Genomic DNA, 115,343 nt, shown 5'->3' with positions numbered 1-115,343 from the left:
ATTTCAGAGGAAGTAATAGCTGCTGCAAAAGGTTAATCTACTAATATTATATAAGATGAGTCAAAAAATTAGAATAAAATTAAAGTCTTACGATTACAATTTAGTAGATAAATCTGCTGAAAAAATAGTAAAGACGGTAAAAAGTACTGGAGCTGTTGTAAACGGACCAATACCATTACCAACACATAAAAAGATTTTTACAGTTTTACGTTCTCCACACGTAAACAAAAAATCTAGAGAGCAATTTCAGTTAGCTGCTTACAAGAGGTTATTAGACATCTATAGTTCTTCAAGTAAAACTATTGATGCTTTAATGAAGCTTGAGTTACCAAGTGGTGTTGAGGTTGAAATCAAAGTATAAGCATACATATTGTAATAACTTTCGGTTTATTTTTTTAAATCGAAAGTTTTTTATACTTTTGCAACCCGAAATAGAATAGGGTAAAATCATTTTAGAAGATTTCTTCAATAATGATAACATGTCCAGAGCGTTTCGCAAAGGAAAAACGGTAAAAACAAATTCAGTGTAGAAGATGTTTTTACGCTGTTTTTTTTGAGTTTGACTTAAAAGATGTGTAAAATGAAACTTTTGTTTCAAAAAAATAATTAATAATAGACGCGCTGGAGAAAAATCTATCGTCTAAAATTTTAACTAAATGTCTGGGTTAATAGGAAGAAAAATTGGAATGACCAGCTTATTTGACGAGAATGGAAAGAATATTCCATGTACCGTTATTGAAGCAGGTCCTTGCGTTGTCACCCAAGTCAGAACTGAAGAAGTTGACGGATATAATGCGTTACAGCTTGGTTTCGATGACAAAAAAGCAAAAAGTTCTAACAAAGCGTTAGATGGTCACTTTAAGAAAGCTGGAACTACTGCAAAGAAGAAGGTAGCAGAATTTCAAGGTTTTGAAGAAAATTTTAAATTAGGGGATTCAATAACAGTAGAGCATTTTACTGAAGGTGAGTTTGTTGATGTTTCAGGAGTTTCAAAAGGTAAAGGTTTTCAAGGTGTTGTTAAGCGTCATGGTTTTGCTGGTGTAGGTCAAGCAACTCATGGTCAGCATAACAGATTAAGAGCCCCAGGTTCTATTGGTGCTGCATCTTATCCTGCAAGAGTATTCAAAGGGATGCGTATGGCAGGTAGAATGGGAGGAGATAAAGTGAAAGTACAAAATTTAAGAGTATTAAAAGTAGTTGCTGAAAAGAATCTACTTGTTGTAAAAGGAGCAATTCCTGGTCACAAGAATGCTTTTGTAACTATTCAGAAATAATGGAAGTAGCAGTTTTAGATATTACAGGAAAAGATACAGGTAGAAAAGTTGAACTTTCTAATGATGTATTTGGTGTAGAACCTAATGACCATGCTATATATTTAGATGTAAAGCAGTATTTAGCTAATCAAAGGCAAGGTACTCACAAATCTAAAGAAAGAGCTGAAATCGTAGGAAGTACAAGAAAGATAAAAAAACAAAAAGGAACTGGTACTGCAAGAGCAGGTTCTATCAAGTCTGGTGTTTTTAGAGGTGGAGGTCGTATGTTTGGTCCAAGACCAAGAAATTACTCCTTCAAATTAAATAAAAACTTAAAGCGTTTAGCAAGAAAATCTGCTTTAAGTATTCAAGCAAATGATAATAATTTAGTTGTTGTAGAAGATTTTAACTTCGATTCTCCAAAAACAAAAAACTTTGTAAATGTTTTAAAGTCTTTTGAACTTGATACAAAGAAATCATTATTCGTTTTAGATGGAGAAAACAGCAATGTTTATTTATCATCAAGAAATTTAAAGAATTCTAAAGTTATAAATTCTTCAGAAATTAATACTTATGGTGTTTTAAACGCTAATAAAATAGTTATGACAGAAAGTGCTTTAGAAGGTATTAATTCACATTTAAGTAAATAGGGAAAATCATGAGTATTTTAATAAAACCTATTATTACAGAAAAAGCAACTAATGATAGCGAATTGTTTAATCGTTATGCATTTGTTGTAAATAAGAATGCTAATAAAGTAGAAATTAAAAATGCTGTAGAATCAGCTTATGGAGTTTCTATATCTAGCGTTAAGACTTTAAATTATCCAATTCAAAGAAATACAAAGTACACTAAAAAAGGTTTAGTAACTGGTATTAAAAGTGGATATAAGAAAGCTATCGTTCAATTAGCAGAAGGAGATAGTATTGATTTTTATAACAATCTTTAAGAAAAGACAGAATGTCAGTTAGAAAATTAAAACCAATAACACCAGGTCAGCGTTTTAGAGTTGTAAACGGGTTCGACACCATTACTACTGATAAGCCGGAAAAGTCATTATTGGCACCGAAAAAAAGATCTGGAGGTCGAAATAATCAGGGTAGAATGACTACGCGTAATATAGGTGGAGGTCATAAACAAAAGTATCGTATTATTGATTTCAAAAGAGATAAAACGAATGTACCTGCTACAGTAAAGACAATTGAGTATGACCCAAATCGTACAGCTTTTATAGCTTTGTTAAATTATGCTGATGGAGAAAAACGTTATGTTATTGCTCAAAATGGATTGAAAGTTGGTCAAACTATTGTTTCTGGTAGTGGAGTAGCTCCAGAAATCGGAAATGCCATGCCTTTAAGTGAAATACCTTTAGGGACTACAATATCTTGTATAGAATTACGTCCGGGTCAAGGAGCTGTTATGGCTCGTTCTGCTGGTTCTTTTGCCCAATTAATGGCAAGAGATGGTAAATATGCAACTGTTAAATTGCCTTCAAGTGAGACAAGATTAATCTTATTAACTTGTGTAGCTACTATTGGAGTTGTATCTAATTCAGATCATCAATTATTAGTATCTGGTAAAGCAGGTAGAAGAAGATGGTTAGGTAGAAGACCAAGGGTTAACGCTGTAAGAATGAATCCTGTTGATCATCCAATGGGTGGTGGAGAAGGACGTTCTTCTGGAGGTCATCCAAGATCTAGAAATGGTATTCCTGCGAAAGGATTCAAAACAAGATCTAAGACAAAAGCTAGTAATAAGTACATTATTGAACGTAGAAAGAAATAATTAAGTTATGGCAAGATCATTAAAAAAAGGACCTTACATTCACTATAAATTAGAGAAAAAAGTGTTAGCTAATGTAGAATCTGGTAACAAATCTGTGATAAAAACTTGGTCAAGAGCAAGTATGATATCTCCAGATTTCGTAGGTCAAACTATAGCAGTTCATAATGGACGCCAGTTTGTGCCAGTATATGTTACAGAAAACATGGTAGGTCATAAGTTAGGCGAATTTTCACCAACTCGTTCTTTTAGAGGACATGCAGGTGCAAAAAATAAAGGTAAAAAATAAGTAGGAAATGGGAGTTCGTAAAAAAAATATGGCAGATCAGTTAAAAGCAGACAGAAAGCAACGTGCTTTCGCGAAGCTGACTAACTGTCCTACATCACCAAGAAAAATGCGTTTAGTAGCAGATCAAGTAAGAGGAGTAGAGGTTGAAAAAGCTTTACAAATCTTAAAGTTCAGTCCAAAAGAGGCGTCTATCAATTTAGAAAAATTATTGTTGTCTGCAATAGCAAACTGGCAAGCTAAAAATGAAGATGCATCTATTGAAGACGCAGGATTATATGTGAAATCAATTTATGTTGATAGCGCAGGAATGTTAAAAAGATTAAGACCAGCTCCACAAGGTCGTGCTCATAGAATACGTAAGCGTTCTAATCACGTTACTCTAGAGTTAGGTAGTAAAAATTTAAGTAATTAATCAAAGTAGAAATGGGACAAAAAACTAATCCAATAGGAAATCGTTTAGGAATCATCAGAGGTTGGGAATCTAACTGGTATGGTGGAAATGACTACGGAGATAAAATTGCTGAAGATGATAAGATAAGAAAGTATATTAATGCTAGATTATCAAAAGCAAGTGTTTCTAGAGTAATTATAGAGCGTACTTTAAAACTTGTAACCGTTACTATTACAACTGCACGTCCAGGAATTATTATTGGTAAAGGAGGTCAGGAAGTAGATAAGTTAAAAGAAGAGCTTAAAAAAATTACAGGCAAAGAAGTTCAAATTAATATTTTTGAAATTAAACGTCCAGAATTAGATGCAAAATTAGTTGCAACAAGTATTGCACGTCAAATTGAAAATAGAATTTCTTACAAGAGAGCTGTAAAAATGGCTATTCAGGCTACAATGCGAATGAATGCTGAAGGAATTAAAGTTCAAATTTCAGGTCGTTTAAATGGTGCTGAAATGGCACGTTCTGAACATTATAAAGAGGGAAGAATTCCACTTTCTACTTTTAGAGCAGATATTGATTATGCACTTGTAGAGGCTCATACTCAATACGGAAGATTAGGTGTTAAAGTATGGATTATGAAGGGTGAGGTATATGGTAAAAGAGAATTATCTCCTTTAGTAGGTTTGTCTAAAAAGCAAGGTAATAAAGGTGGTGACAGATCTAAACGTGGACCTCGTAGAAGAAAATAATTTTTAAAACTAGAAATTAAAAATGTTACAGCCAAAAAGAGTAAAATATCGTAAGGTACAGAAGGCGAAAGGGAATATGACTGGTAATTCTCAAAGAGGAAACCAGCTTTCTAATGGTATGTTTGGAATTAAATCTTTGGATCAAAATTTACTTACCTCTCGTCAAATTGAAGCAGCTCGTATTGCAGCTACACGTCACATGAAAAGAGAAGGTCAGTTATGGATTAAAATTTTTCCAGATAAGCCTATCACCAAAAAGCCTTTAGAAGTACGTATGGGTAAGGGTAAAGGTGCACCAGATCATTTTGTTGCAGTTATTAAACCAGGTAGAATTTTGTTTGAAGTTGGTGGTGTACCAATGCACGTTGCAAAAGAAGCTTTACGTTTAGCAGCTCAAAAACTTCCAGTAAAAACGAAGTTTGTAATAGCAAGAGATTTTGATATTAACGCTTAATTCGATATACAATGAAACAATCAGAAATTAAAGAATTATCTACAGCAGATCTTAATGAGAAGTTGGGAGCGTTGCAGAAAAATTATACTGATCTTAAAATGGCTCACGCAATTACTCCTTTGGAGAACCCATTGCAATTGAGAGGTTTAAGAAGAACTGTAGCAAGAATTGCAACAGAATTAACAAAAAGAGAATTACAATAATTCTATAGTCAGTTTTAAAGATGGAAAAAAGAAATCTTAGAAAAGAGAGAATAGGTGTAGTTTCAAGTAGCAAAATGGAGAAATCTATTGTTGTATCAGAAACAAAAAGAGTAAAACACCCAATGTACGGAAAGTTTGTTTTAAAAACGAAGAAGTATGTTGCACACGACGAAAAGAATGATTGCAACGAAGGTGATACTGTTAGGATTATGGAAACTAGACCTATGAGTAAATCTAAACGTTGGAGATTAGTAGAAATCCTAGAAAGAGCTAAATAATATGTTACAGACAGAATCAAGATTAAAAGTAGCAGATAATACTGGAGCTAAAGAAGTTTTAGTAATTAGAGTTTTAGGAGGAACAAAAAAACGTTACGCAAGTATTGGAGACAAGATTGTTGTATCTGTAAAAGCTGCAACTCCAAACGGAACTGTAAAAAAAGGTCAAGTATCTAGAGCAGTTGTTGTAAGAACTAAAAAAGAAGTAAGACGTAAAGATGGATCTTATATCAGATTCGATGATAACGCATGTGTACTTTTAAATCCTACAGAGGAAATGAGAGGAACTCGTGTTTTCGGTCCTGTTGCACGTGAACTTCGTGAGAAACAATTCATGAAAATAGTATCATTAGCACCTGAAGTGCTTTAAATCGTTATACAAACAAGATGAAGAAGTTCAAACTAAAATCAGGAGATACTGTAAAAGTAATTGCAGGAGATCATAAAGGATCTGAAGGTAAAGTTTTACAAATTATCAAGAATAAAGATCGAGTATTAGTAGAGGGTGTCAATTTAGTTTCTAAACACACAAAGCCAAGTGCTCAAAATCCTCAAGGTGGTATTGTAAAAAAAGAAGCATCATTACACATTTCTAACGTTATGTTAATTGAAGATGGTGTAGCTGTAAGAGTTGGTTATAATGTTGATGGAGATACTAAAACTAGAATCTCTAAAAAAACGAATAAATAGAAATAATCATGAGTTACGTACCAAGATTAAAATCAGAATATAAAGAAAGAGTAATAAAAGCTCTTACTGAAGAATTCAGTTATAAAAATGTAATGCAAGTGCCTAAATTAGAGAAGATTGTTGTTTCTAAAGGTGTTGGTGCTGCAATTGCAGATAAGAAATTAATAGATTATGCTGTAGAAGAGTTGACTAAAATTACTGGTCAAAAAGCGATTTCTACAATGTCTAAAAAAGATGTTGCATCATTTAAATTACGTAAAGGAATGCCAATTGGTGTAAAAGTTACGTTAAGAGGTGATAAAATGTACGAGTTTTTAGACAGATTAGTTACAGCTTCTTTACCACGTGTAAGAGACTTTAACGGTATAAAAGCTAACGGATTTGATGGAAGAGGTAATTACAATTTAGGTATTACTGAACAAATCATCTACCCAGAAATTAATATTGACCAAGTTAAAAAAATTAACGGTATGGATATTACGTTTGTAACATCTGCAAATACTGATAAAGAAGCAAAGTCATTATTAGGAGAATTAGGTTTACCATTCAAAAAAAATTAAGAAATGGCTAAAGAATCAATGAAAGCGCGCGAGCGTAAGAGAGCAAAAACAGTTGCAAAATATGCTGAAAAGAGAAAAGCTTTAAAAGAAGCTGGAGACTATGAAGCTTTGCAAAAATTACCAAAAAATGCTTCACCAATAAGAATGCACAACAGATGTAAACTTACTGGGCGTCCAAAAGGATATATGAGACAATTTGGTATCTCACGTGTTACGTTTCGTGAAATGGCGAATCAAGGATTAATACCAGGTGTTAAAAAAGCAAGTTGGTAGAAATCTAAAATAAAACTTAAAAATAAAAATAGAATGTGTATCTTTGCACGCTCTATTTTTTTTGAGTATAAGAATATTAACTGATTATAGGTTCGATTTTCACAGTAAAAACTGTAGGTTAAATAGAGATAATTGAAAACCGTAATCGCAATTTAATTAAATATGTACACAGATCCAATTGCGGATTTTCTTACTAGAGTAAGAAATGCTATTGCTGCTGGACACAGAGTAGTAGAAATTCCTGCTTCGAACTTGAAGAAGGAAATGACCAAAATTTTGTTTGATCAAGGGTATATTTTAAGTTATCAATTTAATGATGATTCTGTACAAGGGTCAATCAAAATTGCCTTAAAATATGACAGAGACACAAAAGAGTCAGTTATCAGAAAAATTCAACGAATCAGTACACCAGGTTTACGTAAGTACGTTGGCTCTAAAGAGATGCCAAGAGTATTAAACGGACTTGGAATTGCTATTGTTTCTACATCTAAGGGTGTAATGACAAACAAAAAAGCACGTCAAGAGAATGTTGGAGGAGAAGTTTTATGTTACGTTTATTAATATCTTGAGAGATGAGTAGAATAGGAAAAAATCCCGTTAGCATCGCACAAGGTGTAGATGTAAACATAAAAGAAAATGTAATTACTGTTAAAGGGAAGTTAGGAGAATTAACTCAAACTATTTCTGATGGTATTACAGTAAAAGTAGAAGATGCTCAAATAGTACTTGAAAGAGCGTCAGAAAGTAAAGACCATAAAGCACAACACGGTTTAATGAGAGCTTTAATCAATAATATGATTCAAGGTGTATCAAAAGGTTGGACTAAAGAGTTGGAATTGGTTGGAGTAGGTTATAGAGCTTCTAATCAAGGACAAAAATTAGATTTAGCTTTAGGATTTTCTCACAATATTGTTTTAGAATTAGCTCCAGAAGTTAAAGTAGAAACAGTATCAGAAAAAGGAAAAAATCCAATCGTAAAATTAACTTCTTACGACAAACAATTAGTTGGTCAAGTTGCTGCGAAAATTAGAGGTTTCCGTAAGCCAGAGCCATATAAAGGTAAAGGAGTTAAGTTTGTAGGTGAAGTATTAAGAAGAAAAGCAGGTAAATCTGCATAATTCATAGCATTATGGCATTAACAAAGTTAGAAAGAAGAGCTAGAATTAAGCGTAGAATTAGAAAGATAGTTTCTGGAACTGCTGCTAAACCAAGATTAACGGTTTTTAGAAGTAATAAAGAAATTTACGCTCAATTAGTAGACGATGTAAACGGAGTAACATTAGCTTCAGTTTCATCAAGAGATATAAAAGCAAGTACAAAAGCAGAAGCTTCTGCAGCAGTTGGTAAATCAATTGCTGAAAAAGCTACTAAAGTTGGAGTAGAAACAGTTGCTTTCGATAGAAATGGTTATTTATACCATGGTAGAGTTAAAGTATTAGCAGACGCTGCAAGAGAAGCTGGTTTAAAATTTTAAGAAATTATGCAAGGTTATAAAAACGTAGAAAGAGTTAAACCAAGTGGATTAGAGCTTGTAGATAGGTTAGTAGGTGTACAACGTGTAACAAAAGTAACAAAAGGTGGTAGAGCATTTGGTTTCTCTGCAATCGTAGTTGTTGGTGATGGTAATGGTGTTGTTGGACACGGATTAGGAAAATCTAAAGATGTTTCTTCTGCAATTGCAAAAGCAGTTGAAGATGCAAAGAAAAATTTAGTAAGAATACCAATTTTAGAAGGTACATTGCCTCATGAGCAAAAAGGTAAGTTTGGTGGTGCAAAAGTATTTATTAAGCCTGCTTCTCCTGGTACAGGGGTTATTGCTGGTGGTGCAGTACGTGCAGTACTAGAGTCTGTAGGTGTACATGATGTATTATCTAAATCTCAAGGTTCTTCTAATCCTCACAATGCAGTAAAAGCAACTTTTGATGCCTTACTACAATTGCGTAGTGCAGTTGCAATTGCGAAGCAAAGAGGAATTTCTTTAGAAAAAGTATTTAACGGATAAATCTAAAAGAGATGGCAAAAATTAAAGTAACACAAATAAAAAGTCAAATCGGGCGTCTTAAGAATCAGAAGAGAACTTTAGAAGCTTTAGGTTTACGTAGATTAAACCAAACTGTTGAGCATGAGGCAACTCCTTCAATTGTTGGTATGGTAAATAAAGTTTCACATTTAGTTTCTGTAGAGAAATTAAAATAAGATATTTAAAATGAGTAGTTTACATAACTTAACACCAGCAGAAGGATCTGTAAAAAAAGGGAAAAGAATCGCACGTGGTGAAGGTTCTGGTCATGGAGGAACTTCTACAAGAGGTCACAAAGGGGCAAAATCTCGTTCAGGTTATTCTCGTAAAATTGGTTTTGAAGGTGGTCAAATGCCACTTCAAAGACGTGTACCCAAATTTGGTTTCACAAATATCAATAGAAAAGAATATCAAGGTATCAATTTAGATAAATTACAATCTTTAGTTGATAATGGAAAAATAACAGATACAGTAAATTTAGATATTTTAGTTGCCAATAGATTAGCAAGCAAAAATGACCTAGTAAAAATATTAGGAAATGGAGAGCTAAAAGCAAAATTAAACATAACTGTACATAAATTTTCAACATCAGCAAAAGCGGCTATTGAAGCTGCTGGAGGAGAAGCTGTTAGTTTATAATATTAAGTAAATGATGAATTTAATTAATAGATTAAAAGAGATTTTTAGCATTGAAGAATTAAAAAATAAAATTCTTCTTACTATTGGTTTAATTGCTGTATATCGTTTTATGGCTGCTGTTCCTTTACCAGGAGTAGATCCATTACAATTAGCTGCATTAAAAGATAGTACAGATGGAGGTCTTTTGGGTTTATTGAATGCATTTACAGGAGGAGCATTTGCTAGAGCGTCAGTAATGGCACTGGGTATTATGCCATATATTTCTGCATCTATTGTAGTTCAATTAATGGGAATAGCAGTTCCTTATTTGCAGAAGCTACAAAAAGATGGTGAGAGTGGACGTAAGAAAATTACACAAATAACAAGATGGTTGACTATAGGTATTACTTTAGTTCAAGCACCAACCTACATTACAGCAATTAAAACACAATTTGGTTTAGGACCAGAGGCTTTTTTAGTAAGTGGAGCTACATTTTGGATTTCATCAATAATTATTTTAACTGCTGGTACAATTTTTGCAATGTGGTTAGGGGAGCGTATTACGGATAAAGGAGTTGGTAATGGAATTTCATTATTAATTACTGTGGGTATTATAGCAAACTTTCCTGCAGCATTTTTACAAGAATTTGTTGCAAAAACAACAAACGCAGGTGCAGGTGGTGTTATGATGATATTAATTGAGGTTATAGTTTGGTTTATAGTAATTTTATTAACTGTATTATTAGTTACTGCTGTTCGTAAAATTGCAGTACAATATGCAAGAAGAACGGTTGCTGGAAATATACAAAATGTTGCAGGTTCAAGAGATTATATTCCTTTAAAATTGAATGCAGCAGGTGTAATGCCTATCATTTTTGCACAAGCAATTATGTTTTTACCAGTAGCATTAGCACAAAAATTTCCAGCAATAGCAAGTTTACAAGATATAAATGGTTTATGGTATAATGTGATTTTTGCTTTATTAATCATCATATTCAGTTATTTCTACACAGCTATTACTATTCCTACGAATAAAATGGCTGAAGACTTAAAAAGAAGTGGTGGTTTTATTCCAGGGATTAGACCAGGAAAAGATACTGCTGATAGATTAGATTCTGTGTTGTCAAGAATTACTTTTCCAGGATCATTATTTTTAGCGGCATTATCAATTTTACCAGCAATTGTAGTTCAGTTTGGAGTACAACAAAGTTGGGCAATGTTTTATGGAGGAACATCACTAATCATTATGGTTGGTGTTGCAATTGATACCTTACAACAAATAAATTCATATTTATTAAATCGTCATTATGATGGTTTAATGAAAACAGGAAATAGTAACAGAAAATCGAATAAGTAAAATGGCTAAACAACCTGCTATTCAACAAGATGGAACAATTACAGAAGCATTATCTAATGCAATGTTTCGTGTAGAATTAGAAAATGGGCACATTGTAACCGCTCATATTTCAGGAAAAATGCGTATGCACTACATTAAATTATTACCTGGAGATAAGGTAAAATTAGAAATGAGTCCTTACGATTTAACAAAAGCAAGAATTACTTACAGATACTAAAAAAACGAAACAGATGAAAGTTAGAGCATCAGTTAAAAAAAGAAGTGCCGACTGCAAAATAGTTCGCAGAAAAGGTAGATTATACGTGATTAATAAACAAAATCCTAGATTTAAACAAAGACAAGGGTAATGGCAAGAATAGCAGGTATTGATATTCCAAAGAATAAAAGAGGAGTTATTGCTTTAACTTACATCTTTGGTATAGGAAACAGCAGAGCTAAAGAAGTTTTAGCAAAAGCAAAGGTTGATGAAAGCATTAAAGTTCAAGACTGGACAGATGACCAAATCGCAGCAATTAGAGAACAGGTAGGTAATTTTACAATAGAAGGAGAGTTACGTTCAGAGGTTCAAATAAACATTAAGCGTTTAATGGATATTGGTTGTCAGAGAGGAATTCGTCACAGAATGGGACTTCCTTTAAGAGGACAAAGAACAAAAAATAATTCTCGTACCAGAAAAGGTAAGAGAAAAACAGTAGCTAACAAGAAAAAATAAGTTAGAGATTAACCTAGTGGAGTTTTAGTGTGAAGTATTAAGTACAATTTACTAAAGCAAAAACTAAACAACAACAATTATGGCAAAAGCAAGTTCAAAAAAGCGTAAAGTAATTATTGATGCTATTGGTGAGGCACACGTAACAGCTTCATTTAACAATATCATTATTTCTTTAACAAATAAAAAAGGTGATGTAATTTCTTGGTCATCAGCTGGTAAAATGGGTTTTAGAGGTTCTAAAAAGAATACTCCTTATGCAGCTCAATTAGCAGCAGAAGATTGTGCAGCAGTTGCAAAAGATGCAGGTTTACGTAAAGTAAAAGTGTATGTAAAAGGACCAGGTAATGGTAGAGAATCTGCAATTAGATCCATTCATAATGCAGGCATAGAAGTAACTGAAATTATTGATGTTACTCCAATTCCTCACAATGGATGTCGTCCACCTAAAAGAAGAAGAGTTTAAACTGGATTTTTAATCAGTTTATCATTAAAAATAGAATATCAATTATATTTTAACTTGATAGGATTCAGATTAGCGAAGGATAAGCCTTAATTCATAATCCCTATCCATAACAAAAACAGAAATGGCAAGATATACAGGACCAAAAACTAAAATTGCTCGTAAATTTGGTGAAGCAATTTTTGGTGAAGACAAAAACTTCGAAAAAAGAAATTTTCCTCCAGGACAACATGGAAACGCAAGAAGAAGAGGAAAAAAATCTGAATATGCAACTCAATTAATGGAGAAGCAAAAGGCTAAATATACATATGGTATTTTAGAGCGTCAGTTTAGTAACTTATTTAAAAAAGCATCAGCTTCTCAAGGAATCACAGGTGAAATCTTATTACAATTATGTGAATCTCGTTTAGACAACGTAGTTTACAGAATGGGTATTTCTAAATCTAGAAGTGGAGCTCGTCAATTAGTTTCACACAGACACATCACTGTAAATGGTGGAATCGTAAACATTCCATCTTACCAATTAAAAGAAGGAGATGTGGTAGCAGTTAGAGAAAAGTCAAAGTCTTTAGTAGCTATTGAAGATTCATTGGCATCTACTAACAACGTTTTTGAGTGGTTAACATTCAACAACGATACTAAAACTGGTACTTTTGTAAAAGCTCCAGAAAGATTACAAATTCCTGAAAACATTAAGGAACAATTAATCGTAGAATTATATTCTAAATAATAATTTAATCATATTGGTATTTGGCTAAAGGGTTTGTTCGTATTTCTTCAAACTTATAAACCGCGCAACTAGATAACAATTAAAACGAAGAAAAAATATGGCAATTTTAAATTTTCAAAAACCAGATAAGGTAATAATGATAGAATCTACAGATTTTTCTGGTAGATTTGAGTTCAGACCTTTAGAGCCAGGATTTGGCTTAACAGTAGGTAATGCTTTAAGAAGAGTATTATTATCATCTTTAGAAGGTTTTGCAATTACATCATTAAGAGTTGATGGTGTTGAGCATGAATTTTCAACAGTTTCAGGAATTGTAGAAGATGTTACAGAAATTATTTTAAATTTAAAACAAGTACGTTTTAAAAAACAAATAGATGAAACTGATAGAGAAACTGTTTCTATTTCAGTATCTGGTCAAGAACAGTTTACAGCTGGAGATTTACAGAAATTTATTTCTGGTTTTCAAGTATTGAACCCAGATTTAGTAATCTGTAATATGGATAAATCTGTAAAATTAAATGCAGAAATTACAATAGAAAAAGGAAGAGGATTTGTACCTGCTGAAGAAAATAAAAAAGCTTCTGCACCAATAGGAACAATCTTTACAGATTCTATATACACGCCAATAAAGAATGTAAAATATGCAATTGAGAACTTTCGTGTAGAGCAAAAAACAGATTATGAAAAATTAGTTTTTGATATCGATACTGATGGTTCAATCAATCCAAAAGATGCATTAACAGAGGCTGCAAAAATATTAATTCACCACTTTATGTTATTCTCTGATGAGCGTATCACTTTAGAGGCTGATGAAATTGCACAAACTGAAACATATGATGAAGAGTCATTACATATGCGTCAATTATTAAAAACGAGATTAATCGATATGGATTTATCTGTCAGAGCTTTAAACTGTTTAAAAGCTGCTGAAGTAGATACATTAGGAGATTTAGTATCGTTTAACAAAAGTGATTTAATGAAGTTCAGAAACTTTGGTAAAAAATCATTAACTGAATTAGAAGAGTTAGTGATTGTTAAAGGCTTAAGTTTTGGTATGGATTTAACAAAATACAAATTAGATAGAGATTAATTCAATTAGTTTTTTAGAGAATATAAATTAAAAACCTTTCATAGTTTGCTCCTCAAAATGGGTAGATGCAAGATGAAGGTTTAAAACAAACGTCAAAATGAGACACGGAAAAAAACACAATCATTTAGGAAGAAAAACAGCGCACAGAAAAGCGATGTTAGCTAATATGGCTTGTTCTTTAATAGAACACAAACGTATTAACACAACAGTGGCAAAAGCAAAAGCTTTAAGAGTTTTTGTTGAACCATTAATTACTAAATCAAAAGCAGATACAACTCACAACAGACGTATTGTATTCTCTTATTTACGTAACAAATATGCTGTAACAGAACTTTTTAGAGAGGTTTCAGTAAAAGTTGCAGACAGGCCAGGAGGTTATGTTCGTATCATCAAGTTAGGAAATCGTCAAGGAGATAATGCTCCTATGGCTATGGTTGAGTTAGTTGATTATAATGAAATCTACAATCCAAAAGGTAAGAAAGCTAAAAAATCTACAAGAAGAAGTAGAAGAGGTGGAGGTAAAAAAACTGAATCTGCACAAGTAGAAGAAACAGCGACAGAAGAGAAATCAGAAGAATAAAAATGATGATTTTTTAAATTATATTAAAGGGATAAACGTTTATGTTTATCCCTTTTTTTATGTTTTCAAAAAGTAATTTAACTTGTCATTTCGATTTAATGAAGAAGTCTAAATTAATTAAAAAGAAAAAACAGATTTTTTGACTTCATTTTATTTCGCTCAAAATGACGTCTTTTAATAATTTTGTTAAAAACCCAAAATCAAATTGTAAATAATAAAACTTATAATTAGTAAATTTGACATTTAGGAAACACAAAAAGGATCAATGAAATATCAAACAAGAAAAAAGGCTTTAGTTTTATTAGCTGATGGAACAATTTTTTATGGTAAATCTGTAGGAATAGAAGGAACATCAACAGGAGAAATCTGTTTTAATACAGGTATGACAGGATATCAAGAAATATTTACAGACCCTTCTTATTTTGGTCAGTTAATGGTAGCAACGAATGCTCATATTGGTAATTATGGCGTAAATGATAATGAAGTAGAATCTGATGGAATTAAAATTTCAGGCTTAATTTGTAGAAATTTTAGCTTTACACACTCTAGAGTAGATTCTAATGGAAACTTAAAAGATTGGTTTATAAAACATAATTTAGTGGCTATTTCAGATGTAGACACAAGAGCATTGGTTTCTTATATTAGAGATAATGGAGCAATGAATGCAATTATTTCTACAGATGTTGATAACATTGGTATGCTTAAAAAACAATTAGCAGAAGTACCAAGTATGGAAGGTTTAGAATTGGCTTCTAAAGTATCTACAAAAGAACCATATTTTGTAGGTGATGAAAATGCAGATATTAAAATTTCTGCTTTAGACATTGGTATCAAAAAGAATATTTTAAGAAATTTGGCAAAAAGAGGAGCTTATATAAAAGTGTTTCCTTACAACTCTAGTTTTTCAGATTTAGAATCTTTTAATCCTGATGGCTATTTTATTTCAAATGGACCTGGAGATCCAGAACCATTAATAGAGGCTATAGAGGTTGCAAAAGAAATCATCAAAAGAGATTTACCATTATTTGGTATTTGTTTAGGTCATCAAGTTATTGCATTGTCACAAGGAATATCAACTTACAAAATGCATAATGGGCATAGAGGAATTAACCATCCAGTTAAAAATTTATTAACAGGAAAAGGAGAAATTACTTCTCAAAATCACGGTTTTGCTATCAATAGAGAAGAAACAGAGGCAAATGACAATGTAGCAATTACACACGTTCATTTAAACGATCATACAGTAGCAGGAATAAGATTGAAAAATAAGAACGTTTTTTCTGTTCAATATCATCCAGAAGCTAGCCCTGGCCCACATGATTCGGAATATTTATTTGATCAATTTATTAGTAATATAAAGAGTGTAAAGAAAGTTTTATCGTAACTTTTATGTAATTCATCTATATAAAATGTTTATTAATCTGAATAATTTTTTTTAGAAACAAACTAGTAGTACATTTACACTGTGATGTAAAAATCACATTTCTTTTTCATAGCAATTTTCCCACTCATTTATGAGTGGGTTTTTTAATTCTATTTATTTAGTAAACGTTTTCGTAATTAATTAAAAGCATTTTATAAAATCATTGTTACATTTTGTAATTTAGCAGTCATACAAATTATTAAATTAATTAAACAAACAATATTATGAGTATTATTATAAATGTTCACGCACGTCAAATTTTTGATTCTAGAGGAAATCCAACAGTTGAAGTAGACGTTACTACAGAAAACGGAGTACAAGGAAGAGCAGCTGTGCCTTCAGGTGCTTCAACAGGTGAACACGAAGCAGTTGAGTTAAGAGATGGTGGAAGTGATTACATGGGTAAAGGGGTTTTAAAAGCTGTAGATAATGTTAATAATATTATAGCTGAAGAGTTGCTTGGTGTCTCTGTATTTGAGCAAAATGCTATAGATCAATTAATGATAGATTTAGATGGTACATCAAATAAATCAAAATTAGGAGCTAATGCAATTTTAGGCGTTTCTCTAGCAACAGCTAAAGCAGCAGCTAATGAACTAGGTATGCCTTTATATAGATATGTAGGTGGAGTATCTGCTAATACTTTACCAGTACCAATGATGAATATTATTAATGGAGGTTCTCATTCTGATGCACCTATAGCATTTCAAGAATTTATGGTAATGCCAGTAAAAGCTAAAAGCTTTACTGAAGCTATGAAAATGGGCTCTGAAATTTTTCATAATTTAAAGAAAGTTTTACATGATAGAAATTTATCAACAGCTGTTGGTGATGAAGGTGGTTTTGCACCTACTTTAGATGGTACTGAAGATGCATTAGATACTATTGAATTAGCAGTAAAAAATGCAGGATATTCTTTTGGAGATGAAATTAAAATAGCTTTAGACTGTGCAGCAGCAGAATTTTATGTAGATGGTAAATATAATTATGCAAAGTTTGAAGGAGAAACAGGAAAAATCCGTTCATCTCAAGAACAAGCAGATTATTTAGCTGAATTAGCCGCAAATTATCCTATTATTTCTATTGAAGATGGTATGGATGAAAATGATTGGGAAGGTTGGAAATATCTGACTGAAAAAATTGGAGATAAAGTTCAGTTAGTTGGTGATGACTTATTTGTAACAAATGTAGAGCGCTTATCTAGAGGTATTACAAACGGTATAGCTAACTCTATATTGATTAAAGTTAATCAGATAGGTTCTTTAACAGAGACTATAGCAGCAGTAAATATGGCAAAGAACGCTGGATATACTTCAGTAATGTCCCATAGATCAGGGGAAACAGAAGATAATACAATTGCAGATTTAGCAGTAGCATTAAATTGCGGTCAAATTAAAACTGGTTCAGCTTCACGATCAGATAGAATGGCAAAATATAATCAATTATTGCGTATTGAGGAAGAATTAGGAAGTACAGGATATTTTCCTCAAGAAAATGCCTTTAAAATCTAATTTACTAAACTCTTAATAATCAAAAACAGCCTTACAATTTTGTAAGGCTGTTTTCTTTTTATTAAAGAATTGTTAAATCAATCTAACTTATTTTTTGATATTAAAAATCTATCTCTACCTACTTTCAAAATCTTTCAAAAATTGGTATCTTCGCGATAGAGAGAAATTATAATTAAAACGTCATAAATGTCAGAAATAGCTAAATTACAAATAGGAGAAAATTCTTATGAATTCCCTTTAACAAAAGGTACAGAAAATGAAGTTGCCATAGATATAAAAACATTAAGAGGTGCAACAAATGGAGTAATTACTATTGATCGTGGATTTAAAAATACAGGTTCTTGTGAAAGCGAAATAACTTTTTTAGATGGAGAAAAAGGTGTCTTAAGATACAGAGGTTATTCAATAGAAGAATTAGCAGAAAAAGCAGATTTTTTAGAAGTGGCTTACGCTTTGATTTTCGGAAATTTACCAACTCAAGAACAGTTGAATAAGTTTCATGCAGATATAAAATCTAAGTCTGTGGTAGATGATGATATTAAGAAAATCCTAGATGCATTTCCAAAAACTGCACATCCAATGGGAGTTTTATCTTCCTTAACAAGTGCATTAACAGCATTTAATCCATCATCAGTAAATGTAGATTCTGAAGAAGATATGTATAATTCTATAGTTAAAATATTGGGTAAATTCCCAGTGTTAGTATCTTGGACTATGCGTAAAAAACAAGGTTTACCTTTAAATTATGGTTCTACTTCTCTAGGTTATGTTGAGAATATTTTAAAAATGATGTTTGAGCAACCTAATGAGTCTTATGAAATAAGCCCAATAATTAAAGATGCATTAGACAAACTTTTAATTTTACATGCAGATCATGAGCAAAACTGCTCAACATCTACAGTAAGAATTGTTGGTTCTTCTCATGCAGGGCTATTTGCATCTTTATCAGCAGGAATCTCTGCTCTTTGGGGACCTTTACATGGTGGTGCTAATCAAGCAGTTCTAGAAATGTTAGAAGCAATAAAAGCTGATGGTGGAGATACTAAAAAATATATGGCAAAAGCAAAGGATAAGAATGACCCTTTTAGATTGATGGGCTTTGGACACAGGGTTTATAAAAACTTTGATCCTAGAGCTAGAATAATAAAAAAAGCTGCTGATGAGGTTTTAAATGATTTAGGTATAGAAGATCCAATTTTAGATATCGCCAAAGGTTTAGAGCAAGAAGCTTTAAGTGATCCATATTTTGTAGATAGAAAACTATATCCTAATGTAGACTTTTATTCAGGTATTATATATCGAGCAATGGGTATTCCTGTAGAAATGTTTACAGTAATGTTTGCTTTGGGTCGTTTACCAGGTTGGATTGCACAATGGAAAGAAATGAGATTAAATAAGGAGCCTATTGGACGTCCTAGACAAGTTTATACAGGAGAAAATTTAAGATCTTTTGTAGAAATAGAAAATAGATAAAAAATAAGTTATTATTTTGTAAAACAAAAGCTTCATAAAAATGAAGCTTTTTTTATAAATAAATTTTATGCTACAACTAAACGTTCAAAATGAAACTTCTAGATTAAAGGCTGTTGTTTTAGGTACTGCTAAAAGCAATGGTAAAACTCCTACTTTAGAAGAATGTTATGATCCTAAAAGTAGAGAACATATCCTTGCAGGAACTTACCCAGTAGAAAATGACATGATTACTGAAATGGAAGAAGTTGCTAAAGTATTTGAAAAATATAATGTAACCGTTTTTAGACCAGAAATAATTGAAAATTATAATCAAATTTTTTCTAGAGATATAGCTTTTGTAATTGAAGATAAATTAATTAAAGCTAACATTTTACCAGACAGAGATAAAGAATTTGAAGCTATTTCACATGTTATAAAACAAATTGATAAGAATAAAATAATTCAACTTCCAGAAGAATGTCATGTAGAAGGTGGAGACGTAATGCCTTGGAATGAGTATATTTTTATTGGAACATATTCTGGTAATGATTATGCTGATTTTATAACTGCGAGAACAAATATTGAAGCGGTTGAAGCTATTCAAAAATTATTTCCAAATAAAAAAGTAAAATCTTTTGAATTAAGAAAGTCAAATACTAATGCTAAAGAAAATGCTTTACATTTAGATTGCTGTTTCCAACCTATAGGGAAAAGTAAAGCCATTTTACATAAAAATGGGTTTTTAATTGAAGAAGAATACAATTGGCTAGTAAACTATTTTGGGAAAGAGAATATTTTTGAAATCACTAAAGAAGAAATGTATAATATGTTTAGCAATGTTTTTTCTATTGCAGAAGATGTAATTATTTCAGAAAAGAGTTTTACAAGGTTAAATAATTGGTTGAGAAAAGAGAATTTTATTGTAGAAGAGGTTAACTATTCTGAAATTGCAAAGCAAGAAGGTTTATTAAGGTGTTCTACTATGCCTTTAATTAGATTATAAAAAAAGCTGCATAAAATGCAGCTTTTTTTGTAATCTAAATTTTTCAATTTGTTGTTATTCTAATACGACAGTTCTAATAGCATGAATCACTCCATTGTTTGCTTGTACATCTGTTGCAGTTATGTCACTTGTTCTACTATTCGGGTCAACTAATTTAGGTACAGAACCTGTTAAATCAACAGTAAGTTGTCCACCTAACGTATTTAATGTCATATTATTAGATAAACCTGTTGCCCTATAATTAAATCCAGCAATAACATGTGTATTTAAAGTAGACTCTAAAGTAGCTTTTGGTATATCTCCTAAACTGTTTACATTAGATAATTCTCCTATTAAACTAGCAAAAGCATCATTAGTTGGAGCAAATACAGTAAAAGGAGCTGGATTTGTACCTACTTTTGTAGATAAGGTTGATACATAATTGAAATCACTTTCTCTGGTTAAAGCTAGTTCTAAACTTTCAAAGTTTGGATCTGCAACAGCAAAAGTAACAATGCTAGGCAAATCTATAACAGCATCAACTACATGTACAATTCCATTATCTGCTTCAACATTAGGAATTTGAACAGTAGATGTTCCATTAAATTTTACTTGAGCACCTACATTAACGTATATTGACATTTCTGTATTAGAAGCTGCACTGATTGCGTTGGTTTTTTGATAACCAGTAGTTAAATCTGTAGATTTTAACTCTCCAGTAATTACGTGGTTCATTAAGATGTTTTTTAAAACCTCAACTGGCACATCATTCACAGAATTATAACCGTTTGTCTGTAAAAAAGTTTGAAATGCAGTATTTGTAGGTGCCAATACAGTAAAGTTTCCATTACTAGATAATGTAGTTACTAATTCAGCTCTAGTAACAGCTGCTACTAGACTCGATAAATTATTTTCAATTGCTACATCAACAATTGTGTTCGTTTCTATTACTGCTTCATCATCATCACTACAAGAAAAAGATAAAGAAATAAAAAGTGCGAATAAAAATACTTTTGAGATTAATTTCATAATTTATTTTTTTAAATTAATTTTTGTTTAATATATTCACTGCAAAGCTAAACAAAACTGAAATCTTTAACTGTTAAATATTTTTGAAAAAAAGTAAAACAAAAACTAAAATTATTGAAATATTATAAATGAGACTTACTCAAAAAAGCATAATTTTGTTTTTTTTTTGATAATGCAACAAACTACAAATACAATTTTAATGATTCGTCCCATAAATTTTAGGATGAATGAGCAAACTAAAGTCAACAACTACTTTCAAGAAGATATTGATTTAAAAAATACTGAAATAAATAATAAAGCTCAAGAGGAATTTGATGATTATGTTTCTAAATTGAGAGAAAATAATATCAATGTAATTGTTGTTTCTGATACAAAAGAGTTTGATACTCCAGATTCAATATTTCCAAATAATTGGGTTTCTTTTCATGCGGATGGTACAGTAGCTATTTACCCTATGTTTGCAGAAAATAGAAGGCAGGAGAGGAGAGAAGATATTTTACATCAACTAGAAAAACAAGGTTTTGTAATTAGCAATATTGTAGATTACACATCAGCAGAAGAAGATAGCTTATTTTTAGAAGGTACAGGAAGTTTAATTCTTGATAGGCAAAATAGAAAAGCATATTGTGCACTTTCTGAAAGAGCTGATGAAGATTTATTAATAGAATTTTGTGAAGATTTTGAATATAGTCCTGTTTTGTTTGTTGCAAATCAATCTGTAAATAATGAGCGAAAACCTATTTATCACACTAATGTAATGATGTGCATTGCAGAAACTTTTGCTGTTATTTGTTTATCATCTATTGATGATAAAAAAGAGCGAAAAAACGTAATTAAACATTTAAAGGAAGATGGTAAAGAAATCATAGATATTACAGAAAAGCAAATGCATAATTTTGCTGGAAACATGCTTCAAGTTAAAAATAATAATGATGATTTATTTTTGATAATGAGTAAAGCTGCTCACGATTCTTTAACACAACACCAAATTACCAAAATAGAAAAACACTGTGCTATTTTATCAAGTTCTCTAGAGACCATCGAAACTTGTGGAGGTGGAAGTGCAAGGTGTATGATAGCAGAGGTTTTTTTACCCAATAATAATCAATAAATGAACTTGTTATTGCTTGCTATAGCTCCAGTTACTATTATAATAGTTTTTATATATGTAAAAGATAAATTTGAAAAAGAACCGATATCTTTTTTAATTAAAAACTTTCTTCTAGGAGCTTTTTTAAGTGTAATAATAACGTTTTTCTTAAGCTTTTTAAGTAATTACTTTTTTGTAGTAACTGATGCAAAAAGTATCTTACAACAGTTTATTAAAGCCTTTATAATAGTTGCATTAGTAGAAGAGTTTTCCAAATATATTATTGTAAGATTTTATGCACAGAAAAGTAAAGAATTTAATGAACCTTTTGATGGTATTGTATATGCAGTTATGGTTTCTATGGGGTTTGCAGCTTTAGAAAATATACTATATGTTTTTCAATATGGTGTAAATGTTGGGTTTACTAGAGCGTTTACAGCTGTGCCTGCTCATGCAACTTTTGGTATTTTAATGGGCTATTTTATGGGGAAAGCAAAATTTTCTAAAAATAGGGTTCAATTAAATCTAATTGGTTTATTAGTGGCAACTCTATTTCATGGAGCTTATGATTTTTTCTTATTTATCAACTTTATACCTGGTATAGCTATAGGTGCTTTTATTTCGCTAATTGTAGGCATTTTCTTGTCTAGAAAAGCAATAAGAAAACATCAGCAAAGCTCTTACTTTAAAATTTGATAAGCTTTCTTACTATATTTTTATGATTTTCAAATTCAACCTTTATAAAGTAAATTCCGTTTGCTAAATTAGATATATCAATTTCTTTTTTATTTTGATGAGTAGCCACTTTACTACCAAGCGAATTATAAACTTCTATTATAGAAATGATTGATTTTGAGTTTATAAAAACTCGATTAGAACTAGGGTTAGGACTAATTTTTAAAAGACTTAATTCATTTTTTTCTAACGATAAAATAGGATTCGCTGTGTCATAAAATTCATATAATTTTTGCGGAAAAGTAAATTGTATTCCTCCTTGATTTGTAGATACAAACTCTCTAGAAATGTAATACCTACCTGTATTATTTATAGTTGTGATTCCTTCTACTTGGTTTCCTTTTCCTAGTTTGTTCTCTAAAGAAAACTTACTAAATCCAGAAAAGAAAATATCTTCTCCAAGCATTCTGTTTTCATTTATATAAATCAGAAATGGGATGAGAGAAATATCATATCCACATAAAAAAAAGCTGTCATCTTCTAAATTATAAGTAGCTCCAGTAATTAGTCCATTAACATTTGCTGTACTAATTTTAGTTGCTGTGTAATCTCCAACTATAGTTGGTATCTTATAAACATTAGTTTTAAAATCACCTCTATTCTTTGTGAATATTAATAAGGAGTTTTCATAAATAACAAATGCTTCAGCGTCAAAATTGTGGTTATTAGAACTCGTAAAACTAGTTTGATCTTCATAAGAAAAAGTAATTTTTTCTGACGTTACAGAGCTATTATTTACGAAATCTGATTTTAAAATTTTATATATAGTTAAATCTGTTCTAGTTCCATTATTATTACCAAAATCACCAATATAAATATGATTTTTGTCTTCGGTAATATCTTCCCAATCAATATTAGTGGCATTTGTTATAGATATGGTTCTTAAAAGGTTTCCTGTTAAACTATCAATTTCATAAAGATTTGCACTATCACCACTGTCATTATGAGTAATAATTTTTGAATTGAAAAACAATAATCCAGAAGTCTCATCTACTTTAGATGGTAATTCAAATTTTTCTTTAAAATTATCAATTTGACTAAAAAATGAAAATGAAATTAAAAAATAATACAAAAAGATTAGTTTATGTCTCATCTTATCTACTTAAAAACTTCTCCTATAATTTTGCCAGAGGTTGCATTTGGAGCCTCAATTTTTAATAAATTAGAAATTGTTGGTGCTACATCAGTAATATAATATCTTTTTTTAGAAACCCCTTGTTTGATACCATTTCCGTAAAAAATAACAGGTATGTGTGTATCATAAGAATAGCCAGAACCATGTGAAGTACCTTTTTTTCCGCCTGTTAAAGTTGCTGGGTAAGGTATCATAATAACATCACCAGAAAGTTTTTGATTGTAACCATTTTGAAGAGAATTAAAAATGCCTTCAGAAAAATGAGTTGTTTGTAAAGTTCTTGCAGTTACAGATTTATAAATACCTTCAAAATTCACCACTTCATCAGCAATTTTTTGAGCTACTGTATTTTTATCTAAACCTAAAGATTCAATTTTTTCTTTATTTAAAAAGACTTGATAATTAGATACATTTTCAACAATTTCTACAGAACCAAAATATTTTTCAGTAATATCTAGAATAAATGGTTTAAATTTTTTTGTATTTAAATAATGAGCAGGTATTTTTTGCGACTGTAAATAAGCTGGTATATCTACAGCTGCATGATCTGCAGTTAAGAAAATGGTATAATTATTTTTACCAACTTTAGCATCAAGAAAAGTTAAAAAACTAGCTAGATCTCTATCTAGCCTTAAATATGTATCCTCAATCTCTACAGATGTAGGCCCAAAATCATGACCAATATAATCTGTAGATGATAAACTAATTGCTAAAAAATCTGTTAGATTTTCTTTACCTAAATTTTCATTAATGATAGCTTTTTTTGCAAAATCTAATGTAAATGTATTACCAGACGGAATTAGTTTTAGTAAACTATAATCCCCATTTTTTGCTCTTAATTTAGGAATATCATGAGGAAAAGTTGGAGTTTCTTCACCCTTAAAGAGCTTTTCAAAATTATTATTATCGGCAATACTATTGGTATATGTTTTAATATCATATAGAGTATTCCAAGGGCTTTTTAAATATTCATCTGCTTTTCCAGAATTATTAAAATCGGTTACCCATTTTGGTAAATTTTTCATATAGTAAGAAGAACTAATCCATTGCCCTTTATTACTACCATGAAACCAGTAAGCAGCGTTTGCGGAATGTCCTGCAGGTAAAATTGCAGACCTATCCTTTATGGCAATCCCAATAGTTTTTCCTTTCATATTCTGGCTCAGATGCAATTGATCTGTTACAGTAGTTGTAAACATTCTATAAGGAGATTTTTTACCTGCATTACTATTATTACCAACAGTATTATACCTATCGTCATCAACACAATAAATACTTTTTTTTAAAACTTTATCATACCAATTGTTAGAAATAATTCCGTGATTTTTTGGAGAAGTTCCTGTATAAATCGATGCATGGCCAACAGCAGTATAAGTGGGAATGTGATTGTAGTGAGCATTCTCTAAAGAAAATCCTTTTTTTACTAATCGTTTAAAACCATTTTCTCCATATCTGTTAGAAAATCGAGTTAAATAATCGTACCTCATTTGATCCACAACAACACCAATAACTAATTTTGGTTTTTCTAATTTGTTTGTTTTTTGTTTACACCCAATAAAGGAGATAAATAAAAAAAAGAAAATTCTTTTCATATAAGTAACATAAATTCTTTTCAAAAGTAATTAATTTTTATTTTGATAAGACATAATCAATATTGTATTAATGTTATTTCTTAATTTAGCATAAAAATTTATTCTGTGAATTACATAGAGCATATTGGTAAATATTATTTAATGCTGAAACAAATATTTAGAAAACCTCAAAAAGGAAGGATTTTCTATGAAGCTTTGTTTAAAGAAATAGAAGAGTTAGGTATAAAATCTTTAGGCATTATATCTTTTATATCGTTTTTTATAGGTGGAGTTATTGCTTTACAAACTGCATTAAATTTAGATAGTCCTTTTATTCCAGATTCTTTAATTGGTTTTGCAGCAAAACGTTCAATCATTTTAGAATTTGCACCTACATTTTGTTCAATCATTTTAGCAGGTAAAGTTGGTTCTTATATTACCTCTAGCATTGGTACAATGAGAGTTACTGAACAAATTGATGCATTAGAAGTTATGGGTATAAATTCTTTAAGTCATTTAGTATTACCAAAAGTAATTGCAACTGTATTCTTTTATCCTTTTTTAATTGTATTAGCTATGGCTTTAGGAATTTTTGGAGGTTGGTTAGCAGGTGTACTTTCTGGTTTATTTAGTGGTGTAGATTATATACAAGGACTTCAAACAACATTTGATCCTTTTTTAATTACCTATGCAATAATAAAAACATTGATATTTGCTTTCTTAATTGCTACTGTACCATCTTATCATGGTTATTATGTAAAAGGAGGCTCTATAGCCGTTGGTAAAGCAAGCACACAATCTGTGGTTTGGACAACCATTTTAATAGTAGTAGCAAATTATTTTTTAACTCAAATGTTACTTACATAAATGATAGAAGTTAAAAATTTACATAAGGGTTTTGGTGATGTTAAAGTATTAAAAGGAATAAATGCTACTTTTCACCCAGGAAAAACAAACTTAATAATTGGACAAAGTGGAGCAGGAAAAACTGTTTTTTTAAAATCTTTAATAGGTTTGCATGCTCCAGAGGAAGGAACAATTTCTTTTGATGGTAGAATTAATACAAAATTTACTATTGAAGAAAAAAGACAATGGAGGCAAGAAATAGGTATGGTTTTTCAAGGAAGTGCATTGTTTGATTCTCAAACAGTAGAAGAAAATGTAATGTTTCCTTTAAAGATGTTTACAAAAAAATCTCAAGCAGAAATGTTAGAGCGTGTAAATTTTGTTTTAGATAGAGTAAATTTAGAAAATTCTAATACAAAATTACCTGCAGAATTATCTGGAGGAATGCAAAAAAGAGTGGCAATTGCCAGAGCTATTGTTATGAATCCTAAATATTTATTTTGTGATGAACCTAATTCTGGTTTAGATCCTCAAACTGCCACAGTTATCGATAATTTGATTCAAGAAATTACAGACGAATATCAAATTACAACTGTAATTAATACTCATGATATGAACTCTGTAATGGAAATAGGAGAAAAGATTCTTTTTTTAAAAGATGGTAAAAAAGAATGGGAAGGTAGTAGTGAAGATATGCTTAAGACTGATAATAAGATAGTTGTAGATTTTGTATATTCATCTAATTTATTTAAAAAAGTCAGAGAAGCTTATTTAAATGAAACAAAATAGAAAATGTATTTGTTTTTTTAAAATTAACTTATATATTTGCACCCGCAAAAAGGAAAATTATTGACCTGGTAGCTCAGTTGGTAGAGCATCTCCCTTTTAAGGAGAGGGTCCTGGGTTCGAGCCCCAGCCCGGTCACAAAAACCTTAAAAACTCTGTAGTTAACTACAGAGTTTTTTTATTTTTTAACAAAAAACTTCTTTTTAAATAGTATTTTTATTCAGTGAATTAATTTAGATGAATAAAATACTTACAGTACTTTTTATTTTTTGTTTTATGAGTGATGAAAAAACAATAATTTTTGATTTTAATAAGAATACCAATATCTCTATTTGGCAAGTTGTAGATGATGGAGTTATGGGTGGTTTATCTCAAGGAAACTTGAAGATAAATGATGTAGGAAATGGAATTTTTTATGGTTTTGTTTCTACAAAAAATAACGGAGGATTTTCATCTATTAGATACAGATTTAGCAAAAAAAATGTTGCTAAATATTCTAAAATTATTTTAAAGATAAAAGGAGATGGTAAAAATTATCAGTTAAGAATAAAAAATAATAGTAAAGATTATTATTCTTATGTAAAACCATTCATTACAACTCAAAACTGGTCGTTAATTGAAATTAAATTATCAGATATGTATCCTACTTTTAGAGGAAGAAAATTAAATATCGAAAATTTTTCTGAAGAATCAATAGAAGAATTGGCTATATTAATTGGTAATAAGAAGAATGAACAATTTCAATTAGAGATTGATAAAATATACCTTCAATAAAAAAAATATCAATTTAGTTTTTTTGTATCTTTCCAAAGTTCTTAATAAAGATAAATGGAAGAAAATAAAGACATAAATAATCAAGAACAAGAATTTAATCCAAAGAAAAAGGAGCAAATTGCTGGTCCAATAGAAAGTATTAATAATTTTCTTTCAGTTCTTTTTGATTTTAGAGAAGATACTGATCATAGAGCTACAATCGATGCTATAAAAGCAGATATTCCTTTTAAAGGTGCAACAGCTTGGATTCTTATTTTTGCTGTTTTTGTAGCTTCAATTGGTTTAAATGCAGATTCAACTGCAGTTGTTATTGGAGCCATGTTAATTTCTCCTCTAATGGGGCCAATTCTTGGTTTAGGTATGTCTTTCGCATTAAATGATATAGATACTTTTAAAAAATCATTATCCAATTTGGGCATAATGATTGGTTTAAGTCTTTTCGCATCATTTATGTTCTTTTATTTTTTTCCTTTAAGTGAAGATACATCAGAACTATTAGGCAGAGTTAGCCCAGATATTCGTGATGTTTTAATTGCTTTTTTTGGTGGTTTAGCATTAATGGTTGCTAGAACTAAAAAAGGTACAATTGCTTCAGTAATTTTTGGTGTTGCTATTGCTACAGCTTTAATGCCTCCTTTATGTACAGCAGGTTATGGTTTGGCAAAAGGTAATTTTCCATACTTTTTTGGAGCAATGTATTTGTTTATTATAAATACAATTTTTATTGCATTAGCTTCTTTTATAGTGTTAAAACTATTAAAGTTTCCTATGCATAAGTATGCAAATGCGGCTAAAAGAAAACGGTATGCTACTATTGCAACAATTACAGGTTTAGCAGTTATGATTCCTGCAATTTTTACTTTTTTAAGAGTTTTTAATGAAAGTCAAATTGAACTTCAGATAAAAAACTTTATTAAAAATGAAGTTAAAGAAATTGAAAATTTTCAGTTAATAGGAGATCCTGAATTAGATATTGACGAAAAAGAGATAAAAATAAGTTTCTTTAATGAAGTTACTGATGGTGAAAGGAATTTATTAAGCAATCAATTAAACAGCAAAGAATACTATAAAATTAAAGATTTTAAATTGAGAATTAAAGGGAGTGATACCAAAAGTTTCGATTTAATAACTTCTGCCTACAAAGAAAAAAGAGCAGAGCTGCAAGAGAGTAAAAATATTATATCTGGTTTGCAAAAACAGATTTCAGATTTACAAGAAACTATATCAGATTTAAATAATAGAATAGAGCAAGATGCACTTAATAAAAATAAAAAAGTAATTGCATTTAGTAGAATAGCAAAAGATGCAAAAATTAGATATATAGATATTGAGAAGATTGATTTTGCAAATGTGCTATCATCTAAAGACTTTATTAAAATTGATACCATACCTATTGCAACTATAAAATGGAATGTTAGATTACCAGATAGTATTATTTCGCCAAAAGAGAGAGAGTTAAGAACTTGGTTGCAAAAAGAGTTGAGTTTAGATACCTTATTTATAAAAAGAGGTAATTAAATTTTAAGTAATTCGACTTCTACATTTTGATTGAATAAATAAACTTTATTATTATTCATACTCACGCATTCAATTCTAGTTCGTCTGTGATTTCCTTTTTTGTAAACTACATCTCTAAATAAAAACAAACTATTTACAGGAAGAGAAAAAATAAATTCTTTTCCCTTATCTGCTTCGAAATTTCGTAGAGCCAAAGAAAGTTTAGCATCAGAATCTGTGCTAGCTTTTGGGTTTTTTAAATAATTAGCTAAATGTGGTAGTATGTTTTTTGGATAAATTTCAGGTTTTAGAAAAGGTAACATTAAATGCTGAAAAACAGTTTTCCATTCTTTGCCATGAGCTTGAACTCTACCAAATTTTTGATGTGTAATATGATGTGCAATTTCATGAATTAAAGTTAGCAGAAACTGATATTGATTTAAATTATTATTTACTGTAATTTGAAATTTACCATTAGGTAATTGCCTAAAATCTCCATGTTTTGTTTGTCTTTGATTAACAATCTTTAAATTGAAATTGTTTTGTTCAATTAAATACAGAACCATATCAATTGAGCTTTCAGGAATATATTTTATCAGAATATTGTTCACTTAAATTTAAAAGTTAAAAGCTTATTTTACGGAGTAGTTGAAGACACCTGTAATACTTTTCCGTTATAAAATTGATGATCATTTAATGCAAAATTAAAAATATAATTAGCCATTTCTTTAGCAGAAACTGGAGCTTTAAAACCAGGAAATGCTTCTTGTAGCATTTCTGTTTGTACAGCTCCTAAAGCCAAAACATTAAATGCAATTTGTTGCTCTTTATATTCCTCTGCTAATAATTCTGATAACGTAATTACTGCACCTTTTGCAGATGAATATGCAGCTAATCCAGGAAATTTCATACTTCCTTGTATGCCTCCCATTGAACTAATGGTAACTACATGGCTGTTTTTTTTTAAAAAAGGAATCATACTTTTTGTTAAAGAAGCTACCCCAAAAACATTTACTTTATATACTTCTAAAAAGTCATCAGAAGTAAGTTCTGTAAAAGGTTTATTTATTAGTTTTCCAGCATTATTAATAAGAATATCTACTTTTTTCCAATCGTTTTTCACAAAATCAACCACTTTATCAATATCATCATCTTTAGAAATATCAATAGAAATTACCTTAATATTAGGGTGATGAATTGTAGATAAAGGTTTTGTATTTCTAGAAATTGCTAATACTTGATGACCATTTTCAGCAAACAATTTAGCAAGTTCAAACCCAATACCTCTACTTGTGCCTGTAATAACAACGTTTTTCATTCAGATTAAATATTTTGAGAAAGCAATCTACTTAAATTTTCATACATTTAAGAATTAAAATCAAACAAATGAAAAAAATAGTTCTTCTCTTTATTGCCTTTCTTTTTATGCAAAATATAACAGCACAAACCACTTATATTTTATGTGGTAAATTAATTGATACAAAATCTGGTAAAATAAACACTAAAAAAACAATTTTAGTAAAAGAAAATAAAATTGTTGATGTAATGGATGGTTATATTATGCCCAAAGGAGGAAAATTAATTGATTTAAGGAATAAAGTTGTAATGCCTGGTTTAATTGATATGCATGTTCATATAGAGCAAGAGTTTGATAGAAATACAAGATTAAATAGTTTTATTCTAAATGAGGCGGATGTTGCTTTTAATTCAGTAGGATTTGCAAAAACAACATTATTAAATGGTTTTACTACTGTTAGAGATTTAGGAGGAACTGGAGTAAACATATCTGTTAGAAATGCTATAAATAAAGGTAAAATTCCAGGTCCAAGAGTATTTACTGCAGGCAAATCCCTGGCAACAACAGGAGGTCATGCAGATCCAACAAACGGAAGTAGTAGAAAGTTAATTGGGAATCCTGGACCAAAAGAAGGTGTAGTAAATTCTGTTGAAGATGCTAAAAAAGCAGTTCGTCAACGTTATAAAAATGGTGCAGATTGTATAAAAATCACTGCAACAGGTGGTGTGTTAAGTGTTGCAAAATCAGGAGATAATCCACAGTTTACTATAGAAGAAGTAAAAGCGATTTGCGATACAGCAAAAGATTATGGAATGCATGTAGCTGCACATGCTCATGGAGATGAAGGTATGCAAAGAGCCATTATTGGAGGCGTTAAAACCATAGAGCATGGAACTTATATGAGTAACGAAACTATGGAGCTAATGAAAAAACACGATGCTTATTTAGTACCTACAATCACTGCAGGAAAAGAAGTAGAAGAAAAGGCAAAAATTGCAGGTTTCTACCCAGAAATTGTTGTGCCAAAAGCATTAGCTGTTGGCCCACAAATTCAAGGAACTTTTGCAAAAGCTTATAAAAAAGGAGTTGGAATTGCATTCGGAACTGATGCAGGTGTTTTTAAACACGGAGATAATGGAAAAGAATTTGGATTTATGGTAGAAGCTGGGATGCCAGCTATGGAAACTATACAATCTGCAACCATTACAAATGCGATGTTGTTAAAAATGGACAATGAAATTGGGCAAATAAATAAAGGCTTTTTTGCAGATATAATAGCAGTAGACGATGATCCTACAAAAAATATTGCTACTATGGAAAATGTAGTTTTTGTTATGAAAAATGGAATTGTTTATAAAAAGTGATTTTTTGTAACAATTACACAAGAATAACTACTAACTAAATAAACTTAACAACCATGATTATATATTTTCTATTATTCATTAGTGCATATCTCTTATTAAAAGAGGTTAAAAAGAAATCTCATAAGAAAAAAATAATATATGTTTATGCTTCGATATTACTTATCAGCTTTATGTATCATTTTGGATCTTTCATTGGAGAGCAAGCCTATAAAGCAGGAATTATTATTTAAAAAATATGAGAAATAAAATAAGGGATTTGATTTGGGGTCTTTTTGCAATGATTATTTGTATTACTAGTTTATTTAAAGGAGAATCAATGACCAATATATTAGGTTTCGAAATTAATTCTTGGATATATAGAAGTATATGGTTTTTTATAGCTATTACTAATTTATGTCAATATTTTATTAGATTAAAAACTTCTTCAGAAAAAATAAAATTAGACTAACTTAATTTTATTTTTTTCATTCTATTGCATTAGAATTAACACGCATTTGTGATATAAAGGGTTTATTATTTGTACCTTTACTTATCAAAGAGTTCCCCCATAAAGTTATTTTAAATGAAAACAAGATATTTAAATCTTTTTTGGGTGATACTAGCAGTGGTGATTATAATAAATGAATTACGAACTGGTTATGCAATAAACTTTATTGAGGTTTTTAAAAAGCACTTTACAACATGGATTATTGTCTTATTGTGGTTTTCAGTTGCATTAAAAAACTTTTATTCATTTACTTATAAAACAGTTAAGGCTAATCAAAAGTAATATTTTGATAGGCTCCTATTGCTGGGTTTGTAGTTCTATCTTTTCCTAAAATATCAAAAGTAAACAGTGTAGTTTTACCTTTATTGATTGCGTCAGAGTTCTCACCTATAATAAAATCTTCTTTTTGAGTATCTCTAAAATTGGCAAAGCCATTTAAGATTATGTTTTGGTAGTTGGTATTATTTTCAAAATCTAATTCTACAACACCATCAAAAGTATTGCTATTATCAGTAAAAGAAATCATGCAGTTTTCGATACTATAATTAAAAAGACTACCATCTACTTTATCTAATACAAATTCAATGTTGTTATTACCATCAAAAATACAATTAGTAAAATTAGCAGCTTTTAAATCTCTAGTTTGAGTAATTTCTTGGCCATTAACATCTTGAAAAGTGAAAAAGTTATTAACCAACACAGCAGGAAGTTGTCTTATACCATTATTCCAATAATTGGCAAAAGTGCTATGTGTAAAATTATAAGTACCGCCAATGGTAGCTGCCAAAGATGCTTGCCCAGCTGAACCAATAACTACATTGTGAGCTTCAATATTGGTTTCTCTTGCTAAAATACCAAAGTTAGAATTGTTATAAATTTCTGAACTTTCTAATTTTAAAGTTGGAGTAGAAGGTGTGCCAATGCTATCAATAAGAATCCCAATTATTCCATTTTTGATTTGAGCATGCTTTATTTCGTTGTCTTTACTTCCTGCACGCATCCAAATTGTGCCCCATTGACCAGGAATTCTACTAAAAGAATTTTCTAATCGATCACCTTCAAAAACTACTTTTTCAGTTAAAGTTCCGTTTACTTTTAGAGTTGCTTTATCATCAATAATTAAACCAGAATTATTATGAAAATGAATATTTGCCCCAGCCTCTATAGTTAGTGTTTTGTTTGCAGGGACAGCAGCATAACCATAAATTACTGTTGGTTTGTTTTTAGTAATTGTAAGCTCGGCATCAGTTAAAAATCGACCTTTAATAGTAGTAGGTTGTCCATCTAAAGTGAGGCTATCAATTTTCATGGTTAATGCATCTTTTGCAGGAAAAATAAAATTTGCATCTTGTACTAAAGTTACCAAATCTACATCTTGTAGATTTGTACCTGTATCAAACAAAATTCGATCTGTATATAAAGGATTTGTAACAGCATTTATGTTGATTGTTGTTTCTACAAAAACAAAAATACTGTCCTTTGCAAGAATGTCAATATCATTAAATTCTTTGCCAGGAATACCATCAACGTTTAATCGATAATTAGAATTCACACCATTTTCAAGGTTAATTTTTGGGATTGTTATGTCTTTATTGCCTCTATTGTAAACTTTTAAATTGTACGTGGCTGAACCAATATTTGTAAAAACTGTATCTAAAAAAACGGTGTCTTTAGAAAACTCTAAATTTCCAAAACTAGGTATGGTAGAAAAATCTTTTCTACAAGAACTTACTGAAATAAGAGCAACACAAATTATAAAAGTGATAAAATAACGCATACATCAATTTTGTATAAAAATAGAACTTTAAAATGATTCGTTTATTACTTTTTAGTCAATTTGATTTCAAAAAGTTTCCCCCAATTCTTACCAGTTACAAAAAGTCTGTCGTTTTCTTTGTCATAAGCTATTCCGTTTAAAACCTCATCTTGCGGTTCTAGTTTTTGAGTTTTTGCCATTTCTTTTTCTAATGGTCTTAAATCTACCAAACCTTCAATAGCTCCTGTTTTGGGATTAATAATAGTAATTATACTTTTTTGGTATTTGTTTGCATACAGCTTGTTATTTATTAATTCTAATTCATTTAAATCTTTTACGGCTTTATCTGTTGAATATGCTTGAATATATCTTTTTTCCTTCAAGGTTTCAGGATCTAAAAACCAAATTTTATGAGTACCATCAGATTTTATAAGTTCTCTTCCATTATTAGTTAATCCCCAACCTTCAGTACTATTATTGTAATTAAATTCTCTTTCTAAATTAAAGGTTTTTAAATCATAGACAAAACCTTTTTTAGCTTGCCAAGTAAGCCAGTAAATCTTATTGTTTAAAATAGTCATGCCTTCACCAAAGTATTTTTTGTCTAAAGCTATAGATTGTAAAACTTTACCAGTTTTAATATCTACTTTTCTTAAAGTTGATTGTCCTCTTCTACCAGTTGTTTCATATAAGAAACCATTATAATACTCTAGACCTTGAGTGTATGCATTAGTATCATGAGGGTATTCGTTAACTATTTCATAGGTGTAAGTTTCATACTTTTTACTTGCAAAAATTTCAAAAGAGTTATTTACTTTTTTTGCATTATTAGGATAAAATGCAACAGCAGATATAATATGTTTTCCAATTCCTAAATCTGAAGTATTTATAATTGTAGTATTATCTTTAGTAGCAACAGTTTTACCATTGATATAAAACTGCACACTATCTACATTTTGGTTGTCTACTTCTATCAATTTGGCAGTAATTTTTTTGTTTAATGTTGTTTTTTTTACAACTTCTAATTTAAACTTGTAAGCTTTATCACAAGAAATTAGTGTTATTAGTATGGTTAATGTTGCGAAAAATAAAATCTTTTTCATGGTTTTGAATTTGTTTAAAGTGTTCTGTATCATATTTTAAACATAAATTTTAGAAATGTAAATAAAAACAATTAATTTATTTGTAGATTAAAAAATATCATTAAATTTGCATCCTCTAAAATAGATTTTTGTTTATTTAGAGTTTTGAGTAAAACCTTACCAACTTTACTCTATGCAAACATAACATTAAAGTATTAAAATATTATAAAATGAGAAAAGGAATTCATCCAGAAAATTATAGATTGGTAGCATTTAAAGATATGTCTAATGGAGATGTGTTTTTAACACGCTCTACTGCAGATACAAAAGAAACTTTAGATGTAGATGGTACAGAGTATCCTTTAATTAAATTAGAGATATCTAGAACTTCTCACCCTTTCTATACAGGTAAATCTAAATTAGTTGATACTGCAGGACGTATTGATAAGTTTAAAAACAAATACGCAAAATTCAAAAAGTAATTTTTGTTTCTATAAAATATAGAAGACTTCAACAATGTTGAGGTCTTTTTTTTTGAGTTAAAAAGTAAGGTATAAGAGCAAAGATATTTTTATAACTAAAACTATATTGTAATAATATGAAAAATACACACTTAATACCCAAACAGATAAAAGATAGAGTATTAGTAGCTTTAGAGTATTATCCACAGTTAAAAGATGTACAAATTGAATTTAAGTTTAAGAAGAATATTAAAAAATCTACAATGCAAGCTAGACCTACTTTTGATAGCTTTTTTAAATCAAAAAAAGATAGAAAATATTTAATTCTGATTAGTGAAAAGTTTAAAATTTCTGGTAGAGAGTTTTCTACAATTGATATTCCTAGAGATATTTTTATTGGTTGGATTGGTCACGAACTAGGCCATATTATGGATTATCAAAATAGAAATAAATGGAATTTAATTTGGTTTGGATTAAAATATTTGTTTTCAGAAAACCACATTATTGAAGCAGAAAGGGCTGCTGATAGTTTTGCAGTAAAACATAAAATGGAAGAGTATATTTTAAAAACGAAAAATTTTATTTTAAATCATGCAGAAATTTCCGAAACTTATAAAAATAGAATGAAAAGGTATTATTTATCACCAGAAGAAATTATGTATTTGGTGGAAGATAGAAAATCAAAAGAATTAAAAATTTTATGATGAAACTAGCCATAGTAGGTTTTGGACCAAGAGGTTTACATGCTTTAGAAAACCTATTTTTAGAATTATCTAAAATTAAAACTTCTAATAAAATCGATATTTCTCTTTTTGAAACTCATAAGGAATTAGGTTCAGGGAAAGTTTGGGATACACAACAAGCTGATTTGAACCTGGTAAATATTTCTGAAAGAGGATTACAGGATTTACAAGGCAGGAATGAAATAAACTACCAACAATTTGTAATTCCAAATTTTCCATCTTATACTGATTGGTGTTTTGAAAACGATAGAGCTGATAAGAAAGATGTAGATACTTTTCCTCCAAGAAACAAAATAGGAAATTATTTAAAAGAGAGATGTAAATCTATTTTAAAAGTTTTAGAAAAAGAAAACTGTGTTCAAACTTATAATACTCTAATTACTGATATCAATCAGAAAAAAGAAAAACTAATTCTTAAAGATATTGATAAAAACCAATATGAATTTGATGAAGTTTTATTAACTATTGGGCATCAAACTACAGAAATACCAAAAGACATTAAAAAATATCAAGAAAATGCTTTAAATGGTAATTTCATTTGTTTACCTAATGTTTATCCTATTCAAAAGATTATTGATTTTGAAGCGGAAAATAAAAATATAGCCATTAGGGGTTTTGGTTTAGCTATGATAGATGCTGTAAGAGCATTAACCATAGGTAATGGAGGGAAGTTTGTTTATAAAAAACCAACGAATTTTGAATCTGAATTTAAAACATCAAACAAAATACCAAATAAAATAATTCCATACTCTTTAGACGGTTTACCTGTTATACCTAAACCATTATCAGAAAAAATAGATAATCAATTTGCTGTTTCTAAAGAACAGTTGAAAGCTTTTGAAAATAGAATTAGAGAAGTCGCAAATAATAAAGAAAATGTAAGAGATAATTCATTTTTAATTGAAGAATATGCAAAAATTACTGCTAATATCTTTTTAAATATTTATTACAGAAGAGAAGAAGATGATTTAACTGAAGAAGATATAAAAAATGTAATTTTTAAGTGGCTTACCAACCAAGAATTTAAGCATAAACTAATACAAAAAACAAATATTCCTACTGAAAAGTTAATCTACAACTATGTGCAAATGGCTTGTGGTAAAAAGAAAATTTCTTTAGACTTTTGTGCGGGTCAAGTTATTCGTCATTGCCAGCCAACATTATACAAATCATTTTCTCACGCTGCTATTTCAGAAGAAATTATTGCAGATGTAATTCAATTTGATGAGAAAATGAAACGCTATTCTTATGGGCCTCCACTAGAAAGTATGCAACAATTATTGGCTTTGCACAAAGCAAATATTTTAGATTTTTCTGTTGTTGATAATCCAAATATTCAGTTTACCAAAAATGGATGGATATTTGAAAAAGACAATCATGAAATAAGAGTAGATTGTATTATTGATAGTGTTTTAAGTTCTCCAGAATTGCTGAAAGTGAATACTCCAATTATTAAAAATTTATTGAGAAATGATGTGATACAACCAATTCATTCAAAATTAGGCATTCATACCAACACAAATGGAACTATAATTTTTGATGATAAAAAAACAAATGCATCCATTTCAGTTTTAGGGAGATTAGCCAAGGGAAGTGTAATTGGTGTTGATGCAATTTTAGAATGTTTTGGACCGAGAGTTAATGATTGGGCTAAAGGTTTAGTTAGCAGAATATAATTAGATATTTGGTTGTTTTTCGCTCAAATATTTCCAATAACGTTTTGGAATGTGCCTAATATGTAACTTCATATTTTTACGTTCTTTAATATTAGTACTGTCAAAATAGTCTTTCCATAATTTCTGAAAATCAAATTCTTGGTCAGAAAAGAAATCAGAATTTGTTTTTGTAAAATCAAAATGTTCTGGAAAATCAAGATTGATAAAATCCAGTGTTTCTAAATCATAATACAAACCATAACTTCTTTTGATGTCATAAATAATCCATTTTTGGTCTGCATACCTGCTTTTAAAATGTTTGGAGATCAAAGGCAATACATTAAAATCTGGTTCAATATTTGAGAAATAAATATTATCTTTTGTTAATCTAAAACGCACAAAAGCTTCCATTCTGTGTTTTTCTCTACTTACATTTTTTGCAACCTGCGAAGTTTTTAAGATACTAGGTTGTGTAAAATCGGTATCTACTTTTTCTTTATGATTAAAAATGTGTTTAATGTTATCTAATAAGATATTTTCAATTCCATTTTGTTCACTTAAAAAGGCATAATAAATTTTTGTTGTAGAAACGCTAGACGCTTTTGTTTTTAAACCTTTCCAAACTCGATCTGACTTTTCTTTATCAGTTAAAATGGTTTCATTTTTAGCAAAAAAACTATTCTGAATTACATATTGATTTTGAATAGTAACTTGATTTAATTTGTATTCAAAAACATAAAAAACACAGGATAGAAATCCTTCAAAAGTACCATCGTAAATTAATGTTTTTTCTTGCATTTTATTTTTCAATAATTAAAAAAATGGTCTGTCATTTCGATTTCGTGGAGAAATTTCACAAAAAAGAGTTGAGATTCTTCACTTCGTTCTTCGTTCTGAATGACAAGTTAATTCTGTAAGGAGAGTGTTTTTACTCAAATAAATTTAATTGAGGGCTTAATAATTTATCATATTTACTGTTTGAGTTTTTTAAAATTAAACCTTTCAATTTAGCAGCTGTTAAATCTCTTCTTTCAAATAAATTACTATCGCAAACTAAAAAATATTGAGCTCTGTTAAATGCAATTCCTATTTTCTTTAAATGATCCCAATTTAATCTTCTATATTTTCTTGCCATCAAAATTTTAGCTACAGATTTCATACCTACTCCAGGAATTCTTGCCAACATTCTTTTGCTAGCTTTATTCACATCTACAGGAAATTCGTGCAAGTTTCTTAATGCCCAACTCAATTTTGGGTCAATATCTAAATCTAAATTTTGATGCTTTAAGTTGACAATTTCATTGGTTTGAAAACCATAAAAACGAGTTAACCAGTCAGATTGATATAATCTGTTTTCTCTTAACATTGGCACTTCACTTCCTATTGCTGGTAATCTATCATCATAAGAAATTGGTACATAACCCGAAAAATAAACGCGTTTTAAATTGTAATTTTTGTAAAAATGTTCAGAAGTTTTTAAAATCTGAAAATCATTTTCGCCACTTGCACCCACTATCATTTGTGTGCTTTGGCCTGCAGGAGCATATTTTGGCGTGCTTTTTATAATTCTCTTTTCGGCTTTGTATTGAATAATTTCATTCTTAACCTTTTCCATTGGTTTTTTAAAATCATCGAAATTTTTGTCTGGTGCTAATAATTTTAAACCAGATTTTGTTGGTATTTCTATGTTTACACTCAAACGATCTGCATACAAACCAGCTTCACGCATCAATTCATCAGAAGCCCCAGGAATAGATTTTAAATGAATATAACCGTTAAAATTTTCTTCTAATCGTAATTTTTTAGCAACAGCCACCAAACGTTCCATTGTATAATCTGCACTTTTAAATATACCTGAACTTAAAAATAACCCTTCAATATAATTTCTTCTATAAAAATTGATGGTTAAATCTACAACTTCTTGTACTTTAAAAGCGGCTCTTTTTACATCGTTACTTTTTCTGGTTACACAATAAGCACAATCAAAAATGCAGTAATTTGTTAATAAAATTTTGAGTAATGAAACACATCTGCCATCTTCTGTATAAGAATGGCAAATACCCATTCCTGTAGAGTCTCCTAAACCTTTATTAATGTTTGTTCTTTTGCTTCCACTTGAAGAACAAGAAACATCATATTTAGCAGCATCTGCCAAAATTTTGAGTTTTTCTAAAGTGCGTTCAAAAGACATATTAATTTGATAATGATGAGATTGTACGATTTTAAATATTTGGTAAAATTTAAAATTTCTCGCTACAAATTAATCAAATTAGGACTACCAAAGACGAAGGTTTAGAATACTTTTCCACAAAATGAAAGTTGTTAAATAATGAAATAAAGAGTTTGTAATTCTAAAAGCTAATAGATTGGTTTAGCCCAGATTGAACGGTTTGTCTGAACTCTTTTTTGCTTTTTTTTAGCAAAAAAAGTGAGTAGTGAAAGCTGGAAATAGCTTCAAAAAAAATAGAATAATCTTGATTGATTTTTATGAATTTACAAATGCTTCCCATTTTTTGAATTTCTTCTCTTTCATTACACGTTCCATCTTTACTTGTCCACCTTTTTTCTTGTTTTTATCACTCCAAGCGTGAAATTTATCAACAGGTATCACATTTACTTTTACACCTTTTAAAGCTTTACTTCTGGCCACTTTATAATTTTTGTTTGCTTCTTTTAAAGCGTTGTCTAAAGCATCAGCAATTTCATTTTCATCAGCAGTTATATCTGAACCCAAATACCAAGAATGATAAAATTCGCCATCTTCAAAACGTTTGGCACAAATGGTATATTCTGATATTTTGGTATTAAATTTTTCTTCTAGAGTCTGAATAGCATCATCCATTTTATTCACCGAAAGTTGAGAACCAACAGTATTTAAGAAGAATTTTGTACGACCTGTAATTTTAATTTCTGCTTTTTCTATATCTGTAAAAGCAATAGTATCTCCAATTAAATAACGCCAAGCACCAGAAACTGTGCTGATAATTAAAATATAATCTTGATTCAATTGCACATCTTCTATAGAAATTGAAGGTGCATTTTTCTTTAAAGAACCATCTGGTTTTATATAATCTGGATTCATAGGTACAAACTCAAAATAAATTCCGTTATCAAAATTTAATTGCATTGCATCTGTTTCTGGTCTTGTTTGTGTTGCAATGTAACCTTCAGAAGCTAGATAAGTGTCAATTACAGTTACTGGTTTGCCTAATAAGGCTTTAAAGCTTTTTTCATACGGACTAAATGCAACTCCACCAGAAGTATATACTTTTAAGTTTGGCCAGATTTCGTGAATGTTATCTACATTGTGATATTCAATTACTTTTTGTAGCATTAATTCTATCCAAGCAGGAATTCCACTTAAGGCTCCAATATCCCAATTTTTAGCATTTTTTGCGATATGAGAAACACGTTCATCCCAATCGTCAATTTTTGCAATATTTTCTCCAGGTTTATAATATCCTTTAAACCAGAAAGGAATATTACTGGCTGTTATTCCACTAATTTCTCCTTCTAAATGGTCGTTTTTTTCTTGTAAATCTGTAGAGCTACCTAACATCATGATTTCTTTTTCAAAAAAATCTGCGGGTAAATTAAAATTATTTAAAGCCAGAACTTGTTTGATTCCAGCATTTTTTATGGCTTCAATCATTTCATCAGTAACAGGTATTCGTTTACTAGTCTTTCCTGTAGTCCCTGAACTTAAAGCAAAGTAGGAAGGTTTTCCAGGCCAAGTTACATCTTCTTTACCTTCATGTAATTGAGACCACCATTTTTCATTAATTTTATTGTAGTCGAAATAAGGAACAACATCTGCAAATGATTCTTGAATATCATCACTCATCAAAATGGTTTCAAAATGATGTTTCTTTCCAAATTTTGTGTTTTTCGCAGTTTGTAAAAGATTTTTTAAAACTTCTTGCTGTGCTTCTACTGGATTTTTTTCTGATGTAAGTGTATCTGTTAAGTTGATTACTCCCTTAATAATATTTCCTAAAATTGCCATAATTGTTGATTTTTAACAAAGTTGATAATTTTATAAGGTTATTGTTAACGTGAACAGTTTAAAAGTGAATTCATTTGATAGTGGTAAATCACTTATTTTTCTGCTGATTGTTATAGTAAGTTGTACCAATTAAAACAACACCGATAAAAATAGCGTAGAAATAGGCATTAAAATCGCCACCTTTTACTAAAGAAAAAACACCTATAAATAGACTGACAATTCCTATAGTTATTAAAAAATAGTAATTTATTTTTCTCATTTATTCTATATTCTAAATATTTAAATTACAGAGATACATTATAATTTTCCATTCGCCATTAATTTTAGCCACTTTAATTTTTCTGTCTAGATAAGCTGATGTGAATTTTTTAGATACATAACCAGTAACTCCATCATTTAGCGAGATTTTAATCCATTCTATTTTATCACCAAAATAGGTTGTAATTGAACCATTTTCATCTATTTCACAATTGTAGGCACCATAAGATATTTTGGTTAAAATTGTTGATTTTAAAGTCGGATTTTTTCTCAAATTTAGATTTTCTGCTAGAATTATAACTTTAGAAGCATCGTTTGTAACAAAATCTTTTGAAAATGAAGGAGCTTCAAAGACAACTGTGTCTCTTTTAATGTTAATGTGTTTATAATTAGTAGTATCTACAACTTTGCGAAAACCTATTTGAATTGATTTTTGGAGAATATCCCAATGTTTACTTTTTTTAGTTTTAAAAAATGTATTGATGAATTGTTCTTTATTGCAACCTTCAGGTCCAGCACAATCAAAAGCATCCCAGCAGTCTAGAACTTTATCATACAGTAAGTTTTTAAGAGCTTCTTTGTCTTTTTTAATAACACAATTTGCCAATCGAATTTTAAATTCCCAGAAATCATTATCTAAATAAGATTCATCATTAGATATAGATTGAGAATTGATATTATTAAAAAACAAAATGCACATTAAAAGAATACCTTTCTTCATAATTTAATTACATGTAGATTAACTATTTAGTTAATTTTTTAATTTTTACCATCCTATTACTTAAATGGTAATTTCTTCCTTCCCAAGCTAGTGTTGCTATATTTTTAACATTGTATTTTGCCTGATCTTTATTAATAGCTTCTACTATAATATTAGGTAATTCATTTTTGAATTTGTACTTAATTTTATAAGCTTCTTTATAATATTCTGTTTTTTTGGTGATAAAATAGTATTGACGTTTAATTTCAATTTTTTCTTCTGAATTGTTATCATACAATTGTTCATTATAGGTGAAAATAATTGTAGGAAACGTTACACCATAAATAAAATGGTTTTTTACAAATAGGGTAAGTCGATTCTTTTTTGTGTCGACTTTATAATTGATTTTATAAAAAGTATTACCATTTGTATAACTGTAATGCAGATCTAGTTTTTCAACAGGAATATTTTTAGCAAATTTAAAAGTTAATGAGAATTCTGCAGTTCCAGAAGATTGAGCAAAAGAATTTTGACACAAAAAGATAAGGATTGATAGATAAATTAAGAAAGACTTTTTCATATTTGGCATCATTATCTAATAATAAAATCAAAAAGAATATTACATTTTATCATTTATCAACAACTTTAATTCTTTTTCACTTGGTAAAATTGTTTTGTATTTACTCGCAAATATCTGTTCGTTATTTTGGGGTAACGTATATTCTACAACAGATTTGCTTTTGTCTTTACATAAGATAAGTCCAATGGTTTTGTTTTCATCATCTAAACGTATTTCTCTATCATAATAATTGACATACATTTGCATTTGTCCTATATCTTTGTGTTTTAATTCACCAATTTTTAAATCAATTAAAACAAAAGATTTTAGGATTCTGTTGTAAAAAACCAAATCGATTCTAAAATGTTTTTCATCAAAAGAAATTCTTTTTTGTCTGGCTACAAAAGTGAAACCATTGCCTAATTCTAATAAAAAATCTTCGAGTTTGCTAATGAGTTCTGTTTCTAAATCATTTTCTGAATATTTAGAATGTTCAGGCAGACCAATAAACTCTAAAATATAAGGGTCTTTAATAATGTCTTGTGGTTTTTCAACAACTAAACCTTTTTCAGAAAGCTCTTTTACTTGGTCTTTATCTCTGCTTAAAACTAGTCTTGTATACAAAGCTGCATCATACTGACGCTTTAATTCTCTAACGCTCCAATTATTTTTATGAGCTTCAATTTCGTAGAATTTACGTTCGTTTTCATCGTCAATTCTCATTAATTTTAAATAATGAGACCAACTCAAAGTGAAAAGGTCAGACAGTGTCTGCTGTTTTCTACTTTTGAATTCCGCAGACACTGTTTGCATTTTCTTGTTTTCAGAATTAGTAGACAGTGTCTGTTGTTTTTGGTTTGTCAATTTCCTAGACGTTGTTTCGGATATTTGATTTTTAGAAATCCGAGACAGTGTTTCGGATTTTCCATACGCAAGAAAAAACTTGCGCATATTTTCTATATTATCGACTGAAAAACCTCGACCAAATTGTTTTGTTAAAACTTTAGAAAGTTCTTTTAAAACCTCTTTTCCATAGTCAGCACGTTCTTTTCCATTTTGTTCTTCTTCAACAATCATTCTACCAATTTTATAATAAGTAAGCACCATTATTTGGTTTACAGAACGAACAACCTGACTTTTTGCAGCTTGTAAAAGTTGTACAATCTGTTGATGAAATTGTTTATTTGCGAGTTTGTTTGTCATAATTATTCCACAACACTATCAATCAAAATCGTAATTAAGTCAATAGCAGCTTGAGCAATTTTTGTACCTGGACCAAAAACACCTACAGCACCAGCATCAAATAAATATTGATAATCCTGTGCAGGTATTACACCACCTACAATTACCATAATATCTTCTCGTCCGTATTTTTTTAATTCAGCAATTACTTGTGGTACTAATGTTTTATGACCTGCAGCTAAAGAAGAAATACCTAAAATATGCACGTCGTTTTCTACGGCTTGTTTGGTAGCTTCTTGTGGAGTTTGAAATAATGGTCCAATATCTACATCAAAACCTAAATCTGCATAACCAGTAGCAACCACTTTTGCTCCACGATCGTGACCATCTTGCCCTAACTTGGCAATCATAATTCGTGGACGCCTACCTTCCAATTCAGCAAATTTATCTGCTAATTCAGAAGCTTGTTTAAATAATTTATCGTCTTTTATTTCTTTACTATACACACCAGAAATGGTTTTAGTTACAGCTTTATGTCTGCCAAAAACAGTTTCTAAAGCATCAGAAATTTCACCTAATGTAGCTCTATTTTTGGCTGCTTTTACTGCTAAATCTAAAAGATTTTCCTCACTAGATTTTGCTGCTGTCGTCAAAGCTACTAAAGATTTTTTAACTTCAGCAGTGTTTCTTGTTGCTTTTAGTTGTTGTAAACGTTCTATTTGAGAGTTACGAACAGCTTCGTTATCAACCTCTAAAATATGTAATGGTTCTTCTTCTTTGAGCTGATATTTATTTACACCTATAATTACATCTTGTCCACTATCAATTTTAGCTTGTTTTTTAGCAGCAGCTTCTTCAATTCTTAATTTTGGAATTCCCTTTTCAATAGCTTTGGTCATTCCTCCTAAATCCTCCACTTCTTGAATTAGCTCCCAGGCTTTATTGGCGATGTCTTCCGTCAATTTTTCAAGATGATGACTGCCAGCCCAAGGATCAACAGTTTTTGTAATATGGGTTTCTTGTTGCAAATAGATTTGCGTATTTCTGGCAATTCTTGCAGAAAAATCAGTAGGTAAAGCAATTGCTTCATCCAGAGCGTTTGTATGTAAACTTTGTGTGCCACCAAAAGCAGCAGCCATAGCTTCTATAGTTGTTCTAGCCACATTATTAAAAGGATCTTGCTCTGTTAAAGACCAACCACTTGTTTGGCAATGTGTTCTTAAAGCTAACGATTTCGGGTTTTTTGGGTTGAATTGCTTTACAATTTTAGCCCACAACATTCTTGCTGCTCGCATTTTTGCAATTTCTGTAAAATGATCCATTCCAATTGCCCAAAAGAAAGACAATCTTGGTGCAAAAGCATCAATGTCCATTCCTGTTTCCAATCCTTTTTTGATGTATTCTAAACCATCAGCTAAAGTATAAGCCAATTCAATTTCTGCAGTTGCACCAGCTTCTTGCATGTGATAACCAGAAATAGAAATCGAATTGAATTTTGGCATATTTTTACTGGTATATTTAAAAATATCCGCAATAATTTGCATTGATGGAGAAGGAGGGTAGATATACGTATTTCTAACCATAAACTCCTTTAAAATATCATTTTGTATAGTTCCTGATAACAATTCTGGAGCAACTCCTTGCTCTTCTGCAGCTACAATATAAAAAGCTAAAATGGGTAAAACAGCACCATTCATGGTCATTGAAACCGACATTTTATCCAGAGGAATTTGGTCAAATAAAACCTTCATATCTTCTACAGAATCTATAGCAACTCCAGCTTTACCAACATCTCCTTGTACACGTTCGTGGTCAGAATCGTAACCTCTGTGTGTAGCCAAATCAAAAGCCACAGACAGTCCTTTTTGACCAGCTTCTAAATTTCTTCTGTAAAATGCATTGCTTTCTTCTGCTGTAGAAAATCCTGCATATTGTCTAATCGTCCAAGGTCTGCGAACATACATTGTTGAATATGGACCTCTTAAATTTGGAGCAATTCCTGCTACAAAACTTTCGTGTTCGAAAGTTTTAGGTTCAAGATTTCTCGACTGCGCTCGAAATGACACATCTGAATTTTGAATTTTTATTTTTGATACATCTTTTCTACTCATTGTCTAAACGTTGTTTTTCTACAGTTTCAGAAAGTCGTTTTCTGACAATTGGAGTGATTAATGTTTTGACATGTCTTTTTTTTACAAAAGGATACAATTGCAAGTTTTGCTTCATTTCATCAGCTTTATTAATTTGCATATTTGTACCTAATAAAACAATTTCATTTTTATTAAATTTTTCTTCCTCTTTTAAAGCTGATTCCGAAATTTTCTTTTGAATTGTTCCAGCTTTCAGCTGATGTAAAAAACCGCCAGCTTTTTCTAGTTGTTTAAAAATACTCAAAGCTTTTTCTGCCAATTTATTTGTAACGGATTCTATATAATAAGCTCCATTAGCAAAATTTTGAGCTTCTGCCAACTCACTTTCTTGCTGTAAAATTAAGAGCTGATTTCTAGAAATTCGTTCTCCAAATTCATTAGATTTATGATACATTGTATCATAAGCAACATTAGAAACAGTATTTGAACCACCCAAAATTGCACTCATACATTCAGATGTGGTTCGTAACATGTTTACATTATAATCGTATAATGTTTTGTTACGCAGACTCGGTTGTGTCAAAATATGTGCCTCAACATTTTTTACATCATATTCATTTAAGAGTGATGTCCATAAAATTCGGAATGCTCTTAATTTGGCAATTTCAAAAAAGTAATTGCTACCTACAGCAAAATTGAAACTGATTTTGTTTGCAATTACTCCACCAAAATGATTTAAATATTCGTTTGCGTGTGCTAAAGTATAGGCTAATTGTTGCGAAATATTTGCACCTGCATTTTGATACAAATCTCCAGAAACTGAAATACAATTATCGGCAGAAGCAACTATTTTTTCTAATTGTAGATGATCTTTTTTTAGGTTCGTAAACCAGTTTCCACTTTCAGCTAAATTACCAATAATATCTGTTTGAATATATGTATTTTCTGAATGGCAGAATTCAGCGAGTTTTATTTGAAAATCAGCATTTAAAAACGAAAGTTGAAAATAAATTGGTGTATCACCAGGAAACCCTTTTAGTAGAGGTTTTGGGTTAAAAGTTTTTGAAGCTCTAAATTTAATAGTGGTTGCTCCACGTTTTATGGCATCAACTGCAATTGAATTCGCTATTTTCTCATCATCAATAAAAATGGTTTGACAGATGTTAAAACCTTTTTTTGGTAATTTTATTTTGGCGTTTGTTCTGTCTTCTTTTGTGTAAAAAGGTTTTACAGTTATGCCTTCGTCAGTTTGCCAAAGTAAGGTTTCGTTGTAATCTGCACCTTTTAAATCTACTTGAATTTTTTGTTTCCAAGCAGCTGGTGAAACAGCATTAAAATCATCAAACAAAAATTTGCTCATTACTTTTTTATGGTATCAAATTCGATAATATAAATGTCTTCATTTTCTTTTTTCATTAGATATTTTTCTCTTGCAAAACGCTCTAGCTCTAAAGAATCTTGTAGTTTTTTAATCGTTTCTTTATCTTTTTTAATCTTGTCTTTATAATAAGAAATTGAGTTTTCTAATTCTTCAACTTCTTTATCAAATTTACGATGTACTAAATAAGAGTTTTCATCAAAAAAAAGCATCCATATAATATATGGAATTAAAATAACTACAAACACATTTGTAATCAATTTAAAAATAAAATGATTTTTTAAATTTTTTAAAAATTTCATCTATAAACGCTCATTTATTACACTTCTTACAATATCTATAGCAACAGTATTATACCTATCATTTGGAATAATAATATCTGCAAAATTTTTCGTAGGTTCTATAAATTGCTGATGCATAGGTTTTAATGTGGTTTGGTATCTGTTTAAAACTTCGTCTACATCTCTACCTCTTTCTGCGACATCTCTTCGAACTCTACGTATTAAACGTTCGTCTGTCTCTGCATGAACAAATATTTTAATGTCAAATAAATCACGTAATTTTTCACTGTTAAAAATCAGAATTCCTTCAACAATAAGAACTTTTCTTGGGTGTGTTTTTACAGTATCTTTAGTTCTGTTGTGTGTTACAAAAGAATAGACAGGTTGGTTTATAGTTTTACCTTTCTTAAGCTCTTTTAAATGATTAATTAATAACTCAAAATCTATTGCTCTTGGATGATCAAAGTTAATTTTTGTACGCTCATCATAAGATAAATTATCAGTTGCTTTGTAGTATGAATCTTGAGAGATTACACAAACTTCATCAGGAGGTAAATGTTTTACGATTTGATTAACTACAGTTGTTTTTCCACTACCAGTTCCACCTGCAATACCAATAATTAACATGCTGTAAGTTTTTGTTGATTACAGCTATAAAAGTAGTAAGATTTTACAAATTGATGAAATTGTTAATCTTTATATTTTCAGCTTTTAAATCGAACATTAAATTATACAAACCAAAAAAGGTTCTATTCATATAAATAAAGTGCTTTGAACCTCTGCTAGCGTTGTAAGATCGTAATTCTGTATTTTTGGAATAACGTTCTCCAAATTCAGAAATTTTTCCGAAAAATTCAGCATCAGAAAAATCAAATTCTTCTACATGAAAAGGTTGCGTGAAAATAGATAGCATTTCGTGAAACATTGCTTTAAAAAACTCAAATTCCTCTTTTGGGTCTTCTTTTCGTAGAATGTCTAATTCGTACATTTTTTCAACAAAAAGTTCTTCATTGTCTAAAGTTCCTTTTTTTGCTAATACAAAATATGGATTGTAAAATTCTAAAGGAATGGTTTTCATACACCCAAAATCAAGTGCAATCAACTCGCCTTTTTTAGACACTAAAAAATTACCTGGATGAGGATCTGCATGTACTTTTTTTAAGTTGTGAATTTGAAACATATAAAAATCCCATAAGGCTTGACCAATTTGATTGGCTAATTCTTGATTGGTGTTGTTATCTGTAAATTCTGATAGATGAATGCCATCCATCCAATCCATGGTTATGATCTGTTTTGACGATAAATCCGAATAATAATTAGGGAAAGCAAGATGATTAATATTTTTACAAGCATTTACAATTTCTTTACTCTGTTTAACTTCTAATATATAATCTGTTTCTTCTAAAAGCTTGTCTTTAACTTCAAAAAAATATTCATCAGAAGTTTTTCCTTTCATATTAAACATTCTGATTACAAAAGGTTTTAGCAGTGCTAAATCTGATTTTATACTATCTGAAACTCCTGGGTATTGAATTTTAACAGCTAATTTTTTACCATCTTTTTCTGCTTTATGAACTTGCCCAATACTTGCAGCATTAAATGCTTTTGCATCAAATATATCATATATTTCTGATGGAAATTTTCCAAAACTCTTTTTAAATGTTTTTAAAACTAAAGCTTCAGAAAGTGGAGGTACAGAAAATTGTGCTAAAGAGAATTTTTCTACATAAGCTCTAGGCAATATACTTTTTTCCATGCTTAACATTTGAGCAACTTTTAAAGGACTTCCTTTTAAGTCTTTTAAGCTATCATAAATGTCTTCTGCATTGTCTTTGTTTAGTTTTTCTCTTGCAACTTCTTCAGATTCAGTAATTTTATTACCATAATATTTTAGGTAATTTACACCAACTTTTGCACCTGTAGTTACTAGTTTAGAGGCTCTTTGTATTTTTGAAATCGGAATTCTACTGGCTTTTTTCATACTTTTTAATCCGTATTTTTTTGGAATTTTTCTTTGTACACAAATTTCCCCAAGTCAAAGACATTTTTTAGGAATTTGTTTTCTATAAGTTCGAAGCTAGTATTGATTGATTTTTCGATAAATATGTCTGTTTTTTCAAAAGATTCAGACGTGTCTTCTAACCAAAATTTAATGGTAATTAGTAATTGTACCCAAGATGATTGATTAATTACATTAGATTGTATTTTTTCCAATCCGTCAATTGGTAAGATGCTTTCTGTTAGTTGCAAACCGTCTACAAATTGAATAAAACTCTTTTTAAGGCTAGATAACGTTTTATAAGATTTTAATTGGCTTTTACATCCTTTTAAAACTACTTCTATATAAGTTCTATTTAAGTTTAGATTTTCAAAGAAAGTGAAGTACAAACTCAATAATTTGTTTTTGCCATCAAAAGATAAAAACTCTTCACTTTCTACTAAAACTTCTAGAGAGTTTTTAAAAAGCTCATTGAAAATGGTTTTTTCTACTTTTTTTAGTGATTTAAAATGTGAATAAAAACTATCCTCATCTAAATTTACTTGATTGCAAAAATCTTCAACATCATTTGGTTTTTGTTGGTTTTCAGAAACCAAATCCATATACAAAGTAAGGATGTCTAGTTTAGAGACTTTTTTCTTTTTTGCCATATAAATATAGTATAATACAAAAATACGAAACGTTTTGTGGTTAAAAGAAAATACAGGTCTATAAAAACAAAAAACCAAGTTAAATTTTAACTTGGTTTTATTGTAATAGTGGGGAACTTGATTAAGCAAATATTTTGCTAAATCTCTTTTTTCCATTAACAAAATGTTTTTTGTAAGACTCTAAAGTGTCTAACACTAAATTTTGTTGATTATCTAATAACTGAACTCCACCTTTTAAAGCTTTATTAGCTACTTTTTGCCATTGGCTAGCTATTGTTATTGTTTCTGTAACAACATCTTCTGTAGTATTTAAAGCATAATCATTAGCTTTTTTTGCAGAAGTTTTAACAGTTTCTATTGCTGTATTTACTTTTTTAGTAAAGTTTACTTTTTTTGTTTTTTTAGTACTCATAATTTTACTTTTTTTGTATGTTTTAATAATTTATTCTCAATAAAATTTTATTGAAAACAGGATTATTTAAACTTAAATTAATTACTTTCTTTCCCAGTTTTTAACTGCTTCCATGTCTCCTTTTAATGCTAATTTCGATTGTGCTTTCCAACCAGATAAATCATAAATCTTTGCATTAATACCTGCATCATTTAATAATTTGGTCATGTTTTTAATCGTCATTTTTGCAATTTGGCTGTAAGCAGTAACATTTAACTCATTCAAAGATTTTTCTAATACAGGTCCAATTCCTTTAATTACCTTTAAATCATCTTTTTGTTCAACTTTTTCTACAACTATTTTTTCTTCAACAACAACTTCTTTTTTTACTACTTTTTTCTTTGCTGTTTTTTTAGTTTTTGTTGGCTTAATATCGTCTAACTTTTCGTTAACTGTATTTAAAGCATCTTCTGTATAATCTTCAATTTTACCTTTTACATCATCAATAGTTTCAGAACTATTTTTCTTTAACTTTTCAGACATTTTTTCTGCTTTCTTTACATACTTATTGTTAGAAACTTCTTTTTCTAACTTGTCTTTCATTTCTTCAGCTTTTTCTACTAAAGGATGTTCAGTAACCTTCTTTTTGGCATTTTCTAACATTTCAGGATCATAACCTACTAATGTTTTTAAACGCTCTGTACTAGTTTCTAACTGACCTTTAATAGATTCTGCAGTTTCCACAACCATATTAATTTGTTGTTTTGTTAATGGTTCTGCTTTTTTAACCAATTTTGCTGTTAATTTTTGCCATTTTTCTCCTGTTTTTACAGTAGTTTCAATAGCGTTGAAAGATGCATCAATTAAATCGCTATTTATTTTTTTAACGATTGCTTTTGCTTTTCCTAATTTATCTTGTTTTTTGCTTTTCTTTGTTGCCATAATATATTGTTTTATGTCTTTATTATTTAATTTTGTACAAATATAAGTTTGGGGAGTTACAGATGAGTTACAGATTAGTTTTTGCTAAAAAAATCTAACCCTTTGTTCAAGTTTTTCCAAATCATTTTTTTACTATTTTCTAGGCTGTTAAATAATTTGTCTTGTTGTTTTTCTGAAAAATTAAATCCTTTTTTTAATAACTCATCAGTTTTATTTTGAACCTTTTCTATTTTGTCAATAGAAGTTAAAACAACCTTTTCTGTAGTTTTTAATGCTTTATTATTTAATTCTAAAGCCTGTTTCTTAATTGTGTTCGTATGTATTGTTTTCATTTTTTTTAGTTTTAATTCTAATTTTGATGCAAACATAAGAAGTACGAGTTACAGATGAGTTACAAGTTGATGACAGGAAGTTTTATTGATACAGATTTTACTTATATGGAAAAAAACTGACATGGATTTCTCTGATTATCACAAATAATTGTGGTTAGATTTGTTGAGAAAAAACCGTGTAAATCATTGAAAACCATATCTTAAATTTACTGAATAGCTTCTATTTCTTGCAATAACTTCTTGGTTTCTGGTAGAGGAGAAATTCCATATTCTTCTTCAAGAATTACCTCACATTTCATATAAGTTTTTATGGCTTGTGGTCTGTTTCCTTTTTTAATGTATGCTTTCATTTGAACTCTGTATGCATCTTCCCAAGTTGCATCAATAGCTATAGCATTTTGTGCTAAACGTATGCTTTCTAAAGGATTCTCATCAATTAAAATTTCTGCCAATGTTATATAAGCTCCTAGTATAAGTAGTTGTGTTTTTTCTCTCTCTTCAGATGTCCAATCTTCATAAATTCTATTGGGTAAATAAGAACCATTATATAATTTAATGGCATTTTGATAAGCTCTTTTAGCAATATACTTATCAGTATTTAAACTTTTATTACCAATTGTGATGTATTGTTCAAGAGCTTCAGCATCAATCCAAACTTTGGTTAAATCTATTTGATAACTTACACCTTGTCTAATGATAAATTGAGCTTCTGTTCTAGAAGGTCTATTAGGCTCCAATACTTTATTAATGCCATGTAAAGCCACTTTAAAATCACGATCATTCCAATCGTCCCAAAGATTATCCATAATTTTTTCTTTATGAAGTGCATTTCTTTGACGGTTAGAAATTAAATATTGTAGTAGTTGAATGGTTTTATCACGCCCCCAATCTTTGGCTTCTATTTTTTCTTGATTTCTCCAAGCACGAAAATTCCCCAAAGTTTCAATACGTATTGTTGCATTTTTTTGGAAACATTCTAGTTCTTCTAATTCTTGAAGGAAATCTGACATAGTAAGTTTTACTTTTGTTTGTTGATTTTATCAACTTTTGTAGTCAGTTTTTGAATTTGAGAAGATAATTTTTCAATTTCATTTTTAATTTTATGAAAGTCAGATCTTGATGCGTTTCTCCATTCATCAATTTGTACTTTTTCTGAAATTTCTTCTCCAAAAGTGCTGATTTTATCCTGAATTTCATCCTGTAAATTTGTCAATTGTTTTTTAGGATCTCTAATGGTGTCTCGAATTACTTTTGGGCCAACATCTTTTAAAGTTTGCCAAACAGATAAGCTTTTGTCTAAAATACTTTCTTGTTTTTCAACAGATTCGTGTTCAGTAGCTTTTTCAGTTAATGTTGCTAACTTATTTTGCATAAATAATAAGGCATCATTAAAATCTGAAAATCGTTTTTCATCTCCATCTTGAACGTGAGAAATTTTACCTCTCCATTGCACATTAGATTCGCCATTTTCTTCGAATATCTGTTGATTAAAACGCACCATAAATGAAGCATTTTGATTTTGTTTTTTTGTCATAATTTTAATAGGATAGGTACTATGGTTACATAAAAAGGTTATTAAACAAAATACAAATATAATAATGATAAGAAATCTTCATTAATAAAGCCATTTTGTAATTAAAAAAGGGTTTATATAGCAAAAAAAACTTATTTCGTTCTTTTTAATTTCGGAGGATTTTGTCGGGTATCAAAAACATCTACAATTTTTATAAATCTCTTTTCATTATCTACAGAGTAAATGATTTTATAGTTTTTAAAAATTAAATATCTATAGACGTTTTCTCTTTGTTTTAGTAATTCCTCTTTTTGACCAATTAGTGATGATTTTATTAGTTTATTTGGCTCTTGGATAATACCTCTTAAAAGTTTTGTTGCCACACTTTTACTTGCTTTATTTTTATAATAGTTATAAATTTCGTCAAGTTGAGTTTCTGCAAAATCAGACCAAACAATTTCAAATTCCATTATTGGAATTTTACTAAAAGTTCTGAACTATTTTTAAATTTATTATTTCTGAAATCAGATTCTGATTGGTCAATTCTTTTATTTAGTTCATCTTGAGTCATAGGTTCAAATATTCTTTTGCTGGATATTTTACTTTCATTACTCAATATTTTTTCAAAGCGAGAAATTACTTCTTCACTTTGAAGTTTCAAAAATTCTTGTATAAATTTTATTTTTCTAGCTTCTAAACTCATTTTAATTTACTTTCAACAAAGATATAAAACTATATTTTAAAATTTGTTGACATTCTTAACCTGGCTCTTTTTCAGAACCTACTTCATATCTTAGTAAACCTTTAAAAGCATCGTTAACCGTATTTCCTTCATATAAAACCTTATAAATCTCTTCAGAAATAGGCATATCAACATTATAATCTTTTGCTAATTGCATTACCACTTTTGCAGTTTTTACACCTTCAGCAACTTCGTTCATTTCATCGATAATTTGCTCTAAACTTTTTCCTCTTCCTAATTGAAAACCAACGTGATGATTTCTACTTTTAGAGCTTGAGCAGGTTGCCACTAAATCACCCATTCCTGCTAAACCAGAAAATGTTCTTTGTTTGCCTCCCATTGCAATTCCCAGTCTTGTAAGTTCAGCCAAACCTCTCGTAATAATTGCAGCTCTTGTATTATCACCAGCATTAGCACCATCTCCCATCCCAGAAGCTATAGCAATAATGTTTTTTAAAGCACCACCCAATTCGCAACCAATTACATCTGTATTTGTGTAAACTCTAAACAAGCCAGAGCTAAAAACAGTTTGTAATTTGGAAGCAATTGTTTTATCAACCATAGCAATTACAGCAGCAGCAGCGTTGCCAAAATGAATTTCTTTTGCCAAATTTGGTCCTGTTAACACTCCTGCAGGATGACCAGGCATCAACTCTTCTATGATTTCTGTCATTCGCATTTTGGTGCTAATTTCTAGTCCTTTTGCTAAATTGATAATAGGTACCCAAGGTCTAATATGCGGTTTTGCAATTTCTAAAACCTTACGCATATTTTGAGACGGAATTCCGAGTACAATAACATCCGCAGTTTCTACAGTTTCTTTTATGGAGTTTGATGCAACTAAAGATGGTGTTAATTTGGCATTGGGTAAATATTTCTGATTTGTATGATGTGTATTTATTTCATCCACAGTTTTAGGATTTCTTGCCCAAATAATGGTTTCTGCATTTTTTGCAGTTAAAGAAGCTACTGTAGTTCCCCAAGAACCACCACCTAATAATCCAACTTTTAGTTTCATAAATTTTGTTTTTGCTGCTTAATTCTCCAATTCTTTTACAAATAAATCTCTTACTTCTTCAATATAAGTATCAATCAATTTAGGTTTCCATTCAGAAGTATCTACAGGATCTAAAACCACCACTTCTATATGAGTTGGTTTGAATATTTTACTGCCTTTTGGCATTGCCATATATGCATTTTTAATAACCACAGGAATGATAGGAACTCCAGCTTTCATTGCCAAATGGAATGCTCCTTTTTTAAATTTTCCTAATTTTTTACTGCCACTTCTTGTGCCTTCAGGAGCTATGGCTACAGAAGTTCCAGATTTTAAAACATTAGCAGCATTTTTCATTGATTCTAATGCTTTCTTCTTGTTAGAACGATCTATAAAAATAGCACCCATTGCTTTAAAAATTGGGCCAAAAGGAGTAAGTTCTAATTCCTTTTTAGCAATTCCTGTAACATCTTTTCTCAATAGTTTTAGGATAATAAAAAAATCTGCTGAAGATTGATGATTAAAGGTAAAAACTGCTGGTCTAAAATCTACTAAATTTTGTTTCCCTTTTACATTTATGTCAAGTCCAGCTAATTTTGTTCCTAAATCCCCAATACTGGCAATTGTTGTGTTAACGCCTTCTTTTTGAGATAAGGTTAAAGCTCCTTTTACAATTCCTTTTATTGCTGATGGATATAAACTTGCTGCTGCTAAACCCGTTCGCAAACCATTTACTAGTGGTTTTTTGGTGTTTTCTTTAAAACGTAAAATTGTCCAATCATTCTCAAAAGCAAGTTGTGATAGCCTATTATCTGGATTTGTAGCAATAGGTTTACCAACTATTTCTAATAATGGATAATCATCAAAACTGTCTGTGTAGAAGAAACTTTTAGATAGATCTACATTATTTTCTTTAGCAAATTTTCTACCAGCTCTAGCTTTACCTTCTGCCCAGCACATTTCTGAAATAGTACCTGTAAATTTTCCTTTTTTCACCTCCATTTCTGTACAGAAAATGTCTTTAACACCTAATTCGTCTGCTATCGGTTTTATTTGATAACTTGTTGCTGCAGAAATAATTACAATTTGGTGTCCTTTTTCTAAATGTGATGCAATTAAAGTTCTAGATTCTGGATAGATTGTAGCTTGCAAATGTTCTTTAAAAATTTCTTTTCCTAAATCTTTAAATTCTTTTTCTTTTATCCCTTTTACTCCTAATGCTGAAATTTTGGTTAAGATTTCAAAATCTCTATTGCCAATTGCATAAGCTAACATTGTAACAAATTGAGAAAGTAATTCTTTGGGTGTTGATTTACCACTCAATAATCTTGACTTTACAAATTGTTTTGCTGAAAAATCATTGATTAAAGTTCTATCTAAATCAAAAAATGCAGCAATATGGGGACCTTCTTCATCTTTAAGTACTCTTTCTGGAACACTTTTTAAATCTGCACCAGGTACATTTTCTTCTAAAATCTTTTTCTTAACTCCTTTTTTAATATTATCAGTTTCAATCTTTTGTAGATAGTATAAACGTTCTGTTAGATTGTCTAACAAATCCATCCAAATATCAAGTTGTTTAAAATTTATTTTTTTATCAATTGGAGTTAATTTACTATTCTTGGCAAGCCGTAAAGCACTTATTAAAAATGGTTTGGAAACACTATCTAATCTGCTAATTCTATTTTGCCAATGCAATTCTTTACCTTTAAAAAGACACATTTGTATAAAATCTTCATCAGAAAAATCATCTTCTAAATCCCAATTATACAAAGTATTACAAACCACTTTGTTGGCTTCTAGATAGATTAATAATAATCCTTTAGAAACAAAAAGTTCTTGTTTGGTTAGTAAGCCTTCAATATCTCCATTAGAATTACCTATAATTTCTCTCCAATTTTTATCGAATGAATTTAATTCACTTTCTATTTCTGAACTGAATTGTGGCTTGTTTGTGTAGAAAAATTCGAATTTAAATAAATTTCGAAGACGCATAATTTCTGTCCAAAAAGATAAAATTCTATTTTCTTTCTCGTCTTTAATTTTTACCAAAGCCATTTCTATAAAAGCTCTATGATACAAATGGGCAGCTGCCATATTTGCATAATATGTAGCAGAAAGAAATTCTGTTGGGGCTAAACTAAATTGTGTTTTGTAACCTGCTTTATTCTTTTGTACAATGCCTGAACCTTTTAGTAAATTCAAGGCTTTTTGTACAGAAGCACTAATGCTTTTACCACGTTCTATAAGTACATCTTTTTTTCTTTTTTCAATATAATTCATCAATTTGATTACACTGAATTCAATCTCTTTTTTTGTTAACGCAAAATTATTGAGTAGTACATTACATACTAATGAAACCGTAGTTACTGGTGTTATCATATTTGCTTTATGAATCAACTCAAAAGCAAAACGAGGTAGGGTATTTTTATCAGAATAACTATCTTCTTCTATATCTGGAATTATTGCATTTTGATGCGAACTCGCATCTACAGGTTCTCCAAATCTTATTGCTGCTTTGCCATATTCGTTTCCTAATTTTCTAAAATATTTTACGAAAGCTTTTACATCTTCAGATTTTTTTTCTTTTCCTTTGCCTTCTTCTGTCATTTCTTTTACATCAGGAATCAAGTCATAAACAATAGAAACAGGAACATATTTTATATTTCTAGTACTCTCTTTTTCGCCTTCCATGATGTATTTTAAAATACCCATTTGTGGATAAACAATCTTGCCAGTTCTAGAGCGAGTTCCTTCTATATTCCATGTTAAATGATCTCCATTTTCAATCATACAAGAAATATAATGTCTTAAAGCTGTCTTGTAAATTTGGTTATCTTTAAAACTTCTTCGGATGAAAATTAATCCTGAATTTTTACCTAATTGTTTAAAGCCAGGAAATGCTAAATTAATCCCCCCAAAAGTATAAGGAATTGGCATTCCATAACGTGCTAATGTAGTTACTAAAACTACTGTATCTAAATAGGTTTTATGTGTTAAAATAAATGCAACAGAATTCTGACGCATTAACTTCATTAATTTTTTTATTTCTTTTGGGTCAATATCAATCTTATTACTATAAGCTTTAGATATCATAAACTGAAAGCCTTTTACAGAAAGTATATTTGCAATAGGATGCTGTTGAGAATACAATTCAGAAATACATTCAGCTCCTTTTTTTTGAACTTCAGCAATATCTATTTTTTGCTCTTTAGCAATATCAGCTAAACGTTCTTGAAACTTTGAATTATTAATGATGTTTTTTAAGTTATGTTCCATAATCAACTAAAAAAGAGGTTTGTAAATTTAGAAAACCCTTTTTGTTCCCAAAACTTTGGAAAAAATAATGATTCTACTTTTTCAATGATAGACGGCTTTTTTTCCTTTTCAAGATTTGCATTTAAAGCATTTGCAACAGTTAATAATACAGTTGCATTTGCACCTAAACCACAATGACTGCCAAAGACTTCTATATTTTTTATATCATCTCTATATGTTTCTGCTTCCATGCAATTTTTCCATGGAATTAAACCATCTGTTTTTGTGTAAATACACGTAATAGGTACTTTAGGAATTACTTCTAATTCTTTTATAAACTTTTCATTACGCTCTCTTAACTTTGTACCTCTTAAAAACTCTAAAGTAGCTACTATAGGGGTTTTCATATTTTTGACACCCCAAACAGGAGAGCCAATTGTAATTAATTGCTCTACTTTTTCTGGATATCTATTTGCAATAATTTTTGCGAAGATTCCACCTCCACTCCAACCAACAAGGCTCACTTTTTCTTGGTGTTTTTCAAAAATTTGATCTAATTTTTCTATGAGTTTTGGTAATGATTTTGAATTAATCATATTTACACCTAATTCCCATTTATAGGTTTTAAAACCTACTGATTTTAAATACTTTCTTACAAATCTGGTTGAGTTGTCATTACCTAAATAAGGAGGCATTAACAATATAGGTTTTTCTTTTTCGCTTTTGTGTTTTGGTATAAATGGATATAACCAAAACATAGATGTCCATTCTGCAATGGCTCTAGTTTCTAACAGTACATTGTAAAGTGGAGGAGGAGGTATGTTTGCATTAATCCTATTTATTTCTTCTTTAAAATTATTGATGATATTAGAAACTGTATCTTTTTCAATATCTTGAAAATCTTCATTTTTATAGATCTTTTCTAGCAATAATACTAATGTAACGTAGTCTCTATCTGGTCCAAAATCTTCGCAAATAGAAATACATTGATTACTTAAAATATTTAAGTTCTCTTTTTCTAATGTTACTTTTTTAATAATTTTTGAAACTTCTTTATGAAAAGGATGTCTCTCAAAACTATTGATTATAATTTTTTTGGCTTGTGCTAAACTTGCTCCTTGAGAAACAGCCATAGCAACTGCAAATTTCGAAAATGATGTATATACTATTTTATTACTTTCCATAAATTAATTTGTGGCTTGTATTCGTTCATCTAACCAATTTAGTAGATCTTGCTCAACTTCTTCTTTATTTACTTCATTTAGCATTTCATGTCTCCCACCTTTGTAGATTTTAAGAGTTAAATCTTTAACACCAGCTTTCTTGTAGTTTAATGCTACTTTTTTTACGCCTTTTCCCATTTCACCTACAGGATCTTTATCACCTGAAAAAATAAAAATAGGCAAGCTTTTTGGAGTGTTTTTAAAAGTTGGTGGCTTATTTATTTTTTTACTCCCTTTTAAAATATCTCTAAAAACACCTAAAGAAAAGTCTTCTATTCGTAAAGGATCTGCTTCAAATTTATCTACCTGTTTTTTATCACTACTAATCCAATCTACTTTTGTTCTATTGGGCTTAAATTTTTTATTAAATTGATTAAAAAATAAGTTTTTTAAAATTTCATTACTTCTGTGTTTTCCATTTAATTTGCTGAAAAAGGATGTACTTATTAAACCAAATGAACCCAAACCTTTAAGAAAAGCAGCTGTGCCAGATAAAATTAAAGCTTCTAAATCATCACCATAAAGTGTTACGTATTCTCTACTTAACAAAGAACCCATGCTATGACCTAGTAATATTATCTTTTTATTAGGATGCTCTTTTTTAATGATTTCTGTCAGTTTTCGCATATCTTCAATAGCATCAGAAAAATAATCTTCGCCATCGTAAAAACCTAAATATTCATTATTTTTTGCAGATTTTCCGTGAATTCTATGGTCGTTTGCATAAACATCATAACCTTGATTTTTTAATCTTTTTGCAATTGATTTGTATCTTCCTGCATGTTCGCCAATTCCATGAGAAATTTGAACAATTCCCTTTAAAGGTAAATTTTCTTTTGCTTTCCATTTATAATAAAAAATGGTTTCCTTATCAAAAGTTTTATATGTATCTGTTGTAAAACTCATCAATTATTTAGCTAAAAATTGTGTGAGTAAGGTCAAAAATTTGTCTGTGTTCTTTTTAGTTCCAGATAGTTTAACTCTTCCTTGAATAATTACTTCTTCAATTAATAACTTCTTTTTGAGTAGTTTTATCAAATTGTCGTCATCAATTTCAATTTTTACCAAAGGTTTTGATGAAGTTTTCTTTCTAACTGATACTGATTTTTCAGAAATAATTAATTGATAATTAATTTTTGACTCTATTAATCCCAATTCAAAATCATAATTGCCCAAATATTTTTTTCTTAATTTTTCATCAGCATTTAAATACTTTTTAAAAGCTGTAAAGAATGACGAACTTTTAATTTTAGCGATTTTTTTAGCTGTTTTTTTACTGCCTTTTTCTAAAATTATTTTCTCTAATTCATTCGCAGATTCTCTAATGTATCTTGAAAATTTATCTGCATCTGGCATAGTAGAAGCGTCTGATGTTGTTGTCAAAGAAACTAACCCATTATAGCTAAAAGCTGCAATTATCAAACCAAAACCATCTAACACAGGAGTTAAGCCAAAAATGGATAAAATTTTATGACCTCTTAAATATAAAGGCATTTGTGGACCTGGAACATTAGTAATTGTAACATTAAATGGTGGCCTATGAAATTCTTTAATATTATATTTACTATACAACCCAGCTGCTAAATTTGCTACTCCAAAAGGGACAGATTCTGCCATTTTTGCTAAAGATTTTGCACCAACAGTTTTATGTTTTGTTTTTCCTATTGTAGTTTGCTCTTGTATGTATTCTAATCTATCTAAAGGGTTTTCTATATGTGTAGCAATTCTTACTAACATATTTGAGATTTGATTGTTCATTTCTTGTTTTTCTCCTTTTGCCCTTATTGATATAGGAACATTTGCGACCAATGGTTGCACTGGTAATTTTTCTCTTTCTAATAAATATCTTCTTATACCACCAGCACAAATGGCAACAATTAAATCATTAACACTTACATTCATTATTTTACGAAGCGTATTAATTCTCTCAAAAGATAAGATGGCTGTTCCCCAAGTTCTTTTTGGTGAAACTGTTTTATTAAAAATAGTATTTGGTGTAGAGAATTTATTTTTACCAATTGACTTTTTAGGATTTAATTTACCTTTTAACCTACTTTGAATTAAAGAAAGTGCTGTTTCACCAAAAAACTTCGGAGCTTTTAATGGATCTTTAAAAAAAGATTGAGAACTTTTTAAAAGTAAGCTCATTTCATCTGGTAAGGGTTCAGGCTCAAAAGGTTTTGGTTTAGGTATTTCTTTATGCATATCTTCTACACTTCGATCAAACAGAATACCCATAATACCAACTCCAGAACTGCCATCTATCATAACATGGTGCACTTTTGCAACAATAGCTACAGAGCCTTTTGGCACTTGAGAAACTTCGTCTAAACCTTCTATAAAACTAATAGACCATAAAGGTCTTCTTAAATCTAAAGGACTGCTAAAAATAGAAGAAGTCATTTCTCTTAAGGTTTTCCAATTAGATGGATCTGGAAGTTTTAATCTGTTGATGTGTAAGTCAATATCAAAATTTGGATCATCTACCCAATAAGGGTAATCGAGATTCATAGGTACATTCAATAACCTTTTTCTAAATTTCGGAATTAAATGTAGTTTGGAAGCAACTATTGCTTTGAAATCTTCAAACTCTAAAGAACCTTCTACAATAGTTAATGTTGCAATATGCATAGGACTATTAGGAGATTCAGCATATAAAAAAGTTGCGTCTTGCCCAGAAATTTGCTGAACAGAGTCATTAATCGAATTTTGAAAAATATCTTGAATTGCCTTTTTTGACATGAATATCTAAAATTTAGGATTTAAAATTGCGAAATATTTATAAACTAGTCTATAAAATTCGCAACTCTGCAAGATAAAGAATTTTAAGAAAAATGGCTAATTTCTTTTTATATTGAAATACTTTAGACAAAGTATAAATAAAAGTCGGGTAGAGAGGATTCGAACCTCCGATCTCTGGTCCCCCAGACCAGCACTTTAACCGGACTAAGCTACTACCCGTTTGTTTGCGAACTTACTAAAAAACTTAAAAATAGAAATTATAAAATAATTTTTTTTTGAATAAAAAAAAGCCTCAATAAATTGAAGCTTTTAATAATCAAGAATAATAATTTTTACATCGAATAGAAAAATTGCTCATTTACAATTTTACCATCTTGTACTTCAAAAACGCAAACTTCTTCCATTTGTTGTCTTCCTCTACTTTTAAAAGTTACATCAAAAGACATTTTACTAGAAAAATGATTATTAGCAATAACTGGGTTAGAAATTTCACTTGAATGAAATTCAACGACATCTTCTAGCCATTGTTTACTCTTCTCAAATACTTCTTTTTTTCCAGAAACTACTTCTCCATGTGGTACTCCTGGCATTTCTTTGCTAACAACATTATCTGCATACAGTTCTTGAATGCACTCTAAATTTTTACCAGATTGGCACATCTGCTGCCATTTATTTGCTACTTCTTGTGTGTTCATAAATTATAAGTTTTTTGTGATTGCTTAAAATTATGAAAAATAAAATTGAGTAAGTATTAAAAAAATGTTAGGATTATGAAACTGCTTCTTTATACACTTTTAAGCAACGTTCTCTAGCAAATTTATGCTCAACAATTTCTTTAACATACGTAGGCTCTTGAAATTCTGGCACCCATTTTTTGATATATTTTAAATTTTTATCAAACTTTTTTATTTGAGTAGTAGGGTTAAAAATTCTAAAATAGGGTGATGCATCAACTCCAGAACCAGCCACCCATTGCCAATTGCCAACGTTGCTAGACATTTCGTAATCGTGTAGTTTTTCTGCAAAATATGCCTCACCCCATCTCCAATCAATTAATAAATGCTTGCATAAAAAACTACCAACCAACATTCTAACTCTGTTGTGCATAAAGCCAGTTTTGTTCAATTCACGCATTCCAGCATCTACTAAAGGATAACCAGTTTGTCCTTTGCACCAAGCTTTAAAGTCATCTTCATTGTTTCTCCAAACAATTCTATCGTATTTTGGTTTAAACGCTTTGTTAGGTGTGTGTGGAAAATGCCACAGAATTTGCATAAAAAATTCTCGCCAAATCAATTCTTTTAAAAAGGTAATGTTATCACTTATGGACGCTTTATCCATCATTTTACGAACACTTACAGTTCCAAAACGCAAATGTGCACCCAATTTTGAGGTAGCATTTTGAGCAGGAAAATTACGAGTCTCTTCATATTCATTAATCAATTTTGGAGAAACTTTGTACGATTCTACTTTTATAGACGATTGCTTAAAACCAATATCTTTCAATGATAAAAAAGGATGATTTTCATTAGCAACACAATTTTCTAAATGATTTTCTGAAGGATAAAATTGAATTCCTTTTTCTTGAAAAGCTTCCAACCATTTTTTAGAATAAGGAGTATATACTTTGTATGCAGTACCATCTTTTTTTACAATTTCGTTTCTTTCAAAGATTACTTGATCTTTAAACGTTTTAAAATTGATTTTTTTTGATGCTAAAAATTCTTTGATTTCTGTATCTCTTTTATCAGCATAAGGCTCATAATCACGATTTGTAAAAACAGCGTCAATCTTGTAATTTTCTGATAACTGCTGATAGACTTCAATTGGCTTTCCGTGAAAAATTGATATTCCACGATTCATTTTAGAAAGTGTTGCCTTTATATTTTCGAGTTCTTGGTGTAGAAATGAAACTCTACTATCGTCTTCAGGTAGTTTATCTAAAATCTCTTTATCAAAAATAAAAATAGGTAGTACAGGATTTTCTGATTTTAGTGCGTTGTAAAAGCCAACATTATCATCCAAACGCAAGTCTCTGCGAAACCAAAAAATAGTTACTTTTTTACTCATTTTATGCTATATTTAAGTCTATATTATTATTTCGACTTTATAGAGAAATCTTAAAAAAAATACTATTATAGATTTCTCGGCTTCACTCTGTTTCGCTCGAAATGACAACTTAATTTAGTAATTATTTTACGATTTATACTCTCCAAAAAGTTCAGTTAATTTTTTTTGCCTGTATTCAAAAATTTCTTCCAATTTTGGTTTCACTAGAAAAGGATGAGCCATTTGCCCTAAAATGCCTAATGGAACTTTGTAATGGATAATATCTTCAAATTCAACTCCGTCTTTTATTTCTTTGATGAAATGTTTATGATCCCACAAAGAATAAGGTCCATACAGTTGTTCGTCAACAAAATATTCTTTGTGCTTTACCTGTGTAATTTTAGATACCCATTTTGTTTTTATACCTAAAATAGGCGTAACTATATATTGAATAATCTGCCCAGCATACAAAGGTCTATCAGCTCCAGATTCTATATTAAAACCCATATAATCTGGTGTAATGATTTTAAGATTTTTCGGATCTGATAAAAAATTCCAAGCCTCGTCTAATGAAATTGGGAATTTTTGTTTTCTATGGAACGTATAGATTTTCATGCTAATTGTGAACTAAAATATAGAGATTTAGTGAGGAAGCAATACATAACCAAATCATGTAAGGAAGTAATAAATACTTGTAGTTACCAACTTTAGTACTCAATTTAAAGAAATATATAAATAGGAGCGAAGTAAGTAATAAAATTGTGAATAAACTGAATGCAACTAAATGTTGGTTAAAGAAAAAGAAATTCCAACTCACGTTTAAAGCGAACTGAAATAAAAAAGTTGATTTCATCTTTTTACTATCATCTTCTAGAAAAAGCTTTCCTAAATAGATTGAAAAACAAATCATTATAAGTGTCCATGCTGCACCAAAAACCCATCCAGAAGGTGTCCAAGGAGCTTTGTTTAGATTTGAATACCATTCAGATTGAACAGCATCACCCATAAACCAGTTTCCTAGAGCTAAACCTGCAAAATTTATAATTAAAAAAAGAATAGTTAGCTTTAGTTGTTTCATTTATTTATCTTTTAAAGCATCAATCTTTTTTAAAATATTATCTGCTTCTAAATATTTTGCATCACTATCACTTCTATTGATAGATTGTAGTTTAAAACCTTCTTCCATCAACTTTTTGTATTTATCTTCTAGCTTTTCTACTTCAGATTTCTTTTTGAATAAACCAAACATATTATTTAAGGTGTTTTGTTATTTTTGAACTTGTTGGTTTGGTAATTGAAAAATAATAATCAATTAATTTACCTTCTGGAGAAAGAATATATTTTTGGAAATTCCAGCGAACTTTAGAACTTTTTTTACCATTTAAATCTTTAGAAGTTAGCCAAGAATATAAAGGATGTTGATGTTCTCCTTTCACATCTATTTTCTCTGTTATTAAAAAAGAAACGCCATAGTTTACTTGGCAGAACTCTTGTATTTCATCAGAAGTACCAGGTTCTTGATTTCCAAATTGATTGCAAGGCACTCCAATAATTACTAATTTATCTTTGTAATCTTTATGTAATTTTTCCAAATCTTTATATTGTGGAGTAAAACCACATTTTGAAGCTACGTTTACAAACAAGATATATTTGTGTTCAAAGTCTTTTAAATTGATAGGTTTACCTTGTAAACTATCAATTTTAATATCGTAAATAGATGTCATTTGGTAAAAACTTAAATTTTAAAACTAACTATGCCACAATCTAATTCAAATATTTGACCAGAAATGGAATTTGCTTTTTCAGATATTAGAAAAGTGGCTAAATCTGCAACTTCTGTGGGTTGTAAGTATTTTTTAAGAGGATGACGTTCTGTGATATTTTCTATCATTCTATCATTTCTTAAAAGTTTAGAAGCTAAATCTGTATTTGTTACAGTAGGTGCTATTGCATTTACTCTAATTGTTGGTGCAAGTTCTGCGCCCAGAGATTTAGTTAAACCTTCAACAGCAGATTTTGCAGCAGCAACACTAGCATGAAAAGGCATGCCTAATTTTGAAGCAACTGTACTAAATAATAGGATACTTGGAGAGGTGCCTTTTTTTAAGACTGACAAATATTTTTGTACAGCTTTTACTGCACCTATAACATTAATTTCAAAGTCATTTCTAAAATCATCTAACTTGAGTCTAGAAATTGGTTTTAAATTAATACTTCCAGGACAATAGATAAGTGTATCTATTTCTTCTATATCTGGGAGTTCATCAGAAAGAATATCAATGGAAAAATGAGTTAAATTATTATGAGATTCTTCAGGTTCTGTTCTACTTAAGTTATAGACTTTATTGTTTTCTACTAAACTTTCTGTAATTGCTTTTCCTATTCCTTTACTTCCTCCAATAATTACTATTTTTCTCATAATGCTTTTAAGGTCTTCCTTTCAAGCGTTTTTCAATTTTTTGTTTTACAACTGTTAAACGCTTCATATGATCCATAATATTAGGATCTTTTTCTAATTTATAAACTTCGTTCAATTCTAGTATTAACGCTTTAACTTCTCTTGAGGCTAAAATTCTATCACTAGTGGTTTTGAAAGAAAATTTTCTATTTTCGAATTCAGTGGCTCTTTCTAATAATTCCATTATGTATTTTTGGTGATTTTATCTAATCTTCGAATATAAATATAAAAGTTAGAAAACCAAGAAAAATACAAATTATTTATGCAGCCGTTAATGGTTTTCCTTTCAAACGCTTTTCAATACGCTGCTTAATCACAGTTAAACGTTTCATAATATCCATAATTTTAGTGTCTTTGTTTTGCTTATAAATCTCATTAAGACTTAAAATTAATGACTTTGCTTCTCTAGAAGCTAAAATGCGATCGCTTGTAGTTGGAAATCTCATTTTTCTGTTTTCGAATTCGATTGCTTTTTCTACTAAATCCATAATTAATAATTTAAAGTGTTTTGTAATTCAACTATTTTCTCTTGGGTATTAAATTTTCCTCCAAAATATGATGTAACAGTAGAAGAGGTGTCGTCTTTTATGCCTCTAGAGGATACACATAAGTGTTTTGCATCTATAATAACTGCAACATCTTCTGTATTAAGAATAGCCTTTAATTCGGCTGCGATTTGATTTGTTAATCTTTCTTGAACCTGTGGTCTTTTTGCATAGTATTGTACAATTCTATTTAATTTTGATAAACCAATAACTTTTCCTGAAGAAATGTAAGCTACATGAGCTTTTCCTATAATTGGTACAAAATGATGTTCGCAGTTTGAATAAAAAGTAATATTCTTTTCAACTAACATTTGGTTGTACTGATATTTATTATCAAACAATGCTACTTTTGGTTTATTTGCTGGGTTTAACCCTGAAAAGATTTCTTCAATATACATTTTTGCAACTCTTTTTGGAGTTCCTTTTAATGAATCATCAGTTAAATCTAAACCCATAACATCCATTATTTCTTCAAATAATTCTGCTATTTTCTCTTTTTTTTGTTCATCTGTAAGTTTAAAAGCATCAACTTTCATTGGTGTTTGTAGCCCTGTAAATAAATGGTCGTCTCCAACTTCTTCGAAAGAGAATCCATTTAATTTTTCTGATAGTTCTTTTTCTTTTAATACTACTTCTGTAATCATTTTGTGTCTTTTTTATGTGCTGTCTTTAAGTACTCAAACCTTAAATCAAAGCACGGTTTTTATCTTTTAGTGATTGAGTTATTTGATATTGATTTTTGTCTTGAACATTTAAATCTTCCTTTTTCAAAAGTTCTTAACTTTTCGTGTTTTGTTTTTCTACCTTGAACTCTTTTTCTCCACATTCTGAAACTGCTAGGTTTCATTTCTTTTCGCATCAGATTAATAACTTCTTGTTCTTTTAATCCGAATTGAAATTGTATCGCTTCGAAAGTTGTTCTGTCTTCCCAAGCCATTTCTATAATTCTGTCAATTGCTATGCCATCTAACTTCATTATAAATAGAATTATGTTATAGCATTATAGAAATCGTAGTTCTGTTCATTTTCTATTTTCAAATCTAGAAGTTTGTCGAGAAATTTTTTATTTTCTTTCAACAATTTATTGTTTTTAAATCTCACAAAATTTCCTTGAGCATGAATACTGAATCCACTGGTCTTATAAATATGCATTTGATAAAAAGGAATAGCCCAACTAAAATTTTTATGACCTTTGGTTATGTGTACTAAAATTCCTTTCTCTCTAATTTCAATATTACCATAATTGATGTCTGAAACTGTATTCAAGACTTTTTTAAACCCAACACTAACATCTTCAATAATCATTCTTTTAGAACCAGTTCCTTTTCTTTTTATTGATTCTAAAAACGAAAAAGGCTTACCAATTAAATCATTAATTGTAGCTGTTGCATCTTTATTTTTATGTGTTGTATTAAATATCACAACTCAAAGATAACTAAAAATAAATTATGTTTAACTATATTTAAAAATCATTAAACAAAAATTAACAAAATATTAAGTTTTGCTCAAAAACATCTTTAATCATTAGTTAACAAACTGTTTCTGTTGGTAAGTGTGTGTTTAGTAAGTATTCTTTTATTCTCTTTAATTACGTCGATATCGTTTCGCATTCCCCAAAGGATATCTAATGCCTTTTTACGATTGGTTTTAATATCTACAATAGGTTTAGGGTAATTTTCCCCTAGAATGAAATTATTGAACTGCTGATCTAAAGGTGTCATTAGATATGGTTCGTGAATAAAAGCTTTTGGAAGTTTTGCTAATTCTGGAATCCATTTTTTTATAAAGGATGCATCTTCATCGTGTTCTAAACTATTTTTTACAGGATTATAAACGCGTAAATCATTAATGCCAGTTTCACCAGCCTGCATATTTAATTGTGGAAAGTGAATACCTGGTTCAAAATCTAAAAAAGCTTTAGATAAATGTTTAGAACAGTCTTGCCAAGGTTGCCATAAAATATGTGTAAAAAAAGAAGCTAACATAGAACGCATTCTAAAATTTATGTAGCCAGTTTCTGTTAAGCAACGCATAGAAGCATCAATTAAAGGAAAACCAGTTTTACCTTCTTTCCAAGCTTTTTGATATTCTAAAGAAATACTCTTTTTCAATTTATGAAAACCTTTGTTTAAACTCGCTTCCTCCATTGTGTGCTCCATTTCAAATTTCTGAATAAAATGTGCTTGCCATCGTAATCTAGAAACAAAAGCACCTAAATGCCTTTTATTTTCTTCTGTTTTATAAGTCAAAGCTTGTTGATACATTTGTCTTATTGATACATTTCCCCATGCTATATATGGAGATAATCTACTACAACTTTTTCTAGCCAAACTTGGTTTAGAGATATGATACATATAGTTTTTATGTCTTTTCTGAAAAAAAGTATCTGCATATTTCCAAGCCATTGTAACGCCTCCTTTTTGAAAGTTATGTATATCTGGCGTTGATAAATCTGTACAAATAAAACCTCTTTCTAGCTTCTTAATTTCATCAATAGAAATAAAATGGTCAGCTTTTAATCTGGCTTTCACTTGATCTTGATGCATATAATCTTCCCATTTATCTAACCAATCTAATCGATTTAACAATCCTCTTAAAACACCATTATTGCTATTTTCTTTCCATTCAATGTTGTTATTTCTGCAATATCTTGTAAAATCCTTATCTCTATTATAGGTAATTAATAAACCTGTTTCTTGATGCGAAAAAACAGAACTCACTTTATAATTATTCTGCAATTGATTAAAAGCATTTACAACCTCTGTAGTTACTGACAAAATTTTGGTATTATAGTTTGCTAATTTTTCATTTAAATCAATAATTGATTCTTTAATAAAGTTCCAATGACGTTCATCATAATGAGGATCATTCATCAAAGAATTTTCAAAAACATACGCAAACAACACACGTTTTTTAGATTGTAAAGCATTAAAAATTGCCTCATTATCTTGCAAACGTAAATCGCGTTTAAACCAAACTACATTAATTTCTTCTCTATCAGCCATTATCTAATTCATTAAAAAACAGTTTTGCATTCTCAAAATGGATTTCTTTTTTTTCTTGATTCATTTTATCAAAAGTTCTAATTAACATTCCTAATCTTGGGTTGCTCAAAAAGAAATCTCTGTGCTTATCCATAAACGTCCAGAATAAACCATCCCAAGTTTTTTGCCAGTCACCTTTTTTATAATTACTCATTTTCATAATGTAATTACTACTACTGATGTATGGTTTTGTACTCATTAATCCTCCATCTGCAAACAAACTCATTCCATAAACGTTTGGCACCATAACCCAATCATAAGCATCAATAAATAACTCCATAAACCATTGATATACATCATCTGGATCAAATTCACACAATACCATAAAATTTCCTAAAATCATCAAACGTTCTATATGATGTGCATAAGCAGTATTATTCACTTTTTTGATGACATCATCTATAGGCTGAATTCCTGTAGTGCCATCATAAAATGATTTTGGTATTTTTCTCTTGAATTTCCAAAAATTTTTGGTGCGTTCTTTTGTACCAACAGCTTCATAAACTCCTCTTATAAATTCGCGCCAACCTAAAATTTGACGCACAAAGCCTTCAGTAGAATTTATAGGAACATCATTATTATGTGCAAATTCAATGGCTTTATCAATCACTTCTTTTGGATGCAATAAACCCACATTTATTAAGGGTGATAACAAGCTGTGATTTAGGAAATTTTCTTCTCTAACAATAGCATCTTCATAAATACCAAATTCGTGAAAACGAACCTCAAAAAATTGAGTTAACCAGTTTTCTGCGGATTCAAAATCTATGGGATAAACTATAAAGTCATTTAGTTTTCCATAGTTTTTAGAGAAATTGTTATTTATATATTCTGTTGCTTCTTTGTGGTATTTTGTGGGTTCAGGAAACTGAATTATTGGCGGAGTTTTTCCTTTTGGATATTTTTTTCTATTGTCTGCATCATACGTCCAACTGCCTCCAGCAGGACTTTTCCCATCCATTAAAATGTCCCTTTCTTTTCTTTCACTTTTGTAAAATGAAGTTTGAAAAAATTTCTTTTTGGTGGGTTTAAAAAATGATGCTAAATCTTCTTTTGTGTTGATAAATAAAGGATTGTTATACCAAACAATTTCCAAATCACTTTTTGATTCGTTGATGTGTTTTTTGAGCCAATTGTCTGTTGGATCAATGATGTGAATTTCAGAAATACTATCTTCGACTAAACTTGGTAAAAGTTTACGAATATCACTTAACCCATTTTTAGGATCAATATAGTTTACTTTTTTACCTTTTTTAATTAAAAAGTCTTCATAAGCTTTCATAGTAGCTCTATGAAAAGCTATTTTTTGTTGATGAAATTTATACTGACTAAAAAATAAATACTCTTCAATTAAGATGATGTGATTAACTTTATCTAAAACTTCACTGTTTTTAAATAATTGATGTGGGAAAATGATATGAACAGATTTACTTTTCATTTTAAAACAATGTTTTTGCTAACCAAAGGTTTCTAAATTTATGATTGCTATCATAACGTTCTGCTTGCAGTTGTGTATTAAATTTTCTGTCTCTTGGATCATTACCAACGCCTGCAACATACATCCAATTGCCATAATTACTATGCACATCATAGTCTAACAACAATGATTCAAAATAGGCAGCTCCAATTCTCCAATCTAACAACAATTCTTTTGCAAAATAAGAAGCAACATTTTGTCTTCCTCTATTGCTCATCCAACCAGTTTCTTTGAGTTCAATCATATTTGCGTTTACAAAATCGTCTCTGGTTTCTCCATTAATCCATTTTTGAGTGGTGTTTTTGTCAGATTTCCATTCGTAATCTCTATCTAAAATTCCACCAATTTTAAATATCTTTTCATCATATTTTAAAGAAATATATTTAAAATAATCTCTCCAAATCAACTCAAAAATTACCCAATAGGTAGATTGATTTTTGCCAAATTCTTGCTCATATTTTTTAACTTTATGACAAATGGTTTTGGCTGACAAACTTCCGTTTGCCAACCAGGGGGACAACTTTGTTGAGTAGTCTTTGCCCACTAAACCATTTCTTGTTTTTTTATAGAAGCTTACTTTTTTACTTTCAAAAAGATAATAATTCAATCTTTTTAAAGCTTCAGTTTCACCACCTTTAAAAGGGAAAGCAGTTTTGTGAGAAACTTCGAAATCTTCAAAACCTAAATCTTGTAAACTTGGAGTTTCAGTAGTATTTTCAACTAGGTTTTCTTTCGGTAATTTTGAGATATGTACCTCTTCTAAAATAGCTACATACTTTTCTAGCTTTTTTCTAAAAGCAGTAAACACGTCAGGAATATTGTTAAAGTTTTTAGAAACCGTTTCTGGATGATATAAAAATTGATCATATTCTTCAATAAAACCAATGTTACCATTTAACGTTTTTTTGATGTTATTGTTGGTTTCAATTTCATCTCTTGTCCATTCTTTTTGTGTGTAAATTTTATCAACAAAAAAGGAATCACATAAACTTGTTATTCTATGTTCTGGAGCATCAAAATAGGTAAGGAGAGTAATGTTTAAATCTGCTAAATTTTGTTGTAAATCTTTAATGGTTTCAATTAAAAATTTTGCTCTAAATTTTGCAGTTTTTTGAAATCCGAATTCATCAACTTTAAAATATTTTGGGTCAAAAAAATAGACAGCAATGACTTGCTGATTTTCATCAACTGCTCTTTTTAAAGAACTATTATCGTGAACTCTTAAATTATTTCTGAACCAAACTAGCCCAGTTTGTTTTTGTTGCTGCTGCATTTTTTACTACAATATTTTACGTTTTCCCAATTCTTTTCCCACTTTTTACGCCAAGCAAAAGATCTATTACAAATAGGACACATTTTGGTGGGCAGGTGCTGTTTTTTCAAAATCTATACTTTTGCAATTTTATTAATCATCCCATTAAAAATAAACCAATGAAAAGGCACAACTGCATACCAATACAATCTACCAGCCAAACCAACAGGTCTAAACGTGGCTGTTTGGTATAAAATTCCGTCTTCGATATTAAATTCTAACCAAGCTTCTCCTGGTAAAATCATTTCTGCATAGAGTAGGAGTTTGCCTTTTTCTTTATCCGCATAAATTACTCTCCAAAAATCTAAAGCATCACCTGCATTTAATTCAGTTGGGTGTCTTCTTCCTCTTCGTAAACCTGCTCCACCATAAATTTGATCAATAAAACCTCTTATTTTCCAGAGAAATGTTCCATAATACCAACCAGTTTCGCCACCAATTGCCCAAATTTTATCTAAAGTTTTTTTTCTGTCTTTTACTTTACGTTTTTTATAATCTTTAAAACATCCATATTCTGGAACATTGATAAACTCACCCACATAATTTTTCAATTTTCCACTACTTACATAAGAATCTTTCCAACTAGAAACAATACTATTTTGTTGAATTTTCTTAAAAGCCAATTCTACTGCTTCTTTGTATGTCATTGGATTTACTTCCAATATTTGATTGATGTTGCTTTTATTTCCAATTACTTCAACTCCCATAGAATTTACCAAAGAACTTGCTAATTTGTAAGACGTTGAGGTTACAAAATACAACCAATAAGAAGAGAGTTTTGGTGTCATTACAGGCACAGTTAAAATCCATCTTTTTAGCTTTCTAACTTCTGCAAATTGCAATAACATTGTTTTGTAGGTCATTACTTCAGGACCAAAAATATCATAAGAAGTATTGTATAATTCCTCTTTCCCTAAAGCTTTGTGTAAAAATGATAAAACATCTCTAATAGATAATGGTTGTGTTTTCGTATTTAACCATTTTGGAGCAATCATTGCTGGTAGTTTTTCTACTAAATCTCGTATAATTTCAAAGGATGAACTTCCAGAACCTACGATAATTCCTGCTTTGAAAGTGGTTAATGCATAATTGCCAGAACTTAATGTATTTTCAACATTTTTTCTTGATAATAAATGTTTAGAGAGTTTTGTGTCGTTTGTAATTCCACTCAAATAAATTACTTGTTTTAAAGAAGTCGTTTCTGCATAACGTTTAAAATTAAATGCACACTTTTCTTCTAAAACGTGGAATTCTTTTGCAGAATTAGACATTGAGTGAATTAAGTAATAGGCAGCATCTACGTCTGTAGGTAGTGCTTGAAGTGAATGCCCATTTAAAAAATCTGCCTCAATTAATTCTATGTTCTTTTGATCTTTGTAATAGTTTTCGGCTCTTTTTTTATCTCTTACAGGACATACGATTTTATGACCATCATTTAATAATAATGGAATTAAACGTTTGCCAATATAACCAGTTGCGCCTGTAACTAGAATTTTCATTATTGTATTTTTTTAGGTCTTTGGTAGCTCAATTGCTTTTTAAATTTAGGAATGGCATAGGTGTCTAAACCATTAATAGTGGCCACATTTCCTTTGGATAAATTGATTAAGCCATCTTCTTGCAATAACTCATCTTTTACGTACAATTCTTGAATTTGGGCAACAATTAATAGTACATCATTTGAGGGTACATAAATTTCTTCTATAAATTTCATTGCCATTTGCACAGGAGCATTTTTTACAAAAGGTGCTTTAAAATCTCCTTTAAATTCAGGCTCTAAAGAAGTCATATCAAATTCAGAAACATCATCAGGATATTTTGCAGAGGTATGATGTGCATCCTCAAATATGTCTTCCCAAATATGGTTGATGGTAAAAAAACCAGTATCCTTTAAATTTTTGTGCGTGTTTCTAGGCACAGTTGTAGGTCTTAAAATAAAACCTAATGTTGGCGGATTTGATCCTAAATGTGTAACAGAACTAAAAACAGCTACATTGGTTTTTCCATTTATTGAAATTGAACCTAATAAGTTTGCTGATTTAAAGCCAGAACAACTGTTTATTAAGTTAATTCTGTAAATTTTATGTAGGTTATTAATGTCTTGGTTATTGAAAAATTGCATTTCATTTATTTTGTGAATCTAAACAAAGATACAAATTGTTTAATTTATTGTAAATTAAGTTAAACAAAACTTATGTTAAATATCCATTTTCTGGTGTTAATTCAGTAATTTTAGTTGATTCGTTTTTGAACTAGTTTAATTTTATGAGTTATTTTTGTGTCAGTTATACATCAAAAATTTTATCAAAAAATGAGAAAAAAAATATTTGCAGCATTATGTATTTTAATTTTCTGTAGTCACGATATGTATCTAAAATTAGATACTTTTTTTCTGCAACCAAATACGGAAAGTACAATCCAATTATTTAATGGCACTTTTAATAAAAGCGAAAATGTAATTGACAGAGATAGAATGCTAGATGCTAGTTTGGTTGGTGATGGAAATAGGATAAAAGTTGAAGACAAACAATGGACAGAGAAAGACAGTACAACCATTTTAAATTTCAATTCAGGTAAAGCAGGTACTTGGGTTGCAGGCGTTTCTACAAAACCTAGAAATTTTACAATGACTGCAGAAAAATTTAATAATTATCTAAAACACGATGGTATAAAAGACGCTCTTTTACAAAGAGAACAAAATGGAACTTTAAATGATGAAGCTGTAGAAAAATATTCGAAACATGTGAAAGCTATTTTTCAAGTCGGGAATGAAAAAACCAAAGACTGGAATACTCTTTTTGGTTATCCTATTGAGTTTATTCCACTTGAAAATCCTTATGAAAAATACACAGGAGATATTTTACAAGTAAAGTTATTAAGAGATGGCAAGCCTTTGCAAAATCAGTTGGTGTATGCAAATTATTAATCATCAGAAAAAGGACATTCTCACAATGATGCAAAAAATGACACTCATAGTCATAATGGAGAAACTCATTCTCATCCTTCAACTGATGAAAATCATACACATACAGAAGGTCAAGAATTAAGAACAAATGAAGAAGGAATTGTTTCTGTAAATTTAAATAATGATGGAATTTGGTATGTAAGAACCATACATTTGGTAAATTCTAATGAAGAGGGTTTAACCCACGAATCTAACTGGGCAACTTTAACTTTTGAAGTTACTCACAAACATAGTGCTGAAACTCATACTCACGAAAATAAGGAAGAAGGCATATCTATGTATCTTTTTATTCTAGGAAGTATTTTAATTATTGGGATTTTGTTCTTTATTTTTAATCGAAAAAAATAATTTAGGTTGATGAAATTTAATCTTAAAAGAATTGTTTCAATTGTAATTTTATTTATGCCTTTTTTTGCATTTGCACATGGAGTAAGTTCATCAGATCAAGCCATTTTAAATAATGGAGGCTTGTGGTCTTATATTTATGTTGGTGCAAAACATATGCTTACAGGTTACGATCATTTGCTGTTTTTAGCAGGTGTTGTTTTTTTCTTAAAAGGATTTAAAGATATCATAAAATTCATTACCGTTTTTACAATTGCACATTGTATTACCTTAACAGGAGCAACGTATTTAGCTATTAATGCAAATGAACATTTGGTAGATGCCATTATTGCATTAAGTGTTTTTTACAAAGGATTTGAAAATTTAGGTGGTTTCGAAAAACTAAAAGTAAAAGCACCCAATTTGTTGTTGATGGTATTTCTATTTGGACTAATTCATGGTTTTGGGTTATCCACACGTTTACAATCTTTTGAAATAGGTTCAGATTATTTTTTGATGAAGATTTTAAGTTTTAATTTGGGTGTAGAAATTGGTCAGATTTTAGCATTAATTCCCATCGTTTTTTTAATTACAAAATGGCAGAAAAAAGAAAGTTATCCTGCATTTTATAAAGCTACAAATACGTATCTAATCATCATTGGAATTGCGTTGTTTGTTTATCAACTTTATGGATATTTTAATAGCCATCATTAGTTTTTAATGAACTTTTTATTGAGATGATTGTTAACCTTTAAAAAATAAACACCTTTTTTTAGATTTGTTAGATCTAAACTCCATTGCATTTTATTCGGTTGTAATAGTTTTATCAAACTTCCTTTCACATCATAAATTTTGATTGATTCTATATTATTTATTCTAGATTTTAGAAATAATACATTCTTTACAGGATTTGGGTAAATAATGAAATGATTTTTACTCTCATTTTCTGAAACAGACAAAGTATTTTTATCAATAAAAGCATTCATTGCTTCAGAAGGACTTCCATCTGCATCCCAAGCACCTTTGCCATAAGAAGTAAATGGACTTCTAGCAATAGGTTCCCAGTAAAAAACACCTAAACCATCAGCTTGTTTGGTTTTTTCAATCATATAAGTAATATATTGATAAGTAATGTCTTGCCTACTGTAAGAAAAACCGATTTCTACCATCATAACCTCTTTGTTGTAACGAGACTTTAGGTCAATCATATTATCATAAGTATCATCTACATAAGACTTCCAATTATTTTCATCAGGATATAAAGACATTCCAATAATATCAAATTTATTGATTTGAAAACCATTGTTTTGTAAACCGTCAATATTCCATCTAAATAGTGCATTATCATTTCCACTAGCAATATGCAAAATCGTTTTGATGTTACTATTAAATGTTTTTACTGCATTTGCACCAGCGTTTAAAAATTTGGCATAATTGGCAAACCCTCCAGTTGAAGCTTTTCCAGTTGTCCACAACATACCATTATTCGTTTCATTACCAATTTGAACCCATTTTGGCGTAATTCCTTTAGCTTTCAAAGCATTTAAAATGTCTGTTGTATGGTTTGCAACTGCAGTTTCTAATTGAGAAACTGAATAATTGGACCAAGCAGCAGGTTTGGTTTGTTTTCCTGGGTCTGCCCACCAATCACTATAATGAATTGTAATCATTATATCTTGATTATTGACGTTTGCCTTTTCTGCTTTTACTACTAAATCATCAATATCACACCAACCATTGGCACCAGAATTATCTGGATTTACCCAAACTCTTAACCTTACAGCATCTAGATCGTATTCTTTTAAAAGAGGTAATAATTCTTTGGTATTTCCATCATTATCTTTCCATGTAAATCCATCAGATTCCATTTCAGTCATCCAACTGATATCTGCTCCTTTAGCAATTTTTTTGGTATTAAAATTATACCCATTAGTATCTTGTAAGTCTAGTTTTGGCGAATTCCAATAACCAGCCCAGGCATTTGCTGTCCAACCACCACTTGCATATAAAATTGCTTTTACTTGATAATAATGTCCATTTGGTAAATCTGCGGATAATTTATGAATACTACCCACAAAAAACGATGCAGATTTTTGTATATCTGTACCCGCTTGTTGATTATTTAATGTAACACCGTTTACATAACTCACATATTGGTCATTACTATCTAAAACTTCTAATCCTATAAAAATATGATTACCCGTAGATCCTGCTTCACTTGTATATTTGAAATTTACAGTTAAATCTGCACCTAAAAGCGGACTTACTTCAAGTGGATTATCACTAAATCCTATAATTTCTATAGATTGTGATTTACAAACTGCTATTGTAAATATGAATAATATAGTGATGAGTTTATTTTTTGAAATCATTTTATCTTTTTTTAATCGTGTAAATTTTTACTTTTTAAATAATCCAATACTTTTTTTGGATGATCAGTCTGAATAATTGTAGGTTTTAGTGCAATAATTTGATCTACTTTTTTTGTGTTATTTTGAATAAATTCCTCATCTGGCTTCCAAAGAATATTCATAAATGTTAGAATACCATTATTTTTTGCCCAAGTCATATTTTCTGATGAAAAAGATTTTTCATTAAGATGTTGCAATTTTGATGTGACATTTTTTAGATAATACTCCATTTCTATTTTATTTGAAACCTCTGGTAAAACTGCATAAGTTGAGTCTATATTTAAGATTTTCTCTATTTTTCTTTTGTCCCAGATATATGAGAAAACTTCATTTTGCATTTTATTGATTTTTAATTGTTGATATAATTTGGCTACATCAACTCGTTTAATATCTAGGTTTAAAATAATTTTTCCTTTCGCTATTGATAAAACTTCATTTAAAGTAGGTATTTTATGAGTTGTTATTTCTCCATCTTTTATCAGAAATAATTGTTGCAGTTCAGCAAAAGTAAAATCACTAATCCAACCTTTTCCATTGGTTGTTCTATCAATAGAATTATCGTGCATTAAAACTAAAATTCCATCTTTTGTAGTGTTTACATCTATTTCTACAACATCTATTTTTGCATCTATGGCTTGTTGAACAGATGCTAAAGAGTTTTCTGGAACAAATTTATGATAAGCTCTATGTGCACAAACTAAAATTTGATTTTTTGCACGTTCTCTAATCTTATCAACAACATAAATACTTTCTATTGCTTCTGGAATTTGACTTGTAGCTTCTCCTTTTTTTTCACAAGAAATAAAAAACAGTGTAAGACTAATGAAGTAAATTTTTCTTTTAGAAGATGAGATATATTTTCTACTTATCATATTTTAATTTCTATAAACCATTCTTTATAAAATTCCATTCACAACTATCCGTAAACTTTTTTTCTTCAGATAAACCAATTACATCAATTTTATTTTTTCCTTTTTGTAATTTTATCTCATTCCATTGTAAAATAAACCTATCTGATTTTCTTTCTTTTATCCCTTTACTAATACCATTTACAAACAATTCCACTTTTTTTAAATTAGAATAAACTTTAACAAAAGTGATTTCTTTTTCTCTTTTTATCAACCTTTTATTTGTAATATGTAACACAGGTTTTTTAGACCAATTTGCCTTGTAAAAATAAAAAGCATCTTTTTTAGTTTTTCTATTATGTGTTACCAAACCTTTATGGTTGATGAAATTTCTGTCTCCTCTTTCTACTGTTGTCCAACTAAAATCGAACATATTCCAAATGTATTTACACCAAATATCGTCTCTGTCTTTCATATCATTCCAAGCATTTTCATGATAATGGGTTTGGTATTGTTCTGGGAAAAACTTACCACTTATAGGTTCTGGTCTTTCAAAATCTTCTTTTTGTTGAGAGATACTTCCTCCTGCACCAAACTCGGCAATTCCAATTTTTATTTCAGGAAATTTTTTATGAATTCTATTAGTTTTTTTACTGTAACCATCTTTTAGACCTTCTCCATACCAACCATAATACATATTCCACGCTTGTATATCAGTAACAGTATGCGTTTCATTTGCATCTACGTTATCTACAAAAACAGAATATCTTGTATTGTCTAGAGATTTTGTGAAATCGTGCAATATTTTTAAATCTTTTTTCGGGATCCTTATTTCATTACCTAAACCCCAACAATAAATTGCAGTTTGATTAAAGTTCTGCTTAATCATTTCTTCAATTTGAAGTTTGCAGTTTTCTAAATATTTAGGATTATTTTTAATATAAGGAGGTGTATTTGGTATTTCTGCCCAAACCATAATTCCGCTTTTGCTAAATAAATCGTAAAATTCTTCAGCTTGTTGGTAATGTGACAAACGAACACTAGAAACACCCAATTCTTTTATCAATTCAAAATCTTGTTGATGTTGTTCTGATGATAATGCAGAACCAAAACCTTCTATTTCCTGATGCCTATTTACACCATAAAGTGGATATGATTTGTTATTTAAAAAGAACCCTTTTCTTGCTGTAACTTCAAATGAACGTAAACCCATTGTATGATTTATTTCATCAATTTTACTATTATTTTCTAACAAAGTGACTTTAAATATATATTGATAAGGGTCAATTGTTCCTTGCCATAAATGTGGTTTATTTACTGTCAATCTCTTTTTAACCAATTGGTTTTCAGAATTTTTTTTAAAGTTAAAATTCTCACTTTCTTGTAGAGCTACATTTCCTTCTTTATCTTGAATTGTAAAAACTATTTTTTTTGATTTTGATGTATTTTTTGATGAAACTAAAACAGCAACATCTAAAACTGCTTTATTTTTTGTAACAGATGTTTGCGAAATATAAACCCCACTTGAAGCAAAATCTAAAGGAGAAATACATGTTTGTTTTGTTGTAAAATAAGTTACAGGTCTGTAAATTCCGCCAAAAACAGGAAACAAAGTTTCTGCTGAAGGTGCCATATTTCTAGACGGAATATTATTTACTTTTACACCAATTTCATTTGCTTCGTCTTTCTTTAAAAAGTCTGTAATTTCAAAACAAAATGCGCTATAACCACCTAAATGTTCACCAACAAATTCGCCATTTATATACACTTCGCTTTTAAGAGAAACGCCTTCAAAACGAATAAAATGTCTTACGTTTTCATTAATTTCCTGTGCTTCTAATTTGTGCATATACGTGCCAACTCCATGATAAGAATTTACGCCGTCTGTTAAAACGTCTTTGGCATTCCAAGTGTGTGGAATTTTTACATTTTTCCAAATAGAGCCTTCTCCGTTTTTTAAGTTTGTGCCATACTTCCAGTAATCGCTTTTAGAAAATTTCCAATCTGTTAATACTTTTGTATTTCGTTCTTTTAAAAACTCTTGTGCATTTGCAACATATAAAGTTGTGAATGATAAAATTAATAAAGCAACTAAATTTTTTATTTTCATTTTAAATAATTCTTTTTTGAGTGATAAAAATGAGCTCTTTTTTATTCTATTCTGATAGTAGTTTCAGTTGTAAAATTTTGAGAAGTTGCAGTGATTTTTACATCTCCAGAATTTTCTCCAATCTTTACTAAAATGCTTGCAATACCTGCTTCTGCATTTGTATCATTCTCTCCAATTAAAACTGCGTCGCCTTCTATTTTAAAATTTACAGATGCATTTGATGATGAAACCAACGTACCATTTTTATCTAAAATTTTAGCATACACAAATAATATATCGTTAGTATTCACTTTTGGAACAATTTCAGAATCATCAATAACCAATTCAATTTTTGAAGCAATTTCTGGAGTTTTTACATCGGCTTTTACCACCATTTTATTCTTTATATAACCTTTAGCCTCTAATTGTCCTTTTTCAAATTTTTCTAACCTAAATGTAAATGGTGGATGTTTTAAGTTTGAAGATATTCTATTTTTGTCTGGTTTTTGTCTGCCTAAAGATTTATCATTTAAAAACAACTCAACTTCATCACAATTACTAAAAATACGAACATTTAAAGGGCTATCTTTTTTCCATTGATTTGCAATATAAATCATTGGTTTTCCATTTGGATTATCTGCATCTCTTTGACTTTGATAGAAATAATAAGAAGGTTTAGGAATTCGAAATAAATCCATAATTCCAGATGCTTCTATATCATCTGCATACCCTCTATTATAATCAAACATAACCCAATAACCATCTGCAAAAGCTGGTGTATTTAAATTGTCATTATGGGCTTCTTGAATATTTATAGCTTGTTGTAGCAGTCCTTTTTCACCTGCAGAGCGTAATTGCCTACTTGAACGCTCTTGCTGCAATAAACCACCCCAAGTGTCCTGATTAAGACCCGCATTCATTGCATAATATTCCCAGTCTCCATATTCAGAAACATTGTAAGGCTTTTTAATTTTTGCATCATAATGTTTTAGTCTATGTTGTCTTGCTTGCAAATAAATATCATATCCATAAGATTGCCAACCAGCAGTAAAACATTGATTTGTTGGATATTCTTTTTTAGCAATTGTAGTTAAAGAGTCTATAAATATTTCTGGCATCCAAGATTCGTTTAAAGAAACCTCCCAAGCCAAAACAGAAGCATGATTTCTATCTCTTCTAATTAAATCTTTTGCTGTTTGAAAAACGTGTTTTTGAAAATTTTTATCTTCAGAAAAATATTGCCACCCTAAAATTGCATCAATAGTAATTAATCCTAACTCATCACATGCTTTCATAAAAGCAGTACTTTGTGGATAATGTGACAGACGAACATAATCAAAACCAGCATCTTTAATTTTTTTTGCATCTCTATAATTTGCATTATCAGATAAAGCATACCCAACAAAAGGATATTCTTGATGACGATTTACACCTCTTAAAAAGGTCTTTTTCCCATTCAAATAGAAGTCTTGACCTTTAAATTCCATTGTTTTGATACCAATTGTTGTTTTTTCAACATCAACAACAATATCGTCTTCAATAATTTCTGTTTTTAAAGTATATAAGTTTGGATAATCTGGAGACCAAAGTTTTGGATATTCTACATCAATTTTTTGAGTTATTTCTTTATCAATATTGGCATCTAAACTTATTTTTTTACTGTTGATGCTTTTAATGATGCTATCATTCGAAATTAAAGACTGTTTTACGTAAAAAGTTTTGGACGTACCATTTTCATTCCTAATATGAGTTTGAATATTGATGGTTGCTTTTTTGTTTGAAACATCACTGTATTTTACAAAAACGCCACCACTTGCAGTCTTGTTTTCTAAAATAGGGTCTGTAATATACAATGGGGTTTTAGCAACTAACCAAATATTTCTATAAATACCTCCATAAGTGTTAAAATCTAATTTTTCTAATGGTTTTGGACCTGTTATTGGGTTATCTTTATTATTTAATTTTACTGCAATTATATTTTCTTTATCAAATTTGGCAACATCAGAAAAGTCGATAACAAAAGGTAAATATCCTCCTTGATGTTTGATTAATTTTTTACCATTTACCCAAACTTCTGCAATATTCATTGCGCCCTCAAAATGCAAAAACAGTTTTTTTTCTTTGTTTGAAATTGGTAGCGAAAATTCTTTTTTATACCAACTAATTCCTTGCCATTGACTATTTACAATTTTAGGTTCTATGTTTGTTGTATGTGGTAAATTAACTTTTTCCCAAGATTTAAAACTCTCTTCATTAATAAAATTCTCATCAGAAATAGTTTTATTTTCTGCTTTTATAAAATACCAATCTGAATTAAATTTTTCTTTACTTGTGTTAAAAACCTCTTTTTTAGCACACCCATTCACAAATAGAAAAATTGCTATAAAAAATATATAATTAATTATCCTCATTTATTTTAAAAGTATTTTATAGATGGATACTTGTTGTGGTTTGGTGTAATTTTCTTTTTTGATTTCAGGACCAATAGAAATTTGTATTGCTTCAATATTTTTAGCATTAAAACTTGAATTTTCTGATGATTTTAAAAAATAAGATTGAAAAGGTGGAAAAGGCCTTGGCAACAAAACTTGCGAAACTTGTTGTAATTGTTCAAAAGGAATATTAATATCTTCCATTTCTGAAGGCAACTCAATTACTTTTCCAAAAACTTGCCCATTTTTTAACTGTACTGCAATTTGAACTTTCTGATTATTTTTATTTTCAGATGAAGCAGTTACAACTATTGATTGTGTTTTTGTTAAATTATTTTGCTCTCTTTTCACTACATCTTTTAGCAAAACTTTAAAAGTTAAGTCAGGGTTTTTAGCGTTTAAATTATCAGCATAAACACTTAAATAATTTTTTGAAGCTATTTTATGTGTAACTTTTTCAATGTTGTACTTGATAGCATTCCATTGTCTTGGCCACAGAAAGTTTTTAGAAGTATCTTTTATAGCATCGTATAAAACAATTATTGGTTCTTTTTCTACAATTTTTGTGGTGTATTTTGTGTTGCTTACAAAATCCCAATTTGCTGGATTTCCTGAAACATTTTCTGGAAACGTAATTTGCTTTTTATCAGTAGTTATAACAATGTAATAATTAAAAGATTCGTTATAAATTTTAGTTTTCGGAATTGTAACTATATAACTAAAATTACTCCTTTTAGTCATTTTGTAATTATCCGTTTTTTGATAACCAGTATTTAAAACAACTTCAACTTTATTGATTTTATTTGGACCTACAATTTTTGCTTCTATTGTTAAATTATCTCCTTTTTCAATTTCTTTTTTAGGTTGATGAACTACGTAGGTTTGATTAATTTTTTGATGATTTGTAGCAAATTCATTCAATCTTATATTTCCAAATTTTTGATTTAGTTTAAAATCATCAGCTAATTTATTCAAAGAAATAATATACGTACCAGGTTGTATTATAACACTTCTATCTTCTGCTTGATTCTCAAAAGAATTATCAGTATTAATCCCTTTAATAAAATAACGATTTCCTAAATTTTTTAAATCAATTTTAATCTTGTTCTTATTTTCTTGTAAAACTGCAACTGTTTTTTTTAGACTCGCTTTTTCATAAGGATCTTTTACCCAAAGTACATCAGGTAAAACTTCCAATCTCCAAATACCCTTTTCTATTTTATCTAAAAAATAAGCTCCATTTCCAGCATAGTTTATAATTTCTGAATTGCCAACCCCAGCAATATGCTTTAATTTTTTACTATTTCTTGGAGTTTCTTTTGTAGTATTTGTATAGAAAAATTTTGTATCAGAATTGTAAATTGCTACTTCATTTTCATAGTTTAATTTTGTATTTAAAAATGTATTATTTTTCGGAAATCTACCAAAACTTTTTCCATTAGGAGTTTCACGAAAAATTTCTCCTGCAATTTTAATAGAAATCGCTTTAGAAGGTGTATACGCCAAATTTAAATAATGAGTTTGATATTCTGTATTCGCAAATGCCAAATCTATAGGTTCATAAGCAAACTGGGTTGCAAACTGAAATTTTGCTTCTCTAAAACTTCTAGCCATTGCTGGAAAAATGACTGATGAATTGGTGTCTCCAGCATCAAACTCATAAATAATTCTAGTTTTATTTTGGAATGCTTTTTTCTCTTGAAATGGGATCTGATATTGATCTACATTTGGTAAAAAATTACTTTTCAACAAACTGTTATGTACTAAACCTGTTGGATACCATTGAAAGGTACAACCTTGAATATCAGCTTTTAAGTAATCATCAATAAATGCTGAACGTTCTGAAACGTTGTAAAAAATTGGGTTTTTAAAGCCAGCTTTTCGAATTACATTAACCATTTTATTAATGTAAGTAGTTGCAACTTTTCCATTGGTATGTTGAGGTTCATTATTAATTTCAAGCGCAATAATAGCTGGGTCATTTTTGTAAGTAATGCCTGTATATGTATTTACGTGGTTCAATAATTGCGTAAAATAACGTTCTTGTTTTTCTAAAACAGTATCTCCAGAATACGTTTGCCATTTTCCTAATTTTGAGCTAAAACCTTCTACATCAAAATCTTTTTCTGGATACCCATTACCACCAACTTTAAAAGGAGTAACAATAGTTTTAATACCCCTTTTCTTTAATTCAGCTAAAGTATAATCTAACAAATCTAACTGCGGTGTTTTTATCAGATTCCCTAAACTATCTGTGATTTCCATATCCCAAATATGAACTCTATAAGCATCTAAACCCAATCTTGTAATATGATAAATGTCTTTGTCAATAGCTTCTTTATGGTTTTTATTAACATAATTTATCGCCCTAAAACCGTGTGCAAAAGGCAAGGTGTAATTTACACCAAACAAACGAATTTCTTTGTCGTTTTTAACGTATCTAAAAATCCCATTATCATCTACATAAGTAGATTTTTGTCCTAAAAAAAAACTAGATTTAAGCAAAAAGATGAAAAAGAAAAAACACTTTACAAAGACTTTCATTGGTTTTTAAATGTTTTAAATGGATACAACTAAATTAGAGAATATTATTCTTTTATAAATTTTATGTTTTTAGAACTGTTATCTAATTGAACTGTTAAAATGTAGATGCCAGAATTTAGACTAGAAACATCAATTTTATTATCATTTAAAGTTGAGGTTAAAATCTCTTTACCTAAAACATTTGTAATTTTAAATTTTAAAATATCTACATTGTCAATGCCTTTTAATTGGATAAAATCTTTTGCAGGATTTGGATAAAATTTTAAATCGTTTAAAAAAGTATCATTTATACTTGCTGTAGAAGCTGTCATATTAATTTGAGTTGCAGGATATTGACCTGCTAACCAGGTGCTTTGATCTGGTGTTTGTTTTAACTCGATATTGATTTTATAATTTAAGTTTCCAGTTAAATCTGTTGAAGGAGAAGTTCCATCAGGAATTGTTAAATCAAAAGAACCTGTAACATCTGTTCCTGCAACAGCATTTGCCAATTCTACACCCACAACTTCTGCTGTCCAAGTCCAATCGTCTAACAAATTTATAGCACAATAAATGTAACCATCTGCAGCAATTGTATATTTATAATCTACTTTAATAGTACTTCCAACTTCTGCTGTTGTTAATTCTGCTGATGTAAATTCAATGCTTTGTGCATTGATAAAAGTTGAGATGCAAAAAGCGATAAAAAGTAATTTTGTTTTCATAATTTATGATTTTTATTAATTTATTGTTTCTATTTTTTGAAAAAGAGAGTCCCCATAAAAAGGTTTCTCTCTTTTTGTTCACTAATTCAAAAGAGATGTAGTTTTTTCTAAATGATGTTTTTAATTATTTCTGACCAAACTGCATAACCTTTTTCATTTAGATGCACACCATCTGTAGAAAAATTCATATTCATTTTTCCATTTAACAACACAAATCGTTGATACAGATTTATAAATGTGTAAGATTTTTCAAATGATGAATTTTCTAATGCAGCATTCAAATCTTTAATTTTTGGAATTAAGTTTTCTGTAGTTGTGGGTAAAACTGTTTGTACAAAAATTTTGGTATTTGGACTTTTTGTGTTGATTTCATCAATAATCTTTAAAATGTTTTCGTGTATTTTTTCAACAGTATCAGGATTGTGAAATAGGTCATTTATCCCTATTAAAAGAAATGTTTTTTCTGGCTTATAAAAAGTTATTTCATTTAATCTAGCTAAAATTCCTTCTGTTGTATCGCCTGCAATTCCTCTGTTTTTTGCTTTGGGATTGTTTATTTTTTCTGCCCAGTTTTCTCCTTGTTCAGTGATGCTATTTCCTATAAAAACGATATCACCTATCTCTAGAGGATTTGCTTTAAATTCTGCAATTCGTTTTGGATAATGTGTTTTTGTCCAATCAGAATGAGATGCAATTACCAAATCACTTGATGGATATAGATTATTTGGAATATCAATAATTGCTTCTTCTATACTAATAGTTTCTTTGTTTACTTGACTACAAGAGCTAAAAGATAAAATCAGTAAAAAAAATAAAGACTTTCCTATGCTATATTTTTTCATTTTCAAATTAGTTTAGAGTGATGGTTTTATCAACTGCATTTATTGTCATTGTGTATGTGCCAGCTGTACCTATAAAATTGAAGTTACCATCTCCACTTCCATCATTCTCAAAATTTGAATCTATGGTAAACCCTTCATCTTCATAATAGGTCATACTATTATTGGTATCCCAAGTGCCAAAAGTTTGAAAAAGTCTAAAAATATCATTTGATAAAGTGATAGATGCTGACCAAATATTTGGCGTGTTTTCTATAAATTCTACTGTATCAGAATTAAAACCCCAACCTCCAGGAACTGCACCACCAACTGCCCAAAGTGAGCCAGATTCTTTTAAATCTATTGTTTTTGTGTTTTTGTCAATGGTAATTGTATAAATTCCAGGTGTACCAGTAAAACTAAAGTTATCTCCTGCAGGCGCATTTTCTAATCTACTATCTATGGTATAACCATCATTTTCGTAAAATGCATAATCTTGACCTGACTGCCAATCACCAACAGTTGTAAAAAATCTAAAATGTCCATTACCTAGTCTGGCTTTTACTGTTAAAACATCAGATTCACAAGTGGCTTCAAGTCCTGGGAAATTCCAACCAATATCAGTAATTCCTGCTCCTAAAACATATAAAGATTCACACTGCCCATTATCAATAATTTTTTCTATTATTTTAATGTTTATTGGAGCTATTTCTGATACAATTTCTTCAGTTCCAGCACCTCCATTACCAATCGTTGCTTTTACTCTAAAATAGACAATACCAGTATTATTTGCATCACCATTTGCATCAGTAGTTGTTGGGTCATCATCTAAATTTAATTCTTGAGCCAAACTCATTAATTGTTCCACTAAAACAATATGATTGGTATTTGAAGTATTTCCGATAGTTGTAATAGTAAGAAAATCTGAAAATGCTGATGCTTCTAATTCGTAAGTGCTTGTAGTTATTGGAGTAGGTTTGTTCCAAATAAAACGATCTGCAATGTTTTCTTTGGTTTCTTCTGATAAAAGATATTCAGCAGCAAAACTATTTTGAAAAGCAATTTCGCTTGAACTTAAATCTGCAATAAAAATTTCTGTTTCTTGTTCAGAACAAGAAAGAAAGAAGTAACTACTTATCAAAACAACGATTAATAATTTTATGTTCTTCATTCGTCTAGTATTAATATTAATAGCCATCATTTTGTTTTAGTTTTGGGTTTGCCAACAAATCTGTAACTGGTATTGGAAACAGTCTAAATTTAACATCTACTGCAGCTCCATTTTTTACACCACCTTTCCAAGCCCATAAATAATCGGAAGTTGTAAATCTTTTATATCGAATTAAATCGGTTCTTCTAAAACCTTCCCACATCAACTCTCTAGCTCTTTCATCTAAAATAAAATCCAAGTCCAATTCTGAAGTAGTAATATTACCTGCTGTACTATTTGGATTGTTATCATAAGCCCTTCCTCTAATTTGATTGATGTAATTTAATGCCAAATTTGTGTCTCCTCCAGAACCACCTCTTAAAACAGCTTCTGCATAAATCAAATACATTTCTGCCAGTCTAAAAACAGGAAAATCTATATCACTTAAATTGTTAAACGTGTTTTCTTGATTAATGCTAGAACCATCTCTATTTACGTTTCTATATTTTGTTATAGAATATCCGTTTAAAGAATTAGGTAAAGATTCAACCTCTAAAGTTCTGCTAGATTCATTATTTTCTGTCCAAAAAACAGCTCTTTTGTCTATACTTGGATCATTTGAAGGAAACAAAGCAGGAATTTGCTGTGTAACTCTATATAAATTCCAACTTGAACTCATTCCATTTATGGAAGCAGGAACACCAGCAGCACCTAGAGAATAGGTATTTGTACCTCCCCAAGTTCTTACTTTTTCATTATCATAATTAAATGTGTAAATAAATTCGTTAGTATTTTGATAATTATCTCCTAGCATTAACCATTGATGGTTTTGTTCTAGAGAATAACCAGCATCAATCACTTTTTTACTGTATTCAATGGCTTCTGTATATTTTTGAGTTGCTGTATATGTCTCTGCATTTAAATACAATCTTGCCAATAAAGACCAAACTGCAGCTTTATCTGCTCTTCCATATTCGTTAGCTCTTGCATCTATCATTTTAGGTGCAATTTCTTTCAATTCAGATTCGATATAATTGAATAAATCTGCACTTAAAATCTGACCTGGAACTTCTCCATTTTTTAGCGTTTCTTCTGTTGCAAAGGTTGGATTTCCAAATAAATCCATTAGCATCCAATACGCATAAGCTCTTATAAAACGAACTTCACTTTTAAAAATTTCTACTTCATCTTGTTCTGCTGATGATAATCCTCTACTTGCTACTAAAGATGCTTCAGATTCAATTATAAAATTGTTGCATAACGTTATTAAGTACAAACCACTTTGATAGACTCCAGTAGATTGATCGTGTTCTGAAGACCAACTTAAAGTTGTTTCTTGATGATCTCCCCAAGTATTTACAATTTCGTCTGTAGTAACTTCTTGTAGTTCGAAAAAATCTCGGTAAAAAAAGTTGTTTGCACCTGCAAATTGTATGTAAGCTGAAACCATAGCTTGTCTATATCCATCAACAGTGCTGAATTGTTTTTCATTTGTCAAGGCATTTGTAGGAAAACGATCTAAATCTTCTGTACAAGAGCTAAAGCCTGAAAAAATTAAAACAATTAATAGAATTCTTTTTAAATAATTTGTTGTTTTCATTTTTATTGCTGTTTAAAAATTAAAATTAAGTGCTAAAGAAAAAGTTCTTGGGGCTGTATAATTGCCACCAAAATTTGACCCAAAATTGAATGGGGATTCTGGATCTCCACCTTCAAAATCGGTTAGAATAAATACATTTTGTACGGATGCTGATAAGGCTAAATTTGAACCTTTTTTTGAGTTTAAAACATTACCTAAATCGTAATTTAGGCTAATGTTGTCCATTTTTAAGAAAGAAGCGTTTTGCAAATAATGATCGCTAAAACCTTGGTTTGCATTTCCACTTTGGGTAAAAAGGGTATCAAAATAATCTGTATGTACATTACCTCTAAAAATACCATCATAAATAGATGCTAGATTGTCATTGGGTTTAAAGAAAATATAATGTCCTAAATTTGCGTGAAAAGCCATATTTAGAGATAGTTTTTTATAATTGAAAGTAGTATTAAAACCAATATTATGTCTTGGTACAGAACTTTCACTTCTATATCTATCTTGTTCATTAATAGTTCCATCTTGATTAATATCAACCATTTGATCTTCTATTGGGTTTCCATTGGCATCATAAACTTGTCTGTACAAGTAAAAGGTGTTTCTTTGAAAACCAACTGTGTTTACCAAAATGCTTCCATTAAAAAGTCCTACAGAACTGTCATTATCTTCAGAAAGACTTGTAATTTCATTTTCATTATATCCATAATTGAAACCTAAATACCAATTGAAATCTTTAGATTGAATTGGAGTTGCATCAAGCTTTAATTCGAAACCTCTGTTTTCTAAACTTCCAATATTTTTAGTGATATTATTAGCGAAATCTGTACCAGAAGGAATAGAAACATTATTTAGTAAATCTTCGGTTTCTCTTAAATAGACTTCGAAACTTCCTGAAATTCTATTGTTGAAAAGTCCCCAATCAATACCAACATTGTAGGTAGTAGATTGTTCCCATTTTCTATTCCTGTCTGTTGCTGTTGGGTTTACACCTTGTACAAAACCATTACCAATTGGATATTGAATAAAAGCTTCACCTAAATTGTAAATAGGGATGTAGCCATAATTACCAATACCTTCTTGCTGGCCTGTAACTCCATAACCCAATCTTAATTTTAAGTTAGATATGGTTTTTGAATCTTCAAGAAATTTCTCATCACTAATTTTCCAAGCTGCAGAAACTGATGGAAAAACTCCCCATCTATTATTTTGTGAAAATCTAGAAGAACCATCTGTTCTAATAGTTCCTGTTACTATATATTTTTCGTCAAAAGTGTAAATTAATCTTCCAAAATAGGAGATAAGTGTGTTTTGTGGAATATCAAAATCAAAGTTTGGTTCTGAACCAGGTTGTAAATTTCCATCAACATCAAAACTTGGATAAAAATAATTGGTTGTTTTAAAATCATTATAAGAATAACCTGCTAATGCATCAACTTTACTTTTAATACTTTTTATTTCTTTGGTATAATTTAAAGTGGCTTCTAAAAAAATGTTTTCTGTTTTTGAACCAGGATCTCCAGAAGAATTATTTCCATTAGAGATATTAGCAGGAAAATAATCTGCTGGTGTAAAATAACTCCAACTACTTTCTGCAATATCATAACCTGTATTTAAATTCACTCTTACATCAGGAAAAAAATGAAGTTTGTAGTCTAACTGAATATTACCAATGCTTCTTAAGTTTTTAGTATTGTTTTGCACTTGCTCTAACTTTGCTACTGGGTTAAAATGACCACCAAGAACAGCAGGGTTTGATGCAAAATCTAAATACTGCCAATAGCCACCAAAAGGAGAGTTTTCGTCTAAAACAGGTTGTGTAGGATCAAAAGTAGTAGCTGTAAAAATGGCACCTTCATCAGCAATTCTCTGATCTTGTAAAATTCCTTTTACATTTAAGTTAATTTTTAAATGCCCATCAAACAACACAGGATTTATATTTAATGTTGCAGTTGTTCTTTTAAAATTACCAGTTCTCAATGTTCCATCTTGATCTAAATATCCTAGAGATAATCTGTAAGGTAGATTTTTAATTCCTCCAGAAATACTAAAAGAGGTTTCTGTGGTTAATGCGTTTTGAAAAATTTCATCTTGCCAATCAGTATTTTCATTGCCTAAATTAGTTAAGATTGATGCTCCAGAAACTAGTTCTGCTCTTTTTGCGACTTCTCTAAATTGATCTCCAGTCAATACAGATTGCGTTAAAAAGTTTTGAGAGATAGAGGCTTTCGTAGAAAGTGAAAACTTTAACTCATTACTTGTTCCTTTTTTTGTTGTAATTAAAATAACACCATTAGAACCTCTAGAACCATAAATTGCAGCAGCTGCAGCATCTTTTAACACACTAAAAGATGCAATATCTTCTGGATTTAAAGCACTTAAAATTCCTGGACCATCTGCTAAACCAATTGGATTGCCATCAATAACAAATAAAGGGTTATTTGATGCACCCAAAGAAGCACCTCCCCTAATTAAAAATGAACTTCCAGCTCCAGGTCTACCACTTACAGGTGTAATTTGCACTCCAGGAATTTTGTTAGCAATCAACTGTTCTGCATTGGTTACAAAACCCACTTGAAAATCTTTTTCTGTAACTCTAGTTACACTTCCTGTTAAATCTTTTTTCTTGGATGAACCATAACCAATTAAAACAATTTCATCTAAACTTTCTGCAGATTCTTCTAAACTAACATTTAAAATAGTTGAGCTAACTTTTACTTCTTTTGTTTGATAACCTAAATAAGAAAAAACTAAAAAATCTCCATTTTTGGCTTTTATAGTATAAGTTCCATCAAACTCTGAAACTGTGCCTTGTGTAGTTCCTTTTACTAAAATACTAACACCTGGTAGAGATTCACTAGTTTTAATATCAACTACTTTACCAGTTACAGTAATATCTTGTGCATTTAAAATTGTTATTGATAAAAAGTTTGCTAAAACAAATAAATACACTTTTTCTTTTAATTTTTTTTTATCCTTTAGTGTGGAAAACATCATTTATAATTATTTTTTAATTGATTGATTTTTGAAGCTGTTTAGTAAGCTTTAATTTCAATTGCAATTAAGCAGTAATTAAAAGTTTTAATAGGGGATGTTTTCGGTAAATGAGTATGAAAAACTGATAATTTGACTTAAAATAGTATAGAACTAGGTTAATTGAGTAAAATGGTAATGGATATGCTATTTTTTGATAAAGTAAGATGGAGAGTGTTTAAACTTATCTTTAAATAGTTTACTAAAATATTTTCTGTCTGAATAACCTACTTTAAAGCAAGCATCAGAAACAGAATATCCATTTTCTTGAATTAATTGTTTGGCTATAGAAAGCCTGTAATCTCTTATAAATTCGACATAAGTTAAGCCAGTTAAAGATTTTATCTTTTTATATAAAGATGAATGGCTCATGTTCATTTTTCTAGAAACAAGGTCTGATTTTAAATTGTTGGTTTCTAAATTGTCTTCTAAAATTTTATATAATTTTTCTAAAAGTTCTTGATCTTTAGAATTGGTATTAATTTTCTTTGGATTTATGTCTTCATTTTTAGAGAATTTATTTTTCAAGATTTTTCTACCTTGTAAAAGGTTCTCAATTCTTATCAAAAGTAATTCTTCATCAAAGGGTTTAGAAATATAATCATCAGCACCTTTAGTATATCCCAAAGTTTTATCGTCTAAAGCTGTTTTTGCGGTTAAAAGAATAACAGGAATATGGTTAGTAGTTGAGTTTGATTTTATTTTATTGGTAAATTCGATACCATCCATTTTTGGCATCATCACATCACTTATTATTAAGTTCGGATGATTTTTAGTGACCAACTGTAACCCTTCTAGACCATTAAAAGCTTGAATTATATTGTAACTTTTAGTTTCTAAAATCTCTTTTAGAGATTCTTGAATTTCAATATTATCTTCAACAATTAAAATGGTCGATTTATTTTTATCTTTTAATTTTTCTTGTAAAACTTCAATTGAACTATTGGTATTTATTGATTTATTTTCTATTTTATAAGTATCAAAATGAGCGTTTCCTTTTAAAAGTTTTAGTTCAAAAGTGCTTCCTTCTTTTAGTTTGCTCGAAACTTGAATTGTGGCTTTATGGAGTTGCACAATTTCTTTTGCAATAGATAAACCTAACCCAAAACCTTTATTTTTTTCTGAATGTTCGTATTTAACTTGATAAAAACGTTTAAATATTTTCTTTTGATGTTCTGATGATAAACCAATTCCATCATCTTTTACAACTACCACCACTTCATTATTATACTCTTCAATACATATTTGAATATTTCCTTTATTATTGGTAAACTTAAAAGCGTTTGAAATTAAGTTAAAAATTACTTTTTCAAGTTGATTTTTATCAAACCAAAGATAAATTTTAGTTATCTCCGTTTTGAATTCATAATTGATGTTTCTATCTAAAGCAATATCAGAAAACGATAAATAAATACCTTTTACATAAGATATAAGCTCGTTTTCACTAATATTAAGTTTAATATCATTTTTTTCTAATTTTCTAACATCAAGAAGTTCATTAACCAATCTTAATAACAAATTACTGTTTCTTCTAATGGTATGTGCAGCTTTTATTTGCTTACTTTCTATTCCTTTTTCTTTTTCAAAAAGTCTGTTTATAGAACTGATAATTAGCGTAACTGGTGTTCTAATTTCGTGAGAAATATTTGTAAAAAACTGTTGTTTTAATGTGTAGATTTCATTGTCTTTTTCATGCATTAATTTTTCAAATTCTAAACTCGATTTTAATTTACCCCATGCAATTATATATTTTCGAGCTATTAAAAGTAAAGTTAAAAGAAGTAATAAATACATTGCAACTGCCCACCAAGTTGTCCAAAAAGGTTTTAAAATTTTTACATTTACCGCTTTAAAATCTTTACTCCAAGAGGTTCCTGTTACTCTACTTTTTACTTTAAAAATATAATTGCCAGGAGATAAATTGGTAAAGGTAGCAGTTCTATCTTGTCCAACTTTTCGCCAATCTTTATCAAAATTTTCTAATTGAATTGCATATTCTAAATTTTCTGAAAATGGATAGTTGAGACCTGCATATTCAAACGTAAAAACATTATCAGAGTGTTTTAGAATAATATCTTTTTGAGCTTGAATGTTTTTTTTGAGTATACCTTTTTCTGTAATTGGTACTTTTTTATTGAAAAGTTTAAAATCTGTGATAATAACATCGATTTTTTTGTTTGAAAAATGTAATTGATTTGGATTGAATTTTGTAACTCCTTTTATACCTCCAAAATAAAGGACATTATTTTCATCTTTAAATGATGAATTTATATGAAAATCACCAGATAAAGATTGTGCTTTTTTAATTTTTTTTGTTTTAAAATTAAATTTTAAAATTCCTTTTTTTGTGCCAAACCAAATATTTTTTTGTTCATCTTCAATTATTGAAGTTACTGTACTGTATTTGTAAGATTCAAATCTTTCAATAGAAAAATCGTTTAAATTCATTCTACAAATACCTGATCCAGAGGTTCCTATCCATAAATAATTATTTGAATCTTTTAGTAAAGAAAAGATAAAATTACTACTTATTGAGCTGGGATTATTTTCTAAAAAGTTAAACTGTCGAAATTTTTTACTTTCAATATCAAACATATTTAAACCACCACCAAAAGTAGCTATCCAAATCTTATTTTTATCTTTTTCAATAGAAACAATATTATTATTACTTAAACTTGTAGTGTCATTTTCTTTAAATTGATAAGATGTAAATTCTTCTTTTTTAGTATCAAAGTAATTTAAACCACCACCCCAAGTTGCTATCCATATATTGTTTTTTTTATCAAAAATTAAATCTCTTACATCATTAAAACTTATTGATTTTTTATTTTTTACTGATTTTAAAAACTGTTGATATTTTTTTGTCTTAAAATCATATTTAATAAGACCGTTTGAAAATGTCCCAAGCCATAAATTGTTCTTATTAGAAGAGATATGTTGCACATATTTTATTTCAGGGATTTTTGGAATTGAGTATGTTTTTTGCTTTTTTAAATTGTAAGCAGATAAGCCATTTCCGTCAGTTCCAAAAAGTAATAAATCTTTTCTTTTATATACTGATAAAACAGGAAAAGGGTTTAAACCAGAAAAATCACTATATAAAAATTCATTTGTATTTTCTAAATCGATAATATTAATTCCATTCCAAGCTGTACCAATCCAAATAGATTTTTTATCAATTTCTGTAATTTCATAAACTGCATTTCCAGATAAATAAGATTGCAATTGAGGGTTGTATAAGTAGTTGGTAATAATTGGTTTATCGCTATTTGGAAATTGAATTTTATACAGCCCAAAACCATCAGTACCAATCCATAAATTACAATTACTATCTATCTTTAAAGACCTTATAATTGCTGTATTTTGTTTTGTTTTATCGTTTGCCTTGAAGAAACTACTTAAAGTTTGTGTTTGTAAATCAAACAATAAGAGTCCATTTCCTTTTGTGCCAATTAATAGATTATCAGAATTTAGCTCTTCGAATACATTTATAAATTGACATAAAGTATCATTTTTTAAATTTATTTTTTTAATTCTTTGAGTTGATTTTTCGAGAACAAAAAGCCCTTTACCAAAAGAACCAATCCATAAATCACCTTTTTTGTTTTGGTATAAACTGGTAATATTTACATTTTTAAGTATAGAATCTTCATAATTTTCAAAAGTATTATTTTCTGGATTAAAATTTATTAAACCAAGTTCGGTAGCTAGCCAAATGGTTTCGTTCTCATCTTCTAAAATACTATTAATATGATTTGACGAAGCAGAATTAGAGGTGTTATTATAATTTTTGTAAACAATAAAGTCGTCTTTTTCTCGATTGTATAAGTTTAGCCCCCCATCTAAAGTAGCTAACCAAATTCTATTTTTACTATCTAGCATGATATCAGAAATATCATTTGAGCCAATTTTTGAATTTCTTTTTTGATAAACCTTAAAATTATGTCCATCATATCTATTCAATCCATTTTGAGTGCTAATCCAAATAAATCCATTTTTCTCTTTTATAATTCCAGTAATTCTTGAATTTGATAAACCTTCTCTTTGATTTATTTTCTGAAATTTAGTCGTATTTTGAGATATTAAAAATGAAGATTTAAAAATTAGAAAACAGAAAAAGAAAAAGTTAAAAGCGTAGGTTTTTTGAATCAATGTTTGAAAAATTAAATTTCAATAAACTTAAGCATTTTAAAATTTCAATTTAGTAGAGAGAATCATATTTTTTGTTGGAATAATTCTGAAATCTATATTTTATAACAGATGATACTTTATTATTCTAAAAATAACATTTTCATAGTTATGAATATAAATTTTATCACGATACTTTACTGCATTTATGATATGTAGATTTAGAACCAATTTTTGAAAAACACATAACCTCTTTACGATTGATATAAAATTCTATTAAAAACCGATTGTTATTCCAAATTTGGAATAGCCCAACATACAAACTATTATGCGTTGGATTTAATCAATTGTCTTTTGAGAATTGAATGAATACATCTTTTAAGTGTTTTATGTAATTTACGTTTTGCATAATCCCCTCCAACCTCTCCAAAGGATAGGCTTTTATTAGTTATTTAAAACTTATTATAAACACGATTATCCTCTAAAACTTTTACAATTTCTTCGTAATCGTAATAGATAACACCACCAACTTTTGTGTATGGTAATATTCCATTGATTCTTAAATTTTGTAATGTGCCTGAAGATATGCTTAATAAATCTCGAACTTCTGGAGATTTTAACCACTTTTTTAGGAGCAAAGCCAGATTGATGATTTATCATTGCTTTAATATCTTCTAATAGTTCTTCTTTAAACTCTCTTAAGTCTTCTGTAGTAATAATTGATGTTGGCATTTGAAAACGATTTTGTAAAAGAAGAAGTTGCAGATTGTGTTCCCAACAATCTTACAACTCCTCTTTCTGATTTAACTTTCGTTTTACAAATATTAAATATTTTTAGTTTAATAGAACACAATTTACACCCAAGTTGGGTAATTTTATATGCCCATTTTTAATGAGTTTGTTTACGTTTTTTTGTTAGACTTTAAAAATACTATATAAACAAAATAGCACAAATTATATGATTTATAGTTCTATTAATTAAAAGACCCAACTTGGGAACATCTTGGGTGTTTATTCATCGGCATCTGCAATACGTTTTACTAATGCGTCTTTAAGTTTATCTATAAATTTTGTTTGATTAGTTTTGCGAGATCGTATTTCAAGGTATGTTCTATAATAATCTCCTAATTCTATGTTAAATAGACTTTCACATGCGGATGCCATTTCTTTAATATCAGCTGTACCACTATTAACGGCACCTGAAGATTGTAAAGCATATATAAGTTCTATTAAATCTGTTTTATTTGCTGTCCAAAATAAACGTGATTTTTTTTGATAAGGATTGATAGTTGTTTCCATGGAATTGCGGTTTTCGAGTTTATCGATTTCTGTGTTTAAGTAAACAATTAACATATCATAAGCTAGGATAATTGCAACAGTTGTATCGTGACTAGCGGAGAATTTATCATCTATAAAAAAAGAAAAAGTATCAGGGAATAAGCGAATATCTATTTTACCACGTACAAAATAATGTTCATCTAATGATGTAGCACCTCTTCTATAATAATTATAAAACTCAAGATGATCATTAAAATAATTTTGAAGTCTGTTAATATGTTTATTAAAATACTTTGTTTGAGATTTATTACTAGATCTAGGTCTTTTACTTTCGATATTAAAAAGTTTCTGATAGTAGATAAGCTTACTAAATACCTGAGGTTTTACAATTTTAAAAAAATAAATCTCTTCACTATTATTACGAAACTTCTTTTTTAAAACAATGTTTCGCAATTGATCTAAAGCTCTTTTAGAAATTAATATCCCTTCTTCTGCTTTTAGCAAAATATCTTCTTGCTCAGTTTCTAGGAAATCGAGAGCATTATCTAAATTATATAGTATTTCTTCGTATTTTTTCATTTACTACAAAGAGGCCAAACGAGTAACTGTTTAACCTTCTTTTTGGATAGTTGTTTAAAGAAATAAAAATGATATTTATCTTTTAAAAATCTTTAACTAATAATTTAATGCTAATAAATTTTCAACTCATCTTTTTCAATTTTTATATCTTCTTGTAAAATATTATTTGACTTAAAAAACGTTATTTTTCTAATTATTAATTCGTTAGTAATTTTTTTACCTTGTGAGTCTATAAACTTTAGAACTACACCCAAATAAACTTCAAATTTATTTTCTTCAGTATTTACATTATTGGTTTTAGCATATTTTTTTAGTTGATTTTTATCTATGTTTAGATTTAATTTGATAAAATTTAATGTGTTGGGTTCAACTATTTTATTAATGTTAGAATTGCAAGAAAATGTAAATAATGAATTATTTGTAGGAAATATTGAATTACTGTAACAAACACCTTGTGGCTTACTTTTATCTGAAGATAAAAATGTTGACCACTTTTTAATAGCTACAGGATTTTTGCCTGTATTTAGAAAAAGAATTTCAATATCAAACGTTGTATTTAAACTATCATTTTGAGAGAGTGTTGAATTAATATCACCTATAGAAAAATTAGTGTTTTTATGAAAAAATTGTATATAAGTAGTAAAAACTGTAGCTATTAAAGCCATCGAAGCTATAAAAATTGAGAATTTATCACTTGAAACTATTATTTTATTTTTTTTCATAATTATTTAAGAATTTAACTTTAAATAAGTATTATATTAATGTTATTAATAAAGTATTAAAAATTAATGCTTGATTATTAAAAAATTATTGAAATGTTATTGTGTATAATTATTGGCTTTTTTTTTAATATTGTAGTTCGTAAATAAAAAAACAGATAGAAAGAGTGCGAGGGATTATGTAAATTAGCTAAAACCAAGCAATTAATTATACACGATTTTGTTCTTTCGTTATTTATAATTTCAAAGTGGAAATATGTTTACCTAATTTCTCTTTAAAAACTCCATCTGTATATCCAAACCAATTTTCTAAAATTATTCCATTTTTATCAATTAAATAATAGTATGGTGTTCCTTTATCTGCGCCATATTTTACGCTAGAGCCAGAATAACTTCCTTTCCCATCTGTTAAATTTGTATATTTTAATTTACGGCTTTTTACTGAATTTTTCCACCTTTCAACATTTTCATCTAAACTTATTCCAATCACAGTCAATATTTCTGAATTTTGAGTTTGTAATTTATTAAGGTGAGGAATAGCTTTAATTGTTGGATAACATCCATCGCCCCAAAAATTAATCAATAAATACTTACCACTATATTCACTTAATTTATGCATTTTCCCAGCGATATTAAATAAATTTAAATCTACCATTTTGTCACCTTTTTCAGGAATTATTATATTTTTAGTTCTAATCAATATACCTTCACCTTTTAAAGAGTTTTTAAATTTGTCATCCAACTTATTATAAATTATTTTCACTTCGTCTTTATTTAACACATTATTGAACTTTACAATTTTGTAAAGTTTATCAACCGCTATTTCATTATTGAAGTCACTTTTAATTATTTCAAATTCTTTTAAATTTTTAATATTATTTAGAGAGTCTTTTTTATTAGTATAAAAATCTATTTGACTTCTATTATTTTTTTGAAGACTTTTAACCCTTAAATGCTCAATACTATCTATAGCAACTAATATTAGTTTTGTGCTATTAATAAATTTATTTAATTTCTTTTGATTTTTGGTATTATTTGTAATATTCCAACCAGATAAATATTTTCCATTTCCATTAATTTTTGTCAAACTATTATTTGCCCAAAACTCGCGTGCTGAATATTCACGAGTTTTTGAGTTAACAGACATTAAAGTGAGTTTTGATGGCGTAATAATTAGACTATCCGAAAACCTAAATTGACCATTATTAATTGTGTCTTTTCCAATAGTTTTTCCATCGCTCATTAACATTATTTGAACACCATCTGGCAAATTTTTAATATTACCTTCAATTATTAATTTTTCTTGCTTAATTTCTTTTGTTGGTTTACAAGAAAGTAAAAAAGATAGGATTAGAATAGATAAAATTTTTATTTTCATACTGTTTAATATTTTATGTGTTTTATAATTTTAGTATTAAACTTCATAGTCTCTTGTTTTTTATATTCTTCTTTAATTTTCTCGTTAGAATACCCATATCTTTATACATCTTTGTCAACTTTTCGCTTTCTGCAAACTTTTGACGCATAACACCAGTAGTACCTATTATACCCACCCAACTATTTGCTCTATCATCTACCAAACTAACACCTGGAGGATTAGCTATCATAGAGCCTTGTTGAAAAATACTTTTTACTTGAACAAATACATGACCTTGAAGTGTTGTTACAAAACCAGCGTCTGTCCAATGTTCCATTTCTATAATTTCGTTTTTCTTAAGAGGATTGGGGAACTTTAAACTCCAACCGACTCTTATTGGGTTCCCATTTTGTACATACTCTTTTAACTTTGCAAGATTACCTGATACTGTTTTACCATTTTTATCTGCCTCGTAAATAACTTTACAGGCGTTATTCTTTTGAGCATAAGTGATAATTTCTGTAAGAAGAAACAAGAACATAATTACTTTTTTTTAATTTTTCATTTTAGATATATTTATATGTTATACACCTGAAAATTAGCCTCTCAAATTCAATTTTTAAGTTAATCAGTGTTAATTAGTGTTAATTTTAAAAACTTAACTTACATTTTAATACTACTACCTTTAAAATATAAATCTTGGATATTTTTTAAACTGTTTATGTTTACTAATGGGTTGCTATCTAATACTACAAAGTTTGCTTCATACCCTTCATTAATTTCACCAATTTTTCTATAAGGAAAAATAAGTTTAGGATTTACAACACAAATACTATTTATAATCTGCAAATTATTTAATATGTTGTGTTCTTTTAAATAATTAACCTCCTCAAAAAGAGTTTTACTGTAAACATCGCTACCTACAGAGAGATTTACTTTATACTTAATGATACGTTTAATCAATTCTTTTTGATATTCTATAACTTTATTAAATCTTTCTTGATTAAATACTAACTTGTCATCAACTCTAATATTTGCATAGTTTTTTGATATAGATGCTGTAGTTACTATGCTCACATTATTTTTTTTTGCATTTAATAAATCTTGATTAGATAAAGTATAATTAATTAGCGTTTTATCATCACCATTCCACGAATATCCAGGGAGATGAGCCACAACATCAACACCAATATTTAGAGCTGTTCTAAAATCGAAAGCTGTCTCTACATGCGCAAAAACTCTTAAATTATGAGCTTTGGCCTTTTGAACAACATATTTTGCTACACTTGGTGACAAACCTTTATCACCTAACTTATTGGTATTATTATATAATGAGTCATATCGATCTGCAAAAAGTAGCATTATTTTGATAACATCTGGCTTTGTAATAAGCAATTGATCCCACTTATTATCTACATCCTCGATACTGTCAAAAAACCAGTAAGCATCATTTTCTACTAACCTACTATCTCTGATTTCTTCTTTTCTTCTTTTTCTTTCAGAACTGTTATAGATTCCCATAGCAAGTGGTTCATAAATTGTGTAAGGATGACCTAACGTACATGTAATACCTCCATTTGAATAGCTAACCTGTAATTTAGATTGTAATATTTTATTTCTCACATCTAATCTTCCTTTATGTGAACCACCTAAAACTTGAATATATAATATGCCCTCGTTTAGGTATTGTTCTATTAAATAGTCTATACCATAATTATTAGATAAATTATGGGTATGAGCTTCGCCATAAGCTGGTAAAATAAATTTTCCTTGTAAATCTATTTGTTTATGAACAGTATCTGGTTGTGCAAAAGTGAAGAGCCCTTCTTTTATAAATAATTTTCTTTTTTGAAATTTTTGACCATCAAACCAAGATGCATTTTTAATTTCAATATTTTGAGCATTTACAGAAAGGTGAAAAGAAATTAAGACTATTATGGATGTTAAAAATTTCATTTTATTGTAAGTTTAATTGGTTTATGTAAAATTAATTTTCCTTCACAAAATGGTAGTCAAAATCTTCGTAACTTTCTATGTTCAGAATTAAACTTTCTACTTTACCATTCTTTATTTTGAAAGGTATTTTAATTACCCCAAAATCATAATCAGAAAAAGTACATAAGAACTCGTTATCGCCTATATATTCTAAATCACCTGAGATTTTTAGATAATCTGGTAGTAAAACTTTTAATTTTCCATTTTTGTTCACGATGTTTAATTTTCCAACAGTTGAATTTACATATGTGCCAGAGAAATCATTTAGACTGAGTTTAGGTTTTAAATTAGAATTCACAATTGCAGTTAAAGAATCCATTTCTTTTAAAATCTGATTATTATTTTCTTCAAAATCCTTTAGAGATTCTTTAGAATAATCTTTGAATGGTTTATCTAAAAATGCATCTAAAATTACATTTGTTAAATTCATATAAAAATCGCTAACATCACTATTTGTTAAGATTATAAAGGCTAAACCTTTTTCTGGGACTATTACATGATTCGTTGAAAAACCATAACCACCACCACTATGTTGATATGTTATGTATCCTTCTACATCTCTTATATAATATCCTAAACCGTAAGCGTAGAAATGTGTTCTTGCATCTATACTTTGAGAAAAAGCTTGAATACTTTTAACTCTACGAGTTTGCATTATTGCTCTTCTTGGTATAACTCGTTTATCGTTTAACATTCCTAATGAAAGCTGAACTTTTAACCAATTTGACATATCTTTGGCATTAGATAAAATAGCACCAGCTGGTGCCTCTACAGTTATTGGAACAAAATCTCTAATTACTTGTTTACCTCTAAAATATGTGTGGGGGTAAGCAATGTTAGGATACTTAAAATTTGTATTTAAACTTGGTTCTGTACTTGACATATTTAAGGGTAGAAATATCTTTTCTTGTATAGTTTCTTCCCAAGTTTTTTTTGTTACGGCATTTATTACATCACCAGCAGCAATAAAAGACTTATTAGAATATCCAAAACTGCCTCTAAACTTTTTTGAAATATTGAGTTTAGACATTCCTTCAATTATTTGTCTTCTTTGAGTTGGTGGTTTTTCAAAATTTAAATCGCCTTGATGATTACCAAAACCAATTCTATGAGACAATAAGTCCTCTATATCTACCAGTTGTGAAATTGTAGAATCTTTTAATTGAAAATAAGGCAACCATTTAGTAACCTTATCGTTTAATGATAGTTTTTTCTCCTCATGTAGCATTGCAACTAACGTAGCCGTAAAAGATTTTGTTATGGATGCTATTTGAAACATTGTTGTTTCATCAACAGGTTCTTTTGAATTTATAGCTCTAACACCATAGCCCTTTAAATGGGTTGTTTTTCCGTCTTTTACAATGGCTATGGATAGACCTGGTAAATTCCATTTTTTTATATTTTGTGATATGTAAGAATCTAAGCTGTCTTTTATGAATTTTGGTAACTCTTGACTTACTGAAACTTTAGAAGTAAAAAAGGTAATTATGATTAAGATATATAGTTTTTTCATTATTGAACGTTGCTTTTAATTTCTTTAATTATAAAATCAATTTCATTGTTTTTCGTTTGTTCACTAGTTTTAATTGAGATGTCTGGTATAATACCACCATTGTATTTTGTGTCTTTTGAAAAACTACCAGCAACTGGCATATCTATATTAATTCTAGAATTAGGTAGTTTTAAAAAAATGATGCTGCCACCATTAATACCATTTTGATTCCCTCCAGTTTCAGAACCAATAACTTTTCCAATTTTATGATCCTTAAATAATTTTGCTAAATAAAATGCAGCTGACACATTTTTAGGGCCTGTTAGTAAATACGCATTACCCTTAAAAGAATTCTCATAATTTTGAGTAGGTTTCTTTGCAAACATTTTAGGAAATATAAAGTAGCTATTCTCTTTAATAGAATTTTCTTCTCTTAGGTTATAGTACCAAGCATTCTGATTTTGTAATATTTTTTTTATATTATTAGGGAAATTTATAAATCTGGTTCTACCTTCAAATTGATCTTCTATTGATGTTTTTTTTACCAAAAATTTTTCTAACTCTTTTGAAGCTTCATCCATACCTCCTTGGTTTTCTCTGATATCAATAATTAAATTTTTGATTTTATTATCTGATAGAGTTTTAAAAGAATTCTTAAGAAAAGATTTCCAATCGATACTAAATCTATTTGTTGAAAATGAACCAATTTTAAGATATGCGTAATCTTTATTAACAATTTTGAAATCCCATAAATCTTGTGGTGATTTTGGAAAATCACTATACTTTTTTGTTAGTTTCTCAAATCTTTCCTCTAGTGTTAAAAGATTTATTTTTATTCTCTCACCAGAGGATAATTCTATTTCAATTTTATTTTTAATATTAAATACAAGAGGGAATAAAACATCAAAAGAATTAAATCTAAAATTATAACCATCAACTTCAGTTTTACTTACTCTATTGTGCATTGTATTACCATCTGCACTGATATATTTCGTAAGCTCTTTTAAAATCTTTTCTGTTTCAATATTATTGATGGCTACTATTGTACTACCCATTTTAATTTTTTCAGAATTAGACACACTATGGGTAACTACCATTTTTCTATTAACCCACTTAAACGTAAAGGGAATTTTATTTTTTTGTTTATGGAGAATTGCATTAATTAATGGTTCTTGATTCCAATAAGAGGCTAGCGTATGATCGCATTTTATTGTACTAATAAGTTTTGAAATTGTAATATAAGTCTCGGAGTATGTTTGCGGTTTTTGAAATTTGTTTTCTAACTTTTTAAAGTTTTTTACTAGGGTAATGCTATCATTATACCTGTAGATACCAGGGTGAATTTTTAGGATTGCTTCTTTTAGTATTTTAAAATCTTCATTTAATTGTTCAACACTAATTTTGTTTAAGGAATTAATATCAATTATTTTTTCTTTATTCCAAACATCCTTTATGTACTGGTTTTTATTATCTAATTGAATAAGTCTGTTTGGGATTTGCTCCCAAGTAACTGTATTGCCATCATCTATTACATATTTATACTCTAAATTCTTTATGTTTATTTCTTTACTGTTTATAGTTACAGTATAGCGGTCATTATCTTTTTGTAAAAAAGTTGTTTTATCCCAACTTAATGGATTAAAGTTGCCTCTTACTCCTATAAAATCTTGATTTACTTTAGGGATCTCATGTAGAGAAAGTGTTAATTTTTCTTGAGTATTACAAGAGAAAAAAACATAACAGAATATATATTTTAATAAAGATTTTTTTTTCATCACTTATCAACTGTTCTTTTACACCATATTGGCTATAGTTATGTAGTTATGTTTTATCAAAATGTGTAAGTTATATTTGCCGTACTAACGCTTCCTGTAAATGTTGCAGATTGTTCTTTAACAATTTCTTCACCTATATAAATTCTAATTCGAATCGAATAGTCACAGTTAACCCCAGAGGCACAAACACTATCATCCTGATAAGTTAGTTTAAGAATATTTCCTTCGCTATATTCCACTTCAGCATAGGTTCTAAAAAAAGGAAAACTACCGACATTTTGTTCATCAGAGTTATTATTTATTTGGGTTTTAATTATTGCGTCAGGACCAAAATCTCCGTTATCAGTAATAACAACCTCAAATTCCACATTTACTGTAGTGTTTTGATTACTGTTATTATTGTCAGATGAACAGGATATTAAAAAGAATAGTGCTACAAAGATTGTTAAAGTTTTTAATTTCATTAGTCTCATTTTATAAATTTATTTTTTACTATTTTTTAGGAGTAAAGATTGATTTTTTAGGATTGTTTTCTGTTTTTATTTTCGAATATTTTTTAAAAAAAAAGTTCATATTAATCAAAAATTGTATTTAATGTATTATAAAATTTTATTTTTTAAATAAATAACTCCCCCCATTCTGTTGAAGACTTACTGTTTTATTTTTTGTATTAAAAACCAGCACTACACCAGCAGTTTTAAATTCAAAAGTGTCTTTTGATACAGCCTCTAAACTAAATTTTGGTTGTCCCTTTATTTGTGCAATAAGAGAATTATTCTTTTGTGAAATATTTAGCGTTAAGGATAACTGATTGTTTTTATATGTACCTATGTAACTGTCGAGTGATTGTGGGGTAAATGTTTTAAAGTCTGGAATTTTATATGGTTTGTTGAATAAAGCAGACAGTAGCGTTATCGCAATTTTATTATTGTTGTAATTATTTCCATTAGATATAATTGAAAAGGCACTAGATTCATCAACAAAATAACCTAAAACAGATGAAAAACCATCAATACCACCTGTATGACCATAACTAAATTTATTATCGAAAGGAATTTTAAATAACCCCATACCATACCTATCTTTTAAAGTCATCATTTGTTTTAGACTTTCTTTGGCCACTATTTTATTATTAAAAAGTGCATTTGAAAAAGTGATTAAATCTTTTGGAGTAGACACTATACCTCCAGCGCCCATTGGTATGGAGGTATCTGTTTCCGTTTGCTTTTGCCATTCGCCTAAAAATCTGTAAGAATTAGACTCATTATTATTAATGTTTATAATACTACCAAAGTAGGTGTTCTCTAAACTTAATGGATTGATAATTTGCTCTTGTAAGATGTTTTTGTAGGACTTTTTGTACAACCTTTCTAAAATATACGATAGTAAAACGTAGTTTGAATTACTATACGATGCTTTTGAATTTGGAGAAAAATCATTTTTTTTTGAGGCTATAATTGAAAGCATCTCTTTTTGAGATTTTGGTTTTGTATTGTAACTTAAATAGTCTAGATTGTTTGTAAAATTGTGTATACCACTTCTGTGGTTTAATAACATTTCTATTGTAATTAGATTTGCATTTTCTATACTTGGAAAAAACTTACTCAACTTACTACCTAAAGAAATCTTATTTTGTTCTATAGCTTTAAAAATAATTGCAGCTGTAAACATTTTAGAAATAGAACCAATTCTATATTTTGTATTTTTATTTGGTTCTTTTTTTGTTTCTACATCTAAAAAACCAACTTGATTACTGTATATTATTTTACCTTTTTTATACAAAGCAACCCCACCCATAAATTTATTGTTTGCTTCTAGAACACTAAAGTATTTATCTAGCTTCTGTTTATTAAATGAAGTATTTGAAGTTGCTGTTTGAGACTGAAGTACAACGGACTTTAGTAATATATATATAATAAAGATGCTTTTAGTTATTCTCATATTGTGTTTTGTTGATTCTTAGACCATTTTAAAATAGATTCCATTAAAGATTTTATATCACTCTGTTTATTATTTTGATATAGTTCTATTAGTTTTTGATTAAATTCTTTAAATTTTATGAAGCCTCTTTTTTTAATCATTATAATTTCTATTTCTTTAACAGCTTCTTCAAGTTCATCTTCATTAAAATTATCAAGTAGATAAAGAGAATACAGGCTCCAAGTCATATATTCATTAAATATTGCATAAGGTGTAGAGTAACCATTAAGACCAGGATCATCTAAAACCCAATAAAACCTATTATTAAACGAGTTTTCTATCTCATTAGACAGTAAATCAGATATAGGGTTGACGTAATTATGGTCTATCTCAGTAAATACAATACGAGAAGACCTGATTTCTTTTTTAATTGAGGAAACGTTGTTTTCAAAAATAGGTGCGTTAATAAACATAATTGCTTCTTTATAATCATTATCTGTATAATACTGAGTAGAATGCAATCCACCTATCAATGGTGAAAAATATACTTTATAAGAATTATATCTCTCAGAAAATCTATCTTCAATCCATTTCCACATTTTACCAATTGGAGCTACTTTGTCTTGAACTTGCTTTAAAGAATCATAATAGATTTCATTTTTTTCATAAAAATCTTCAAATTTAGAGGTTTCAGAAAAGTCTTTTACTAGATATAGTAATTCCTCCAGATGATTTATGCTACTCCAACTAAATCTATTATAAGGGCTTTGATTTACAATTTCCCCTTTACTATCAAAAGAATACATACAAGCATTCATTCTTAAATTGTAGTAATAGGCATATGGGTCATCCTCCATATTTCTATTTAAAGAATCAATTAAAACATGATTCTTAAAAGGCTTAAAATATTTGATTACTTTATGATAATAATCTGTTTTATGATTAATCATATTATGGTCTTTCGCGCCAATTTCTGTTAGTGCAAAAGCGATGTTTACCAGCTCATGAACTTTAGGAACATAGTTTTTGTAAGTACCACTATTTTCCCTTATATATTTTGAATCAAAAACAACTGGTTTTGATGCTCCGTAAATAATAGCATTTATTGTATCTATTTTATTAATAATAAAATCTACTGAAACTTTTTGCCCAGGACTTAATTTAAAATCTATAGAATCAACTTTTGAAATCAACTTAATATTATTCACTTTATCATTAAATGGAAAATTTAATGTTTCATCTTTAATTAACCATGTAAAACTTTGATTGTTAAAACCGATTTTAATATTTTTCGTATTAGTATTTATATAAAAGTTTTTCTTCGAATTCTTATCAATATTTTCACATGAAATAATTAAAACTATAAGTGTTAGTAAATAAGTAAGTACTTTAAATTTCATATTTTTTTGATTTTATTTATAGTACTTAATACCTCTTTAAAATTTGGCCTAATTTTGAGCGCTTTTCTATAATTTATAAGTGCATTTGCAGTATCTTTATTTAGTAAGTAAGCATCTGCAAGTAAAGACCAAGAATATTCTTCTTTAGGAAATTGCGCTGTATATAACTTGTAAAGTTCTACAGCTGCATTTATATCATTTTTTGAAATTAATTCTGCACCTATTTCTTCAAAATCCCATGTGATAAAAGGAATGTTTTTTTTGCTATTTTTATATCTATGATATTTTTCTAAAGCTTTATTGAGACCCTCTTTAATGTATGTTCTTGCAAATAATTTTGGCATTGATATTGAATCTAAATTATAGTTTTTGCCTTCTAAGATTCTCATTGGGAAAGTGAAATTGTAACGACCCATTTCATCATTGTTTGATAATATTATTACACATAAATCTTTTTCTATATTACTTATAAAAAAACTTCTACTACCAATAATTCCACCAGCATGATATACAACATTTGGGTTCTCTCTTGCAATACACCATCCTAAACCTCTATAAGAAGGGTAATTGGATTCTTTGTCAACTACATACTCTTTACTATTTGTTAGTTTAAATGACTTATAAATTTCTTTCTGCGAATCTTTGTCAAGTAGGGAATTGTTGATTAATGCGTTATGAAATTTTAAAAGATCTTGAGTAGTTGTATGTATTAAGCTATGACCATATGTATTGCCAAAAGTAGTAATATCACTTAAACTAGAATCTAAAGAGGAAACTTCATCATAAACATTAGAGAGCCATTCTGTTTTTGTGTAGTTAGACACTATTTCACTTTTACTTTTTCTAGGTACATTTTTTTTACCTAAAAAAGTATTTTTCATTTTTAACTTCTTAAATATTCGATCTTTTAAAAAAATATTAAAATTTAATTTTGTTGTTTTTTCTAATACGTGAGCTAGTATATTATAATTGGTGTTAGAATAAAAATAATCTGTACCTGGTAAGAAATATAATTTAGGGGCTATTTCAATTAATTTATTTACAAGATTTATATTGCTTAACTGCTTGCCTTCTATTTCTTTTTTAAAAGGTTGACTTTGTATTCTTACTAAACCAGAAGTGTGGGTTAAAAGATGTCTTATGGATATGTTTTTGTAAGGAAATTTAGGAAGGTAATTACACACTTTTTCGTCTAATTGCAATTTATTTTCTTGAACTAACATCATAATACCAACCACTGTAAAAGTTTTTGAAACTGATGCTATATTGAAAATGCTAGATGATTTTAATGGTATTTTTTTTTCAATATTTGAATATCCAAATGATTTTTCATAAATGATATTCCCTTTTTGAGCTATAAGAACATTACCATTAAATTGATTCTCTTTATGCAGTTTTACAAGTACTTTATCAATTTCTCTAATTTGATTTGAATTGTATTTTTTACAAGAAAAACTGCATAAAAAAACACATAAAAGAATTGAAGTGTTTTTCAACACTACATATAAGTTTAATTGTGAATTTTTATTAGAAAACATTATTTGTAATCGATATTGTACTTTTTTGAAATCTTTGATCTAGTAGTGCTATTTGCCATATCAAACCCAAAACCACTCTGAGACCCATAAATCTGATAACCATATTTTAAACCATAAAATCTATCGATTAACATTCTTAAATTATATTGAAAAATATCTTCTTTTAAATATGCTTTATGAATTATTGGAAGGTACTTTTCCATCATTTCAACATTAGAATGTTGAATTACAGACCACATGACTGTTTGAAATTTTTCACCTACCATACTTACTCCTAAATAACTTTTATGAATTTGAAAAAGTGAGTCTATACTCTTTTGATTTTTTACATCTAAAACTCTTTGCTTTTTTATTCTGTCTTCTATATTGTCTTTATTTCTGAACTTTAAATCATTTTCTTTGATTTTAGAAATAAGTTTTACCAAGTTAATATCTAGGTTGTTTTGTTTTGAATAATATACAATATCAAAATTTGCAACATTGTTCTTTTGACCTTTACAAAAGTTAGTTGCATTTTCTATTTCGTTTCTAATAATTTCGTAATGAATATCTTTAAACTGTTTTTCGAAATATAAAATATATTGACAACCACTATTTGCATTTTTTAATTTTTCAAAAGCTATAAGTATATTTTCTCTTGATTCTTTAAGAGACAAAAAAACATGTAATACATTTAAATAATCTGCTACATTAAAGTTATTAGGGTTGTTTTTAACATCAGATTTTATATTTTTTATAGTTATTAAATCGTTTTTAAAGTCTTTATCTGAAATACCATTATTTTTAGGTTTAAATTTTAGAAATTCTTTTTCAAAATTATTAAATGTAAACTTAATGTTTTGAGAAAGAATAGTTTGAACCACAATAAAATAAAATGTTATAAAAAGTAATCTTGATTTCATTTTTTGATTTATTTTTCGTTAAGAATTTAAAGTAATACATGATGAGCATAAGAATAACATAATGGTATTTTTCTGAAAAAATAAATTATTATAATAATTAAACTTAATAAAATTACCTGTTATTAATTTATTTATTCTCATTTTTATTTATTTTATTTTAAAACAGTTATAATTATTTTTTTATATAAAATACTTCAGAAAGTTTTATGTTTTTTAAGCTATCAAATTCAAATTCAACGTTTACATCGATATCTACATACCATGAATCACTATTGTTTTTAATACCAGTTATATTACCTAATATTATTGGAATACTGCCTTTATCATCGCAAGTACCACATTTTAATTTGTAAAATGCATTTATTGTTTTTAATGAAGAATCATTTATCGAAAAATTATTTATTTGAGGCTCTATCTCAAAAATAACAGACTCTATTGAGCCAGAATCCAGTATATTAATATCTGTTTCGTAAACCTTTTTGAATTCAAAAACTAAATTATTACCATCAGTAATTTTAGTTATAATATATTTACCTTTTTGATCTATTACTTCTACTTCTTCTTGAATTTTAGAGTTCTTAAAAAAGCTAAAAGATGTAATCTCATTTTCTTCAAAAACAGAAGAACAGCTTAAAAAAAATATAATTGCTAAAAACGATAAAGGAGTTATTTTATTTTTCATAATTATTTTTTTTAAAACCCAGTACCTGGAGTTTCAGGAGAAGCCGCTTGTGCCTTTTTAGGATTAAGAATAAGGTAAGTACCTAGTGCAGTTAATGCTGTATATTTACCATACTTACCTATTTTATGCAAAGCCTCTTTACGAGTAATATTTTCTTTTTTAGTTTTCATGAGTATACTGTTAACTTGGGCTGTAATTATTTTAAAACTATTTTCTTATTGAACTTTGTTTGTTCATTTTGTAATTCTATGATGTAAATGCCTTGTTTTAAAGATGGTATTTCTATGCTATTAGAACCATTCCCCTTAAAAGATCTCTTAAATACTTCTTTCCCTAAAATTGAATACATTTTAATTTCAGTTAAGTTGTTAGTAAA

124 protein-coding genes, 2 tRNA genes and 1 pseudogene (1 of these 127 cut by a window edge) are annotated in these 115,343 nt (G+C 29.0%); 49 read left to right on the top strand and 78 right to left on the bottom strand.

Going from position 1 to position 115,343, the window contains the following annotated elements; all coding sequences use genetic code 11:
* The 34 genes from fusA to BTO18_RS08305 form a co-directional block, all read left to right on the top strand.
* A protein-coding gene (gene fusA, locus BTO18_RS08470) for an elongation factor G (protein ID WP_105015801.1) crosses the window boundary here: on the top strand, positions 1-36 show its end. The gene continues 2,082 nt to the left of window position 1, outside the view; 36 of the gene's 2,118 nt are visible here — the last part of the coding sequence; its start codon lies beyond the left edge, outside the window; it ends in the stop codon at positions 34-36.
* Between the two features lie 19 nt (positions 37-55).
* On the top strand, positions 56-361 hold the full coding sequence (gene rpsJ / locus BTO18_RS08465; protein WP_068363283.1) for a 30S ribosomal protein S10: 306 nt from the start codon (positions 56-58) through the stop codon (positions 359-361).
* A 295-nt stretch (positions 362-656) separates the two neighbouring features.
* Positions 657-1,274 carry a 50S ribosomal protein L3 gene (rplC, locus tag BTO18_RS08460; RefSeq protein WP_105015800.1) on the top strand — a complete coding sequence of 206 codons (618 nt, stop codon included), beginning with the start codon at positions 657-659 and terminating at the stop codon, positions 1,272-1,274.
* Positions 1,274-1,903, top strand: a complete 630-nt coding sequence (gene rplD / locus BTO18_RS08455; RefSeq protein ID WP_105015799.1) for a 50S ribosomal protein L4 — start codon at positions 1,274-1,276, stop codon at positions 1,901-1,903. Before rplC ends, rplD begins: the two co-directional genes overlap by 1 nt.
* Positions 1,904-1,911: 8 nt before the next feature.
* Positions 1,912-2,202: a 50S ribosomal protein L23 gene (gene rplW / locus BTO18_RS08450; RefSeq protein ID WP_105015798.1), complete on the top strand. Its 291-nt coding sequence runs from the start codon at positions 1,912-1,914 to the stop codon at positions 2,200-2,202.
* A gap of 11 nt (positions 2,203-2,213) precedes the next feature.
* Positions 2,214-3,038 carry a 50S ribosomal protein L2 gene (gene rplB / locus BTO18_RS08445; RefSeq protein WP_105015797.1) on the top strand — a complete coding sequence of 275 codons (825 nt, stop codon included), beginning with the start codon at positions 2,214-2,216 and terminating at the stop codon, positions 3,036-3,038.
* A gap of 7 nt (positions 3,039-3,045) precedes the next feature.
* Positions 3,046-3,324, top strand: coding sequence for a 30S ribosomal protein S19 (gene rpsS / locus BTO18_RS08440; RefSeq protein WP_105015796.1), 279 nt, complete (start codon positions 3,046-3,048; stop codon positions 3,322-3,324).
* Between the two features lie 7 nt (positions 3,325-3,331).
* Positions 3,332-3,736 carry a 50S ribosomal protein L22 gene (gene rplV, locus BTO18_RS08435; RefSeq protein WP_105015795.1) on the top strand — a complete coding sequence of 135 codons (405 nt, stop codon included), beginning with the start codon at positions 3,332-3,334 and terminating at the stop codon, positions 3,734-3,736.
* 11 nt (positions 3,737-3,747) lie between these two features.
* Complete coding sequence (rpsC, locus tag BTO18_RS08430) at positions 3,748-4,464, top strand: 30S ribosomal protein S3 (protein WP_105015794.1); 717 nt, start codon at positions 3,748-3,750, stop codon at positions 4,462-4,464.
* Positions 4,465-4,486: 22 nt separating this feature from the next.
* A complete protein-coding gene (gene rplP / locus BTO18_RS08425) occupies positions 4,487-4,918 on the top strand; it encodes a 50S ribosomal protein L16 (RefSeq protein ID WP_105015793.1) in 432 nt (143 codons plus the stop codon).
* An 11-nt stretch (positions 4,919-4,929) separates the two neighbouring features.
* On the top strand, positions 4,930-5,121 hold the full coding sequence (rpmC, locus tag BTO18_RS08420; protein WP_105015792.1) for a 50S ribosomal protein L29: 192 nt from the start codon (positions 4,930-4,932) through the stop codon (positions 5,119-5,121).
* A 20-nt stretch (positions 5,122-5,141) separates the two neighbouring features.
* Positions 5,142-5,399 carry a 30S ribosomal protein S17 gene (gene rpsQ / locus BTO18_RS08415; RefSeq protein WP_091891527.1) on the top strand — a complete coding sequence of 86 codons (258 nt, stop codon included), beginning with the start codon at positions 5,142-5,144 and terminating at the stop codon, positions 5,397-5,399.
* A gap of 1 nt (position 5,400) precedes the next feature.
* Positions 5,401-5,769 carry a 50S ribosomal protein L14 gene (rplN, locus tag BTO18_RS08410; protein ID WP_068363309.1) on the top strand — a complete coding sequence of 123 codons (369 nt, stop codon included), beginning with the start codon at positions 5,401-5,403 and terminating at the stop codon, positions 5,767-5,769.
* 17 nt (positions 5,770-5,786) lie between these two features.
* Positions 5,787-6,089, top strand: a complete 303-nt coding sequence (rplX, locus tag BTO18_RS08405; RefSeq protein ID WP_105015791.1) for a 50S ribosomal protein L24 — start codon at positions 5,787-5,789, stop codon at positions 6,087-6,089.
* Between the two features lie 8 nt (positions 6,090-6,097).
* Positions 6,098-6,649 (top strand): 50S ribosomal protein L5, encoded by a 552-nt coding sequence (gene rplE / locus BTO18_RS08400; RefSeq protein ID WP_105015790.1) that lies wholly within the window; start codon positions 6,098-6,100, stop codon positions 6,647-6,649.
* Between the two features lie 3 nt (positions 6,650-6,652).
* The gene (rpsN, locus tag BTO18_RS08395) at positions 6,653-6,922 is read left to right on the top strand and encodes a 30S ribosomal protein S14 (protein ID WP_091891535.1); all 270 of its coding nucleotides are present in this window, start codon (positions 6,653-6,655) and stop codon (positions 6,920-6,922) included.
* 162 nt (positions 6,923-7,084) lie between these two features.
* A complete protein-coding gene (gene rpsH / locus BTO18_RS08390; RefSeq protein WP_105015789.1) occupies positions 7,085-7,483 on the top strand; it encodes a 30S ribosomal protein S8 in 399 nt (132 codons plus the stop codon).
* Between the two features lie 11 nt (positions 7,484-7,494).
* Complete coding sequence (rplF, locus tag BTO18_RS08385) at positions 7,495-8,040, top strand: 50S ribosomal protein L6 (protein ID WP_105015788.1); 546 nt, start codon at positions 7,495-7,497, stop codon at positions 8,038-8,040.
* An 11-nt stretch (positions 8,041-8,051) separates the two neighbouring features.
* Positions 8,052-8,396: a 50S ribosomal protein L18 gene (rplR, locus tag BTO18_RS08380; protein WP_105015787.1), complete on the top strand. Its 345-nt coding sequence runs from the start codon at positions 8,052-8,054 to the stop codon at positions 8,394-8,396.
* 3 nt (positions 8,397-8,399) lie between these two features.
* Entirely contained in the window at positions 8,400-8,924 is a 525-nt protein-coding gene (gene rpsE, locus BTO18_RS08375; RefSeq protein WP_105015786.1) for a 30S ribosomal protein S5, read from the top strand.
* Positions 8,925-8,935: 11 nt separating this feature from the next.
* Positions 8,936-9,118 carry a 50S ribosomal protein L30 gene (gene rpmD, locus BTO18_RS08370; RefSeq protein ID WP_105015785.1) on the top strand — a complete coding sequence of 61 codons (183 nt, stop codon included), beginning with the start codon at positions 8,936-8,938 and terminating at the stop codon, positions 9,116-9,118.
* Positions 9,119-9,128: 10 nt separating this feature from the next.
* On the top strand, positions 9,129-9,581 hold the full coding sequence (gene rplO, locus BTO18_RS08365) for a 50S ribosomal protein L15 (protein WP_105015784.1): 453 nt from the start codon (positions 9,129-9,131) through the stop codon (positions 9,579-9,581).
* A gap of 13 nt (positions 9,582-9,594) precedes the next feature.
* Positions 9,595-10,917: a preprotein translocase subunit SecY gene (gene secY, locus BTO18_RS08360; RefSeq protein WP_105015783.1), complete on the top strand. Its 1,323-nt coding sequence runs from the start codon at positions 9,595-9,597 to the stop codon at positions 10,915-10,917.
* A 1-nt stretch (position 10,918) separates the two neighbouring features.
* Entirely contained in the window at positions 10,919-11,134 is a 216-nt protein-coding gene (infA, locus tag BTO18_RS08355) for a translation initiation factor IF-1 (protein ID WP_068206835.1), read from the top strand.
* Positions 11,135-11,147: 13 nt separating this feature from the next.
* Positions 11,148-11,264, top strand: coding sequence for a type B 50S ribosomal protein L36 (gene ykgO, locus BTO18_RS08350; RefSeq protein ID WP_004568720.1), 117 nt, complete (start codon positions 11,148-11,150; stop codon positions 11,262-11,264).
* Positions 11,264-11,629, top strand: coding sequence for a 30S ribosomal protein S13 (gene rpsM, locus BTO18_RS08345; protein WP_105015782.1), 366 nt, complete (start codon positions 11,264-11,266; stop codon positions 11,627-11,629). The genes ykgO and rpsM overlap by 1 nt, the downstream gene beginning before the upstream one ends.
* 79 nt (positions 11,630-11,708) lie before the next feature.
* Positions 11,709-12,092 carry a 30S ribosomal protein S11 gene (gene rpsK, locus BTO18_RS08340; protein WP_105015781.1) on the top strand — a complete coding sequence of 128 codons (384 nt, stop codon included), beginning with the start codon at positions 11,709-11,711 and terminating at the stop codon, positions 12,090-12,092.
* A gap of 121 nt (positions 12,093-12,213) precedes the next feature.
* Positions 12,214-12,819: a 30S ribosomal protein S4 gene (gene rpsD, locus BTO18_RS08335; RefSeq protein WP_105015780.1), complete on the top strand. Its 606-nt coding sequence runs from the start codon at positions 12,214-12,216 to the stop codon at positions 12,817-12,819.
* Between the two features lie 97 nt (positions 12,820-12,916).
* Positions 12,917-13,909 carry a DNA-directed RNA polymerase subunit alpha gene (locus BTO18_RS08330; RefSeq protein WP_105015779.1) on the top strand — a complete coding sequence of 331 codons (993 nt, stop codon included), beginning with the start codon at positions 12,917-12,919 and terminating at the stop codon, positions 13,907-13,909.
* Positions 13,910-14,006: 97 nt separating this feature from the next.
* Positions 14,007-14,489, top strand: coding sequence for a 50S ribosomal protein L17 (rplQ, locus tag BTO18_RS08325; protein ID WP_105015778.1), 483 nt, complete (start codon positions 14,007-14,009; stop codon positions 14,487-14,489).
* A gap of 265 nt (positions 14,490-14,754) precedes the next feature.
* Positions 14,755-15,873, top strand: coding sequence for a glutamine-hydrolyzing carbamoyl-phosphate synthase small subunit (gene carA, locus BTO18_RS08320; RefSeq protein ID WP_105015777.1), 1,119 nt, complete (start codon positions 14,755-14,757; stop codon positions 15,871-15,873).
* Between the two features lie 263 nt (positions 15,874-16,136).
* Complete coding sequence (gene eno / locus BTO18_RS08315; protein WP_105015776.1) at positions 16,137-17,423, top strand: phosphopyruvate hydratase; 1,287 nt, start codon at positions 16,137-16,139, stop codon at positions 17,421-17,423.
* Positions 17,424-17,609: 186 nt separating this feature from the next.
* The gene (locus BTO18_RS08310; RefSeq protein ID WP_105015775.1) at positions 17,610-18,896 is read left to right on the top strand and encodes a citrate synthase; all 1,287 of its coding nucleotides are present in this window, start codon (positions 17,610-17,612) and stop codon (positions 18,894-18,896) included.
* 67 nt (positions 18,897-18,963) lie between these two features.
* Entirely contained in the window at positions 18,964-19,878 is a 915-nt protein-coding gene (locus tag BTO18_RS08305) for a dimethylarginine dimethylaminohydrolase family protein (RefSeq protein ID WP_105015774.1), read from the top strand.
* 54 nt (positions 19,879-19,932) lie between these two features.
* Here BTO18_RS08305 and BTO18_RS08300 read toward each other — a convergent pair whose 3' ends face one another.
* Entirely contained in the window at positions 19,933-20,886 is a 954-nt protein-coding gene (locus BTO18_RS08300) for a fasciclin domain-containing protein (protein ID WP_105015773.1), read from the bottom strand.
* A gap of 172 nt (positions 20,887-21,058) precedes the next feature.
* On the opposite strand from BTO18_RS08300, the gene ctlX reads away from it, so the two are divergent.
* Positions 21,059-21,997 (top strand): citrulline utilization hydrolase CtlX, encoded by a 939-nt coding sequence (gene ctlX, locus BTO18_RS08295; RefSeq protein ID WP_105015772.1) that lies wholly within the window; start codon positions 21,059-21,061, stop codon positions 21,995-21,997.
* Positions 21,998-22,672, top strand: a complete 675-nt coding sequence (locus BTO18_RS08290; protein WP_105015771.1) for a PrsW family intramembrane metalloprotease — start codon at positions 21,998-22,000, stop codon at positions 22,670-22,672. It begins immediately after the preceding gene.
* On the opposite strand, the gene BTO18_RS08285 is transcribed toward BTO18_RS08290, so the two are convergent.
* Both BTO18_RS08285 and pafA read right to left on the bottom strand, forming a co-directional pair.
* Positions 22,662-23,804, bottom strand: coding sequence for a T9SS type A sorting domain-containing protein (locus BTO18_RS08285; RefSeq protein WP_105015770.1), 1,143 nt, complete (start codon positions 23,802-23,804; stop codon positions 22,662-22,664). The genes BTO18_RS08290 and BTO18_RS08285 overlap by 11 nt on opposite strands.
* 5 nt (positions 23,805-23,809) lie before the next feature.
* A complete protein-coding gene (gene pafA, locus BTO18_RS08280) occupies positions 23,810-25,438 on the bottom strand; it encodes an alkaline phosphatase PafA (protein ID WP_105015769.1) in 1,629 nt (542 codons plus the stop codon).
* A 105-nt stretch (positions 25,439-25,543) separates the two neighbouring features.
* Between pafA and BTO18_RS08275 the strand changes: the two genes are divergently transcribed.
* The 5 genes from BTO18_RS08275 to BTO18_RS08255 all read left to right on the top strand — a co-directional run bounded on the left by BTO18_RS08275 (position 25,544) and on the right by BTO18_RS08255 (position 29,341).
* A complete protein-coding gene (locus tag BTO18_RS08275) occupies positions 25,544-26,284 on the top strand; it encodes an MlaE family ABC transporter permease (RefSeq protein WP_105015768.1) in 741 nt (246 codons plus the stop codon).
* Positions 26,285-27,052, top strand: coding sequence for an ABC transporter ATP-binding protein (locus BTO18_RS08270; RefSeq protein WP_105015767.1), 768 nt, complete (start codon positions 26,285-26,287; stop codon positions 27,050-27,052).
* A 62-nt stretch (positions 27,053-27,114) separates the two neighbouring features.
* Positions 27,115-27,187, top strand: a tRNA-Lys gene (locus BTO18_RS08265).
* Between the two features lie 99 nt (positions 27,188-27,286).
* Positions 27,287-27,823 (top strand): CIA30 family protein, encoded by a 537-nt coding sequence (locus tag BTO18_RS08260; protein ID WP_105015766.1) that lies wholly within the window; start codon positions 27,287-27,289, stop codon positions 27,821-27,823.
* Between the two features lie 54 nt (positions 27,824-27,877).
* Positions 27,878-29,341 carry a TIGR00341 family protein gene (locus BTO18_RS08255; protein ID WP_105015765.1) on the top strand — a complete coding sequence of 488 codons (1,464 nt, stop codon included), beginning with the start codon at positions 27,878-27,880 and terminating at the stop codon, positions 29,339-29,341.
* On the opposite strand, the gene BTO18_RS08250 is transcribed toward BTO18_RS08255, so the two are convergent.
* A complete protein-coding gene (locus tag BTO18_RS08250) occupies positions 29,338-29,931 on the bottom strand; it encodes a SprT-like domain-containing protein (RefSeq protein WP_437438434.1) in 594 nt (197 codons plus the stop codon). The two genes, BTO18_RS08255 and BTO18_RS08250, sit on opposite strands and share 4 nt — an antisense overlap.
* A 26-nt stretch (positions 29,932-29,957) precedes the next feature.
* Positions 29,958-30,638: an SDR family NAD(P)-dependent oxidoreductase gene (locus BTO18_RS08245; RefSeq protein WP_105015764.1), complete on the bottom strand. Its 681-nt coding sequence runs from the start codon at positions 30,636-30,638 to the stop codon at positions 29,958-29,960.
* Positions 30,639-30,706: 68 nt separating this feature from the next.
* On the opposite strand from BTO18_RS08245, the gene BTO18_RS08240 reads away from it, so the two are divergent.
* Both BTO18_RS08240 and BTO18_RS17485 read left to right on the top strand, forming a co-directional pair.
* A complete protein-coding gene (locus tag BTO18_RS08240; protein WP_105015763.1) occupies positions 30,707-31,981 on the top strand; it encodes a metal-dependent hydrolase family protein in 1,275 nt (424 codons plus the stop codon).
* Positions 31,982-32,216: 235 nt separating this feature from the next.
* A complete protein-coding gene (locus BTO18_RS17485; protein WP_146106898.1) occupies positions 32,217-32,429 on the top strand; it encodes a hypothetical protein in 213 nt (70 codons plus the stop codon).
* Positions 32,430-32,736: 307 nt separating this feature from the next.
* Here BTO18_RS17485 and BTO18_RS08230 read toward each other — a convergent pair whose 3' ends face one another.
* Entirely contained in the window at positions 32,737-34,245 is a 1,509-nt protein-coding gene (locus tag BTO18_RS08230) for a hypothetical protein (RefSeq protein WP_105015761.1), read from the bottom strand.
* Positions 34,246-34,289: 44 nt separating this feature from the next.
* Positions 34,290-35,327, bottom strand: a complete 1,038-nt coding sequence (locus BTO18_RS08225; RefSeq protein WP_105017532.1) for a glutaminyl-peptide cyclotransferase — start codon at positions 35,325-35,327, stop codon at positions 34,290-34,292.
* Between the two features lie 209 nt (positions 35,328-35,536).
* On the opposite strand from BTO18_RS08225, the gene BTO18_RS08220 reads away from it, so the two are divergent.
* The 3 genes from BTO18_RS08220 (at position 35,537) to BTO18_RS08210 (ending at position 38,186) form a co-directional block, all read left to right on the top strand.
* Positions 35,537-35,788 carry a type B 50S ribosomal protein L31 gene (locus tag BTO18_RS08220; RefSeq protein ID WP_105015760.1) on the top strand — a complete coding sequence of 84 codons (252 nt, stop codon included), beginning with the start codon at positions 35,537-35,539 and terminating at the stop codon, positions 35,786-35,788.
* Positions 35,789-35,904: 116 nt separating this feature from the next.
* Positions 35,905-36,471, top strand: a complete 567-nt coding sequence (locus BTO18_RS08215; RefSeq protein WP_105015759.1) for a hypothetical protein — start codon at positions 35,905-35,907, stop codon at positions 36,469-36,471.
* Entirely contained in the window at positions 36,471-38,186 is a 1,716-nt protein-coding gene (locus BTO18_RS08210; protein WP_170063250.1) for an FAD/NAD(P)-binding protein, read from the top strand. The genes BTO18_RS08215 and BTO18_RS08210 overlap by 1 nt, the downstream gene beginning before the upstream one ends.
* Here BTO18_RS08210 and BTO18_RS08205 read toward each other — a convergent pair whose 3' ends face one another.
* From BTO18_RS08205 to BTO18_RS07995, 44 genes are all read right to left on the bottom strand, one after another.
* Positions 38,187-38,963 (bottom strand): TIGR03915 family putative DNA repair protein, encoded by a 777-nt coding sequence (locus BTO18_RS08205; protein ID WP_105015757.1) that lies wholly within the window; start codon positions 38,961-38,963, stop codon positions 38,187-38,189. It abuts the gene before it with no gap.
* A 130-nt stretch (positions 38,964-39,093) separates the two neighbouring features.
* Positions 39,094-40,356 carry a putative DNA modification/repair radical SAM protein gene (locus BTO18_RS08200; RefSeq protein ID WP_105015756.1) on the bottom strand — a complete coding sequence of 421 codons (1,263 nt, stop codon included), beginning with the start codon at positions 40,354-40,356 and terminating at the stop codon, positions 39,094-39,096.
* 294 nt (positions 40,357-40,650) lie between these two features.
* The gene (locus BTO18_RS08195; RefSeq protein WP_105015755.1) at positions 40,651-42,171 is read right to left on the bottom strand and encodes a GH3 family acyl-acid amido synthetase; all 1,521 of its coding nucleotides are present in this window, start codon (positions 42,169-42,171) and stop codon (positions 40,651-40,653) included.
* 88 nt (positions 42,172-42,259) lie between these two features.
* Positions 42,260-42,430: a hypothetical protein gene (locus BTO18_RS17640; RefSeq protein WP_170063249.1), complete on the bottom strand. Its 171-nt coding sequence runs from the start codon at positions 42,428-42,430 to the stop codon at positions 42,260-42,262.
* Positions 42,431-42,442: 12 nt separating this feature from the next.
* A complete protein-coding gene (locus BTO18_RS08190) occupies positions 42,443-43,150 on the bottom strand; it encodes an SH3 domain-containing protein (RefSeq protein ID WP_105015754.1) in 708 nt (235 codons plus the stop codon).
* A gap of 22 nt (positions 43,151-43,172) precedes the next feature.
* Complete coding sequence (locus tag BTO18_RS08185) at positions 43,173-43,709, bottom strand: hypothetical protein (RefSeq protein WP_146106897.1); 537 nt, start codon at positions 43,707-43,709, stop codon at positions 43,173-43,175.
* A gap of 39 nt (positions 43,710-43,748) precedes the next feature.
* On the bottom strand, positions 43,749-44,891 hold the full coding sequence (locus BTO18_RS08180) for a PDDEXK nuclease domain-containing protein (protein WP_105015752.1): 1,143 nt from the start codon (positions 44,889-44,891) through the stop codon (positions 43,749-43,751).
* Between the two features lie 2 nt (positions 44,892-44,893).
* Positions 44,894-46,981 (bottom strand): methylmalonyl-CoA mutase, encoded by a 2,088-nt coding sequence (scpA, locus tag BTO18_RS08175; protein WP_105015751.1) that lies wholly within the window; start codon positions 46,979-46,981, stop codon positions 44,894-44,896.
* Positions 46,974-48,320: a methylmalonyl-CoA mutase subunit beta gene (locus BTO18_RS08170; RefSeq protein ID WP_105015750.1), complete on the bottom strand. Its 1,347-nt coding sequence runs from the start codon at positions 48,318-48,320 to the stop codon at positions 46,974-46,976. Before BTO18_RS08170 ends, scpA begins: the two co-directional genes overlap by 8 nt.
* A complete protein-coding gene (locus tag BTO18_RS08165; RefSeq protein WP_105015749.1) occupies positions 48,320-48,640 on the bottom strand; it encodes an FtsB family cell division protein in 321 nt (106 codons plus the stop codon). The genes BTO18_RS08170 and BTO18_RS08165 overlap by 1 nt, the downstream gene beginning before the upstream one ends.
* A complete protein-coding gene (gene udk / locus BTO18_RS08160) occupies positions 48,641-49,246 on the bottom strand; it encodes a uridine kinase (protein WP_105015748.1) in 606 nt (201 codons plus the stop codon).
* 43 nt (positions 49,247-49,289) lie between these two features.
* Positions 49,290-50,600: an ABC1 kinase family protein gene (locus tag BTO18_RS08155; RefSeq protein ID WP_105015747.1), complete on the bottom strand. Its 1,311-nt coding sequence runs from the start codon at positions 50,598-50,600 to the stop codon at positions 49,290-49,292.
* Positions 50,601-50,605: 5 nt separating this feature from the next.
* Positions 50,606-51,268 carry a TetR family transcriptional regulator C-terminal domain-containing protein gene (locus BTO18_RS08150; protein ID WP_105017531.1) on the bottom strand — a complete coding sequence of 221 codons (663 nt, stop codon included), beginning with the start codon at positions 51,266-51,268 and terminating at the stop codon, positions 50,606-50,608.
* Positions 51,269-51,389: 121 nt separating this feature from the next.
* On the bottom strand, positions 51,390-51,680 hold the full coding sequence (locus BTO18_RS08145; protein WP_105015746.1) for a hypothetical protein: 291 nt from the start codon (positions 51,678-51,680) through the stop codon (positions 51,390-51,392).
* Between the two features lie 81 nt (positions 51,681-51,761).
* Entirely contained in the window at positions 51,762-52,601 is an 840-nt protein-coding gene (locus tag BTO18_RS08140) for a helix-hairpin-helix domain-containing protein (protein ID WP_105015745.1), read from the bottom strand.
* 74 nt (positions 52,602-52,675) lie between these two features.
* On the bottom strand, positions 52,676-52,933 hold the full coding sequence (locus tag BTO18_RS08135) for a hypothetical protein (RefSeq protein ID WP_146106896.1): 258 nt from the start codon (positions 52,931-52,933) through the stop codon (positions 52,676-52,678).
* Positions 52,934-53,139: 206 nt separating this feature from the next.
* Entirely contained in the window at positions 53,140-53,943 is an 804-nt protein-coding gene (locus BTO18_RS08130; RefSeq protein ID WP_105015743.1) for an AfsR/SARP family transcriptional regulator, read from the bottom strand.
* An 8-nt stretch (positions 53,944-53,951) separates the two neighbouring features.
* Entirely contained in the window at positions 53,952-54,467 is a 516-nt protein-coding gene (locus tag BTO18_RS08125) for a hypothetical protein (RefSeq protein WP_105015742.1), read from the bottom strand.
* A 131-nt stretch (positions 54,468-54,598) separates the two neighbouring features.
* On the bottom strand, positions 54,599-54,916 hold the full coding sequence (locus BTO18_RS08120) for a type II toxin-antitoxin system RelE/ParE family toxin (protein WP_105015741.1): 318 nt from the start codon (positions 54,914-54,916) through the stop codon (positions 54,599-54,601).
* On the bottom strand, positions 54,916-55,149 hold the full coding sequence (locus BTO18_RS08115; protein ID WP_105015740.1) for a hypothetical protein: 234 nt from the start codon (positions 55,147-55,149) through the stop codon (positions 54,916-54,918). Before BTO18_RS08115 ends, BTO18_RS08120 begins: the two co-directional genes overlap by 1 nt.
* Positions 55,150-55,204: 55 nt before the next feature.
* Positions 55,205-56,206: an NAD(P)H-dependent glycerol-3-phosphate dehydrogenase gene (locus BTO18_RS08110; RefSeq protein ID WP_105015739.1), complete on the bottom strand. Its 1,002-nt coding sequence runs from the start codon at positions 56,204-56,206 to the stop codon at positions 55,205-55,207.
* An 18-nt stretch (positions 56,207-56,224) separates the two neighbouring features.
* On the bottom strand, positions 56,225-59,464 hold the full coding sequence (locus BTO18_RS08105) for an HAD-IB family hydrolase (RefSeq protein WP_105015738.1): 3,240 nt from the start codon (positions 59,462-59,464) through the stop codon (positions 56,225-56,227).
* 2 nt (positions 59,465-59,466) lie between these two features.
* Positions 59,467-60,627, bottom strand: a complete 1,161-nt coding sequence (locus tag BTO18_RS08100; protein WP_105015737.1) for an alpha/beta fold hydrolase — start codon at positions 60,625-60,627, stop codon at positions 59,467-59,469.
* A 3-nt stretch (positions 60,628-60,630) separates the two neighbouring features.
* A complete protein-coding gene (locus BTO18_RS08095) occupies positions 60,631-61,572 on the bottom strand; it encodes an alpha/beta hydrolase (RefSeq protein WP_105015736.1) in 942 nt (313 codons plus the stop codon).
* Positions 61,573-61,575: 3 nt separating this feature from the next.
* Positions 61,576-63,408, bottom strand: coding sequence for a WS/DGAT/MGAT family O-acyltransferase (locus BTO18_RS08090; protein WP_105015735.1), 1,833 nt, complete (start codon positions 63,406-63,408; stop codon positions 61,576-61,578).
* A 144-nt stretch (positions 63,409-63,552) separates the two neighbouring features.
* Positions 63,553-63,627: transfer RNA gene (locus BTO18_RS08085), tRNA-Pro, on the bottom strand.
* A 113-nt stretch (positions 63,628-63,740) separates the two neighbouring features.
* Positions 63,741-64,103, bottom strand: coding sequence for a nuclear transport factor 2 family protein (locus tag BTO18_RS08080; RefSeq protein WP_105015734.1), 363 nt, complete (start codon positions 64,101-64,103; stop codon positions 63,741-63,743).
* Between the two features lie 73 nt (positions 64,104-64,176).
* A complete protein-coding gene (locus BTO18_RS08075; RefSeq protein ID WP_105015733.1) occupies positions 64,177-65,478 on the bottom strand; it encodes a cryptochrome/photolyase family protein in 1,302 nt (433 codons plus the stop codon).
* 126 nt (positions 65,479-65,604) lie between these two features.
* On the bottom strand, positions 65,605-66,072 hold the full coding sequence (locus BTO18_RS08070; RefSeq protein WP_105015732.1) for an SRPBCC family protein: 468 nt from the start codon (positions 66,070-66,072) through the stop codon (positions 65,605-65,607).
* Between the two features lies 1 nt (position 66,073).
* Complete coding sequence (locus tag BTO18_RS08065; protein WP_105015731.1) at positions 66,074-66,535, bottom strand: TspO/MBR family protein; 462 nt, start codon at positions 66,533-66,535, stop codon at positions 66,074-66,076.
* Complete coding sequence (locus BTO18_RS08060) at positions 66,536-66,706, bottom strand: Lacal_2735 family protein (protein WP_105015730.1); 171 nt, start codon at positions 66,704-66,706, stop codon at positions 66,536-66,538.
* Position 66,707: 1 nt separating this feature from the next.
* A complete protein-coding gene (locus BTO18_RS08055; RefSeq protein WP_105015729.1) occupies positions 66,708-67,181 on the bottom strand; it encodes a glutathione peroxidase in 474 nt (157 codons plus the stop codon).
* Positions 67,182-67,192: 11 nt separating this feature from the next.
* Positions 67,193-67,876 (bottom strand): SDR family NAD(P)-dependent oxidoreductase, encoded by a 684-nt coding sequence (locus tag BTO18_RS08050; protein ID WP_105015728.1) that lies wholly within the window; start codon positions 67,874-67,876, stop codon positions 67,193-67,195.
* A gap of 7 nt (positions 67,877-67,883) precedes the next feature.
* Positions 67,884-68,099 (bottom strand): hypothetical protein, encoded by a 216-nt coding sequence (locus BTO18_RS08045; protein WP_105015727.1) that lies wholly within the window; start codon positions 68,097-68,099, stop codon positions 67,884-67,886.
* A 76-nt stretch (positions 68,100-68,175) separates the two neighbouring features.
* Positions 68,176-68,403 (bottom strand): hypothetical protein, encoded by a 228-nt coding sequence (locus BTO18_RS08040; RefSeq protein WP_105015726.1) that lies wholly within the window; start codon positions 68,401-68,403, stop codon positions 68,176-68,178.
* Positions 68,404-68,405: 2 nt separating this feature from the next.
* On the bottom strand, positions 68,406-69,104 hold the full coding sequence (gene folE / locus BTO18_RS08035; RefSeq protein WP_105015725.1) for a GTP cyclohydrolase I FolE: 699 nt from the start codon (positions 69,102-69,104) through the stop codon (positions 68,406-68,408).
* Positions 69,105-69,163: 59 nt separating this feature from the next.
* Positions 69,164-69,436: a TIGR03643 family protein gene (locus BTO18_RS08030; protein ID WP_262904427.1), complete on the bottom strand. Its 273-nt coding sequence runs from the start codon at positions 69,434-69,436 to the stop codon at positions 69,164-69,166.
* Between the two features lie 11 nt (positions 69,437-69,447).
* Positions 69,448-69,882 carry a hypothetical protein gene (locus BTO18_RS08025; protein WP_105015723.1) on the bottom strand — a complete coding sequence of 145 codons (435 nt, stop codon included), beginning with the start codon at positions 69,880-69,882 and terminating at the stop codon, positions 69,448-69,450.
* Positions 69,883-69,977: 95 nt separating this feature from the next.
* On the bottom strand, positions 69,978-71,465 hold the full coding sequence (locus BTO18_RS08020; protein WP_211295588.1) for a cryptochrome/deoxyribodipyrimidine photo-lyase family protein: 1,488 nt from the start codon (positions 71,463-71,465) through the stop codon (positions 69,978-69,980).
* Positions 71,458-72,942 (bottom strand): cryptochrome/photolyase family protein, encoded by a 1,485-nt coding sequence (locus BTO18_RS08015; RefSeq protein WP_105015721.1) that lies wholly within the window; start codon positions 72,940-72,942, stop codon positions 71,458-71,460. Before BTO18_RS08015 ends, BTO18_RS08020 begins: the two co-directional genes overlap by 8 nt.
* Before the next feature lies 1 nt (position 72,943).
* The gene (locus BTO18_RS08010) at positions 72,944-74,254 is read right to left on the bottom strand and encodes a DASH family cryptochrome (protein ID WP_105015720.1); all 1,311 of its coding nucleotides are present in this window, start codon (positions 74,252-74,254) and stop codon (positions 72,944-72,946) included.
* Positions 74,224-74,364: a DUF2256 domain-containing protein gene (locus tag BTO18_RS08005; RefSeq protein ID WP_105015719.1), complete on the bottom strand. Its 141-nt coding sequence runs from the start codon at positions 74,362-74,364 to the stop codon at positions 74,224-74,226. The genes BTO18_RS08010 and BTO18_RS08005 overlap by 31 nt, the downstream gene beginning before the upstream one ends.
* A 3-nt stretch (positions 74,365-74,367) precedes the next feature.
* The gene (locus tag BTO18_RS08000) at positions 74,368-75,792 is read right to left on the bottom strand and encodes an SDR family oxidoreductase (protein WP_105015718.1); all 1,425 of its coding nucleotides are present in this window, start codon (positions 75,790-75,792) and stop codon (positions 74,368-74,370) included.
* Positions 75,792-76,415 carry a flavin reductase family protein gene (locus BTO18_RS07995; protein ID WP_105015717.1) on the bottom strand — a complete coding sequence of 208 codons (624 nt, stop codon included), beginning with the start codon at positions 76,413-76,415 and terminating at the stop codon, positions 75,792-75,794. Before BTO18_RS07995 ends, BTO18_RS08000 begins: the two co-directional genes overlap by 1 nt.
* Before the next feature lie 189 nt (positions 76,416-76,604).
* Here BTO18_RS07995 and BTO18_RS17990 point away from each other — a divergent pair, with 189 nt between their 5' ends.
* The 3 genes from BTO18_RS17990 (at position 76,605) to BTO18_RS07985 (ending at position 78,296) form a co-directional block, all read left to right on the top strand.
* A complete protein-coding gene (locus tag BTO18_RS17990) occupies positions 76,605-77,219 on the top strand; it encodes a DUF4198 domain-containing protein (RefSeq protein WP_226789109.1) in 615 nt (204 codons plus the stop codon).
* A 192-nt stretch (positions 77,220-77,411) separates the two neighbouring features.
* Entirely contained in the window at positions 77,412-77,606 is a 195-nt protein-coding gene (locus BTO18_RS17985) for a hypothetical protein (protein WP_226789110.1), read from the top strand.
* Positions 77,607-77,615: 9 nt separating this feature from the next.
* On the top strand, positions 77,616-78,296 hold the full coding sequence (locus BTO18_RS07985) for a HupE/UreJ family protein (RefSeq protein WP_105015716.1): 681 nt from the start codon (positions 77,616-77,618) through the stop codon (positions 78,294-78,296).
* Here BTO18_RS07985 and BTO18_RS07980 read toward each other — a convergent pair.
* The 27 genes and pseudogenes from BTO18_RS07980 to BTO18_RS07850 all read right to left on the bottom strand — a co-directional run.
* Entirely contained in the window at positions 78,293-79,954 is a 1,662-nt protein-coding gene (locus BTO18_RS07980; protein ID WP_105015715.1) for a T9SS type A sorting domain-containing protein, read from the bottom strand. The genes BTO18_RS07985 and BTO18_RS07980 overlap by 4 nt on opposite strands.
* A gap of 11 nt (positions 79,955-79,965) precedes the next feature.
* The gene (locus tag BTO18_RS07975; RefSeq protein ID WP_105015714.1) at positions 79,966-80,865 is read right to left on the bottom strand and encodes a glycerophosphodiester phosphodiesterase family protein; all 900 of its coding nucleotides are present in this window, start codon (positions 80,863-80,865) and stop codon (positions 79,966-79,968) included.
* Positions 80,866-80,875: 10 nt separating this feature from the next.
* On the bottom strand, positions 80,876-82,951 hold the full coding sequence (locus BTO18_RS07970) for a glycoside hydrolase family 2 protein (protein ID WP_105015713.1): 2,076 nt from the start codon (positions 82,949-82,951) through the stop codon (positions 80,876-80,878).
* A 41-nt stretch (positions 82,952-82,992) separates the two neighbouring features.
* Positions 82,993-85,341: a glycoside hydrolase family 2 TIM barrel-domain containing protein gene (locus tag BTO18_RS07965; RefSeq protein WP_105015712.1), complete on the bottom strand. Its 2,349-nt coding sequence runs from the start codon at positions 85,339-85,341 to the stop codon at positions 82,993-82,995.
* Positions 85,342-87,906, bottom strand: a complete 2,565-nt coding sequence (locus BTO18_RS07960; protein WP_146106895.1) for a glycoside hydrolase 5 family protein — start codon at positions 87,904-87,906, stop codon at positions 85,342-85,344.
* Between the two features lie 44 nt (positions 87,907-87,950).
* Positions 87,951-88,610, bottom strand: a complete 660-nt coding sequence (locus BTO18_RS07955) for a T9SS type A sorting domain-containing protein (RefSeq protein ID WP_105015710.1) — start codon at positions 88,608-88,610, stop codon at positions 87,951-87,953.
* Between the two features lie 107 nt (positions 88,611-88,717).
* Complete coding sequence (locus BTO18_RS07950) at positions 88,718-89,452, bottom strand: GDSL-type esterase/lipase family protein (protein WP_105015709.1); 735 nt, start codon at positions 89,450-89,452, stop codon at positions 88,718-88,720.
* A gap of 7 nt (positions 89,453-89,459) precedes the next feature.
* On the bottom strand, positions 89,460-90,599 hold the full coding sequence (locus BTO18_RS07945; RefSeq protein ID WP_170063248.1) for a SusE domain-containing protein: 1,140 nt from the start codon (positions 90,597-90,599) through the stop codon (positions 89,460-89,462).
* A gap of 16 nt (positions 90,600-90,615) precedes the next feature.
* Positions 90,616-92,178: a RagB/SusD family nutrient uptake outer membrane protein gene (locus BTO18_RS07940; RefSeq protein ID WP_105015707.1), complete on the bottom strand. Its 1,563-nt coding sequence runs from the start codon at positions 92,176-92,178 to the stop codon at positions 90,616-90,618.
* A 12-nt stretch (positions 92,179-92,190) separates the two neighbouring features.
* Complete coding sequence (locus tag BTO18_RS07935; RefSeq protein ID WP_105015706.1) at positions 92,191-95,166, bottom strand: SusC/RagA family TonB-linked outer membrane protein; 2,976 nt, start codon at positions 95,164-95,166, stop codon at positions 92,191-92,193.
* Between the two features lie 183 nt (positions 95,167-95,349).
* Entirely contained in the window at positions 95,350-99,354 is a 4,005-nt protein-coding gene (locus tag BTO18_RS07930) for a hybrid sensor histidine kinase/response regulator transcription factor (protein WP_105015705.1), read from the bottom strand.
* A 428-nt stretch (positions 99,355-99,782) separates the two neighbouring features.
* Positions 99,783-100,062: pseudogene (locus tag BTO18_RS07920) on the bottom strand (helix-turn-helix domain-containing protein).
* Positions 100,063-100,341: 279 nt separating this feature from the next.
* The gene (locus tag BTO18_RS07915) at positions 100,342-101,187 is read right to left on the bottom strand and encodes an RteC domain-containing protein (protein ID WP_105015704.1); all 846 of its coding nucleotides are present in this window, start codon (positions 101,185-101,187) and stop codon (positions 100,342-100,344) included.
* A 110-nt stretch (positions 101,188-101,297) separates the two neighbouring features.
* Positions 101,298-101,909, bottom strand: a complete 612-nt coding sequence (locus tag BTO18_RS07910; protein WP_105015703.1) for a hypothetical protein — start codon at positions 101,907-101,909, stop codon at positions 101,298-101,300.
* A 232-nt stretch (positions 101,910-102,141) separates the two neighbouring features.
* Positions 102,142-103,284, bottom strand: a complete 1,143-nt coding sequence (locus BTO18_RS07905) for a TlpA family protein disulfide reductase (RefSeq protein WP_105015702.1) — start codon at positions 103,282-103,284, stop codon at positions 102,142-102,144.
* Between the two features lie 43 nt (positions 103,285-103,327).
* Positions 103,328-103,804 carry a hypothetical protein gene (locus BTO18_RS07900; RefSeq protein WP_105015701.1) on the bottom strand — a complete coding sequence of 159 codons (477 nt, stop codon included), beginning with the start codon at positions 103,802-103,804 and terminating at the stop codon, positions 103,328-103,330.
* Positions 103,805-103,926: 122 nt separating this feature from the next.
* Complete coding sequence (locus BTO18_RS07895; RefSeq protein WP_105015700.1) at positions 103,927-105,219, bottom strand: amidohydrolase family protein; 1,293 nt, start codon at positions 105,217-105,219, stop codon at positions 103,927-103,929.
* 31 nt (positions 105,220-105,250) lie between these two features.
* Positions 105,251-106,771, bottom strand: coding sequence for a serine hydrolase domain-containing protein (locus BTO18_RS07890; protein ID WP_105015699.1), 1,521 nt, complete (start codon positions 106,769-106,771; stop codon positions 105,251-105,253).
* Positions 106,771-108,525 carry a S41 family peptidase gene (locus tag BTO18_RS07885; protein ID WP_105015698.1) on the bottom strand — a complete coding sequence of 585 codons (1,755 nt, stop codon included), beginning with the start codon at positions 108,523-108,525 and terminating at the stop codon, positions 106,771-106,773. Before BTO18_RS07885 ends, BTO18_RS07890 begins: the two co-directional genes overlap by 1 nt.
* A 56-nt stretch (positions 108,526-108,581) precedes the next feature.
* Positions 108,582-108,998 (bottom strand): hypothetical protein, encoded by a 417-nt coding sequence (locus tag BTO18_RS07880; protein WP_105015697.1) that lies wholly within the window; start codon positions 108,996-108,998, stop codon positions 108,582-108,584.
* 136 nt (positions 108,999-109,134) lie between these two features.
* A complete protein-coding gene (locus tag BTO18_RS07875) occupies positions 109,135-110,466 on the bottom strand; it encodes a serine hydrolase domain-containing protein (RefSeq protein WP_105015696.1) in 1,332 nt (443 codons plus the stop codon).
* Positions 110,463-111,845, bottom strand: coding sequence for a DUF4932 domain-containing protein (locus tag BTO18_RS07870; protein WP_105015695.1), 1,383 nt, complete (start codon positions 111,843-111,845; stop codon positions 110,463-110,465). The genes BTO18_RS07875 and BTO18_RS07870 overlap by 4 nt, the downstream gene beginning before the upstream one ends.
* Positions 111,842-113,341 (bottom strand): serine hydrolase domain-containing protein, encoded by a 1,500-nt coding sequence (locus BTO18_RS07865; protein WP_170063247.1) that lies wholly within the window; start codon positions 113,339-113,341, stop codon positions 111,842-111,844. The genes BTO18_RS07870 and BTO18_RS07865 overlap by 4 nt, the downstream gene beginning before the upstream one ends.
* Before the next feature lie 41 nt (positions 113,342-113,382).
* Positions 113,383-114,285: a hypothetical protein gene (locus tag BTO18_RS07860; RefSeq protein WP_105015693.1), complete on the bottom strand. Its 903-nt coding sequence runs from the start codon at positions 114,283-114,285 to the stop codon at positions 113,383-113,385.
* A 172-nt stretch (positions 114,286-114,457) separates the two neighbouring features.
* Positions 114,458-114,967: a hypothetical protein gene (locus BTO18_RS07855; RefSeq protein ID WP_105015692.1), complete on the bottom strand. Its 510-nt coding sequence runs from the start codon at positions 114,965-114,967 to the stop codon at positions 114,458-114,460.
* A gap of 11 nt (positions 114,968-114,978) precedes the next feature.
* Entirely contained in the window at positions 114,979-115,137 is a 159-nt protein-coding gene (locus tag BTO18_RS17635) for a hypothetical protein (RefSeq protein WP_170063246.1), read from the bottom strand.
* Between the two features lie 26 nt (positions 115,138-115,163).
* The coding region (locus tag BTO18_RS07850; RefSeq protein ID WP_146106981.1) for a T9SS type A sorting domain-containing protein at positions 115,164-115,343 on the bottom strand (180 nt) is incomplete at its 5' end.

Source organism: Polaribacter porphyrae (assembly GCF_002954685.1).
Lineage (GTDB): Bacteria > Bacteroidota > Bacteroidia > Flavobacteriales > Flavobacteriaceae > Polaribacter > Polaribacter porphyrae.
Note: the sequence above shows the minus strand (reverse complement) of the source record. Positions and strands in the feature narration are given on the sequence as shown.

Excerpts from the sequence above, each read along its gene's own strand:
- rpsJ (WP_068363283.1), top strand. The coding sequence starts at position 56 with ATGAGTCAAAAAATTAGAATAAAATTAAAGTCTTACGATTACAATTTA.
- rplC (WP_105015800.1), top strand. The coding sequence starts at position 657 with ATGTCTGGGTTAATAGGAAGAAAAATTGGAATGACCAGCTTATTTGAC.
- rplD (WP_105015799.1), top strand. The coding sequence starts at position 1,274 with ATGGAAGTAGCAGTTTTAGATATTACAGGAAAAGATACAGGTAGAAAA.
- rplW (WP_105015798.1), top strand. The coding sequence starts at position 1,912 with ATGAGTATTTTAATAAAACCTATTATTACAGAAAAAGCAACTAATGAT.
- rplB (WP_105015797.1), top strand. The coding sequence starts at position 2,214 with ATGTCAGTTAGAAAATTAAAACCAATAACACCAGGTCAGCGTTTTAGA.
- rpsS (WP_105015796.1), top strand. The coding sequence starts at position 3,046 with ATGGCAAGATCATTAAAAAAAGGACCTTACATTCACTATAAATTAGAG.
- rplV (WP_105015795.1), top strand. The coding sequence starts at position 3,332 with ATGGGAGTTCGTAAAAAAAATATGGCAGATCAGTTAAAAGCAGACAGA.
- rpsC (WP_105015794.1), top strand. The coding sequence starts at position 3,748 with ATGGGACAAAAAACTAATCCAATAGGAAATCGTTTAGGAATCATCAGA.
- rplP (WP_105015793.1), top strand. The coding sequence starts at position 4,487 with ATGTTACAGCCAAAAAGAGTAAAATATCGTAAGGTACAGAAGGCGAAA.
- rpmC (WP_105015792.1), top strand. The coding sequence starts at position 4,930 with ATGAAACAATCAGAAATTAAAGAATTATCTACAGCAGATCTTAATGAG.
- rpsQ (WP_091891527.1), top strand. The coding sequence starts at position 5,142 with ATGGAAAAAAGAAATCTTAGAAAAGAGAGAATAGGTGTAGTTTCAAGT.
- rplN (WP_068363309.1), top strand. The coding sequence starts at position 5,401 with ATGTTACAGACAGAATCAAGATTAAAAGTAGCAGATAATACTGGAGCT.
- rplX (WP_105015791.1), top strand. The coding sequence starts at position 5,787 with ATGAAGAAGTTCAAACTAAAATCAGGAGATACTGTAAAAGTAATTGCA.
- rplE (WP_105015790.1), top strand. The coding sequence starts at position 6,098 with ATGAGTTACGTACCAAGATTAAAATCAGAATATAAAGAAAGAGTAATA.
- rpsN (WP_091891535.1), top strand. The coding sequence starts at position 6,653 with ATGGCTAAAGAATCAATGAAAGCGCGCGAGCGTAAGAGAGCAAAAACA.
- rpsH (WP_105015789.1), top strand. The coding sequence starts at position 7,085 with ATGTACACAGATCCAATTGCGGATTTTCTTACTAGAGTAAGAAATGCT.
- rplF (WP_105015788.1), top strand. The coding sequence starts at position 7,495 with ATGAGTAGAATAGGAAAAAATCCCGTTAGCATCGCACAAGGTGTAGAT.
- rplR (WP_105015787.1), top strand. The coding sequence starts at position 8,052 with ATGGCATTAACAAAGTTAGAAAGAAGAGCTAGAATTAAGCGTAGAATT.
- rpmD (WP_105015785.1), top strand. The coding sequence starts at position 8,936 with ATGGCAAAAATTAAAGTAACACAAATAAAAAGTCAAATCGGGCGTCTT.
- rplO (WP_105015784.1), top strand. The coding sequence starts at position 9,129 with ATGAGTAGTTTACATAACTTAACACCAGCAGAAGGATCTGTAAAAAAA.
- secY (WP_105015783.1), top strand. The coding sequence starts at position 9,595 with ATGAATTTAATTAATAGATTAAAAGAGATTTTTAGCATTGAAGAATTA.
- infA (WP_068206835.1), top strand. The coding sequence starts at position 10,919 with ATGGCTAAACAACCTGCTATTCAACAAGATGGAACAATTACAGAAGCA.
- ykgO (WP_004568720.1), top strand. The coding sequence starts at position 11,148 with ATGAAAGTTAGAGCATCAGTTAAAAAAAGAAGTGCCGACTGCAAAATA.
- rpsM (WP_105015782.1), top strand. The coding sequence starts at position 11,264 with ATGGCAAGAATAGCAGGTATTGATATTCCAAAGAATAAAAGAGGAGTT.
- rpsK (WP_105015781.1), top strand. The coding sequence starts at position 11,709 with ATGGCAAAAGCAAGTTCAAAAAAGCGTAAAGTAATTATTGATGCTATT.
- rpsD (WP_105015780.1), top strand. The coding sequence starts at position 12,214 with ATGGCAAGATATACAGGACCAAAAACTAAAATTGCTCGTAAATTTGGT.
- BTO18_RS08330 (WP_105015779.1), top strand. The coding sequence starts at position 12,917 with ATGGCAATTTTAAATTTTCAAAAACCAGATAAGGTAATAATGATAGAA.
- rplQ (WP_105015778.1), top strand. The coding sequence starts at position 14,007 with ATGAGACACGGAAAAAAACACAATCATTTAGGAAGAAAAACAGCGCAC.
- carA (WP_105015777.1), top strand. The coding sequence starts at position 14,755 with ATGAAATATCAAACAAGAAAAAAGGCTTTAGTTTTATTAGCTGATGGA.
- eno (WP_105015776.1), top strand. The coding sequence starts at position 16,137 with ATGAGTATTATTATAAATGTTCACGCACGTCAAATTTTTGATTCTAGA.
- BTO18_RS08310 (WP_105015775.1), top strand. The coding sequence starts at position 17,610 with ATGTCAGAAATAGCTAAATTACAAATAGGAGAAAATTCTTATGAATTC.
- BTO18_RS08305 (WP_105015774.1), top strand. The coding sequence starts at position 18,964 with ATGCTACAACTAAACGTTCAAAATGAAACTTCTAGATTAAAGGCTGTT.
- BTO18_RS08300 (WP_105015773.1), bottom strand. The coding sequence starts at position 20,886 with ATGAAATTAATCTCAAAAGTATTTTTATTCGCACTTTTTATTTCTTTA.
- ctlX (WP_105015772.1), top strand. The coding sequence starts at position 21,059 with ATGCAACAAACTACAAATACAATTTTAATGATTCGTCCCATAAATTTT.
- BTO18_RS08290 (WP_105015771.1), top strand. The coding sequence starts at position 21,998 with ATGAACTTGTTATTGCTTGCTATAGCTCCAGTTACTATTATAATAGTT.
- BTO18_RS08285 (WP_105015770.1), bottom strand. The coding sequence starts at position 23,804 with ATGAGACATAAACTAATCTTTTTGTATTATTTTTTAATTTCATTTTCA.
- pafA (WP_105015769.1), bottom strand. The coding sequence starts at position 25,438 with ATGAAAAGAATTTTCTTTTTTTTATTTATCTCCTTTATTGGGTGTAAA.
- BTO18_RS08270 (WP_105015767.1), top strand. The coding sequence starts at position 26,285 with ATGATAGAAGTTAAAAATTTACATAAGGGTTTTGGTGATGTTAAAGTA.
- BTO18_RS08260 (WP_105015766.1), top strand. The coding sequence starts at position 27,287 with ATGAATAAAATACTTACAGTACTTTTTATTTTTTGTTTTATGAGTGAT.
- BTO18_RS08255 (WP_105015765.1), top strand. The coding sequence starts at position 27,878 with ATGGAAGAAAATAAAGACATAAATAATCAAGAACAAGAATTTAATCCA.
- BTO18_RS08245 (WP_105015764.1), bottom strand. The coding sequence starts at position 30,638 with ATGAAAAACGTTGTTATTACAGGCACAAGTAGAGGTATTGGGTTTGAA.
- BTO18_RS08240 (WP_105015763.1), top strand. The coding sequence starts at position 30,707 with ATGAAAAAAATAGTTCTTCTCTTTATTGCCTTTCTTTTTATGCAAAAT.
- BTO18_RS17485 (WP_146106898.1), top strand. The coding sequence starts at position 32,217 with ATGAGAAATAAAATAAGGGATTTGATTTGGGGTCTTTTTGCAATGATT.
- BTO18_RS08230 (WP_105015761.1), bottom strand. The coding sequence starts at position 34,245 with ATGCGTTATTTTATCACTTTTATAATTTGTGTTGCTCTTATTTCAGTA.
- BTO18_RS08225 (WP_105017532.1), bottom strand. The coding sequence starts at position 35,327 with ATGAAAAAGATTTTATTTTTCGCAACATTAACCATACTAATAACACTA.
- BTO18_RS08220 (WP_105015760.1), top strand. The coding sequence starts at position 35,537 with ATGAGAAAAGGAATTCATCCAGAAAATTATAGATTGGTAGCATTTAAA.
- BTO18_RS08215 (WP_105015759.1), top strand. The coding sequence starts at position 35,905 with ATGAAAAATACACACTTAATACCCAAACAGATAAAAGATAGAGTATTA.
- BTO18_RS08210 (WP_170063250.1), top strand. The coding sequence starts at position 36,471 with ATGAAACTAGCCATAGTAGGTTTTGGACCAAGAGGTTTACATGCTTTA.
- BTO18_RS08205 (WP_105015757.1), bottom strand. The coding sequence starts at position 38,963 with ATGCAAGAAAAAACATTAATTTACGATGGTACTTTTGAAGGATTTCTA.
- BTO18_RS08200 (WP_105015756.1), bottom strand. The coding sequence starts at position 40,356 with ATGTCTTTTGAACGCACTTTAGAAAAACTCAAAATTTTGGCAGATGCT.
- BTO18_RS08195 (WP_105015755.1), bottom strand. The coding sequence starts at position 42,171 with ATGGCAATTTTAGGAAATATTATTAAGGGAGTAATCAACTTAACAGAT.
- BTO18_RS17640 (WP_170063249.1), bottom strand. The coding sequence starts at position 42,430 with ATGAGAAAAATAAATTACTATTTTTTAATAACTATAGGAATTGTCAGT.
- BTO18_RS08190 (WP_105015754.1), bottom strand. The coding sequence starts at position 43,150 with ATGAAGAAAGGTATTCTTTTAATGTGCATTTTGTTTTTTAATAATATC.
- BTO18_RS08185 (WP_146106897.1), bottom strand. The coding sequence starts at position 43,709 with ATGAAAAAGTCTTTCTTAATTTATCTATCAATCCTTATCTTTTTGTGT.
- BTO18_RS08180 (WP_105015752.1), bottom strand. The coding sequence starts at position 44,891 with ATGACAAACAAACTCGCAAATAAACAATTTCATCAACAGATTGTACAA.
- scpA (WP_105015751.1), bottom strand. The coding sequence starts at position 46,981 with ATGAGTAGAAAAGATGTATCAAAAATAAAAATTCAAAATTCAGATGTG.
- BTO18_RS08170 (WP_105015750.1), bottom strand. The coding sequence starts at position 48,320 with ATGAGCAAATTTTTGTTTGATGATTTTAATGCTGTTTCACCAGCTGCT.
- BTO18_RS08165 (WP_105015749.1), bottom strand. The coding sequence starts at position 48,640 with ATGAAATTTTTAAAAAATTTAAAAAATCATTTTATTTTTAAATTGATT.
- udk (WP_105015748.1), bottom strand. The coding sequence starts at position 49,246 with ATGTTAATTATTGGTATTGCAGGTGGAACTGGTAGTGGAAAAACAACT.
- BTO18_RS08155 (WP_105015747.1), bottom strand. The coding sequence starts at position 50,600 with ATGAAAAAAGCCAGTAGAATTCCGATTTCAAAAATACAAAGAGCCTCT.
- BTO18_RS08150 (WP_105017531.1), bottom strand. The coding sequence starts at position 51,268 with ATGGCAAAAAAGAAAAAAGTCTCTAAACTAGACATCCTTACTTTGTAT.
- BTO18_RS08145 (WP_105015746.1), bottom strand. The coding sequence starts at position 51,680 with ATGAGTACTAAAAAAACAAAAAAAGTAAACTTTACTAAAAAAGTAAAT.
- BTO18_RS08140 (WP_105015745.1), bottom strand. The coding sequence starts at position 52,601 with ATGGCAACAAAGAAAAGCAAAAAACAAGATAAATTAGGAAAAGCAAAA.
- BTO18_RS08135 (WP_146106896.1), bottom strand. The coding sequence starts at position 52,933 with ATGAAAACAATACATACGAACACAATTAAGAAACAGGCTTTAGAATTA.
- BTO18_RS08130 (WP_105015743.1), bottom strand. The coding sequence starts at position 53,943 with ATGTCAGATTTCCTTCAAGAATTAGAAGAACTAGAATGTTTCCAAAAA.
- BTO18_RS08125 (WP_105015742.1), bottom strand. The coding sequence starts at position 54,467 with ATGACAAAAAAACAAAATCAAAATGCTTCATTTATGGTGCGTTTTAAT.
- BTO18_RS08120 (WP_105015741.1), bottom strand. The coding sequence starts at position 54,916 with ATGGAATTTGAAATTGTTTGGTCTGATTTTGCAGAAACTCAACTTGAC.
- BTO18_RS08115 (WP_105015740.1), bottom strand. The coding sequence starts at position 55,149 with ATGAGTTTAGAAGCTAGAAAAATAAAATTTATACAAGAATTTTTGAAA.
- BTO18_RS08110 (WP_105015739.1), bottom strand. The coding sequence starts at position 56,206 with ATGAAACTAAAAGTTGGATTATTAGGTGGTGGTTCTTGGGGAACTACA.
- BTO18_RS08105 (WP_105015738.1), bottom strand. The coding sequence starts at position 59,464 with ATGGAACATAACTTAAAAAACATCATTAATAATTCAAAGTTTCAAGAA.
- BTO18_RS08100 (WP_105015737.1), bottom strand. The coding sequence starts at position 60,627 with ATGGAAAGTAATAAAATAGTATATACATCATTTTCGAAATTTGCAGTT.
- BTO18_RS08095 (WP_105015736.1), bottom strand. The coding sequence starts at position 61,572 with ATGAGTTTTACAACAGATACATATAAAACTTTTGATAAGGAAACCATT.
- BTO18_RS08090 (WP_105015735.1), bottom strand. The coding sequence starts at position 63,408 with ATGTCAAAAAAGGCAATTCAAGATATTTTTCAAAATTCGATTAATGAC.
- BTO18_RS08080 (WP_105015734.1), bottom strand. The coding sequence starts at position 64,103 with ATGAACACACAAGAAGTAGCAAATAAATGGCAGCAGATGTGCCAATCT.
- BTO18_RS08075 (WP_105015733.1), bottom strand. The coding sequence starts at position 65,478 with ATGAGTAAAAAAGTAACTATTTTTTGGTTTCGCAGAGACTTGCGTTTG.
- BTO18_RS08070 (WP_105015732.1), bottom strand. The coding sequence starts at position 66,072 with ATGAAAATCTATACGTTCCATAGAAAACAAAAATTCCCAATTTCATTA.
- BTO18_RS08065 (WP_105015731.1), bottom strand. The coding sequence starts at position 66,535 with ATGAAACAACTAAAGCTAACTATTCTTTTTTTAATTATAAATTTTGCA.
- BTO18_RS08060 (WP_105015730.1), bottom strand. The coding sequence starts at position 66,706 with ATGTTTGGTTTATTCAAAAAGAAATCTGAAGTAGAAAAGCTAGAAGAT.
- BTO18_RS08055 (WP_105015729.1), bottom strand. The coding sequence starts at position 67,181 with ATGACATCTATTTACGATATTAAAATTGATAGTTTACAAGGTAAACCT.
- BTO18_RS08050 (WP_105015728.1), bottom strand. The coding sequence starts at position 67,876 with ATGAGAAAAATAGTAATTATTGGAGGAAGTAAAGGAATAGGAAAAGCA.
- BTO18_RS08045 (WP_105015727.1), bottom strand. The coding sequence starts at position 68,099 with ATGGAATTATTAGAAAGAGCCACTGAATTCGAAAATAGAAAATTTTCT.
- BTO18_RS08040 (WP_105015726.1), bottom strand. The coding sequence starts at position 68,403 with ATGGATTTAGTAGAAAAAGCAATCGAATTCGAAAACAGAAAAATGAGA.
- folE (WP_105015725.1), bottom strand. The coding sequence starts at position 69,104 with ATGATTACAGAAGTAGTATTAAAAGAAAAAGAACTATCAGAAAAATTA.
- BTO18_RS08030 (WP_262904427.1), bottom strand. The coding sequence starts at position 69,436 with ATGAAGTTAGATGGCATAGCAATTGACAGAATTATAGAAATGGCTTGG.
- BTO18_RS08020 (WP_211295588.1), bottom strand. The coding sequence starts at position 71,465 with ATGGCTGATAGAGAAGAAATTAATGTAGTTTGGTTTAAACGCGATTTA.
- BTO18_RS08015 (WP_105015721.1), bottom strand. The coding sequence starts at position 72,942 with ATGAAAAGTAAATCTGTTCATATCATTTTCCCACATCAATTATTTAAA.
- BTO18_RS08010 (WP_105015720.1), bottom strand. The coding sequence starts at position 74,254 with ATGCAGCAGCAACAAAAACAAACTGGGCTAGTTTGGTTCAGAAATAAT.
- BTO18_RS08000 (WP_105015718.1), bottom strand. The coding sequence starts at position 75,792 with ATGAAAATTCTAGTTACAGGCGCAACTGGTTATATTGGCAAACGTTTA.
- BTO18_RS07995 (WP_105015717.1), bottom strand. The coding sequence starts at position 76,415 with ATGCAATTTTTCAATAACCAAGACATTAATAACCTACATAAAATTTAC.
- BTO18_RS17990 (WP_226789109.1), top strand. The coding sequence starts at position 76,605 with ATGAGAAAAAAAATATTTGCAGCATTATGTATTTTAATTTTCTGTAGT.
- BTO18_RS07985 (WP_105015716.1), top strand. The coding sequence starts at position 77,616 with ATGAAATTTAATCTTAAAAGAATTGTTTCAATTGTAATTTTATTTATG.
- BTO18_RS07980 (WP_105015715.1), bottom strand. The coding sequence starts at position 79,954 with ATGATTTCAAAAAATAAACTCATCACTATATTATTCATATTTACAATA.
- BTO18_RS07975 (WP_105015714.1), bottom strand. The coding sequence starts at position 80,865 with ATGATAAGTAGAAAATATATCTCATCTTCTAAAAGAAAAATTTACTTC.
- BTO18_RS07970 (WP_105015713.1), bottom strand. The coding sequence starts at position 82,951 with ATGAAAATAAAAAATTTAGTTGCTTTATTAATTTTATCATTCACAACT.
- BTO18_RS07965 (WP_105015712.1), bottom strand. The coding sequence starts at position 85,341 with ATGAGGATAATTAATTATATATTTTTTATAGCAATTTTTCTATTTGTG.
- BTO18_RS07960 (WP_146106895.1), bottom strand. The coding sequence starts at position 87,906 with ATGAAAGTCTTTGTAAAGTGTTTTTTCTTTTTCATCTTTTTGCTTAAA.
- BTO18_RS07955 (WP_105015710.1), bottom strand. The coding sequence starts at position 88,610 with ATGAAAACAAAATTACTTTTTATCGCTTTTTGCATCTCAACTTTTATC.
- BTO18_RS07950 (WP_105015709.1), bottom strand. The coding sequence starts at position 89,452 with ATGAAAAAATATAGCATAGGAAAGTCTTTATTTTTTTTACTGATTTTA.
- BTO18_RS07945 (WP_170063248.1), bottom strand. The coding sequence starts at position 90,599 with ATGAAGAACATAAAATTATTAATCGTTGTTTTGATAAGTAGTTACTTC.
- BTO18_RS07940 (WP_105015707.1), bottom strand. The coding sequence starts at position 92,178 with ATGAAAACAACAAATTATTTAAAAAGAATTCTATTAATTGTTTTAATT.
- BTO18_RS07935 (WP_105015706.1), bottom strand. The coding sequence starts at position 95,166 with ATGATGTTTTCCACACTAAAGGATAAAAAAAAATTAAAAGAAAAAGTG.
- BTO18_RS07915 (WP_105015704.1), bottom strand. The coding sequence starts at position 101,187 with ATGAAAAAATACGAAGAAATACTATATAATTTAGATAATGCTCTCGAT.
- BTO18_RS07910 (WP_105015703.1), bottom strand. The coding sequence starts at position 101,909 with ATGAAAAAAAATAAAATAATAGTTTCAAGTGATAAATTCTCAATTTTT.
- BTO18_RS07905 (WP_105015702.1), bottom strand. The coding sequence starts at position 103,284 with ATGAAAATAAAAATTTTATCTATTCTAATCCTATCTTTTTTACTTTCT.
- BTO18_RS07900 (WP_105015701.1), bottom strand. The coding sequence starts at position 103,804 with ATGTTCTTGTTTCTTCTTACAGAAATTATCACTTATGCTCAAAAGAAT.
- BTO18_RS07895 (WP_105015700.1), bottom strand. The coding sequence starts at position 105,219 with ATGAAATTTTTAACATCCATAATAGTCTTAATTTCTTTTCACCTTTCT.
- BTO18_RS07890 (WP_105015699.1), bottom strand. The coding sequence starts at position 106,771 with ATGAAAAAACTATATATCTTAATCATAATTACCTTTTTTACTTCTAAA.
- BTO18_RS07885 (WP_105015698.1), bottom strand. The coding sequence starts at position 108,525 with ATGAAAAAAAAATCTTTATTAAAATATATATTCTGTTATGTTTTTTTC.
- BTO18_RS07880 (WP_105015697.1), bottom strand. The coding sequence starts at position 108,998 with ATGAGACTAATGAAATTAAAAACTTTAACAATCTTTGTAGCACTATTC.
- BTO18_RS07875 (WP_105015696.1), bottom strand. The coding sequence starts at position 110,466 with ATGAGAATAACTAAAAGCATCTTTATTATATATATATTACTAAAGTCC.
- BTO18_RS07870 (WP_105015695.1), bottom strand. The coding sequence starts at position 111,845 with ATGAAATTTAAAGTACTTACTTATTTACTAACACTTATAGTTTTAATT.
- BTO18_RS07860 (WP_105015693.1), bottom strand. The coding sequence starts at position 114,285 with ATGAAATCAAGATTACTTTTTATAACATTTTATTTTATTGTGGTTCAA.
- BTO18_RS07855 (WP_105015692.1), bottom strand. The coding sequence starts at position 114,967 with ATGAAAAATAAAATAACTCCTTTATCGTTTTTAGCAATTATATTTTTT.
- BTO18_RS17635 (WP_170063246.1), bottom strand. The coding sequence starts at position 115,137 with ATGAAAACTAAAAAAGAAAATATTACTCGTAAAGAGGCTTTGCATAAA.